At 55.9% G+C, this 109580-nt stretch carries 122 protein-coding genes and 3 tRNA genes (2 of these 125 only partly in view); 55 read left to right on the top strand and 70 right to left on the bottom strand.

The features are described 5' to 3' along the window. The 3 genes in view from WH7805_RS03445 to WH7805_RS03435 are tightly spaced (at most 33 nt apart) and all read left to right on the top strand, a layout consistent with a single transcriptional unit that may run on beyond the window. Nucleotides 1-110, top strand: partial view of an HdeD family acid-resistance protein gene (locus WH7805_RS03445; protein WP_006041580.1) — the final stretch only. The gene continues 391 nt to the left of window position 1, outside the view; 110 of the gene's 501 nt are visible here — the last part of the coding sequence; the start codon falls outside the window, past its left edge; its stop codon occupies nucleotides 108-110. 33 nt (nucleotides 111-143) lie between these two features. After that, complete coding sequence (locus tag WH7805_RS03440) at nucleotides 144-1151, top strand: amino acid ABC transporter permease (RefSeq protein WP_006041579.1); 1008 nt, start codon at nucleotides 144-146, stop codon at nucleotides 1149-1151. Further along, nucleotides 1148-1891 (top strand): amino acid ABC transporter ATP-binding protein, encoded by a 744-nt coding sequence (locus WH7805_RS03435; protein WP_006041578.1) that lies wholly within the window; start codon nucleotides 1148-1150, stop codon nucleotides 1889-1891. The genes WH7805_RS03440 and WH7805_RS03435 overlap by 4 nt, the downstream gene beginning before the upstream one ends. Here the strand turns inward: WH7805_RS03435 and WH7805_RS13765 are convergent. Continuing rightward, nucleotides 1876-2091, bottom strand: a complete 216-nt coding sequence (locus tag WH7805_RS13765) for a hypothetical protein (RefSeq protein ID WP_071933726.1) — start codon at nucleotides 2089-2091, stop codon at nucleotides 1876-1878. The two genes, WH7805_RS03435 and WH7805_RS13765, sit on opposite strands and share 16 nt — an antisense overlap. A gap of 45 nt (nucleotides 2092-2136) precedes the next feature. Here WH7805_RS13765 and WH7805_RS14285 point away from each other — a divergent pair, with 45 nt between their 5' ends. The 4 genes from WH7805_RS14285 (at nucleotide 2137) to WH7805_RS03420 (ending at nucleotide 5190) form a co-directional block, all read left to right on the top strand. Further along, a complete protein-coding gene (locus tag WH7805_RS14285; RefSeq protein WP_156783593.1) occupies nucleotides 2137-2292 on the top strand; it encodes a hypothetical protein in 156 nt (51 codons plus the stop codon). A gap of 75 nt (nucleotides 2293-2367) precedes the next feature. Continuing rightward, on the top strand, nucleotides 2368-2505 hold the full coding sequence (locus tag WH7805_RS14280) for a hypothetical protein (protein WP_006041577.1): 138 nt from the start codon (nucleotides 2368-2370) through the stop codon (nucleotides 2503-2505). A gap of 503 nt (nucleotides 2506-3008) precedes the next feature. Next, complete coding sequence (locus WH7805_RS03425; RefSeq protein ID WP_006041576.1) at nucleotides 3009-4223, top strand: hypothetical protein; 1215 nt, start codon at nucleotides 3009-3011, stop codon at nucleotides 4221-4223. Nucleotides 4224-4305: 82 nt separating this feature from the next. After that, complete coding sequence (locus tag WH7805_RS03420) at nucleotides 4306-5190, top strand: AEC family transporter (protein WP_038004975.1); 885 nt, start codon at nucleotides 4306-4308, stop codon at nucleotides 5188-5190. Here WH7805_RS03420 and WH7805_RS03415 read toward each other — a convergent pair. Beyond that, nucleotides 5147-5734, bottom strand: a complete 588-nt coding sequence (locus WH7805_RS03415) for an alpha-ketoglutarate-dependent dioxygenase AlkB (protein ID WP_369775997.1) — start codon at nucleotides 5732-5734, stop codon at nucleotides 5147-5149. The two genes, WH7805_RS03420 and WH7805_RS03415, sit on opposite strands and share 44 nt — an antisense overlap. Before the next feature lie 65 nt (nucleotides 5735-5799). Here WH7805_RS03415 and WH7805_RS03410 point away from each other — a divergent pair, with 65 nt between their 5' ends. Further along, nucleotides 5800-6090, top strand: coding sequence for a hypothetical protein (locus WH7805_RS03410; RefSeq protein WP_006041573.1), 291 nt, complete (start codon nucleotides 5800-5802; stop codon nucleotides 6088-6090). A gap of 44 nt (nucleotides 6091-6134) precedes the next feature. Here the strand turns inward: WH7805_RS03410 and WH7805_RS03405 are convergent, their stop codons facing one another. The 8 genes from WH7805_RS03405 to WH7805_RS03370 form a co-directional block, all read right to left on the bottom strand. Further along, a complete protein-coding gene (locus WH7805_RS03405) occupies nucleotides 6135-6377 on the bottom strand; it encodes a hypothetical protein (RefSeq protein ID WP_006041572.1) in 243 nt (80 codons plus the stop codon). Between the two features lie 19 nt (nucleotides 6378-6396). Next, nucleotides 6397-7290 (bottom strand): homoserine O-succinyltransferase, encoded by an 894-nt coding sequence (locus WH7805_RS03400; RefSeq protein WP_006041571.1) that lies wholly within the window; start codon nucleotides 7288-7290, stop codon nucleotides 6397-6399. Between the two features lie 17 nt (nucleotides 7291-7307). Next, nucleotides 7308-8636 (bottom strand): O-acetylhomoserine aminocarboxypropyltransferase/cysteine synthase family protein, encoded by a 1329-nt coding sequence (locus tag WH7805_RS03395; RefSeq protein ID WP_006041570.1) that lies wholly within the window; start codon nucleotides 8634-8636, stop codon nucleotides 7308-7310. A gap of 52 nt (nucleotides 8637-8688) precedes the next feature. Further along, on the bottom strand, nucleotides 8689-9375 hold the full coding sequence (locus WH7805_RS03390; RefSeq protein WP_006041569.1) for a hypothetical protein: 687 nt from the start codon (nucleotides 9373-9375) through the stop codon (nucleotides 8689-8691). Next, nucleotides 9344-9547, bottom strand: coding sequence for a hypothetical protein (locus WH7805_RS03385; protein ID WP_156783592.1), 204 nt, complete (start codon nucleotides 9545-9547; stop codon nucleotides 9344-9346). The genes WH7805_RS03390 and WH7805_RS03385 overlap by 32 nt, the downstream gene beginning before the upstream one ends. A gap of 528 nt (nucleotides 9548-10075) precedes the next feature. After that, on the bottom strand, nucleotides 10076-11089 hold the full coding sequence (locus WH7805_RS03380) for a lytic transglycosylase domain-containing protein (protein ID WP_006041567.1): 1014 nt from the start codon (nucleotides 11087-11089) through the stop codon (nucleotides 10076-10078). Continuing rightward, nucleotides 11086-11667 (bottom strand): DOMON-like domain-containing protein, encoded by a 582-nt coding sequence (locus WH7805_RS03375; protein WP_006041566.1) that lies wholly within the window; start codon nucleotides 11665-11667, stop codon nucleotides 11086-11088. Before WH7805_RS03375 ends, WH7805_RS03380 begins: the two co-directional genes overlap by 4 nt. A 1-nt stretch (nucleotide 11668) precedes the next feature. Next, nucleotides 11669-12916, bottom strand: coding sequence for a phosphotransferase enzyme family protein (locus WH7805_RS03370; protein ID WP_232198935.1), 1248 nt, complete (start codon nucleotides 12914-12916; stop codon nucleotides 11669-11671). 11 nt (nucleotides 12917-12927) lie between these two features. Here WH7805_RS03370 and WH7805_RS03365 point away from each other — a divergent pair, with 11 nt between their 5' ends. Both WH7805_RS03365 and WH7805_RS03360 read left to right on the top strand, forming a co-directional pair. After that, nucleotides 12928-14073: a DNA repair exonuclease gene (locus WH7805_RS03365; protein ID WP_006041564.1), complete on the top strand. Its 1146-nt coding sequence runs from the start codon at nucleotides 12928-12930 to the stop codon at nucleotides 14071-14073. After that, nucleotides 14064-16736, top strand: a complete 2673-nt coding sequence (locus WH7805_RS03360) for an AAA family ATPase (RefSeq protein WP_006041563.1) — start codon at nucleotides 14064-14066, stop codon at nucleotides 16734-16736. Before WH7805_RS03365 ends, WH7805_RS03360 begins: the two co-directional genes overlap by 10 nt. Nucleotides 16737-16744: 8 nt before the next feature. Here WH7805_RS03360 and WH7805_RS03355 read toward each other — a convergent pair whose 3' ends face one another. Then, nucleotides 16745-18274: a hypothetical protein gene (locus WH7805_RS03355; protein WP_006041562.1), complete on the bottom strand. Its 1530-nt coding sequence runs from the start codon at nucleotides 18272-18274 to the stop codon at nucleotides 16745-16747. A gap of 151 nt (nucleotides 18275-18425) precedes the next feature. Between WH7805_RS03355 and stpA the strand changes: the two genes are divergently transcribed. Then, entirely contained in the window at nucleotides 18426-19646 is a 1221-nt protein-coding gene (stpA, locus tag WH7805_RS03350; RefSeq protein WP_156783738.1) for a glucosylglycerol 3-phosphatase, read from the top strand. Here the strand turns inward: stpA and WH7805_RS03345 are convergent. After that, entirely contained in the window at nucleotides 19600-20511 is a 912-nt protein-coding gene (locus WH7805_RS03345) for a hypothetical protein (RefSeq protein ID WP_006041559.1), read from the bottom strand. The genes stpA and WH7805_RS03345 overlap by 47 nt on opposite strands. Before the next feature lie 38 nt (nucleotides 20512-20549). On the opposite strand from WH7805_RS03345, the gene WH7805_RS03340 reads away from it, so the two are divergent. Both WH7805_RS03340 and arsS read left to right on the top strand, forming a co-directional pair. Next, complete coding sequence (locus WH7805_RS03340) at nucleotides 20550-20900, top strand: hypothetical protein (protein WP_006041558.1); 351 nt, start codon at nucleotides 20550-20552, stop codon at nucleotides 20898-20900. 4 nt (nucleotides 20901-20904) lie between these two features. Next, complete coding sequence (gene arsS, locus WH7805_RS03335; RefSeq protein WP_006041557.1) at nucleotides 20905-21849, top strand: arsenosugar biosynthesis radical SAM (seleno)protein ArsS; 945 nt, start codon at nucleotides 20905-20907, stop codon at nucleotides 21847-21849. Here the strand turns inward: arsS and WH7805_RS03330 are convergent. Beyond that, complete coding sequence (locus WH7805_RS03330) at nucleotides 21842-22102, bottom strand: cell division protein SepF (RefSeq protein WP_038004961.1); 261 nt, start codon at nucleotides 22100-22102, stop codon at nucleotides 21842-21844. The genes arsS and WH7805_RS03330 overlap by 8 nt on opposite strands. Before the next feature lie 55 nt (nucleotides 22103-22157). Here WH7805_RS03330 and WH7805_RS03325 point away from each other — a divergent pair, with 55 nt between their 5' ends. After that, nucleotides 22158-22640, top strand: coding sequence for a hypothetical protein (locus tag WH7805_RS03325; RefSeq protein ID WP_006041554.1), 483 nt, complete (start codon nucleotides 22158-22160; stop codon nucleotides 22638-22640). A gap of 7 nt (nucleotides 22641-22647) precedes the next feature. Here the strand turns inward: WH7805_RS03325 and WH7805_RS03320 are convergent, their stop codons facing one another. Next, a complete protein-coding gene (locus WH7805_RS03320) occupies nucleotides 22648-23097 on the bottom strand; it encodes a Fur family transcriptional regulator (protein WP_006041553.1) in 450 nt (149 codons plus the stop codon). A 35-nt stretch (nucleotides 23098-23132) separates the two neighbouring features. Here WH7805_RS03320 and WH7805_RS14900 point away from each other — a divergent pair, with 35 nt between their 5' ends. From WH7805_RS14900 to WH7805_RS03305, 3 genes are all read left to right on the top strand, one after another. Next, the gene (locus WH7805_RS14900) at nucleotides 23133-23294 is read left to right on the top strand and encodes a hypothetical protein (protein WP_232198934.1); all 162 of its coding nucleotides are present in this window, start codon (nucleotides 23133-23135) and stop codon (nucleotides 23292-23294) included. Nucleotides 23295-23423: 129 nt separating this feature from the next. Continuing rightward, complete coding sequence (locus WH7805_RS03310; RefSeq protein WP_038004342.1) at nucleotides 23424-24221, top strand: metallophosphoesterase; 798 nt, start codon at nucleotides 23424-23426, stop codon at nucleotides 24219-24221. A gap of 34 nt (nucleotides 24222-24255) precedes the next feature. Beyond that, nucleotides 24256-24492, top strand: coding sequence for a hypothetical protein (locus WH7805_RS03305; protein ID WP_006041550.1), 237 nt, complete (start codon nucleotides 24256-24258; stop codon nucleotides 24490-24492). Between the two features lie 13 nt (nucleotides 24493-24505). Here the strand turns inward: WH7805_RS03305 and WH7805_RS03300 are convergent, their stop codons facing one another. Next, entirely contained in the window at nucleotides 24506-24853 is a 348-nt protein-coding gene (locus WH7805_RS03300) for a hypothetical protein (RefSeq protein ID WP_006041549.1), read from the bottom strand. 290 nt (nucleotides 24854-25143) lie between these two features. Next, a tRNA-Pro gene (locus WH7805_RS03295) sits at nucleotides 25144-25217 on the bottom strand. A 67-nt stretch (nucleotides 25218-25284) separates the two neighbouring features. On the opposite strand from WH7805_RS03295, the gene WH7805_RS03290 reads away from it, so the two are divergent. Together WH7805_RS03290 and WH7805_RS03285 are read left to right on the top strand one after the other, a co-directional pair. After that, nucleotides 25285-25695 carry a PAS domain S-box protein gene (locus WH7805_RS03290; protein ID WP_156783591.1) on the top strand — a complete coding sequence of 137 codons (411 nt, stop codon included), beginning with the start codon at nucleotides 25285-25287 and terminating at the stop codon, nucleotides 25693-25695. Next, complete coding sequence (locus WH7805_RS03285; RefSeq protein ID WP_006041547.1) at nucleotides 25685-26917, top strand: cell wall metabolism sensor histidine kinase WalK; 1233 nt, start codon at nucleotides 25685-25687, stop codon at nucleotides 26915-26917. The genes WH7805_RS03290 and WH7805_RS03285 overlap by 11 nt, the downstream gene beginning before the upstream one ends. On the opposite strand, the gene WH7805_RS13760 is transcribed toward WH7805_RS03285, so the two are convergent. Continuing rightward, nucleotides 26841-27227, bottom strand: a complete 387-nt coding sequence (locus WH7805_RS13760; RefSeq protein WP_071933671.1) for a response regulator transcription factor — start codon at nucleotides 27225-27227, stop codon at nucleotides 26841-26843. The genes WH7805_RS03285 and WH7805_RS13760 overlap by 77 nt on opposite strands. A gap of 50 nt (nucleotides 27228-27277) precedes the next feature. Further along, nucleotides 27278-27349: transfer RNA gene (locus tag WH7805_RS03280), tRNA-Lys, on the bottom strand. 146 nt (nucleotides 27350-27495) lie between these two features. On the opposite strand from WH7805_RS03280, the gene WH7805_RS03275 reads away from it, so the two are divergent. The 7 genes from WH7805_RS03275 (at nucleotide 27496) to WH7805_RS13755 (ending at nucleotide 33046) form a co-directional block, all read left to right on the top strand. Next, nucleotides 27496-28029 (top strand): gamma carbonic anhydrase family protein, encoded by a 534-nt coding sequence (locus WH7805_RS03275; RefSeq protein ID WP_006041545.1) that lies wholly within the window; start codon nucleotides 27496-27498, stop codon nucleotides 28027-28029. A gap of 61 nt (nucleotides 28030-28090) precedes the next feature. Then, nucleotides 28091-28213 (top strand): photosystem II protein Y, encoded by a 123-nt coding sequence (locus tag WH7805_RS03270; RefSeq protein ID WP_006041544.1) that lies wholly within the window; start codon nucleotides 28091-28093, stop codon nucleotides 28211-28213. A 53-nt stretch (nucleotides 28214-28266) separates the two neighbouring features. Beyond that, a complete protein-coding gene (gene trmFO / locus WH7805_RS03265; protein ID WP_006041543.1) occupies nucleotides 28267-29643 on the top strand; it encodes an FADH(2)-oxidizing methylenetetrahydrofolate--tRNA-(uracil(54)-C(5))-methyltransferase TrmFO in 1377 nt (458 codons plus the stop codon). Then, nucleotides 29624-30577: a cation transporter gene (locus WH7805_RS03260; RefSeq protein WP_006041542.1), complete on the top strand. Its 954-nt coding sequence runs from the start codon at nucleotides 29624-29626 to the stop codon at nucleotides 30575-30577. Before trmFO ends, WH7805_RS03260 begins: the two co-directional genes overlap by 20 nt. Nucleotides 30578-30604: 27 nt before the next feature. Further along, the gene (crtH, locus tag WH7805_RS03255) at nucleotides 30605-32155 is read left to right on the top strand and encodes a carotenoid isomerase (RefSeq protein ID WP_006041541.1); all 1551 of its coding nucleotides are present in this window, start codon (nucleotides 30605-30607) and stop codon (nucleotides 32153-32155) included. Between the two features lie 54 nt (nucleotides 32156-32209). Continuing rightward, nucleotides 32210-32494, top strand: a complete 285-nt coding sequence (locus WH7805_RS03250) for a hypothetical protein (protein WP_038004330.1) — start codon at nucleotides 32210-32212, stop codon at nucleotides 32492-32494. A 3-nt stretch (nucleotides 32495-32497) separates the two neighbouring features. Further along, the gene (locus WH7805_RS13755) at nucleotides 32498-33046 is read left to right on the top strand and encodes a hypothetical protein (RefSeq protein WP_006041539.1); all 549 of its coding nucleotides are present in this window, start codon (nucleotides 32498-32500) and stop codon (nucleotides 33044-33046) included. Here the strand turns inward: WH7805_RS13755 and WH7805_RS03245 are convergent. Next, nucleotides 33021-33785, bottom strand: coding sequence for a response regulator transcription factor (locus WH7805_RS03245; RefSeq protein WP_006041538.1), 765 nt, complete (start codon nucleotides 33783-33785; stop codon nucleotides 33021-33023). The genes WH7805_RS13755 and WH7805_RS03245 overlap by 26 nt on opposite strands. A gap of 77 nt (nucleotides 33786-33862) precedes the next feature. Here WH7805_RS03245 and WH7805_RS03240 point away from each other — a divergent pair, with 77 nt between their 5' ends. Continuing rightward, on the top strand, nucleotides 33863-34132 hold the full coding sequence (locus WH7805_RS03240; RefSeq protein WP_006041537.1) for a DUF6761 family protein: 270 nt from the start codon (nucleotides 33863-33865) through the stop codon (nucleotides 34130-34132). Between the two features lie 2 nt (nucleotides 34133-34134). Here WH7805_RS03240 and grxD read toward each other — a convergent pair whose 3' ends face one another. Genes grxD through WH7805_RS03220 form a run of 4 tightly spaced genes read right to left on the bottom strand, consistent with a single transcriptional unit; the run spans nucleotide 34135 to nucleotide 36043 of the window. Then, entirely contained in the window at nucleotides 34135-34458 is a 324-nt protein-coding gene (gene grxD, locus WH7805_RS03235) for a Grx4 family monothiol glutaredoxin (RefSeq protein ID WP_006041536.1), read from the bottom strand. A gap of 27 nt (nucleotides 34459-34485) precedes the next feature. Then, nucleotides 34486-34719 carry a BolA family protein gene (locus WH7805_RS03230; RefSeq protein WP_006041535.1) on the bottom strand — a complete coding sequence of 78 codons (234 nt, stop codon included), beginning with the start codon at nucleotides 34717-34719 and terminating at the stop codon, nucleotides 34486-34488. 57 nt (nucleotides 34720-34776) lie between these two features. Then, a complete protein-coding gene (locus tag WH7805_RS03225) occupies nucleotides 34777-35319 on the bottom strand; it encodes a hypothetical protein (RefSeq protein ID WP_006041534.1) in 543 nt (180 codons plus the stop codon). A gap of 25 nt (nucleotides 35320-35344) precedes the next feature. Beyond that, nucleotides 35345-36043: a 1-acyl-sn-glycerol-3-phosphate acyltransferase gene (locus WH7805_RS03220; RefSeq protein WP_232198933.1), complete on the bottom strand. Its 699-nt coding sequence runs from the start codon at nucleotides 36041-36043 to the stop codon at nucleotides 35345-35347. A 133-nt stretch (nucleotides 36044-36176) separates the two neighbouring features. On the opposite strand from WH7805_RS03220, the gene WH7805_RS03215 reads away from it, so the two are divergent. The 4 genes from WH7805_RS03215 to WH7805_RS03200 all read left to right on the top strand — a co-directional run bounded on the left by WH7805_RS03215 (nucleotide 36177) and on the right by WH7805_RS03200 (nucleotide 38453). Continuing rightward, complete coding sequence (locus WH7805_RS03215; RefSeq protein WP_006041532.1) at nucleotides 36177-36926, top strand: pyridoxine 5'-phosphate synthase; 750 nt, start codon at nucleotides 36177-36179, stop codon at nucleotides 36924-36926. Then, nucleotides 36923-37243, top strand: coding sequence for an MgPME-cyclase complex family protein (locus WH7805_RS03210; protein ID WP_006041531.1), 321 nt, complete (start codon nucleotides 36923-36925; stop codon nucleotides 37241-37243). The genes WH7805_RS03215 and WH7805_RS03210 overlap by 4 nt, the downstream gene beginning before the upstream one ends. Nucleotides 37244-37491: 248 nt before the next feature. Then, complete coding sequence (locus WH7805_RS03205; RefSeq protein ID WP_232198932.1) at nucleotides 37492-38253, top strand: hypothetical protein; 762 nt, start codon at nucleotides 37492-37494, stop codon at nucleotides 38251-38253. Continuing rightward, nucleotides 38250-38453, top strand: a complete 204-nt coding sequence (locus tag WH7805_RS03200; RefSeq protein WP_006041528.1) for a hypothetical protein — start codon at nucleotides 38250-38252, stop codon at nucleotides 38451-38453. Before WH7805_RS03205 ends, WH7805_RS03200 begins: the two co-directional genes overlap by 4 nt. A gap of 471 nt (nucleotides 38454-38924) precedes the next feature. On the opposite strand, the gene WH7805_RS13505 is transcribed toward WH7805_RS03200, so the two are convergent. Further along, nucleotides 38925-39209 (bottom strand): septal ring lytic transglycosylase RlpA family protein, encoded by a 285-nt coding sequence (locus WH7805_RS13505; RefSeq protein ID WP_232198931.1) that lies wholly within the window; start codon nucleotides 39207-39209, stop codon nucleotides 38925-38927. A gap of 10 nt (nucleotides 39210-39219) precedes the next feature. Here WH7805_RS13505 and WH7805_RS14895 point away from each other — a divergent pair, with 10 nt between their 5' ends. Beyond that, nucleotides 39220-39411: a hypothetical protein gene (locus WH7805_RS14895; protein WP_232198930.1), complete on the top strand. Its 192-nt coding sequence runs from the start codon at nucleotides 39220-39222 to the stop codon at nucleotides 39409-39411. A gap of 251 nt (nucleotides 39412-39662) precedes the next feature. Here WH7805_RS14895 and WH7805_RS03190 read toward each other — a convergent pair whose 3' ends face one another. Continuing rightward, on the bottom strand, nucleotides 39663-40388 hold the full coding sequence (locus WH7805_RS03190; protein WP_006041526.1) for a hypothetical protein: 726 nt from the start codon (nucleotides 40386-40388) through the stop codon (nucleotides 39663-39665). A gap of 37 nt (nucleotides 40389-40425) precedes the next feature. On the opposite strand from WH7805_RS03190, the gene WH7805_RS03185 reads away from it, so the two are divergent. The 5 genes from WH7805_RS03185 (at nucleotide 40426) to WH7805_RS03165 (ending at nucleotide 43291) form a co-directional block, all read left to right on the top strand. Next, complete coding sequence (locus WH7805_RS03185) at nucleotides 40426-41145, top strand: membrane protein (RefSeq protein ID WP_006041525.1); 720 nt, start codon at nucleotides 40426-40428, stop codon at nucleotides 41143-41145. Between the two features lie 2 nt (nucleotides 41146-41147). Beyond that, a complete protein-coding gene (locus WH7805_RS03180) occupies nucleotides 41148-41489 on the top strand; it encodes a DUF6464 family protein (protein ID WP_006041524.1) in 342 nt (113 codons plus the stop codon). 41 nt (nucleotides 41490-41530) lie between these two features. Beyond that, nucleotides 41531-41755: a hypothetical protein gene (locus tag WH7805_RS03175; protein ID WP_006041523.1), complete on the top strand. Its 225-nt coding sequence runs from the start codon at nucleotides 41531-41533 to the stop codon at nucleotides 41753-41755. Between the two features lie 10 nt (nucleotides 41756-41765). After that, complete coding sequence (locus tag WH7805_RS03170; RefSeq protein ID WP_006041522.1) at nucleotides 41766-41975, top strand: hypothetical protein; 210 nt, start codon at nucleotides 41766-41768, stop codon at nucleotides 41973-41975. 83 nt (nucleotides 41976-42058) lie between these two features. Continuing rightward, a complete protein-coding gene (locus tag WH7805_RS03165; RefSeq protein ID WP_232198929.1) occupies nucleotides 42059-43291 on the top strand; it encodes a DEAD/DEAH box helicase in 1233 nt (410 codons plus the stop codon). Here WH7805_RS03165 and fmt read toward each other — a convergent pair. The 11 genes from fmt to WH7805_RS13750 all read right to left on the bottom strand — a co-directional run bounded on the left by fmt (nucleotide 43288) and on the right by WH7805_RS13750 (nucleotide 53453). Further along, on the bottom strand, nucleotides 43288-44316 hold the full coding sequence (gene fmt / locus WH7805_RS03160) for a methionyl-tRNA formyltransferase (RefSeq protein WP_006041520.1): 1029 nt from the start codon (nucleotides 44314-44316) through the stop codon (nucleotides 43288-43290). The two genes, WH7805_RS03165 and fmt, sit on opposite strands and share 4 nt — an antisense overlap. A gap of 21 nt (nucleotides 44317-44337) precedes the next feature. Beyond that, nucleotides 44338-45705, bottom strand: a complete 1368-nt coding sequence (locus tag WH7805_RS03155) for a TldD/PmbA family protein (RefSeq protein WP_006041519.1) — start codon at nucleotides 45703-45705, stop codon at nucleotides 44338-44340. A gap of 2 nt (nucleotides 45706-45707) precedes the next feature. Then, nucleotides 45708-47153: a TldD/PmbA family protein gene (locus WH7805_RS03150; protein WP_006041518.1), complete on the bottom strand. Its 1446-nt coding sequence runs from the start codon at nucleotides 47151-47153 to the stop codon at nucleotides 45708-45710. After that, the gene (acsF, locus tag WH7805_RS03145) at nucleotides 47153-48235 is read right to left on the bottom strand and encodes a magnesium-protoporphyrin IX monomethyl ester (oxidative) cyclase (protein WP_006041517.1); all 1083 of its coding nucleotides are present in this window, start codon (nucleotides 48233-48235) and stop codon (nucleotides 47153-47155) included. The genes WH7805_RS03150 and acsF overlap by 1 nt, the downstream gene beginning before the upstream one ends. 71 nt (nucleotides 48236-48306) lie before the next feature. After that, nucleotides 48307-48744 carry a DUF2996 domain-containing protein gene (locus WH7805_RS03140; protein WP_006041516.1) on the bottom strand — a complete coding sequence of 146 codons (438 nt, stop codon included), beginning with the start codon at nucleotides 48742-48744 and terminating at the stop codon, nucleotides 48307-48309. A 59-nt stretch (nucleotides 48745-48803) separates the two neighbouring features. Further along, entirely contained in the window at nucleotides 48804-49301 is a 498-nt protein-coding gene (locus WH7805_RS03135; RefSeq protein ID WP_006041515.1) for a hypothetical protein, read from the bottom strand. Then, entirely contained in the window at nucleotides 49298-49909 is a 612-nt protein-coding gene (locus WH7805_RS03130; protein WP_006041514.1) for a flavin prenyltransferase UbiX, read from the bottom strand. Before WH7805_RS03130 ends, WH7805_RS03135 begins: the two co-directional genes overlap by 4 nt. After that, on the bottom strand, nucleotides 49906-52281 hold the full coding sequence (locus tag WH7805_RS03125) for an RNB domain-containing ribonuclease (protein ID WP_006041513.1): 2376 nt from the start codon (nucleotides 52279-52281) through the stop codon (nucleotides 49906-49908). The genes WH7805_RS03130 and WH7805_RS03125 overlap by 4 nt, the downstream gene beginning before the upstream one ends. A gap of 127 nt (nucleotides 52282-52408) precedes the next feature. After that, entirely contained in the window at nucleotides 52409-52714 is a 306-nt protein-coding gene (locus WH7805_RS03120; RefSeq protein ID WP_006041512.1) for a TMEM165/GDT1 family protein, read from the bottom strand. Nucleotides 52715-52755: 41 nt separating this feature from the next. Then, nucleotides 52756-53085, bottom strand: coding sequence for a TMEM165/GDT1 family protein (locus WH7805_RS03115; protein ID WP_006041511.1), 330 nt, complete (start codon nucleotides 53083-53085; stop codon nucleotides 52756-52758). After that, nucleotides 53082-53453, bottom strand: coding sequence for a YkgJ family cysteine cluster protein (locus WH7805_RS13750; protein WP_006041510.1), 372 nt, complete (start codon nucleotides 53451-53453; stop codon nucleotides 53082-53084). The genes WH7805_RS03115 and WH7805_RS13750 overlap by 4 nt, the downstream gene beginning before the upstream one ends. A gap of 134 nt (nucleotides 53454-53587) precedes the next feature. Between WH7805_RS13750 and psb30 the strand changes: the two genes are divergently transcribed. Further along, nucleotides 53588-53695, top strand: coding sequence for a photosystem II reaction center protein Ycf12/Psb30 (gene psb30, locus WH7805_RS03105; protein WP_006041509.1), 108 nt, complete (start codon nucleotides 53588-53590; stop codon nucleotides 53693-53695). On the opposite strand, the gene WH7805_RS03100 is transcribed toward psb30, so the two are convergent. Then, the gene (locus tag WH7805_RS03100; RefSeq protein ID WP_006041508.1) at nucleotides 53674-55044 is read right to left on the bottom strand and encodes a chloride channel protein; all 1371 of its coding nucleotides are present in this window, start codon (nucleotides 55042-55044) and stop codon (nucleotides 53674-53676) included. The two genes, psb30 and WH7805_RS03100, sit on opposite strands and share 22 nt — an antisense overlap. Continuing rightward, entirely contained in the window at nucleotides 55041-56936 is a 1896-nt protein-coding gene (gene recJ / locus WH7805_RS03095; RefSeq protein ID WP_006041507.1) for a single-stranded-DNA-specific exonuclease RecJ, read from the bottom strand. The genes WH7805_RS03100 and recJ overlap by 4 nt, the downstream gene beginning before the upstream one ends. 82 nt (nucleotides 56937-57018) lie before the next feature. On the opposite strand from recJ, the gene WH7805_RS03090 reads away from it, so the two are divergent. From WH7805_RS03090 to WH7805_RS03080, 3 genes are read left to right on the top strand one after another with little or no spacing between them, the layout of a single operon-like run. Beyond that, a complete protein-coding gene (locus WH7805_RS03090; RefSeq protein WP_006041506.1) occupies nucleotides 57019-57774 on the top strand; it encodes an HAD-IA family hydrolase in 756 nt (251 codons plus the stop codon). Then, entirely contained in the window at nucleotides 57771-58109 is a 339-nt protein-coding gene (locus WH7805_RS03085; RefSeq protein ID WP_006041505.1) for a DUF565 domain-containing protein, read from the top strand. Before WH7805_RS03090 ends, WH7805_RS03085 begins: the two co-directional genes overlap by 4 nt. Further along, nucleotides 58099-59031: a hypothetical protein gene (locus WH7805_RS03080; RefSeq protein ID WP_006041504.1), complete on the top strand. Its 933-nt coding sequence runs from the start codon at nucleotides 58099-58101 to the stop codon at nucleotides 59029-59031. The genes WH7805_RS03085 and WH7805_RS03080 overlap by 11 nt, the downstream gene beginning before the upstream one ends. Before the next feature lies 1 nt (nucleotide 59032). On the opposite strand, the gene rpmF is transcribed toward WH7805_RS03080, so the two are convergent. Continuing rightward, nucleotides 59033-59209, bottom strand: coding sequence for a 50S ribosomal protein L32 (gene rpmF, locus WH7805_RS03075; protein ID WP_038004947.1), 177 nt, complete (start codon nucleotides 59207-59209; stop codon nucleotides 59033-59035). 87 nt (nucleotides 59210-59296) lie between these two features. On the opposite strand from rpmF, the gene ftsH reads away from it, so the two are divergent. Together ftsH and WH7805_RS03065 are read left to right on the top strand one after the other, a co-directional pair. Further along, nucleotides 59297-61159, top strand: a complete 1863-nt coding sequence (gene ftsH / locus WH7805_RS03070; RefSeq protein ID WP_006041502.1) for an ATP-dependent zinc metalloprotease FtsH — start codon at nucleotides 59297-59299, stop codon at nucleotides 61157-61159. Beyond that, complete coding sequence (locus WH7805_RS03065; protein ID WP_006041501.1) at nucleotides 61156-63957, top strand: UPF0182 family protein; 2802 nt, start codon at nucleotides 61156-61158, stop codon at nucleotides 63955-63957. Before ftsH ends, WH7805_RS03065 begins: the two co-directional genes overlap by 4 nt. Nucleotides 63958-64216: 259 nt before the next feature. Here the strand turns inward: WH7805_RS03065 and WH7805_RS03060 are convergent, their stop codons facing one another. Continuing rightward, the gene (locus WH7805_RS03060; RefSeq protein WP_006041500.1) at nucleotides 64217-64816 is read right to left on the bottom strand and encodes a peroxiredoxin; all 600 of its coding nucleotides are present in this window, start codon (nucleotides 64814-64816) and stop codon (nucleotides 64217-64219) included. Between the two features lie 153 nt (nucleotides 64817-64969). Here WH7805_RS03060 and WH7805_RS03055 point away from each other — a divergent pair, with 153 nt between their 5' ends. Together WH7805_RS03055 and WH7805_RS03050 are read left to right on the top strand one after the other, a co-directional pair. Then, nucleotides 64970-65260 (top strand): hypothetical protein, encoded by a 291-nt coding sequence (locus tag WH7805_RS03055; RefSeq protein ID WP_006041499.1) that lies wholly within the window; start codon nucleotides 64970-64972, stop codon nucleotides 65258-65260. 48 nt (nucleotides 65261-65308) lie between these two features. Beyond that, nucleotides 65309-65382 (top strand) — tRNA-Met (locus WH7805_RS03050). A 77-nt stretch (nucleotides 65383-65459) separates the two neighbouring features. Here the strand turns inward: WH7805_RS03050 and WH7805_RS03045 are convergent. From WH7805_RS03045 to WH7805_RS03020, 6 genes are all read right to left on the bottom strand, one after another. Next, a complete protein-coding gene (locus WH7805_RS03045; protein WP_006041498.1) occupies nucleotides 65460-66548 on the bottom strand; it encodes a M23 family metallopeptidase in 1089 nt (362 codons plus the stop codon). A gap of 106 nt (nucleotides 66549-66654) precedes the next feature. Beyond that, a complete protein-coding gene (locus tag WH7805_RS03040) occupies nucleotides 66655-67152 on the bottom strand; it encodes a tRNA (cytidine(34)-2'-O)-methyltransferase (protein ID WP_006041497.1) in 498 nt (165 codons plus the stop codon). After that, nucleotides 67149-67703 carry a bifunctional adenosylcobinamide kinase/adenosylcobinamide-phosphate guanylyltransferase gene (cobU, locus tag WH7805_RS03035; protein WP_006041496.1) on the bottom strand — a complete coding sequence of 185 codons (555 nt, stop codon included), beginning with the start codon at nucleotides 67701-67703 and terminating at the stop codon, nucleotides 67149-67151. The genes WH7805_RS03040 and cobU overlap by 4 nt, the downstream gene beginning before the upstream one ends. Continuing rightward, on the bottom strand, nucleotides 67690-68838 hold the full coding sequence (pxcA, locus tag WH7805_RS03030) for a proton extrusion protein PcxA (RefSeq protein ID WP_006041495.1): 1149 nt from the start codon (nucleotides 68836-68838) through the stop codon (nucleotides 67690-67692). The genes cobU and pxcA overlap by 14 nt, the downstream gene beginning before the upstream one ends. Before the next feature lie 7 nt (nucleotides 68839-68845). Then, a complete protein-coding gene (gene psb32 / locus WH7805_RS03025) occupies nucleotides 68846-69523 on the bottom strand; it encodes a photosystem II repair protein Psb32 (protein ID WP_038004943.1) in 678 nt (225 codons plus the stop codon). Nucleotides 69524-69553: 30 nt separating this feature from the next. Continuing rightward, a complete protein-coding gene (locus WH7805_RS03020; RefSeq protein ID WP_038004941.1) occupies nucleotides 69554-69961 on the bottom strand; it encodes a TerB family tellurite resistance protein in 408 nt (135 codons plus the stop codon). 67 nt (nucleotides 69962-70028) lie between these two features. On the opposite strand from WH7805_RS03020, the gene WH7805_RS03015 reads away from it, so the two are divergent. After that, a complete protein-coding gene (locus tag WH7805_RS03015; RefSeq protein ID WP_006041492.1) occupies nucleotides 70029-70694 on the top strand; it encodes a cofactor assembly of complex C subunit B in 666 nt (221 codons plus the stop codon). On the opposite strand, the gene lptC is transcribed toward WH7805_RS03015, so the two are convergent. Both lptC and metG read right to left on the bottom strand, forming a co-directional pair. After that, on the bottom strand, nucleotides 70624-71811 hold the full coding sequence (lptC, locus tag WH7805_RS03010; protein WP_006041491.1) for an LPS export ABC transporter periplasmic protein LptC: 1188 nt from the start codon (nucleotides 71809-71811) through the stop codon (nucleotides 70624-70626). The genes WH7805_RS03015 and lptC overlap by 71 nt on opposite strands. Beyond that, the gene (metG, locus tag WH7805_RS03005; protein WP_038004324.1) at nucleotides 71811-73355 is read right to left on the bottom strand and encodes a methionine--tRNA ligase; all 1545 of its coding nucleotides are present in this window, start codon (nucleotides 73353-73355) and stop codon (nucleotides 71811-71813) included. The genes lptC and metG overlap by 1 nt, the downstream gene beginning before the upstream one ends. Nucleotides 73356-73441: 86 nt before the next feature. On the opposite strand from metG, the gene WH7805_RS03000 reads away from it, so the two are divergent. Further along, nucleotides 73442-74080 carry a Mo-dependent nitrogenase C-terminal domain-containing protein gene (locus tag WH7805_RS03000; RefSeq protein ID WP_006041489.1) on the top strand — a complete coding sequence of 213 codons (639 nt, stop codon included), beginning with the start codon at nucleotides 73442-73444 and terminating at the stop codon, nucleotides 74078-74080. After that, nucleotides 74080-75864: an FAD-dependent oxidoreductase gene (locus WH7805_RS02995; protein WP_006041488.1), complete on the top strand. Its 1785-nt coding sequence runs from the start codon at nucleotides 74080-74082 to the stop codon at nucleotides 75862-75864. The genes WH7805_RS03000 and WH7805_RS02995 overlap by 1 nt, the downstream gene beginning before the upstream one ends. A 74-nt stretch (nucleotides 75865-75938) precedes the next feature. On the opposite strand, the gene WH7805_RS14020 is transcribed toward WH7805_RS02995, so the two are convergent. The 5 genes from WH7805_RS14020 to WH7805_RS02970 all read right to left on the bottom strand — a co-directional run bounded on the left by WH7805_RS14020 (nucleotide 75939) and on the right by WH7805_RS02970 (nucleotide 90844). After that, the gene (locus WH7805_RS14020; protein ID WP_083773557.1) at nucleotides 75939-87314 is read right to left on the bottom strand and encodes a Calx-beta domain-containing protein; all 11376 of its coding nucleotides are present in this window, start codon (nucleotides 87312-87314) and stop codon (nucleotides 75939-75941) included. A 71-nt stretch (nucleotides 87315-87385) separates the two neighbouring features. Continuing rightward, complete coding sequence (locus WH7805_RS02985) at nucleotides 87386-87841, bottom strand: hypothetical protein (protein ID WP_232198928.1); 456 nt, start codon at nucleotides 87839-87841, stop codon at nucleotides 87386-87388. Nucleotides 87842-88182: 341 nt separating this feature from the next. Further along, nucleotides 88183-89853, bottom strand: a complete 1671-nt coding sequence (gene ilvD, locus WH7805_RS02980; RefSeq protein ID WP_006041478.1) for a dihydroxy-acid dehydratase — start codon at nucleotides 89851-89853, stop codon at nucleotides 88183-88185. A gap of 52 nt (nucleotides 89854-89905) precedes the next feature. Beyond that, nucleotides 89906-90202, bottom strand: coding sequence for a hypothetical protein (locus WH7805_RS02975; RefSeq protein WP_006041477.1), 297 nt, complete (start codon nucleotides 90200-90202; stop codon nucleotides 89906-89908). A gap of 24 nt (nucleotides 90203-90226) precedes the next feature. Then, nucleotides 90227-90844 carry a uracil phosphoribosyltransferase gene (locus WH7805_RS02970; RefSeq protein WP_006041476.1) on the bottom strand — a complete coding sequence of 206 codons (618 nt, stop codon included), beginning with the start codon at nucleotides 90842-90844 and terminating at the stop codon, nucleotides 90227-90229. A gap of 84 nt (nucleotides 90845-90928) precedes the next feature. Here WH7805_RS02970 and WH7805_RS02965 point away from each other — a divergent pair, with 84 nt between their 5' ends. Further along, nucleotides 90929-91459, top strand: a complete 531-nt coding sequence (locus WH7805_RS02965; protein ID WP_006041475.1) for a pentapeptide repeat-containing protein — start codon at nucleotides 90929-90931, stop codon at nucleotides 91457-91459. Beyond that, complete coding sequence (gene cobW / locus WH7805_RS02960) at nucleotides 91459-92559, top strand: cobalamin biosynthesis protein CobW (RefSeq protein ID WP_006041474.1); 1101 nt, start codon at nucleotides 91459-91461, stop codon at nucleotides 92557-92559. Before WH7805_RS02965 ends, cobW begins: the two co-directional genes overlap by 1 nt. Nucleotides 92560-92585: 26 nt before the next feature. Here the strand turns inward: cobW and WH7805_RS02955 are convergent, their stop codons facing one another. Together WH7805_RS02955 and WH7805_RS02950 are read right to left on the bottom strand one after the other, a co-directional pair. After that, entirely contained in the window at nucleotides 92586-93194 is a 609-nt protein-coding gene (locus tag WH7805_RS02955) for a hypothetical protein (protein ID WP_006041473.1), read from the bottom strand. 69 nt (nucleotides 93195-93263) lie between these two features. After that, nucleotides 93264-93812, bottom strand: coding sequence for an isoprenylcysteine carboxylmethyltransferase family protein (locus WH7805_RS02950; protein ID WP_006041472.1), 549 nt, complete (start codon nucleotides 93810-93812; stop codon nucleotides 93264-93266). Between the two features lie 29 nt (nucleotides 93813-93841). On the opposite strand from WH7805_RS02950, the gene WH7805_RS02945 reads away from it, so the two are divergent. Beyond that, nucleotides 93842-94546: an SDR family NAD(P)-dependent oxidoreductase gene (locus WH7805_RS02945; protein ID WP_006041471.1), complete on the top strand. Its 705-nt coding sequence runs from the start codon at nucleotides 93842-93844 to the stop codon at nucleotides 94544-94546. A 2-nt stretch (nucleotides 94547-94548) separates the two neighbouring features. Here WH7805_RS02945 and WH7805_RS02940 read toward each other — a convergent pair whose 3' ends face one another. Further along, entirely contained in the window at nucleotides 94549-94896 is a 348-nt protein-coding gene (locus WH7805_RS02940) for a hypothetical protein (RefSeq protein WP_006041470.1), read from the bottom strand. Between the two features lie 97 nt (nucleotides 94897-94993). On the opposite strand from WH7805_RS02940, the gene purS reads away from it, so the two are divergent. From purS to WH7805_RS02920, 4 genes are all read left to right on the top strand, one after another. After that, nucleotides 94994-95248: a phosphoribosylformylglycinamidine synthase subunit PurS gene (purS, locus tag WH7805_RS02935; RefSeq protein ID WP_038004940.1), complete on the top strand. Its 255-nt coding sequence runs from the start codon at nucleotides 94994-94996 to the stop codon at nucleotides 95246-95248. After that, complete coding sequence (gene purQ, locus WH7805_RS02930) at nucleotides 95245-95898, top strand: phosphoribosylformylglycinamidine synthase subunit PurQ (RefSeq protein WP_006041468.1); 654 nt, start codon at nucleotides 95245-95247, stop codon at nucleotides 95896-95898. The genes purS and purQ overlap by 4 nt, the downstream gene beginning before the upstream one ends. 3 nt (nucleotides 95899-95901) lie before the next feature. After that, the gene (locus tag WH7805_RS02925) at nucleotides 95902-96879 is read left to right on the top strand and encodes an LD-carboxypeptidase (RefSeq protein ID WP_156783590.1); all 978 of its coding nucleotides are present in this window, start codon (nucleotides 95902-95904) and stop codon (nucleotides 96877-96879) included. 65 nt (nucleotides 96880-96944) lie between these two features. Then, on the top strand, nucleotides 96945-98069 hold the full coding sequence (locus WH7805_RS02920; RefSeq protein ID WP_006041466.1) for a CARDB domain-containing protein: 1125 nt from the start codon (nucleotides 96945-96947) through the stop codon (nucleotides 98067-98069). Nucleotides 98070-98125: 56 nt separating this feature from the next. Here the strand turns inward: WH7805_RS02920 and fba are convergent, their stop codons facing one another. The 14 genes from fba to WH7805_RS02850 form a co-directional block, all read right to left on the bottom strand. Continuing rightward, nucleotides 98126-99199: a class II fructose-bisphosphate aldolase gene (gene fba, locus WH7805_RS02915; RefSeq protein WP_006041465.1), complete on the bottom strand. Its 1074-nt coding sequence runs from the start codon at nucleotides 99197-99199 to the stop codon at nucleotides 98126-98128. 86 nt (nucleotides 99200-99285) lie between these two features. Beyond that, the gene (locus tag WH7805_RS02910; RefSeq protein ID WP_006041464.1) at nucleotides 99286-100371 is read right to left on the bottom strand and encodes a Gfo/Idh/MocA family protein; all 1086 of its coding nucleotides are present in this window, start codon (nucleotides 100369-100371) and stop codon (nucleotides 99286-99288) included. Nucleotides 100372-100404: 33 nt separating this feature from the next. Continuing rightward, a complete protein-coding gene (locus WH7805_RS02905; RefSeq protein WP_006041463.1) occupies nucleotides 100405-100800 on the bottom strand; it encodes a hypothetical protein in 396 nt (131 codons plus the stop codon). Then, a complete protein-coding gene (accD, locus tag WH7805_RS02900; protein WP_006041462.1) occupies nucleotides 100800-101678 on the bottom strand; it encodes an acetyl-CoA carboxylase, carboxyltransferase subunit beta in 879 nt (292 codons plus the stop codon). The genes WH7805_RS02905 and accD overlap by 1 nt, the downstream gene beginning before the upstream one ends. A gap of 36 nt (nucleotides 101679-101714) precedes the next feature. Beyond that, complete coding sequence (locus WH7805_RS02895; RefSeq protein WP_006041461.1) at nucleotides 101715-102536, bottom strand: A24 family peptidase; 822 nt, start codon at nucleotides 102534-102536, stop codon at nucleotides 101715-101717. Further along, nucleotides 102536-102826 (bottom strand): hypothetical protein, encoded by a 291-nt coding sequence (locus tag WH7805_RS02890; RefSeq protein ID WP_198005724.1) that lies wholly within the window; start codon nucleotides 102824-102826, stop codon nucleotides 102536-102538. The genes WH7805_RS02895 and WH7805_RS02890 overlap by 1 nt, the downstream gene beginning before the upstream one ends. A 91-nt stretch (nucleotides 102827-102917) precedes the next feature. Continuing rightward, a complete protein-coding gene (locus WH7805_RS02885; protein ID WP_006041459.1) occupies nucleotides 102918-103820 on the bottom strand; it encodes a phosphoribulokinase in 903 nt (300 codons plus the stop codon). A 75-nt stretch (nucleotides 103821-103895) separates the two neighbouring features. Beyond that, nucleotides 103896-104969 (bottom strand): 3-isopropylmalate dehydrogenase, encoded by a 1074-nt coding sequence (leuB, locus tag WH7805_RS02880; RefSeq protein WP_006041458.1) that lies wholly within the window; start codon nucleotides 104967-104969, stop codon nucleotides 103896-103898. A 29-nt stretch (nucleotides 104970-104998) separates the two neighbouring features. Further along, on the bottom strand, nucleotides 104999-106075 hold the full coding sequence (gene lpxD / locus WH7805_RS02875; RefSeq protein ID WP_006041457.1) for a UDP-3-O-(3-hydroxymyristoyl)glucosamine N-acyltransferase: 1077 nt from the start codon (nucleotides 106073-106075) through the stop codon (nucleotides 104999-105001). A gap of 4 nt (nucleotides 106076-106079) precedes the next feature. Beyond that, complete coding sequence (gene proB, locus WH7805_RS02870) at nucleotides 106080-107195, bottom strand: glutamate 5-kinase (RefSeq protein ID WP_006041456.1); 1116 nt, start codon at nucleotides 107193-107195, stop codon at nucleotides 106080-106082. Next, nucleotides 107192-107701: a YqeG family HAD IIIA-type phosphatase gene (locus WH7805_RS02865; protein WP_006041455.1), complete on the bottom strand. Its 510-nt coding sequence runs from the start codon at nucleotides 107699-107701 to the stop codon at nucleotides 107192-107194. Before WH7805_RS02865 ends, proB begins: the two co-directional genes overlap by 4 nt. Next, nucleotides 107701-108243, bottom strand: coding sequence for a DUF3727 domain-containing protein (locus tag WH7805_RS02860; protein WP_006041454.1), 543 nt, complete (start codon nucleotides 108241-108243; stop codon nucleotides 107701-107703). The genes WH7805_RS02865 and WH7805_RS02860 overlap by 1 nt, the downstream gene beginning before the upstream one ends. 20 nt (nucleotides 108244-108263) lie before the next feature. After that, nucleotides 108264-108719, bottom strand: a complete 456-nt coding sequence (gene ruvX / locus WH7805_RS02855; RefSeq protein WP_006041453.1) for a Holliday junction resolvase RuvX — start codon at nucleotides 108717-108719, stop codon at nucleotides 108264-108266. A gap of 23 nt (nucleotides 108720-108742) precedes the next feature. Next, nucleotides 108743-109580, bottom strand: the 3' portion of a protein-coding gene (locus tag WH7805_RS02850) for a hypothetical protein (protein ID WP_006041452.1). Its footprint extends 227 nt past the window's final position; 838 of the gene's 1065 nt are visible here — the last part of the coding sequence; its start codon lies beyond the right edge, outside the window; its stop codon occupies nucleotides 108743-108745.

Here is a 109580-nt window from a genome sequence, read left to right as displayed (position 1 = left end):
TTGAGTGGCCAACGGACAGTCTCTGGGCTTTGGGCACTCTCTTCGGTGTCGCCCTGTTTCTCTCAGCCCTGAGTCTGTTTCAGACTGCCTCTGACCAGCCTGGCGTCTGAGCATTGACAAGGTCTTCGTCCCTTCGCGTTGGGTTGCGTCATTTCTGCCGTCATCCTGTTGAAGCTTGTTTCAGTGTTGTTCTGCTGGGTTGCATTGCCTGGGCGATCTGGTCAACAGGCTTCTGGCTTGTTCAACAAGCCGAATGGTCGGTGGTCTCAGGAAATCTGCCGCTCTTCGCAGTCGGTGGCTACCCGGAAGCGTCCCGATGGAGGCCAATCCTTTGGCTCGCGCTGCTGGTCCTGCTGACGGGATTCACATTGGCTCAGCCCTTTCTCCTGCAGCGGTTACGCCTCAACAGCACAATGCTGTCCTGGAGCTGGCTGTTGATGATGCCCCTCGGGCTGTGGCTGCTGGCCGGTGGTGGTGTGCTTGCTCCCGTCCCGTCCCGTCTCTGGGGAGGTCTTGTTCTGACCCTCTTGCTGACATTGTTCAGTGGATTGATTGCTCTTCCACTCGGCATTCTTCTCGCTCTGGGGCGCTGCAGCGAGCTCACTACGGCACGCCTTCTCTCCAAGATCTACATCGATGGGATGCGAGCTGTTCCGCTGATTGCTGTTCTCTTCTTTGGCCAGCTACTGCTTCCGCTGTTCCTGCCTGTTCAGATCGAAATCAATCGTGTCTTTCGTGCGGTTGTGGCGTTTGCCTTGTTTGCAGCTGCCTATGTGGCTGAGGATTTAAGAGGTGGACTGCAGGCGGTGTCTCCGACGCAGATCGAAGCTGCTGCTGCACTTGGACTCGGACCATGGCAGATCCAGCGCCTGGTGATTCTTCCGCAGGCTCTGCGCATTGCCGTTCCTGCGCTCACGAACCAGGCTGTTGGTTTACTTCAGAACACAAGTCTGATGGCCATTCTTGGTTTGGTGGAATTGCTTGGGATCAGCCAAAGTTTGCTGGCCAATCCGGCCTATATCGGACGCCACCTGGAGGTCTATGTCTGGCTCGCGGCGTTGTACTGGTTGTTCTGCACTGCGATGGCACTGATGGCGCGGCAGTTTGAACGCCAAGACCCCTCCAATCTCATTGCAGCCCGCCGTTCATGACCGTTGTTGTTCGTGCTGAGTCAGTCAACAAGAGCTTCAAAGCCGGGAATCGCGCGCTTGACGATGTGAGCTTCACTGTTCGCCATGGTGAGGTCCTTGTGGTCATGGGACCTTCCGGTTCGGGGAAGAGCACGCTCATTCGCACCTTCAACGGCTTGGAGTCAATCGATTCCGGATCCCTGGAAGTGGTTGGTATTCCTTTGAATTCCGACCACGACGAACGTCAGATCCGCAGAATCCGTCGTCGTGTGGGCATGGTGTTTCAACAGTTCAACCTGTTTCCCCACCTCACGATTCTTCAGAACATCACCCTGGCGCCGATTCAGGTGAAGTCGATCCCAAAGCTCCAGGCTGAACGCCGGGCGCATGCTCTGCTCGATCAAATGGGAATTGCTGATCAGGCACTCAAGTACCCCGCTCAGCTGAGTGGTGGACAGCAGCAACGGGTCGCCATCGCCAGAGCGTTGGCCTTGGATCCAGAGTTGATGTTGTTCGATGAGCCCACCAGCGCCCTTGATCCTGAACGGGTGAAGGAGGTTCTCGATGCCATGCGGCAACTGGCTGCCGATGGAATGACGATGGTGGTGGTCACCCATGAACTTGGTTTCGCCCGTGAGGTGGCGGACAGGGTGTTGTTCATGGATGCGGGACGGATTGTTGAACTAACCGATGCTGAAGAGTTCTTCACCCATGCCAAGGAAGAACGTTCTCAACGTTTTCTCAATCAGATGGCCCATTGAGACGCGTGATGAAGTCGATCCAGAGCTTGTTCAGCGGCAACCAGTTCCCGCTCCGTCTGAAGCCAGCTTTCATTGCCGAGCGGAAGTTGGTCGACCTGTTCGGCCAGATGAAGTTGCAGCTGTTCACAGCGTTCCATCAGCGCAGTGCTGAGTTGCAGAAGATGTTGCTGGATCAGGCAGGACGGTGCAGCGAAGGCCATGCTGCCGGTCAGAAGAGGACGGTGAGGATTTTGGCACAAGGCCTGGTGTCTTTGTTTGCCCCAACCGCTGCGCGATGCCCCTCCCATCAAGACCTCGCGCTGATGCGTCAGCAGCTGGATCAAGCCAAACGCAGCATTGATTTGCCTCTGTTTCTAGTTCTCAGCCCAGGATTTGGCCGATGTGCTGGCGATCAGGCGTAAGCAGAGCGTGCAGATCAGGGTGCTGGTGGATCTTGTCTTTGCCCACAGGAGTTGTTTCGAATGGATTGATCTGCAGTGCCAGCCGGCAGCCATCCACTGCTGTCGGCTGGAGGCTGGCAACAACCCTTGGACAAACCCCTTAAGGAACGTGCTCACCCCCTGCTGAGTCTTGGCGACAAGCTGCATCACAATTTCGCTGTGATCGATGGCTAACCGTGATCACCGGCAGTTTCAACTGAAGCCCAGCCGCTGCACACACCAAAGATGAAACACTTTTGATCATCAAATCAACCCAACTTGCGACACACTTCATCCGCGACATGGATCCGATCTGGGGAGTCGGCTTGGGGAAGCTGATTTGGCTTGTGCTACAGCCTCAACTTAATCAACACGACTGCAGTCACAGCTATCAGCAAGCCCAAGGATGTCAATGGCAGATGTCCAAGGCTTGGCTTAAATTGGTAACGACATCGCTACGCGAATCTTTTTGTAATTAGTGGCAATGTTGAGTCATTTTAAGACATCATTATTGCTCTCAGCTGTAGGCCTGCTAACTGCCTGTGCAAGAGCCGACTCCGTTTATACCCCAACCTTTGGGCCGCTGACAGATGAAATTATTCCTAAAATAAAAACTTCAAATCCGATCATCGTTGTGCCAGGGATTGGCGGCACTCAACTTGTAGACGCAGAAAGCGGAAAAACAGCCTGGGGGTCCTATGGTTTTAACACGTATTGGCCATCAACAGAAAAAGACAATCAATTGTTGTCACTTCACTTTAGAGCCTGAAAATGCATCTTCCGCTCAGGAATTCAACAAGGCCATACCCAAGTCAGTCCTGGAAACATGGCGACTCAGCTTTTTTCCTTTTTCGTCCATTGAGTTTGCCGTCTACGCGACAATAAAAAAATCCATGATCGCCGCGGGATACATTTCTGAAAAGGAGGTGTTGTCCAGGGTTGGATTTACAAAGAACGAAGGAACTCCGTTGTTCGAGTTTGCATATGATTGGCGCAAGTCAAATGCGGAAAATGCCGTCATTTTAGACAAGTTTGTCAGGGAAAAGTCCGAAAATCCAATGATTAAAAAGCATTTTGGCGACAATCAAAAATTTGATTTAATTTGCCATTCGATGGGATGTCTTGTCTCTAGATATTATCTTCGCTACGGTAATCAAGGTCTTGGCACGTCCGACAACCCTCCTGAACTTGATTGGCGCGGTAGTGATAAAATTGAAAATATTATTATGGTCGCACCGCCAAATAAAGGCTCGGTAGAGGCATTGAGCGATCTCACGAATGGCTTTTATTTGCATCAAATTAAACTTTTGAAATATCCCCCTGCAGTTCTGGGTACATGGCCTTCGATGTACGAGCTCTTGCCAAGACAAGATATTTCCCAGGCGACCAACCACGAGGGTAAAGAGGTTGATCTTCTTGATCCGCAATTATGGCAAGATATGAGCTGGGGACTGCTTGACCCAAATCAAGAAAAAGTTTTGACCCAAATCTCCTCCAAAGGAGCAGAACGGCCATCGTCAAAATATCTCCAGGCAAAACGCCTTCAGGCAAAATTACTTGGCAATGCAAGGTTATTCCATTCACGCTTGGACAAAAAAGTTGAATCTCCCAAAGGTCTCTACTTTTGGCTTTTTGCTGGTGTTGGCAAACCCACGGAATCGAAAGTGACTGTCAATACAGAGAACAAAACATGGTCAGCGAAGCGAGAAAAAGCTGGCGATGGAGCGGTCTTAAGGGCGAGCGCTTATACCTTGGAGAACACGAAGAAAAGGGATATTGATTCTCCTTATAACAACTCAATTATCCCGTGGTACGATGCGATATTTTTCTTTACAGATCATATGGGGCTAGTGCAAAATAACGACTTCTTCTTGAACCTGTACGACATAATTATATGGCGAAGCAACTTCTAGAAAAAGGTGAGCGTTTTTTGCAAGGTCTGATGTCTTTGTTCGCCTTCTCTTTTGGTGAAATGTGCTGAGTCTGCTCTGGGAGATGGTTCCCAGTCTTTTGACAGGGGCACTGATCGGTCGTTGTCGTCCGCAATGGATCACTCCGCTGGCCACACCCTTGGTGCGTTTTGGCGTTCCCCTGAGCTTGATGGGGTTGCTGCTTCACGGTGGGCTCAACCGCTCTCTTCTGTTGATGGCGTTGCTCTCCGTGACAGCGATCGGGCTCATGCTTGCTCTGTTGCGTGGGTCGGGGCTCATCACTGACGCTCTGGCCATGCCTGACCGACAGCTGGCCAGTTGTATCGGCAATACGGCCTACTTCGGCATTCCCGCTGCGTTGGCACTGCTTCCATCCGAGGCGCTTCCAGTGAGCATCGGCTACGACTTCGGGGCCACGCTTCTAGCTTGGGGACTGGGCCCTCTTTGGCTGCACCAGGCCAACCATCAAGGCCATGGTTACGACTGGGGCTCGTTGGCAAGCCATCTCATGGCCAGCCCTGCGACGCGCGGTCTGATCGGGGCCCTGATCGTTCTGGCCACCCCATGGCATGACGCCATCAGTGCGGGGTTGTGGTTGCCTTCTCGGGTGGTGATTGTTCTGGCACTTGCTGTGGTGGGGATGCGTTTGGGAACCATTTCCTCGCGCGTGCCTTCGGCTGTGCCCGAGCGTCTGCTGTCTCCCCTGGTCTGCAAGCTGCTGCTGTTTCCGATGCTGATGCTGCTGATCAGTCTTCCCCTGCCATTGCCTCTCCTCGCCAAGAAAGCTCTGGTGCTTCAGGCCGCTGCTCCGACAGCAATTTCGGTGTTGTTGATAGCGGAATCTGGGCAATGTGATGCATCGGCTTCCGCACAGTTGATTCTGCGAAGCACGCTCATCGCGTTAATCAGTGTGCCTCTGTGGAGCGTTGTACTGAATCGTCTGTTCTGAACACACGGAAGGTGAGATTCAGTCGCGGCGTTGTGATCCTGCGGCGGGTCGGAAGACCGTGCATCCACAGACTCTGGCACTCAGGATCCATCAGCAACAAGTCGCCATCTGAGAGCGTGAGATCAAGTCGCTGCCCAGTCTGTCGGTGACGAAACTGCAGGTCTCGCGTTGCCCCGAACGAGAGTGAGGCGATCGGGAATGAAGCGTCGATCTCTGGTTCGTCGTCGGCATGCCAACCCATCCGGTCTTCGCCGTTTCGATAGAGGTTGAACAGACACCCGTTGAAGGGTGCGTTGCCCTGTTTCGATACTTTCTCGAGCAGCGGGAGGAACCACGGCGGCCAACCTGAGCCCCGGTGAAGAGCGCCGCTGTAGCGATAGGACACCGATCGATCGGCAAGGAATGCTGTGAGCCTCGGCACCTTGTGCCACCGCCCATAGACCCTGACCTTGGTCTGCTCCCAGTTGATTTGCTCGTTGCACCGCTCCATCCACTGTCGACAGCACTCCTGGGGAAGCCAGTGGGACTGAAGGGTCCAGTTCATCGCGTCGACGTGAAGACGGATAACAGCAGAGGAGTTCCGAATCCATTCGTCCATAGATTGCCCGAATGGCAGCACGAATTACCCTCGAGATCTTCCTGGAGCGGGCAAAGCAGCGCTTCGGTGACCGTTTCGATTACTCGGAGATCCAATGGAGAAGCTACAAGAGTCCGGTGAAAATCCGATGCCGTAAGCATCCGGTTCACCCCATCACCATCACTCCGGAAAAGCATCTGCAAACAACTGGAGGGTGCCGCCATTGCCTGCGCGAGAGGCGGGTTGAATCGCTGGAACGGGAGTTGAACCGTGCTGCAGCCAGGCCTCCAGAAGCTCAACTTCCTGTCAAGGTTTCTAAGTAGATCGTCAGGTCTCGATTGAGTTCTGCCATTGAACGGTTCGCGTTTTAGAACCCTCGGCCGTCCTGCTCTCTGATCTGCAGACGCAACCTTTGGTACTGCAGAACCGCCCGGTCTTTTTCAAGGTGCGGGAACAGTCGACAGGCTTCATCGACATCGATGGGCTCCAACAACCAGTCCTCTGATCCGTGGGGCGCAACGTCATCGGGAGTCCGGTCAAACGCCTGTCGAATCGGCAGCCAGCGAAGGACACGTCGCCGCCATTGGTCGTACAGATCAAGTGGATGCATCGAGGTGGTTGGTCGGCGGTTATCCCAGTAATGAAACCCGCTGGTAACAGAACCAGAGCCATTGCTGGAACAGCAGATTCCGATGGGAACGCCAGAGGGTCCTGGGATGGTCCGCGTTGAAATTCTCCGGTGGTGGTACGTCACCTCGGGCTTTGTCTCGCTCCATCTCAGCGACAATGCGGCCAACGTTGTATTCAGGGTGCCCGAGATGCATCAGCTGCCTCTGATCGGGGGTCTCGAAAATGGTGTAGCCAACCGATTCACCATGGGCGAGCAGGCGCAGCCGTCCCTGCCGTTGCGCTGATTCCATGGCTGCGTCTGGCAAGCCGGCATGGCGGCTTTGCGGACAGAGAAATTGATCATCCTGGGTGCCCATCAACGAGTGGCCTGGAACCAGGCTGCGCATTGGATAAACCCCAAACAGCTTGCGGTTGAAGGTCTCCTTGTTCACGCCGGCCAGATAGGCCAAAGCAAATCCAGCCCAACAGAGTCCAAGCGTGCTGGCGCATGTGTAGCGAGCCTCCTCCACAAGAGCCACCAGCTCTCGCCAGTAGGTGACCTCTTCAAAGGGCAGATGTTCAACGGGGGCACCGGTGATGATCAGGCCATCGAGCGGGCCCTTAGCAAGGGCTTCATCCCAACTCACATACAGGTCCTTGAGATGGGATTGATCCCAGCTTTTGTAGGCATGGCTTTGCAGCCTTATCCAGATCGGCTCGATCTGGAGCACAGAGAGGCCGAGAGGGTGGAGGAGGTTGAACTCATACTGCTTTCCCAGCGGCATGATGTTCAGAATGCCGATTCGTAGAGGACGGATGTCCTGTCGTTCAGCCTCCTTCGGTTCGATCCAGGAGATGCGGTTGCGTTCAACCGCTGTGATCTTGTGATAGTTGGGCGGAAGGATCAGCGCCATTCAGCTACTCCTCCCCATCAACCACCTGATGCAAGGGCCTGATCGAAGTCAGCCTTGATGTCATCAATATGTTCCAGGCCCACGGAGACACGCACCATGGTGGGGGTGACACCGGCTGAGGCTTGTTCACTTTCGCTCAGCTGCTGGTGGGTTGTTGAAGCTGGATGAATCACCAGCGTCTTGGCATCGCCAACGTTGGCCAGATGACTCGCCAACTTGAGGCTGTTGATGAAGCGAACAGCATCGTCATAGCCACCTTTGAGCGAGAACATGAGCATGCAGCCCATGCCGCGGCCGGTGAGGTATTTCTTTGCCGCTGGATGGTACGGGTCACCGGGTAAACCGGGATAGCTGACATCTGACACCTGGGGATGGGCTTGCAGCCAGGTGGCTAGCGCCATTGCATTCTGTGCATGGCGTTCTACTCGCAAGCTCAGCGTTTCGAGTCCCTGGAGAAGCAGGAAACTGTTGAAGGGGCTGACGGCTGGCCCCCAATCCCGAAGTCCTTCCACGCGTGCTCTGAGCGCAAAGGCGATATTGCGGTCATCAGGAAGACCCAGCATCTTGCAGATGTCACTGCCGAAACCAAAGGCATCCCAGTGAATGAGTCCGTGATAGGCGGCACTCGGCTGGCTCATGAGAGGGAATTTGCCGTTGCCCCAGTTGAAGGTGCCGGCATCCACGATCACTCCACCAAGGCTGGTGCCATGGCCACCGATCCATTTGGTGGCGCTCTCCACCACGACATTCGCGCCATGTTCGATTGGCCGGAGCAAAGCACCGCAAGCTCCGAGGGTGTTGTCCACGATCAGTGGGATGTTGTTTCGCTGTGCAAGGGCAGAAAGACCTTCGAAATCGGGGATGTTGAATCGAGGATTGCCCATGGCCTCCACGTAGATCGCCTTCGTGCCCTCGTCGATCTGTGCCGCAAAGCTGTCAACGTCATCACCTTCGGCGAACTTCACATTGATTCCCAGCCGAGGAAACTGAACTTTGAACTGGTTGTAGGTGCCCCCGTAAAGGAATGATGTGGAGACGAAATTGTCACCAGCCTGCATGCAGTTTGTGATCGCCAGGAACTGTGCGGACTGGCCGGAGGCGGTGGCCAGAGCGGCTACACCTCCTTCAAGAGCCGCCACCCGCTTCTCGAACACGTCGGTGGTGGGGTTCATCAGACGGGTGTAGATGTTCCCGAATTCCTTCAGTCCGAACAGATTGGCGCCGTGCTCGGCGTCGTTGAACACGTAGGAACTGGTCTGATAAATCGGAACAGCCCTGGCGTTCGTGGTGGGATCAGGAACCTGGCCTGCGTGGAGCTGGAGGGTTTCGAAACGCTGATCCGTCACGGCGTCGTTGATGTCTATCCCCTTTTCTAGCCACTGGTCGTTCGGCCGCGACTCAACCGGCTGTTGGTTCTGTGGGTTCGGGCTTGTCGCTGTCCTTGAGCGATGGGAGGGTCTCACGGAGTAGGGGGGTGAACTGGCTGCGTACGTCGGTACGGAAGGTGTCAACAACTCCCGGCAAGAGGACTGGATAGGGCTGCTCGCCGCTCTGTTCGCGCAGATGGCGCCATTTGCTGTTTTCTTTCTCTTTGAGAACGAGTAACGCGTTCTGGAAGTCGTAACTGCTCATCTGCATGCTTCCTTCTGGCAGAGCCGCTGCCTGTTCGCCCATGAGCTCACGGAATGCATCGAACGCCTTGGCTTTCAGGGTGTCAGGCAATCCGAGAACGGGCTGGTAATGATCCAGAAGTCGAAGTTCCTCCTCGAGAAGGATCGGCCATGCCCCGCGGGCTCCATCGGGAATGGTCATCTGGGCTTCGAATGCCGTCATGGCATCCAGATGAAAGGTGAGCCAGCGGTAGTACGACTTGTCTTTGGTGTTTTTTTTCGCTGCTGACTTTCCTGTGACGAGTACAGGGAGTGCAGCCTCGGCTTTGCGCAGAAACAGGCGGTCTTCCCGCTCAAGGTTCATCGCACCCCAGCGTTGCCGGTAGTCCCACAGCTCGGCGTAGCGGTTCACGTCTTCCGCTGACCAGCCAAGAGAGGCCAGTTCATCGGCGCGATGGGTGAGTTCCTTGGACACGCAGCTTGTTCAGTCCTGTTCCTGGAAGCGTAAATGCCAGGGGCTGGAAGACCAGGCCCAGAACGCTGGGATCGGCCTGCATCAGCAGGTAGAGAATCAGCCCATTGGGCCAGCCCTTCAGATCCTTGAGCCAGGTAGACAGCAGTGAGGCGGTACCTCCGACCACGGCCACCACGAGGCTGTGAGAGAAGGAGAAACAGGCGCATCGCGATCCCCCCAGGAAAAAGCGGGTGGAGCAGGGGGGTGATCCCTGAATAGAAAACGATTGGAAGCAGCACCATGGCTTGCCTGATTGCAAAGCAAATGGGGTCTCCCTTTGCGAGGAACCACGCGTTTGCTGGGGGGATGTCTTCGCACTTCAGGGGATCGAGCCGGAGTCTTCCGCCCCCAACTGAAAGACCCTGAATCATCCGCAGGAGCAGCAACAGATTCGTCGTCCGAACATGTCGTCAATGGGGCCGAGCACCAGTCCCCCGATTGGACGCATCAGGTATTCGGCGGCAAAGACCCCAAAGGCGCTCAGAAATTGCAGGGTTGGTGAATCCTCTGGGGAAAAGCTGCACCGATTGATTCAGCGAAGTCGCCATACACAGCGAAATCGAATCACTCCAACGTGTTGCCGATCGCGCCAGCGAGTTGACTCAGGGATGAGGTTTAAAGGTGAGGGGCTGACCATCTTCTGGTCGCCATCGTGCAGGGTTCAGTTGGGTTTTGCAGGTTGAGGAGGCGCACTGTGGGGATAGCGCTTCAGATGCTCGGCCACAGGGACGGGTGACGCTGCTGCATATCCCTCATGCAGCCAGAGATCACCCGCTGAGGCGGCGTAATGGATTTGCCAGTTGTAAAGGCCTCGATAGGTGAGTGGTTCCCGTTGGAGCAAAGCGGCGTAATGCAAAACGGCCTTGCCGTAATGGTCACTGTTGTTGTACCCCCAGAGACCACGGCGGATGTCGTTGAGGCCGCCACGACGCACCAGGTATCGCGCGGCTGCGTGGATGGCATCCCATGGATCGCGAATGTCTCCATCTCTGCCGATTCCAGGCTCGGCCCAGGTGGTGGGCAGGAATTGCATGGGTCCCTGCGCATTGGCGACGGACACACCATCGATCCGGCCCATTCCGGTTTCGACAAGATTCACAGCGGCCAGGACTTCCCATGGAATTCCGGTGGCATCCGCTGCGCTGCGGTAGGCCTTGAGAAGATCCTCCTGTGGTGCAGGAGCCTGGATCCGCCACGCGGGCAGGGTTGTGGAGGCTGGTCCGCGGTGCATGGCCAGGAACGAGCGTCTTGCGGAGATGTGTTGATCGAACACCCATTGCCACCGCGAGGGCAGACGATTCCGCACCGCTTCAGATAAGACCGGGTTATGGGACAACACCCGGTAGATGACCTGTTGTTGATGGGCCAGTAGAGGAATCTCCGCTGGATCGTGATCCGAGTCCACCAAAGCGGTTTCGATGCTGACCAGAAGAGAGGCTGTGTTATCTGCTTTGGCCGGGACCAGGGGGTAGTGGTTTCCGTTCGGGGCCACGGGAAGGTCTGATCGGGTTGGCAGTTCAATTCCAACGCCAGCCAGCGTTGGCTTGACGGCTTCAGGGGGCTCCGATGCCGGCGCGTTCAGCTGCCTGCAGGCAACGGTGAGAGGCGTGAACAGAAGCGGCAGACCCAGTAGCAGAGTCGCCCAGTGGTGACGACGGATGAGGAACCGGGTCATGCGCTGAGAAAGGCTCGCCTGTCGTGAAAGTCTGGCTCGTTTCCGTGGTGAGACAAAGCCCAGTAGCTGAGGTCGTTGTGACTGTCTTTCAGGACCATCGAGATCGCTAACTCCGGCAGTTGCACCGGAGTCCACCAGGGATCAAGGCTCAACACGATGGTGCAGCGACAATCCCGCTTGGAGCTTTGCCAATGAATCATTGGCTTGGGAGTCTGTTCGCGCACTCGATCAGTCCGATAGCTCTCGAATCGGTAGAGATTCCAGTCGCCCGTTGGTGAAACATTCAGCTCCCAATAACGATCCTGGTTGGGTTGGGCAAAAAACGCTTCAAAACAGGTGTGTTCCCAGAGACCATCGAGGCGCTGCCCGCTGCCCTGGCTCGAGCCAGGTGCAGTGTCCATGAAATCCAGCATGGGAAGCTGCTGCCCCAATTGCGTTGGCCTCAGGCTGAAACTCAATTCGAGGGTGTTGTGTTCTTCCCATACGAATTCGGCACTGGCCAGCAGGGTCGGGGATGCGTCTGGAGAGAAGGGGACCAGCGGGCAGACCTGACGCACCATCACAGGATGGCGTGCCATTTCAGTTCACTCCGTGAAGGCTCTCGATCAGGGAAACCAGCTCATCCCACTGCCGCTCGATCGAGCGGGTGAGAGCAAACTGCACCCAGGCCCGATCCAGATTGTGACCGGCTCGCTCGGTTTTGAAATAAGTGTCGCCTGAAAGGTGATCAGAGAGAAAACGCAAACCCAGTTCCAAGGGGATCAAGCGGATGCACGCAGGCAGGTGGCGCACATCGTCATCGCTGAGAAAGGATCGCCCCACCTTGAGGTAACCCTCCAGGATCGAGCGGCAGAGCCCAAGATCAAAAACCACTTGCTCCGGCGTTGCGGTTTCCTCGCCGAGGCGGTTGCAGCAGGAGCGGAGACAGTCGCCGATGTCGTAATGGAGCAATCCGGGCTTGACCGTATCGAGATCGATCAACCCCACCGCATGCCCGGTGCGGTCATCAATCATCACGTTGTTGATCTTCGGGTCTCCGTGAATGGGTCGGCGCTTCAGTTCACCCCTGGCGCACGCTTGCTCAAGCACATCTAGGCCTTCACGACGCGCATCCACGAAGGCAAGTGCTTCATTCACTCTGGCGTCTGTGATGGGAGCTGTTCTCCTGATAACGGCATCGAGCTCAGCCAGATACGCCGGTGCAATGTGGAAATTTTCAAGGGTGTCCGCCAGCTCTTCCGTGGGCAGATCACTAATCAGGTGGTGAAACATCCCAAGGCCGTAACCCAGCTCCCAGGCATGGGCTTCATCCTTGATGACATCAGTTGTTGTTGCTGCTCCGATGTAAGAGATCGATCGCCAGAATTCACCCTCGTGTTCAACCCAGTGCCCGTCGGCATCGAGGGTGGGAAGAACCTTTGGAATCTCCCAGCGTCGCCCCGAAAGCTCAGGTGGTTCCTCAGCTAATCGTCGCTCGACGTGATCACCAAGGCGCAGGAGATTGCGCATCACCAGCTCCGGGCTCTCGAACACGTCCGTGTTGAGACGCTGCATCACGAAGGCTTGCCTCGGTGCGGTGGCCTCCAGGGTGACCAAGAAAGTGTCATTCACGTTTCCAGCCCCCAGCTGATCGATGGCCTTGATCTGTTCTGGTGGATGGAACAGTCCGGCGATGGTCTCCAGGGATGTGCTGGAGCCAGAGGGAGCCTTGGTCACGGTGTATCGCCTGGGTCTCACAGCGAAACCATGCCGTCTTCCAGCCGATTTGCCAGTAAGGAGTGTGCGGAAAAACAGCCGGGGAGGCGGCACCATGGGCTCCGACAGCATCAAGGGAGCGCGTGCCCCGCATTCTTCACTCGGCTGACTGGCAGATCGGCAAGCCCTACCGATGGATTACTGATCCTCAGAAACAGGCTCGTCTCCAGAGAGAACGTGTCGAGGTCGTCAGCCGCATCGGCGACGTTGCCCGCCATGAATCGGTGGATGCCCTGCTCGTGGCCGGCGACCTTTTTGATTCCTCAACCGTTCCGGCCGCGGAGGTCTTGGAGGTGATGGAGCTGATCGGTGCGATGCCGTGCCCTGTTCTTGTGATCCCCGGCAATCATGACCACGGTGGTGCGGGTGGTATCTGGCGGCGGGAGGATCTTCAGCGCCGGATGCGTGAACGGGCCCCGAATCTGGAGCTTCTGACCCAACCCGAGCCCATGAGCAGAGCGGGGTTGACCCTGTTGCCCTGTCCCCTGCTTCGTCGTCACGACAGTGTCGGTCCGATGCGCTGGCTTGATCAGCTCAACTGGCAGGATCTGGATCCAGAGGCTCCACGCGTTCTGCTGGCCCATGGATCGGTGCAGGGCTTCGGCTCAGGGACTGATGTCAATTCCTTGAACCTGGAGCAACTTCCCACCGGAGAGCTTGATTACATCGCTCTCGGTGACTGGCATGGATTGATGCAGGTTCAGAGCAATGCCTGGTACAGCGGTACACCTGAGCCTGATCGATTCCCAACGGGTCCAGATGATCAGCGGTCGCAGGTGATTTTGGCCGACCTCACAAGGGGGGACGATCCTCGGGTTCAGAGGATCACGACAGGGCGGGTTGCTTGGCATCGGATCACCATGCAGCTCCAGGGGATGCCCGATCTGGAGCGCCTGCACCATCAACTCGACGCTTGCATCGGCAGTCGCGTGGGCAGGGATCTACTGCGACTTGAACTGAACGGCCGGCTTGGCTTGGACGCCCATCGTCGTTTGCAAGCACTTCTTGAAGAGCTTTCAGAGCAGCTTCTGCATCTGCGCTTGCGAGGTGAGCTTCGGCGACATCCAACCGATGGAGAACTCGATCAGTGTTTAAACCGGAGCGATGGTCCTCTCCTCAGCAGCATTGCCGCAGGTTTGAAACAAGAGCTCGAGGGTGGTGCTGACCCACTGATCGAGCAGGCTTTGATTGAACTCCATCAGCTCTGCGTCGCCACTTCATGCGCTTAATCCGCTGCCGGCTGGAGAGTGTGCGCCGCCACCGAGAACTGGAGGTGGCGTTTGCTCCGGGGTTGACGTTGATCGGCGGTGGCAACGAAACGGGGAAGAGCTCACTGGTGGAGGCCATGCATCGCACGTTGTTCGTGCGTGCCACAGCTACCGGTGCCGCCGTTCGTGATCTGCGCTCCGCGGTGCATGCCGGTCATCCCCAAGTGGAACTCGACTTCGAAGCGGATGGGCATCACTGGTCTCTGCAGAAATCTTTCAGTGGTTCCGGTGGCACCTGCCGCCTCAGTCGGATCGGTGCGTCAGCGCATCTGGGCGGAGAAGCCGAGGATCGCCTGGCTTCACTGCTCGGTGTTGAGGAGATCATCGGCAGTCGGCAAGTGAACCGGGTCCTGCCCAGCCGCTGGGCCCATCTCTGGGTGATGCAAGGGCTTGCAGGCCGCAATCTTCTTGATCTCGATGGCAGCCATTACGACCTCAATGGCCTCATTGCTGCCTTGGAGAGCCAGGCTTCGGAATCACTGCAATCACCCCTGGATCAAGACATTCACGATCAGCTGGAGGCGTTGGTCGCTTCCAGCTTCACCAGTCGTGGCGTCAAGCAGCAGAGCGAACTCTGGAAGCGGCGTCAGGAGTTGCAGCAGGCTGAGCAGCGCCATCAGGACGCGTGCCAACAGCTGGAGATCTATGAATCGGCCTGCGAAGAGCTCGATCGCAATGAGCAGGCCCTGCGAGATCTTGAAACTGGCGCTGTTCCTGAACTACGACAGCAGCGCAGCCGGCTAACCACCCTGCTCGATCTGCAGCGGTCGCTCGCACCGCTGATTCAGGAGGAACAACAGCTCAAGCAGCAACTCAAGAGCCTGAAGTCTCTTGATGCCGAAACAGAGTCGACAAGCTGTTCAATCCAGGCCCACCGCCACGATCTGGAGAAAGCGGTGGTGCTGGCCACACAGCAGTCCGAGCAACTCAAAATGAGGCAGGCCTCTCTCAACGCTCTAGAAGAGCAGCGACATGCGCTTGAGGAGCGCGGTCATGCACTGCGTCGACAGCAGGAGCTCCGGACCCTCGAAACCCGGATTCGTGACCATCAACAACGGGATGATCTGCGGGCACAGCTTCAATCGCAACAGACATCACTCCGGAACAAGATTGATGCTGCATCGGGACAAACCAACGAGGCTTTGTCTGCCCTGCAGCGTTTGCAGGAGCGTCTTCGAGAACTGCAGATCCGACTGAACAGCATGGCGTCGTCCATTCATCTGGAAGCGGCTGATCAGGAGGTGGTGCTCGATGGTGATGCGTTGTTGGAAGGCCAGACCCTGCAGCGTTCCGGGGCGTTCCGACTCCAAGTTGGTGGGGGGGTGATGGTGCAGGTGATTCCCGGAGAAGGCACAGGCATGGCCTCACTGACCACTGAGCGCTCACAACTCCAGGCGGCGTTCGACGAAGGACTGCGTCAGTGGGGCGCGTCATCCCTGGATGAGGCCAGGGAGCAGCTGTCTCAGCAGCAAAAACTCACCCAGGAGCTCGCTCTTGTGAATGCGCGCCTCCAGCAGTTGGATCAGCAGCGTCCTGCCCAAGGTGACGGCAATGAATCCCTTGAAACCCTGCGGCAAAAACTGTCAGCCCTTCAGCAGGACCTCGAACCGGAGACAGCGTTCACGATGGATGCCACGGCTCTAGATCAGGCACTCCTCGACTGCCGGGCCTCCTATAAATCCGTCCAGGAGCAGACACGGACGCTTCGCGCGGGCCTTGAGGCCCTGGAACGCACCCTGATCGCTGTTCAGTCGGAACGGCAAGAGCGACGGGTGACTGTGGAACGCCTGGAAGCCCAGCAGCTTCAACGACGCCAACAACGCCAAGCCTTGGTGGAGACTCACGGTGAATCGGCACAGATCCAGCGTCAGCTGGACGTTCTGATGGAGACAAGCCGCGTGCAGCAGTCCAAGCTTTTCGCGCTGGCTGCCGAGGCTGGTCTTGATCGAACGGCCGACGCCAAGATGCAGCTCGCCTCTCTTGAACAGAAAGAACACACTCTTTCCCGTCGACGTGAGGATCTCAATCGTGAACAAGGTGGCCTGCTTGAGCGTTGCGATCGTCTCGGCCGTAGCGACTTGCACGCGCTGGTTGAGGAGACAGCAGCCGCAAGGGATCTGGCGATCCGGGCTGAACAGCAGGCAACTTTGGTGGCTGAGGCGCGCCAGCTGCTTCTGAGGCGTTTCCAGGAGGCGCGACGGGATCTGTCCAGGCGCTATTCCATGCCCCTCAGGCAAAGCATCAATCGCTTTATGGCTCCTCTACTCCTGGAGGCCTCGGACGAGTGTGAGCTGAATGTCGATCCCACTGAAGGCTTGAATGCCCTGCGGCTGCAACGATCCGGGCGGTCATTTGATTTTGCCCAGCTCAGTGGAGGCATGAAGGAGCAGTTCAATGCCGCTCTGCGCCTGGCGATGGCCGACACCCTGCGCAGCAGTCATGACGGTTGCCTGCCCCTGCTGTTCGACGATGCCTTCACCAATACCGACCCCAAGCGTTTGGTTTCAGTCCTGACGATGTTGCGCCAAGCTGTTGACTTTGGGCTTCAGGTGGTCGTGCTGAGCTGTGATCCAGACCCCTACCGCGAGATTGCTGATTCCTGCGTGATGCTTCCGCCTGTGTAGCCATCGGTTCAGAGCGCATTTTCAATCACATTCATGGCCTTGAGATAGGCGGGAGGCTCGGCGTTGGCCTCCGACTCCTCTAGTCCTGAGTCGTCTCGGATTAACCGGCGAGCGTTGTCAGCGATCACCGCATTCACCACCAGGTCCATCGCTTCTGGCTGATCAAGGTTTTGAAGCGCGTCCGCGTAGCGACGGCTGTGCGTGGGGCGAACAGATTCCTGACAGTAATTCGAAAGCTCCCGGCTTTCGGTCATCACCGAAAAGGCCACATCCTTGGTGCTGGATTGGCCATAGATCGCCATATACAGAAGGTTCACCATGGAGGCGTCATGGACAGGAATCGCATATTTTCGGGCGATCTGAGGCCAGTAGCGCAGTGCTTTGAGTCCCTCAAGTCCTCCCTTGCGCAAGCCAGCGTTTTCGCACCAGTTTTCCAGTTCCTCCATGGATTGAGGGCAGCGTTGCTCCGCGCGCATGTGTTCGGCGAGCACTTGTCCTGCCTGGAAATTCCGGGTTGGCTTTCCGGAAACAGGACGCATCATGCTGCCGCGGACATCGGCGACCATCGCCGTGAGTTGGGCAAAGGTGTGATCCCGCACCTTCTCCATATCCCCTCCTCGAACAAGAGCGGCTTCGATTCTCTGGACCCCGTAGCCGAGTTCAGTGAGGGGAAAGGGTTGCCGGTTGTAGAGGCTTTGCCTGTTCCGGCGAGCCATCGACACGGTGGCTGCCTGATCGAGGCATTGATCCAGCAGCAGGGTGAGCAAGGTGGGGAGAACCCCGGGATTGTCGTGGTGGTAGGTGTAGCCGAAACCAGCGAACACCGATGACATGTTCTTGGCGGCTTTGATGTATTGCCCCTCGATGTTGTGAACCCCAGGTGAGACCTGGATATTCGGGGAGAGGCGATCCAGCATCCGTGCTGCAAGCAGGGCTGTGAGGGCACTGGGGTGGCAGAAGTTGGCCGTGAAGCTGTCGTGGGGGTTGCGCAGTGCCCCGTGCCGATGGAATCCGGAGAAGAATCCGAGATTGGGGACTTTCTCACAGAGCACATACGACTCGTTGGCGATGTGGTCGTGGCTGAATGACCCGGCTAGGCAGGCCAGAACCACATGTTCACGGCCGAGTTCCTCACGCAATCGGCAGGCTTCCTGCAGGTCTTCCTCCACGTGATTGCTGTTTGCGCTGAGAACAACCAGCTCGCAGCGCTGCAACAGGTCCTTGAGGGTGTTGGGACAGCGCTGACCGTTTTGGAGATGACTTCCCATCCGCTCCACGCTGGCAACGTGATCCGGGTCCATCCCATCGAGAGCATCCTGGGAGAAGGCACCCATAAGTTCTCTCCCAGGGCGGGCAGCCAGCAGCAGTGACGCAGGTTCGTCCTGCTGCATAGCGCAGTTGTAGGCAAGTGAGGCGGGGTACAACCCCACGCTGTAGAAGCCCACTTTCCCTGACTCAAGATCGCGGATGCGTTGCCGAACCAGATCGCCATCCAAGCTGCGAGGGAAGAAGCCGTTGCTGTTCAGGGCCGTGTTCATGCGTTCGGCGCAACCTCCTTTGATCAAGCCTTGATGCCTAAGCCTAAGCAGTGGCCACGATCCATCTCATCCGTTCCGGCAAGCTGCCTCAAGTGAGTGATTGGCTGGATGGCCTGATCGTGGGATCGTGACGACCGGTTTAGCGATCGAGGTGTTTCGGATGGATCTTGCCCAACTCCATGAGGAGCTCCTCTCCAGTTCTGATCTGTTGATCGTTCAGGACCTGGACGGTGTTTGCATGCCGCTGGTGAAGGATCCGCTCACCCGCCGGATGCCAGCGGATTATGTGCGAGCGGCCGCGCTATTGAAGGGTCGCTTTCAAGTTCTGACCAACGGAGAGCATGAGGGCCGCCGTGGCGTGAACCGGCTTGTGGAGGCTGCCCTTGGTGATGCTGCAACGGCCGCACGGGAAGGCCTTTACCTCCCGGGACTGGCCGCTGGTGGCGTGCAGCTGCAGGACTGTTACGGAGAGCTCACCCATCCAGGCGTCAGTGATGCGGAGATGGCGTTTCTCGCCCAGGTGCCAACGCGTATGCAAGGTCTTCTTGCCCAGCGCCTTCCTTCCGTCATGCCCGAGCTCGGAGACGAAGCGATGGCCATGGAGATTCAGCGGGCGATCCTCGACACCCAGGTCTCGCCAACCATCAATCTCAACAGCCTCTTCAGCCTGATTCCGAATGACGTGGCTCGGCAACGGCAGCTGCAGGCGATGCTTCAGGAGCTCATGGATCAGTTGATGGCGATGGCAGCAGCCGAAGGTCTGGGCCATTCCTTCTTTTTGCATGTGGCTCCGAACCTTGGACGGGATCAGGAAGGTCTTGAGCGCCTCAAACCATCTGAAGCCGGCGATGTGGGAAGCACCGATATTCAGTTCATGCTGCGGGGGGCAATCAAGGAAGTTGGATTGTTGGTCTTGATCAATCGCCACATTGCCAATCGAACTGGTAAGGCACCCTTGGGTGAGAACTTCAACGTGCGTACAGCTCCACACGACCATGGGGCACTGCTCGCGCTCTGCCATGAGCGCATTGCCAAGGACCTGATGCCCCACCTTGTTGGCGTTGGCGACACCGTTACCTCAACGCCTTGTCCTTCAGGGGAGGGTTGGTTACGTGGTGGCAGTGACCGCGGATTTCTCACCCTTCTCCAGGAGCTTGGAGAGAGTTATGGGCACCACAACCGCGTAGTCCTCGTCGATAGCAGCGGCGGGGAAGTGGATCGTCCTTCCCTGCTTGATGGTTGCTTCGAAGGGATCAGTGATCCACACGACTCACTGCGGTTTGATGTCTGCATCCCTGAAGGCCCGGAGCGGTATGTGAATTGGTTTATCGCGCTTGCGGAAGCGCATCACGGGCGAGCACTCTCAGCATGAACGGCAACTGGGTGATGGAAGGTTTGCCTCCACTCACCCAGACGGCCTGTTCCTCACTCCACGGCCTGGTGCCCGGAACGATCAGCCGGGATTTCGAGGCATGGTCGGGCAGAAAGGCTGCCGTGAAGTTGCGTTGTTCCACCAGCAGCTTGAGGTCATTGAAATGGACACCGTCGGCTGTCTCAATCACTTCAAGAGCGCCATCGGATCGCAGTGCATAGATGATGCGAACGTCGGCCAGCCTCATCTCTCCGTAGACACCGCGATAGTCGGCTGGAGGAATCTGATCTTGATGACTGAAGGCATGCAATCCACCAACAAAGAGACGGAATTTCTCCTCTCGAGACGGTGTGAGATCCCCGTATCCGAAGACCAGTTCTCCTTCACTTGTAATGGCGATGTAGGCCCTTCCAGCCGCCGCCGCTCGATTTCCAGCCCGCCAGGTTCCATTGCTCAGCATCAGATCGCCATGGAGAGCCATATCCAGTTCCCCCCGGCCGAACTGCTTTTCGAAGGTTGGGCCGGTGAAAAAAAGCAGGGCCTCGGGATCCTCATTGGCTTCGAATTCCCGGTTCCAACCTCCGAAAAATTCCAGATCAATCCAGCGAGGATCCAAAATCACACTGCTGTATTCAACTGCGATGGGGTCTCCGTTCGCTCGGACGAGTTCGGCACGTTGATCAGGGACGAAGCGAGCAATCTCATCCCGTGATGGGGGTTGGGGCGGCGGCTGTTTGCGCAGGACCGTGATCAGTTCAGTTGACGGCTCAGGCCAGTTCAAGGCTCCGCCACTGAAGATGCGGGCACTGATTCCCCCGGCGATCCCGGCGAATACTCCGAGTGCGATCAGCGGCCAGATGCGCACAGCTGCAGCTCAAAATCGCATACCGATGATGGATCAATTTGCTGAATTCTGCAGACTGCGCTCTTCCTCGTCTTGGCAGTTCTCTGGTGATCCGCCAGGGTCAGCGTGGCGATGCCCCTCTGGGTGGTTTGCAGCTGGAGACCTGGTCGGAGGATGGATCGGTTCGTGGTCGACGCTTTCGACGTGTTGGACGTCGCTACAGCGAAATCCTCTATCAAAGACGTTGGCAAAAAGTGTCCGCCTGTGGCCTCACCGTGACGCGTGACCAGCAGGGAAGTGCAAGCCGTGTGCTGCTCACCGACAGACCCAAGGTGATGCTTGAACGGTGGCGTTACTCGACCGGATGGCTGCGGATCATTGATAGCGGCGTCCTTAAAATTGAACCCTGACGCCATGAATGTTCTGCCCTCGCCATTCCCGTCTTTACGACGACGACGCCTTGAAACACTTCAGGTGAATCTTGGCTACCGCTGTAATCAGAGCTGTCGTCACTGCCATGTGGATGCAGGTCCCTGGCGTACGGAAATGATGGAGTCTCACCAGGTGGAGCTCATTCCGCAGGTCCTGAGGCACTGCCAGTTGAAAACCCTTGATCTGACAGGGGGTGCCCCCGAGCTTCATCCGCAGTTCAGAGACCTTGTACGTGCCGCCCGCGCCCTGGGCGTTGCTGTGATTGATCGCTGCAACCTCACCATTCTGTCGGAACCTGGGCAGGAATCACTTGCTGAGTTCCTCGCCGAGTCAGGTGTGCGCATCGTGGCCTCGCTTCCTTGTTATGAACAGGAACGGGTCGATCTGCAGCGGGGCAGAGGTGTGTTCGAGCGCAGTCTTGATGCCTTGAAAGTTCTGAATCGCTTGGGATACGGAATGCCAGGGTCTCCTCTGGAACTGGATCTTGTTTACAACCCATCAGGTCCTTCCTTGCCTCCGCCCCAGCGGTCTTTGGAAGAGCAATACAGGGAGCAATTGATGGCATCCCACGGGATTTCTTTTCATCATCTGCTGACGCTTGCCAACATGCCGATCAAGCGTTTTGCTCGTGACCTGGAGGTCAGCGGAGAGTTGGAGGGTTATCAAAACCTCCTTCGAGAGGCGCATTGTTCCGACAATCTGGATGGGGTGATGTGTCGGACGCTGATCAGTGTCAGCTGGACCGGCGCACTTCATGACTGCGATTTCAACCAACAACTTGGTTGTTCAGTCGGCGCAGAGCCTGCCGTTCTCGCAGATTTGTTGAGCACGCAGGATGGATTGGTCGATCAGCCGATTGCCGTTGCGGATCATTGCTTCGGTTGCACAGCTGGACAGGGATCCAGCTGTGGCGGTTCGCTCAGCTGAGATTCACGTCGACGTTTGCTGGCGCAAAGAGCAGAACCTGATCTCCAACGCGATGCTCCTGGCCATCAAGTGCTCTGACTCCCCCGGAAACGAAATCGGCAGTTCTTTGCGCCAAAGATGGTTCCATGGCCGTGAGATTCAGGACCACGATGCGTTGTTCGCGAACGGCGAGGACCGCCTCCGCTCCCTGATCGAATCTCAGGGGGGTGATCACGAGAACCTCGTGGAATGCTTGGGGTTGACCAATCTTCATCACATCCAATTTGGCGAGGTGAAGGTGCGGTGGGAACAAACGTCATCATGGGAGCATGAACGCCTCAAAACCGTCTGATCAGGGGCCTGCCCATTGCGGCAGCAAACCCAAACCTCTTGCCATCGGTATCGCTCCGTTAGGCACGGTGTCCATTGGAATCGTGCCGATGGGCGTTGTGTGCATCGGAATCGTGCCGATGGGTGTGGTCTCCATTGGCGTTGTGGCCATGGGGGTGATCAATCTCTCGATCGTGGGAATGGGGCTGCTGGCAGTCGGTGTCAACACCATGGGGGTGTGGACCGCTGGACCAATGAGTATGGGTTTAGTGCGAATGGGAGCACAAGGTGGTGATCATGATCACCACGCGCACCATGGCGGTGGAGGCTCACAGTCCGCTACTGAAGACGATCCTCGTACTCTCGCCTATCCAACCCGAGAGCTCGCCGAAGACCAAGCCAAGAGCCTTGGCTGCAAGGGGGCCCATCGAATGGGAAATTTCTGGATGCCGTGCTCTGAGCATCCGAAAGGGCATCACTGATCCCGCTTCATTGGCACTGAGGGCAAATGCCACTCACCGTGAGACTGGAGCCGATGAGGTCAAATCCAAATCCTGTGCTGGCTTTCAGGCCTGCATTCAGAACAGCTTCACTTTCAAAGTCCTCTGTGCGTCCGCATCGCACGCAAACGAGGTGGTGATGGCGGATGTGTTCGGCGTCAGCGAGTTCGAACCGGCTGCCGTTGCTGGTTTCCAGTTCCTGGAGAAATCCCATCTCCACCAACAGTCGCAATGTGCGGTAAATCGTGGCAAGCGATACCCTTGATTGAAGGTCCAGCAGTTGGTGGTGCACGTCCTCCGCGCTGAGATGTCGTCCACTTCCCAGCGATTCGAACAGCTCCAGGATCCGACGTCGCTGGGGTGTGAGTCGACGTCCCTCTTGATGGAGCCCTTGCTTTAAGGACCCGCCAACCTCAGGTTGGGTGGAAGCAGAAGGCAACCGAATCCTGCAGCGATTCTCAATAGTAATGTTTATTGAGATTATGGGCCAACGGCAGCGATCAATCCAATCTTGTCCGTGCCCTCACGCTGATCGTGGCCGCTGCCCGCGGTGATCTGATGGCTTGTCTCTCCCGTTTGATTCGTTCCATTTCTCAACGCACGCAGGTCTGGGTGATCGCCCACTCCCCCAATTGATCGACGCTCTAGCGGATGGTGACGGCTGTCACCGGGTGTATTTGGAGCGTGAGCTGTGGGATCCACAAAAATTCCTGAACAGACCATGCTGGAACGCAGTGCCTGGCGCTGGCCTTCCTGACGCTGCTCATGCCACGACTGATCCAACTCAGTGATCCACACCTGGTGGCGCAAGCCGATGGGAGGGTTCGCGGACGATCAGCGTTGTCTTTGTTCCGAAAGGCTCTCGATCGGGCCTTGCATGAACAGCCTGACCTCGTTCTGGTCACTGGAGATTGCTGCCACGACGAAACCTGGTGCGGTTATGTGCGGCTGCGGGACTCGCTTGACGATGCGATCCCAAAAAACTCTGCAAGTGCAGTTCGCTTTGGCCTGTTGGCCGGCAATCATGATCATCCCCAACGGCTGCGGGCCGTTCTAGGGCGCCGCTGGGTCGTAGCTCCCGGGATGGTGGATAAGGGATGGTGGCGTGTGCTTGTTCTCTCAAGTCACCGAGCAGGGGGATGCGCCGGAATGATCGGTGGTGCTCAGATGTCTTGGCTCACCAGTCAGCTCAGGGAGGCAGAGACCCTCGGAAAGTTCGTGGTGGTTGCTCTTCATCACCCTCCTGTTCCGATTGGTGATCCTGCAATGGACAGCATCGGTCTCCTTGATGGAGCGCAGCTGATGGATGTTCTGAAAATGTTTTCGTCGGTCAGGGCTGTGCTGTTCGGACACATTCATCAGCATTGGCAGGACGAGCTAAGCCCCGACTTTCAGCTCACCTTGCTCGGTTGCCCTTCGACGCTTGCCTCATTTGATCCTGTGCAGCCCTGTCCGCTCGGAAGGGCCTGGGATCCCGGCGGACGTGTGCTCGATCTCATGGGGGATGGTTCTGTGCAGGAGCGACTCTTGCGCTGGTCTTCAGTCCAGGACGATCCAGAGTGAACCGGATAGTGTGGCGTCCTGTTTGAGGACGAGGGTGTCAGCTTCCTGGACGGTGTCGATGCGATTCGTCGCCAGCGGTCTTTTTCTCCTGGCCCATGGACTGCTGGTGCTCGAGCACATTGCCCTAGGCACAGCTCTTCATGGAATTGCCGAAGTGTTTCTTGCTCCTTGGGCCCTGCGCCACAAAGCCTGGGATCTGATTGTGATCGGAATCGTCTTCTGTGTATTCGATCTCTGGGGAACCCTTCGTCTTGTCAACGGGTTGGCTTAAGACCAGGCTGCCCTCAGGGTTCAGTCCACCACTGCGACACGATGCCAGCATTGTCTGGACGGCTGCCGTCAGCAACTGTGACAACGAACAGACGCTGACCATCGCGTTGATAGTCGTACCGACAAAAGCCTGGCCCTGTGCCTGAGCAAGACGCTAGAGCCTGTAGATCAGTTCCTGACAGGGTCTTCTCAAAGTCAAGAACTGGGCGTTCAGGTGCAGGACGCCATCCCGATGCAGTGAGAGAAGCATTGGCTTGCATGATGGACTGACCGCTTTGCAGGGTCACGCTGGAGGTGTCGGCCTTGGATGTCGATGCAAAACTTCCCAGAATGAGACTGGCCAGGACAAGCTTCCAGCGCATTGCATTAAAGGGCTCTGACTCCGGCTTAGCAACGGAATTCAGGCGAGTACCACCGATACAACCCCTATCAGACCCGAACCTTCACATTCGAGTGTTCAAGTGTGTTTGGGATTAGCTGTTGCGGCTGGCTTCTTCGGCTTCACGAGCTCCGACGACGAGGGCAGCCAAAAAGGGGAGGATGGCTAGGGCAGTAAGAACTTCCACCGTTCCATTGACAACTGACAAACATTGACCTTTGTCAACGATAAGAAACGTCTCAACAGCTACGAATGCTGAGATGACAAGACTAATCGGGGCGACAGGATTCGAACCTGCGACCTAGTGCTCCCAAAGCACCCGCGCTACCAAGCTGCGCCACGCCCCGTTTTCAAGATTGTAAGTGCTGGCCCGTGCGCTGCTTGGTTGTTTGCTTGTGTGTGCCATCAACTCTCATGCCTACCCTTAGAGAAGATGATGACTCCTTAATGGACTGGACCCCCGGAGCGGTTGCGTCCTTGCGGGAACGTTTCGACCTCCCCTTCGTGCGTGCAGATCGCGAAGGGCTTGTGGTTGAGTTCAATGATCGCTTCGGCACGATCTACGGATGGGATTCGTCTCTCCTTGGGGAGACGCTCGGGATGATCCTTCCGGAGGAGTTCCGTGAACTTCACCATGCTGGGTTCGCCCGTTTTCAGATCACCGAGTCGTCGCAGGTGGTGAATCATCCTCTTGAGTTGGCCACAATCTGTGCCGACGGCTCCGTGATTCGCAGTGAGCACTTCATCGTGGCTGAAAAAGATTCGAAAGAAGGCTGGAGTTTTGCGGCCACGTTGAGGCCCTTGGAGGGCCCCCATGCCTGCTGAAGGATCCGCGACACCGCAGAGCGAGACTTCTGCACTCGTCTCCCAGCTGAGACAGTCACTCGGTTTGCTGAGGGTGGCCTTCGATGCCACGGGTGAAGCCATGCTGATCGTTGATTCCGAGCGCCAGGTGCGCTGGGTGAATCAGACAGCCGCTGAACTTTGGGGGGGCGGTCTTCCTTTGCGCGTGATTGGTAAGCGCTTGGAAGCCCTGATTTGCTTACGCCATCTGGATCAACGGTTGCTTCCGTTGACTGATTCTCACCATCCTCTCAATCAATCTCGTCTGGGTGAAGGGCAGGCCTCCTTGTTGGTTCAGGCGATTTCGTCCCTTGAAAGCAGCCAATCGGATGTCCTTCAACGCATGGTGTCTTGGCGGCCAATCACCGAAATGGGCGGTGTCTTCACACTGCTGATCTTCAGAGATCTTGAGCCACTTGAAAAGTCGCTCCAACAGCAACGTGCCTTCATCAACTCCTTGGCTCATGAGTTGCGAACTCCTCTTGCCATTCTCTCTGGAAGTTTGCGTCGCCTCGATCGGAAGAGTCCATTGGCGGCCCCCCTGGACAGAGCTCTGAACAATGCCATCGATGAAACCAAGCGAATGGCCGCTCTCGTTGACAAACTACTGCTTCTTTCAGAACTGGATACTGATCGCTTTAATTGGAATCTCAAGCGTGCGCCACTGGATCAATTTCTTGATCAATGGTTGAACTCGCTTGTCGCAGATGATCGATCGAAAGTTCATATGCATTGGCCAAGTACTCCTTCAAATTGCTTGATGGAGTTTGATCAGCTTGCGGTGAATCGAATCTTTGACTCTCTTCTCGGCAATAGCTTGAGGTTTGGTGGATCTGACGTCACGTTCACGATCAACGTTGTCGTCAACTCATCTTTCGTCGATCTGAGTTTTTCCGATAATGGCCCCGGGATTCCTGATGATCAAGACGTCAGCGCGCTATTTGAGCGTTTCAGCAGGCTAGAGGCTCACCGAACCCTTGGAGAAGGTGATGGTTGCGGCCTTGGCTTGTCTGTTGTGAAGAGTCTTGTCGAAGGGATGCGGGGGGAGGTTCTGTTTGAAGGAGAGAGTCCTGCAGCTGGAGCTTCGAAGCCATTCAAGGTCAATCTTCGCTTTCCTATTGTTAAAACTATTTCTGGGGAACACGTGGTCCAGGTAGATGTTGATCCAAAAGTTCAGGAAGATGTTCAAACAGATCAGGTTTGAGGATGTAGTCGACTACGCCAAGATCGTTAGCTTGCAGGCGCTTGGTTTCATCGTTAAGTGCGGTTACTACAATGACGGGTACAGTGATCGATCGGTCTTTAAGTTCCTTAAGACATGCAAAGCCATCCATTTCAGGCATCATTAGATCGAGAAAAATCAAATCAACTGATTCGCGCTCCAGTAATTGAAGAAGCTTAAGACCTGTCTCACAAGGAAAAGCATTTACGCCTTCGTCGATCATCTCCTCCACAATTAATTTGCGAAGTCGTGGATCGTCATCAACGATTGCGACCTTAAACAGATCACCCATGGTTCACAGATGCGCGGGTGTCGCTTTAAACATGTAAAGAATGAAGCATATGGGTCGCCTGAGATTCGAACTCAGGACCAATCGGTTAAAAGCCGAGTGCTCTACCGCTGAGCTAGCGACCCTACTTGAACCGGTGCATCAACACAGGTACAGGCTGTGCCGTGAAGCACCCCTGAAAAGTATCACCCGGGGGAACCTTCGTCCAAGGGGCCGCCCTGCACGAGTTCAGATGAGCTGAAAGCATGGGTTTCATCCCGCAGCAGGTCCGATGACTGAACCGACCGGCCCCCTGAACGCAGTCTTTTCCTCCCCCCGGGTCGATCCAGGCGCATGGGTGGCTGATAGTGCTGTTGTGATGGGTGATGTCCAGATTTCCGCTGCTGCAAGCCTCTGGCCGATGGCTGTCGCGCGTGGAGATCTGGCACCGATCGCCATCGGATCGGGCAGCAATGTTCAGGATGGAGCCGTTCTGCACGGTGATCCGGGAGCACCCGTCATCATCGGCAGCGACGTCACTGTCGGGCACAGAGCCGTCGTCCACGGCGCCACCCTTGAAGATGGGTGTCTGATCGGCATCGGTGCCATCGTCCTCAATGGCGTCACCGTGGGCCGTGGTGCCCTTGTGGCTGCGGGTGCCGTGGTCACGCGAGATGTTCCGGCGGGGAGCCTTGTTGCTGGTGTGCCGGCGCAGGTCAAGCGTCAGCAGGATGAAGACGCACTTGATGCTCAGAGGGAGCATGCACGCCGGTATGCCGAACTGGCGCGCACTTGGCAGCAAATGCTGCAAATCCAAACGCATTGATGCAACGCAGCGTCGTTGGGCTCTGCAATCCTTAGGATCTCCCAATCTCCCGACTGGATTCATGGACCTCCGGCTCGTCCTCGTGGCATCTCCCATCCTTCTTGCTCTGGGTTGGGCCGGCTTCAACATCGGTCGTGCCGCTGTTGGGCAGCTTCAATTGATGATCAAGCGCAGTCGGGTCTGATTGAGATCGACCGCCTGGATCGATAGGGTTGAGTTCCACCGACCCTGATCCATTTGGCAACTCCATCCGTTGTGGTGATCGGTGCTGGACTCGCTGGCACGGAAGCAGCGTGGCAAGTGGCTGAAGCCGGCATCGATGTTCAATTGGTGGAGATGCGGCCCATTCGTCGCTCTCCCGCTCATCACAGCTCTGAATGTGCGGAGCTTGTGTGCAGCAACAGCTTTGGAGCCCTCAGTAGTGACAGGGCGGCGGGCCTTCTCCAGGAAGAATTGCGGCGTTTGGGGTCTGTCGTGATTCAGATGGCCGATCGTCATGCAGTTCCCGCGGGAGGGGCTCTTGCCGTTGACCGTGGCCGTTACAGCGCATCGCTGACCCAATTGCTCGATCAGCATCCCCGGGTCTCGTTTGAGCGCAAAGAGCAGATTGCGCTTCCGGCTTCTGACCAGGTCACCGTTCTCGCGACGGGCCCACTCACGAGTGATGCTCTCGCTGAGGATCTGCGCCGCTTCACCGGACGGGCTGACTGTCATTTCTTCGATGCCGCGAGCCCGATCGTTGAAGGTGACAGCGTCGATATGACCAAGGCTTTTCGAGCGAGTCGCTACGACAAAGGCGACGCGGATTACATCAACTGCCCAATGAATCGTGAGCAGTACCTGGCTTTCCGCGATGCCTTGTTGGAGGCAGAACAGGCAGAGCTCAAAGACTTCGATCAAGCGAATGCCACATTCTTCGAAGGATGTTTGCCCATCGAAGAACTGGCCAGGCGCGGTGAAGACACGATGCGTTATGGCCCCCTCAAGCCAATTGGCCTTTGGGATCCGCGTTGGGGTGATGTGAATGACCGGGATGTTCGCCGGGCCAAACGTGCCTATGCGGTGGTGCAGCTCCGTCAGGAAGACAAGGACGGCCGGTTGTGGAACCTTGTGGGCTTTCAGACCAATCTCAAATGGGGGGAGCAGAAACGTGTTTTGCAGATGATTCCTGGCCTTGAACAGGCGGAATTTGTTCGATTCGGCGTGATGCACCGCAACACGTTTCTGGAAGCTCCAGCGTTGCTTGATGCCACCCTGCAGTTCCGCTCAAGGCCCACCTTGTTGGCTGCTGGCCAGATCACCGGTACAGAGGGCTACGCCGCCGCCGTGGCTGGAGGCTGGCTCGCTGGCACCAATGCAGCCCGCCTAGTGCAGGGAGAACACCCCATTGATCTTCCTCGCACCACGATGGTTGGGGCGTTGACGCATTTCATCAGCGAAGCACCGTCCGGAAAATTTCAGCCGATGCCTCCCAATTTCGGGTTGCTGCCTGAACTTCCCGAGCGCATCCGCGACAAGCGCGCCCGCTACGGCGCTTATCGGGACAGGGCGCTAGCCGATCTTCTGCTAGCAACGGAGAAAAGGACCCCTCTGGATGTCGCCTGTCCGGCCTGAAGACCGACTAATTGAACGTCGGTCCCTGAAAATCGGGGTGATCGCCAGCGCTGTGATGGCCGCAGCCGGGATCGGTGTCCACGTGATTTCCGGATCTTATGCCGTGCTCCTTGATGGTCTGTATTCCGCGGTGATGGTGGGATCAGGACTGGTCGCAGCACGGATCAGCCGCAATGTGGTGCGTCCCCCCGATCGGGCCTATCCCTATGGATACGACGGTCAGGAAGCGTTGTATGTGCTGTTCCGTTCTCTTGTCTTGATCGGTGTGTTGTCATTTGCCGCTGTTTCGGCATTCAGCACAATTGTTGATTACGCCAACGGCACTCCCGTCATGGCCGTTCGCCTCGGTCCTGTGGCGTTCTATTCCCTGGCCATGGTGGTGATCTGCTGGGGCCTGGCCTGGCGTCACCAACATGACTGGGTGATGGCAGGTCGCCACTCCCGGATCCTTCTCACTGAGGCGAAGGCTGCGCGCGTGGATGGGTTGATCAGTGGGTTGACAGGGCTCGCCTTGCTGGGGACGCCTCTGCTTCAGGGCTCAGTGCTGGCCGTACTGATACCGATCGTGGATTCAGTCCTTGTGTTGGTCGTGAGTGTTGCGGTGCTGCGCGAACCACTGGAGGGATTTCTGACTGCGCTCGGCCAGGCCGCTGGAATGTCGGCTGAATCCGATCTGATCCGCAGCACACGACTGGCTTTGGAGGATCTTCTTGCTGGACTGTCGTGCTGGTTGCTCGATCTCACGGTGTACGAGATGGGGCGCACTGCCTTTGTTGTGGTGTACCTCAATCCAAACCAACCCATGGATGGTGCTGCCATCGATGTGATTCGCGACCGGATCCAGGAACGCTGTCGTGACTTGCTGGCCAGACCTGTTCGGACGGAGGTGATTCTTACCGCCATTTCTCCCTTCTCAGCAAGCAGCGCCTCCTAGGTTTGGACGCTGACGCGAACCGAGCACGTGGCCTCGAGCACCAAGCCGAACTGGGATGTGATCGTGATCGGCTCGGGGATTGGTGGTCTGGTGACTGCCTCTCAGCTGGCTGCCAAAGGGGCGAAGACGCTGGTGCTCGAGCGCTACGTGATTCCTGGTGGGTCGGGCGGGAGTTTCAGGAGGGATGGATACACCTTTGATGTGGGTGCCTCGATGATTTTCGGGTTCGGAGAGCACGGCCATACCAATCTGCTGACTCGGGCCTTGGCTGATGTAGGTCAGAGCTGTGACACGGTGCCGGACCCCGTGCAGCTTGAATACCACCTGCCTGACGGTCTCACCATGCAGGTGGACCGTGATTACGGCGGATTCATTGCTCGCATGGCGGCTCGCTTTCCTCACGAGGCCAAGGGCATCCGTGCGTTTTATGACACCTGCTGGCAGGTGTTTCGTTGTCTTGATGCCATGCCGCTGTTGTCCCTCGAGGATCCGGCTTATCTGGCCAAGGTGTTTTTCCGTGCTCCCCTGGCCTGTCTTGGTTTGGCTCGCTGGCTTCCTTTCAACGTCGGAGATGTGGCACGTCAGCACATCCGCGATGAGGAGCTTCTGCGTTTGATTGACATGGAATGCTTCTGCTGGTCGGTGATGCCAGCCGACCGCACACCAATGATCAATGCGGGCATGGTGTTTTCCGATCGTCACGCCGGTGGAATTAATTACCCGAAGGGAGGCGTCGGCACGATCGCCGAGAAACTGGTTGCTGGCCTCGAGAGCCATGGCGGTGAGATTCGCTATCGCTCCAGAGTCACTGACGTCATCATCGAAGACCGGCAAGCCGTGGGTGTTCGCCTCGCCGATGGACAGGAACTTTTTGCCCGCCGCGTGGTGAGCAACGCCACCCGCTGGGACACCTTTGCGGGGGATGGCTCTCCTTCTGCAACCCTCGTGGATTCAGGCAATACTCCCGTCGCGGAAGCAACCTGGCGTCGCCGCTACCAACCTTCGAGTTCATTTCTGTCGTTGCATCTCGGCGTCAGGGCCGGCGTCATTCCAGAGGGGATGCACTGCCATCACCTCCTCCTTGAAAACTGGAATGAGCTCGAGTCTGAACAGGGGGTGATCTTTGTTTCGATTCCCAGCTTGCTTGACCCGTCTCTGGCTCCTGAAGGTCGCCACATCGTGCATACCTTCACGATGAGTGAGATTTCCGCCTGGTCTGGACTGACTCCCGCGCAGTACAAGGCCAAGAAAGCGGCCGATTCCGCACGGATGATTCAACGTTTGGAATCGATTTTGCCGAACCTTGGTGCCTCTATCGAACTCAAGGAGGTGGGGACACCTCGCACCCATCGCCGTTTCCTCGGGCGAATGGGAGGTAGCTATGGCCCGATTCCATCCATGCGCCTGCCGGGATTGCTGCCGATGCCGTTCAACCGAACCGGTTTGAAAGGGTTGTACTGCGTGGGTGACTCCTGTTTTCCTGGACAGGGTCTCAATGCGGTGGCGTTCAGTGGCTATGCCTGCAGCCATCGCATCGGCGCCGATCTAGGCCTAAACGCCTGGGCGTTGCCGGCTTAGCGAGCCACAGGTCTTTGCGTTGCTTCTTAAGGTTTTCAGGTAGCTCTTTCGGTTATGGCCCCGCCATCTCAACCCAGCGCAGCGGATCTCGCTCGGTACATGGAGCAACGCGGGGAGCTTGGTAAGCCTTGGATGTTGCAGATGTTGCGGCTGGCGAAGCTCAAAGAAGCCAAGTCTTCGATGTCGCCCGAGGCTTATATGAAAAGTCTGCAGGACGCCCATGCCGATCTGATGCGCATGGGCGAATTCTGGAAAGGCCGTGAATCCGAGGTGTTTACCGGTGGTTATGTCCCTTCTCAGGTGATCGAACCCAGGCCAGGATCTCCAGAGGATCGGTGAACAGTGAACGATAGATATCGCCTTTCCAAATTGATCCGTGGAACCTTGATATGTGTTTATCTGGCCCTGGTGCTTCCACTGCCCTTGATGGCACCGCATCCCCTACAACTGTGGCTCTGGGTAGCCGCTCCACTCGGCCTTTTCTTCGTGGTGGCATTGTTGAGTGAAGAAGTTTCCGTGGATGACAATGGTCTTGTCGTTGGATATCCCTTTTGGTGCCGATGGTTGTTGCGTCGGGGATGGCAGCTGCGCTGGGATCAAATTTGTCGAGTTGTACCTGTTGGTACCAGTCAAGGCGGTACTGTTTATTACCTCAAAACCTTAGGTGAGGGACATCGTCTTCTCCCCCAACGATTAGAGCGTTTTGATCAGTTTTTGAAGATTGTTGAGGAACAAACGGGTATCGATACACGTGGGATTGGAAGGCTAACGCCTCCTTGGACTTACCAGTTACTTGCAATACTTGCCATTTTGATGCTTATCGCTGAATTATCGATTGCTTCTGCTATTCAATTCAACTGGCTGGCTATTCCAGCAGGTTATCAAGGCTGAAACGATAACCTTGCTGGCGAACAGTTGTAATTCCTCCGCCATCACCCAGGCCAGCTTGCTCAAGCTTTCGCCTCAGAGTTAAAACCTGGGTATCGACTGACCGTGGACCCCCGCTGAACGGTGGCCACGCCATTCTCAGCAATTCTTGCCGACTGCGCACCATGCCAGGAGGCATCAGCAGTGCACAGAGGAGAGCAAATTCGCGAGGACTCAGTTCAACAGGTTTTTCGCTCAAAGTCACCTGACGAAGCAGAAGATGCACCTCGAGGGGACCAACTTTGACCCGTTCCTGGAGGCCACTGCGTTCCCGTTTCAAGAGGGTCCGGCAACGTGCAGCGAGCTCCTCCAAGCCGAACGGCTTGCGGAGTACATCATCTGCACCGTCATCGAGCAGGCCCACAACGGGTTCCGCACCGTTGCGAGCCGTGAGAACGATCACAGGGCATCGCAGCTGCTGGCCGAGGCGTAATGCCGAGCTCTTTTCCAGGATCTCTGCGCTGATCAGCAGATCGGGTGATTGGTCCTGACACAGTTCAATGGCTTCAGCTGATGAGGCCACGGCCGCCGTGAGGTGCCCGTCCTGACGCAGGCGCTGCACGAGAACGGTTCGAAGGGTTGGATGGGGTTCAACCACAAGCACGCGCGCTGGTTCACGTGCCGGGGTGCTTGGAGCTGGGTTCTGCTGGACCGGCGCCAGTCCGGATCCGTTAGTGAGCAGATCTCGGGAAAGAGGAGTCACACGATGTGGTCAAGCGGCTATAGGCTAAGCCCAATTCAACGGCAATCTGGTAGCAGGGGCTGCCGACCTCACCAAAGATGACATCCCTTCAGCATCCGGAAGCTATTCGTCACTTCCAATCGCTGTGTGATGCCTGTCAGGAACTGACCAGTCGCTTCCATGGCCCTTCTGAACTGCGTCTCTACGCAGATGGTTATTTGCATGCTCTCAGACGAACGGGCAGTCTCGATACCAGAGAGCTTGCCAAGCTCGAGGCGCTGGTCGAACGCTGGATCATGGACCCATCAAGTTTCATTGGTCCTGATGGTGATCTACGTACGCTCTACCAGCATCCTCAGCAATATTGATCTCAGCTAGCGAGTGCGATCTCCAGTTTATCTTTCAGCTCACCGTTGTTATACATCTCGATCAGGATATCTGAACCGCCCATAAATTCACCTTTCACATAAACCTGAGGAATCGTCGGCCAATCGGAAAAGTCTTTGATTCCTTGGCGAATTTCCATGTCAGTGAGAACGTCAAACGTTTCAAAGCCGATTCCGAGTGCATTGAGGATTTGCACTACGTTGTTCGAGAATCCGCACTGGGGCATTAATTTCGTGCCCTTCATAAAGACGAACACTGGGCTGGAATTGATGAGAGTTTCGATACGGGTCTTGGTTTGAGCATCCATGGTTTTTCTTCTTAGTACTAGAGAGAGTCACTCTGGCGTAGAGGTGTTAAGAGCCAAAGCGTGGATCGCTTCGCTTTTCAGTTCCTCCTTCAGAGCTTTGTAGACCAGCTGGTGCTGACGAATGCGATTGAGACCTTCAAACGCTTCAGACACCACACTCACCTGAAGGTGGTCACCGCCACCGGTGAGATCTTCCACGCTGACCTTGGCATCAGGCAAGGCACTGCGTATGGCAGCGCCAACTGCATCTGGCTGAACCATGGAGTCGAGACAATACAGACACTGATGCTGGCAGATGAGCGCGACAGTTGGTCGGATTTAGCTGCCTGTTGCGCTCTGGCCGCCCCGAAAGGGAGTGTCAACGAAACCCAGCTCCAAAAGACTTTGGTAGGCCTTCTGACCTTCCGGTTTTGCCGGTGTCATCAGGCGAACCACTTCAACGAGCACAGGCACGGCCACTTCAGGTTGATTCTGGCGGCGGAACAGAGCAGCGAGTCTCAGGTTTGCCTGCGCCAGTAGAGACAGTGCTTTGCGCCCCTTTGCATCCATTTCTCGCGGAATTCTGGCGTCGAGACCTCGGAAAGCTCCACTCAAGTCTCGATAAAAAGCAAGGAGCTGTTTTGCTGCGGTGCGTGCATTGTCGTAATCCTTTTTGGCCCGATCCAAATTGCCGGATGACACAGCGGAATCTCCGCGTTGGATGAGCGATTCGACGGCTGCGACGTTGAACCCTGCACCGGTCGAGGCAAGAACCTTATTGACGGTCGCTGTAGTCGCGTCCGACGCGGTCTGACCCAGTGCTGGGCTGACGAATAATCCAGCCGTCAGTGCGAGCGCTGAGCAGATGAGGCGTGAGCGCATGATGAAAACCTCTAGTCAGCGGACTTTAAAGGCATTCCATAGGTCGTCCAACGGCCATCCTTGCCGCTTGTTCAGCCGCCTTCATGCCCTTCACAAGCAATTGGTTGAAATGCTCGGTCTCTTCTTTGCCCCGGCCTGAAATCTTCAGCACCTCCTCAAAACAGATGGCAGCCTGACTGAAGGGGGCCGGTCGGTTCGGGTTGTACGCCAAACCAACAGGAACCACAGGAACCTGCACCCCTTGTCTTAGGGCGAGCTGAGCTAGGCGTACTAACCCTTGTTCCACCACGATCGGCTCGTCATCACGATTGATGCGTCCTTCCGGAAAAACAACCAATTGTTGATCGTTCGCCAGCAGATCCAGCGCAAAACGGAGTGTTGTCAGGGATGGCTTGTCCTGGTCAACGGCGAAGCACCCCAGTCGTTGTAGGAACCATCCCTGGAGCCCTGCCATTTCCGTGCGCGTCACCATGAATCGACAGTCCCGTCCAGTGACGCGACGACCGGCTGCCATCGGAAGCATCAATGCGTCCCATCGGGCGCGATGGGTGGGGGCCAGAAGGACTGGGCCCTGCATCGGCAGATGGTGGCGTCCAAGCACGATTCTTTCTCGAAAAAATCCGCGCAGCGCGAAATCTTGCGTGACCACCATGGCCAAAGGCGCCCAAAAAGGGTTGATACCCGTTTCAAGGGCGGAAGCTCGTGTTGCCAGGCTGCTGGGCACCGCCTTGAGCCACAGTTCATCGTTGAGAAAGCTAGGCCTTGGCCTTCCACTTCCCAGCATCTTGCAGGGCAGTTGATCCTGCGGCCGGTGCGCTCACCTGCCTCCATAGGATTCAGGTTTGAAATCGTTCGCCGTGGCCAGCCTCGGGGTCAACATTGATCACATCGCCAACGTGCGCCAGGCACGGAGAACGGTGGAACCCGATCCTGTGCCGATGGCTCTTCTGGCAGAGCTCGGCGGCGCTGATGGCATCACCGTTCACCTTCGTGAGGACCGTCGCCACATTCAGGACAGGGATGTGGATCTGTTGCGTCAGACGGTGCGGACCCGCCTGAATCTTGAGATGGCAGCAACCGATGAAATGATCTCCATCGCGCTTCGGGTGCAACCCGATATGGTCACTCTTGTGCCGGAACGACGTGAAGAGGTTTCGACCGAGGGCGGACTCGACGTGAGCAGCCAACGCGCTGACCTCAGCATCAAGATCAGCTCTCTGCAGGACGCTGGGATTCCAGTCAGCCTTTTTGTGGACCCAGAAAAGGGTCAACTGCAGGCTTGCCGTGATTGCAAGGCCCGTTGGGTTGAGTTGCATACCGGCACCTATGCCGAATCAAAATGGACCGATCAACCAGCAGAACTGGCTCGGCTGATTGAAGCGACAGCCTTGGCTCGCTCGTTTGGCCTGAGAGTGAATGCGGGGCATGGCCTCACGTATCAAAACGTTGAACCGGTTGCTTGCATCGACGGGATGGAAGAGCTGAATATCGGTCATTCGATCGTGGCCAGGTCTCTTGCTGTGGGGCTGCAGCAGGCCGTCCGGGAGATGAGGTCCTTGGTTCAGAATCCTCGTCGGGAACCTCTGTTCGGAAGCTATCCAGGATGACCACTTATCACTTCGTCGCTGCCAGCGAGCGTTTCCTCACTGAGGAGGAGCCTCTTGAAGAGGTGCTGAAGGAGCGCAGACGTCATTACGCCGAGGAAGGACGAGAGATCGATTTCTGGCTGGTGCGCAGACCAGCTTTTCTGAGCAGTCCGGAACTCTCAGTGGTCAAGAAGGAGGTCCCTGAGCCCTCTGCGGCTGTGGTGTCCACCGACGCAACGTTCATCACATTTATGAAGTTGCGTCTTGAATTTGTGCTTGAAGGTCGTTTTGAGGCTCCCACCAACACCATCCCAGATCCCCTGGCCTCCCTGAGCTGATCTCGACTCAGAATGGGTTGGTTTGGTGGTTGCTTGCACCTCAGCCTTACTCCAGAGCAATGATGTGTTGCCTATTTGGATCACATCGTGACCGATGAGGATCTCCAGGGAGGGCGTGGTCAGGATCCGTGTCCTGAGGATGCAACCAACAAAGACTATCCCTGGTTGTGATTTTTTTTGAGACTGCTGTTCAATCAGTGGATCGTTCTTATAAATGGAGTGTTGCGCCGTGGTGATCTGTGAAGATGATGCCCTCTTCAGCACTGGCACAAGCGTTTTATATCAGCCCACAATTCTCTCGCCTGCAGGTTGAAACCAAGGACTACCGGCTTCATCCCGTCCTCGGAGGGATCAGCAGCACCCGTTGGGATGCTTATGAGCGTTTCGCAAAACGCAATTCACTGTTGGTGGATCGGCTGTCAGACCTCGAGGAGCTTCCGCTTGCAGTCAAATTGAATCGAAGACCTCAAGAGTCTCCTCTTGATCGCTTGCCGGAGTCTCTGGGAATTCGTGTGAAAGCAGAAACAAATGCAAAGCTCAGACAACGCGGTTTGATATCGGGTGATCGTCGAAACAATCAGTTAATAGGAAGTCGCCGCGATGACATACTCTTCGGTCGCTCGGGTGATGACATCCTGATCGGCGGTTCGGGTGATGACCTTCTGTCTGGAGGTGCAGGTGCTGATCTCTTCCTCTTTCGCGACTCGGAGCGTGTTGACTCTATTTTTTCTGACACAATCACGGATTTTCGTCCGGATCAGGGAGATCGGATTCTTATTGAAGGAGCCAGCCATTTCGTTGGTTCAAAGGGGTTTACAGGACGTCCGGGTGAGGTTCAAGCCATTACTTGGATGGTGGATCTGATACCAGGCCAAGAAGGCAATCTGCAGCCTTGGATGATTCAGGGTGTCAGTCTGGCTATTGATGATGATGGCGATCAGCGAGCTGACGGATTTGTCGAAATTCCTGGGTTGACATCCGTTGAGGCTGACTGGTTAGGAATCAGTTGAATCCATTCAGTGATGCCATCCTTGCTCCTCTGCAGCAGGTGATCAGCAAGGAAACCCAGCGGGAGCTTGGGCTCTGTCTGAAATTTCAGATGTCGGTACGCAAAAATCACTCCAATGTGGGATCCGTGATGGGGCTAGGTCTTGCAACGGTGATCCATCAGCGCCAAGACCCATCTCATCAGCACCATCCAAGCCGATAGCCTGCAAGCCGCTTGGGCTCAAGCAAAGTCCCTCTTCCCCTACGCAGACCTTGGCTTGGTGGTTGATGAGGAAGATTGATTCATAGCCCATTCGAAGTTGACGACAAAAACCCTTGGTTTTGGATGTGGATCCAGTGGCTCACCAAGGCAATGGCTTCGATTGAGTCTCCATGATTGCAATGAACTTGCCACATGAGCTTTGAATCACGTGCTCGTGACTTCCATCACTTGTCGGACCTGATGCTTTGGGAATTCGAGTAAGCAATGAAAAATAGGTTGTTAGATCGTTAGTATCACAATCTAGGCAGCAATCGTTTCGCAATACACTCTCACTTTCGGTGTGAAGTTGTTTTCTGCCATGGACTTGTTGCTGCGATGACCCCCCCCGGTGAAATACTTACCCCGACGGCAACGTTCAACCTTTAAGGCTTAGAGGAGGCGGATCTCCTCTTGAGCAGAACCTGATCGTCCTCAGTTGATCACCTCAACGATGACGCTGGCTGTGCCGTCTTCATCGATGTCGAGGGCATCGGCTGCACCGTGGGCCAGGTCAATCACCGTCCCCTTTTTGTATGGCTTGCGGTCGTTGATCACCACCGTCACGCTTTCATTGGTGTCGACTCTGGTGACTTTTACCTCAGTGCCCAGCGGCAAGCTGCTGTGAGCCGCCGTCATTGTTCCCTTTTTGAGTACGTCACCGCTTGCGGTTTTGCGGCCGTAATACCCCGGGCCATACCAAGTGGCTCTCCCTTTCATCGTCTTCACGGTGTCTTCGCTTGCCAAGTGCGGCTTTTGTTTCGACTCTGTTTCATCGGCCTTTGTCGGCGCTTCTGGTACTGAAGAGGAGTTGGCTGAGGATTGGTTCGTGGTGCATCCACAAACTCCGAGCATGATCAAAATCGCTGCCAGGAAGTTGAAACGCAGGAGATTGCCCATTATCAAAAAGGGGGTCTTCTAATTACTTAGCAATCGGGATTGGATCCGTCGATAACCTCCTGACAACCGAGGTCTCCGACCATCCACTCGGCAGTGTCGCTCTTGAAGGGTCAGGCACAGCTCTTGAGAACTCACCTCGCTGCTGCTGGCTTCAGTTGGTCATTGGCGACTGGCATCAGTCTGTTGTTGGTGCAATTCCACCCTTGCAATGGGGATGTGTGCGGCTAATCGCAATGGGGAAAGGATTCTTCGACGGTGTCACTGGTTTCATGGCTATTTCAGCAACTGCTCCTCCAGCAGCATGTTGAATCCGAGTAGTTGTTCATCACTCAGTTGCTGCCTTGATCCCACCTGGAAGTTGCTTTGGAGAAACTCTCGAGCCTGCTGTTGCTCCCAATTGAGGCGCTTCAGAATCTCATCGCACTGATTGACAAGATCAGAACGCCGTAAAGGGATTCCAGCAGTTGTTGCATCGCTAGAAGCTGGTAGTTCACGCAGGCGCTTGAGATAAGCCACGAGATCACTGAAGCGTGTGAGGCGATGTCTGCTGCTGTGACCAAACGCCCGCTCAAGATAAATGGATTCATTGGCACGATCCCAGCCGATGCGTTGCAATTCCAGATCGATTGCCGTGAGCTCTTCGCTCCAATCGTCGGGATCAGTGGGTGCCTCATTGACCGCGGTGGGTGCCGCGTGATCGCCCGAGGGCTGGATTGGTTCGACCGTTGTTGCTATCGGCGGCTCAGAGACAGGTGTTGGCTTCTGTGCAACCCGATCCCCTTCCTGGCTGCTGCGGCGCACGAGTTCTTTGCTGCCGGCTGCGGGTGCCCTGAACGTGTCCAGTCGTTGCTTCAGTCGGGCAATGGCCTGATCCTCTGCTTCGGTTGCCGTGGGCGCTTCGCCCAGGGCACTGCCCAGCGACGTGTCGCCGTCAAAGCCTTCCACTCGAACAATGCAGCGCTGGTCGTTGTGATGGCAAAGCTGGGCTTGGGTTTTCATGCCACTGGTCGGCGCGTCCCATTTCTAGGCTGGGTTGATGGACACAGCTGCACTGCCCTCATTAACCGCCTGGCTGGACGGCGTTGATCACCTTGGTGAGCTACTCCCGTTGTTACCGGTTTTAGTGAGTCTGGAACTGCTGTTATCGGCTGACAATGCCATTGCGCTGGCCGCGATTGCCCGAAAGCAGAGTGATCCTGCTCTCGAGCGCCAGGCTCTCAATCTGGGTGTGTTGATGGCGTTCGTGCTCCGTGTGGCGCTCATCCTCATGGCGCAATGGGTCCTCGCCTTCCCACCGATCCAGCTGCTGGCAGGTGGATATCTCCTATGGCTTTGTTATCAACATTGGCGACCCACAGACCTTGATGACGACGCAAAGACCTCATTGGACTCTTCGTCGACGGTGAGCTTTCGCCGAACAGTCGTCACTCTGGCAGTCACTGATTTGGCGTTCTCGATCGACAGTGTCGCTGCCGCTGTTGCAATCAGTGATCAGTTGTTCCTTGTGATCACTGGCGCTCTGATCGGTGTGGTCGCTCTGCGCTTCACGTCCGGCTTGTTCATCCAATGGCTGAAGATCTATTCAAGACTCGAATCGGCTGGATACCTCGCAGTGGCATTCGTTGGATTCAAGTTGCTGATTCAGCTGGTCTTCCCGATGATCGATGTTCCTGAGCTGTTGACCCTATCGGTGGTGGCCCTTTTGATGGTCTGGGGATTTTCGATTCGTCTGCCTCTCATTGCTGAAGAGACATAACCGTGCTCATCGAGATTCGTCAGTTCGGAAGTGAGCAGCCGATTGATCGGTTGGAAATGGAGGATCCTCCCCACCCAGGCCGTTGGTTTTCGATCGACTCCAGAAGTTTCCTGGTGATGCAGAGGCGGCATCGGTACCGCCTTCGCTCTGGACGCTATGAACTTCGGTCTGTTGTCTTGCTGGTGAAGACACAGAAGCAACCGGACGATGCTCGCTGGTTCCTTCATGGCTGGGTGATCGGCGATCCCAGTTGTCGGTTCAATGCACGAAGCCCACTCTTGCGTTGTGCCGTGCTCCCGGAGGGTCCCTGCGAACGCTGTGTGCACCGTGAGGTTGCGCCTTAGCTTCTGCTTTCAGAATGGAGCGGTGAAAACACCGAGGATCGATGAAACGCGAGCGATGCTGGGTGTGGTTTCGAGGTGGCATCAATGAGTTGCCCCAGTGGGTTGGTGGTTTTTATGCCTCCACGGATGATCAGGAAGGGATCCTGATTCAGCACTCGACGTATCGCGATTGCAGGGTTCCTGCTTGGAGGGTCACGCAGCAGGAACCCAGTGATCCCCATGCCGCTCCAGAGATCCCTGACAATGCTGCTTGGCAATTGTTCTGAGGGCTCTTCGATGCAGCATTCCTCCTTGCGGGTCAGAGCTGTGCTTTTGGAATTTCTCAAATTTCGCGTTCTCGCAGCTCAGCAGACCTTTTTCCGTGATGAGACCCCCGAGCACCGTCGTGCCTGGCTTGCGCGCGTTCACCCCCAGGCACTCGTTCTCAGTGATCAGCAGCTCGATGAGGTCTGGAACCAGGCGCAGTTGCTCTACGCCGATCACTAAGAGGTGAATGGATGGCCCCGTAGGGTGTGGCTTGCGGCGGCATCACAATCAGCGCAGTTTCTGTCTCCATTGATCCTCAGGCTTTGTTTTCGGATCTGGGATTAGGTGAACCCCTGCTGGAGGCACTCCAGGACAAGGGTTATACCCATCCATCACCGATTCAGGCGCAGGCGATTCCTGCAGTGATTGATGGCAGGGATGTGATGGCAGCTGCGCAAACCGGTACAGGGAAAACAGCTGGTTTCACGTTGCCGGTGCTGGAGAGACTTCGGCACGGCAAACCGGCTGGACGAGGCCAGATTCGCGCTCTTGTCCTCACGCCCACCAGGGAACTCGCCGCCCAGGTCCTTGAGAATGTGAGGGCTTACAGCAGTCACTTGCCTCTCCGCAGCGATGTTGTGTTCGGCGGCGTGAAGGCCAACCCACAGATCAATCGCCTTCGTGGGGGAGTGGATCTGCTGGTGGCCACGCCCGGACGGTTGCTTGATCTTCATCAGCAGGGGGCCCTGCACTTTGATCAGCTGGAGTGTCTGGTTCTTGATGAAGCTGATCGCATGCTCGATATGGGTTTCATTCATGACATCCGTCGCTTGATCAGGTTGATGCCTGTGAAGCGTCAAACACTTCTGTTTTCCGCCACGTTCAGTGCACCAATTCGCAAGTTGGCGTCGGGCCTTCTCCACGATCCAGTGCATCTTCAAGTCACGCCAGAAAATCAGACGGCGCGATCGGTGGAGCAAGTGGTGCATCCTTGTGACATGGCGCGCAAAAGTGATTTGCTCAGCCATCTCATTCGTGCGGGTGACTGGCGTCAGGTGCTCGTGTTCTCGCGCACCAAGCACGGAGCCAATCGGGTTGCTGACCGTCTCAGCAAGGAAGGCCTTTCCGCGGCGGCCATCCATGGCAACAAGAGTCAGGGGGCCAGAACCCGTGCCCTTCAGGGTTTCAAGCAAGGAAACATCCGGGTGCTCGTCGCTACGGATATCGCCGCCAGAGGCATCGATATTCAGCAGCTTCCCCATGTGGTGAATCTGGATCTGCCGAATGTGGCGGAAGATTACGTGCACCGCATCGGTCGTACGGGTCGTGCGGGGGAAACGGGGCATGCAGTGTCCCTGGTTGCCGCTGAAGAAGCGCTTCTCCTCAAAGCGATCGAGCGGCTGACGGGTGAAGAGCTGACGCGTCAGACCGTGGACGGGTTTGAGCCCACTGTGCTCAAGGCTCCCCCCCTGGATCTCAGCGGTGGTCGCAAGCGCCCACCTGGCAAACCCAGAGCGCGCAGCGCACCCTCACCCGTACGCGGCCGTCATCGCTAAGGGTTCGCCGCGAGCCCCATCGTGTCTCCAGGGACTGCCTGGAGCTGTTGGATCAGAGTCTGCCCGCTGCTTCTGGCCTTCCCCTCCAGTTGGGCTTCACGAATCAGGATTGGACAGCCACTGGTACTCACCACCAGCCCTGAACCAGAGCAGTGAAGAACCTGGCCGGGGGAATGCGCACCGGTGCTCCAACGCCCCACCAAGGCGCGGGCGTCTTCAGACAGTGCATCCTTGAGACGCTCGATCAGCGGTTCCGTTGCCAGTACCTTCAGGCGGCGATCCTTCCAGACCGTGACGGCTCCCGGATACAAACCCATCACCTTTCGATGGGTTGTTAGAGCTGGATCACTCCAGGTCAATTGAACGTCGTCTTTGGTAAGCATGCGGGCGTAGGTGCCCTGGTCTGGTTGTTGGCGCACGTTGAGTCGCGACCAACGATCTGCTTCCGGCCCTGGTCCAGCCGCCTCGATGGCTGGCATCGCCTCCAGCATCAGATCGGCGGTGAGCCGGCTGAGTCGTTCTCCCAGTTGATGGGCATTCTCAAGGAGGCCGATCGGCAGGCGTTGCTCCAGGAACACCGGACCCGTATCCAGGCCCTCTTCCATGGCCATGATCCCTACGCCTGTTTCTGGGTCCCCCTCAAGAATTGACCATTGAATCGGTCCCGCACCTCTCCAACGGGGAAGCAAAGAGCCATGCCCGTTCCAGCAGCCCAAAGGCGGGTGTTGAAGGATCTCCTTGGGCAGGATCTGGCCGAAGGCAACCACCACAGACACATCGGCACCCAGAGCATTCAGCTCTTGCTGGCACTCCGGGTCCCGTCGGATCTTTTCCGGTGTGAACACGGGACAGCCCAGCTCTTGAGCCCTTGCTTTGACAGGCGACGCGACCAATTGTTTGCCCCGACCTCGTCGCCGATCCGGTTGGGTCACCACACCGACGATCTGATGCCCTGCCTTATGGAGTGTGTCGAGGGTTGGTACGGCGTAGGCCGGTGTGCCCCAGAACAGGATATTTAAAGCCAAAGCAGTCGCGCTGTGAGTGAATCAGGCTTCGCCGGTGATGGCGAGACCATCCACCCACACATGGGGGCACACCCCTTCGTGGGTGACGATGGGATCGGCTTCGATCTGAACAATGGATCGAAGGAGCTCTCGTATATCGCCAGCAACCGTTGCTGCCTCAACGGAAATGCGCTCACCTCCATTCACCAACCAGCCGTCGAAGGGAAGCGAGAACGATCCTTGGCTGGCCTTGACTCCGGCATGGAGAGCATTGAGGCTCTCGATCATCACGAACGAATCCTGGGTTTTTCTGTGATCCAGATGATCGGCTGGAGGTCTGCACCCTTCACTGCGATGAACCTCAAACCAGTCCGGTCCAACAGAAACCTTGGCTCCTAAACCGGCATGTCCGGTGGGTTGCACCCCAAACTTTCTGGCGGTGGCTTCTGAGTGCAGGAAGCTCTCCAGATGCCCATCCCCAATCAGTCGCAGGGCACGGGTTGGTGTTCCTTCGCCATCGAAGGGCATCGCTCCGACGTGGGCAGGGTGAAGCCCGTTATCGATGAGATTGAAGAAGGGAACGGCCAGTTGTTGGCCGATCGTGTCGGGCTTGCTCAGGCTCACACCGTCGAGCACGGCGCGGGCATTGAACATGCTGCTGAAAGCACTGATGAGATCGAGAAAAGCTTCCGGTGTGAAGCACACCAGATAGCGACCCGTATCAATCGGTCTGTAGTTGAGATGGCTGATGGTGCGTTCGGCTGCTTCATCGATGCATCCCTTGAGATCCAGGTCGGTGCTGCCGAGAGCCAGTCGTACCGCACCTCCACTTCTGGGTTTCCGTCCCTGTTCTTCAGCGCGGGCGAACAGATAAAGACTGGCTTGGGTGCGTTGTGCCTGACGGAGAGCGCCATCACTGTTGAGGTAGATGCGCTCGCTGCTCCCCTCATTGAGGCCGTTGTAAGGGACCGTTTCGATTGCAGGGTGCCTGCTGAGGAGCTCCTTCTCTGCCTCAAGAAGATGCTTGAGCAGGGATTGAATGCCTTCGGAGTCCTTGAGAGGTCGATCCAGAGGTTCTGTTGGAGCGTTTGCCAGGGGTGAGAAGTGGGGAACCTCATCGCTGTTCCCGAAGGCGCTGGCCTGATGGGCGCCCATCAACGCCTTTTCCAGGCCTGATTCCGAAAGATCGGAGGTGCTGGTGATTCCCACCAGGCCTTGCTGATTCCACACACGCACGGTGATGGAACTGCGTTGGGACGCTTTCAGCTGTTTGGCTTCACCGCGATCAACCTGAACAGATGCACTGTTGCTCCGACTGGCTCCGAGATCCCATTGCGAGATCCCTTCACGAGATGCGAGATGGTGGAGCCGATCACGCAGAGCCGAGACGTTCAGAGGTGTATTTCCCACGATCAGCGGCCTCCCACGGTGATGGAATCAACTTTGACGTGGGGTTGTCCCACGGTCACGAAGACGCTTCCGCTCACTGAACCGCAATAGCCGGCGGCAAGATCAAGATCATCGGCACACATAGAAATCCGTGGCATGACCTCTTTGGCTTCACCGATCAGGGTGGCTCCTTTCACAGGCTTGCTGAGGGTTCCGTTTTCAATCAAATAGCCCTCTTCAACGGAAAAGTTGAACTGTCCGGTGGGGCCAACACTTCCGCCTCCCATGGATTTGCAGTAAAGCCCGCGATCCACGGATCCGATCAGATCATCAATGCTGTGAGGACCAGCAGCGATGTAGGTGTTGCGCATCCGACTTGCGGCTGCGAATCCGTGGCTCTGGCGGCGACCACTGCCGGTACGGGCGTGACCGGTGCGCAGCTCTCCTGCACGGTCGCTGATAAACCGCTTCAGGACTCCTTTTTCGATCAGAACTGTTCGCTGCGGCTCCATTCCCTCGTCGTCCATGGACATGGAGCCAAAGGCCCCGTCACTCAACCCTTCATCGATGGCAGTGACCGCTGGATGGGCTATGGATTCGCCGATGCTCTCGGCGAATGGTGTGGTGCCGCGTTCGATCTGGGTTGTTTCCAGCAAGTGCCCGCAGGCTTCATGGAAGATCACGCCACCAAATCGGTTGGCGAGCACCACAGGCATCTGGCCACCGTCCACATAGTCAGCACGCAGCATGGTGGACGCACTGGCGCACACCTCTTGAGCGGAGGCTTCAATGTTCCAGTCGCACAGATCATTGGGTTTGTCGGTAGTTCCGTACCGACGAGCGATGCTGGCGCGGTGGTCACCGTCTGCAGCCAGCACACTGAGGCCGCTGGATTGATGCAGCCTGATGTCGCGAGCGAAGGTGCCGTCACTGGCAGCCACGAGCACTTCCTGCCAGTCCCGGGAGAAATTGCCGCGCCTTACTTCAAGATGCTGACCAAGGCGCTGCAGGCATTGCGTTCCTTCAAGCAGACGCTGGGTGATGACATCAAGATTGGGTGTGCGCTCCAACCAATCGTTTTTCGTCGCAGCGAAATTTCTGAGAGCGCTGAGACCTTGAAATGAATTGGAACCGGAGAGGGTGGATCGTTCCAGTTGAAGCATGGCCAACGCTTGCTCCAGTGCCTCGGTCAAACCGGCGTCACTGAGATCGTTGGTGCTCACGAATCCATCCCTCGCACCCCGGAACACCCGGATGCCAGCTCCCATTCCGAAGGCCGGCGAAACGCTGGTGATCTTGTCTTGTTCAGCGAGCACTCCCAAGTGGTCGGTGCGCTCGAGGAAGACTTCAACGAGATCGGCTCCTGCTGCCAGACCGACACTCAACAGTGTGTTGAGGCGTTGCTCCCATGGCGAGCAACCGGGGTCCAGGTTGAAGATCCCGGTTGTAGAAATTGTCGTGGTTTGCATCAGCGCACGCTGGGTTGAAACTGCTCGCTGCGCACTGGAGCCATCAAAAAGAGCGACGCCATCTGCCCGCCGTTGGCAATCCAGTGGGGAAGTTTGCGCAACCACTTGATCGGTGCTGGTGAAGCACTGGCATCCACGGCATCCAGGGCTGCGTTGTTGGTTACTAAGTTTTCGAGCCCTGCAAAAAACTTAGGATTTTTGACATCCAAGACAACGGGGAAAACTCTGGCGGTTGTCTCGTTGGTCTTGTCAATCACCAGTCGGTCGTAGTCACGCGCATCAAGTCCCAGGGCCTCGTAAAACTCCTTGCGGGCGACGTCGCGCACGTACATCGTCGCGAAAACGGCCAGTAGGAAGAAGCGGCACCAGAGGCGTGCTCGGATGCCACGCACAGTGTTGGGTTGTGCCTTCATCAAGGCATCAAAGAAATCACCGTGGCGATTTTCGTCTTGACACCAGTTTTCAAAGAAATTGAAAATCGGGAAGATCTTGCTGTCGGGGTTCTGCTCCAGATGACGGAAAATCGTGATGTAGCGCCAATAACCAATCTTTTCAGAGAGATAGGTGGCGTAGAAAATGAATTTGGGTTTGAAAAATGTGTACTTCTTATTAGCGGTCAGGAAGCCCAGATCGAGCTGCAAACCGAAATCACTCATCGATTTGTTCAGAAACCCGGCATGGCGGGCTTCATCACGGGCCATATGAGCAAAACATTCAGCCAAAAGCGGATTTCTTGTCTTAATGCGACGGCTGAGTTCTTTGTAGAGCAAAAAGCCTGAAAACTCTGATGTGCAGCTCTGCTCAAGGAATTCAACGAAAACACGGCGTGTTTCGGGGTCGAGTTTGTCGGCGGCTCCGTCGAATTCTGCGTTGCGAACAAAGTGATGACGGTTGTAATCCTTGCGGAACTCCTCGCAGATGGCCTCCAGTTCTGCTTCGTTTGGCCGCAGATCCATTGCGGCCATGGCTTCGAAGTCCGTTGTGTAGAAGCGCGGCGTGAGGATCGTGTCCTTGGCCGGATCCTTAACGGCAACGGCTGATCCTGCGGCAGGTGCGTCGTTGACGGCGGTAGGAGGCACCATCTGTTTTTGCTCAGTACTAGTCATCGTAAGTGGCACCGTGAGGTTGCCGAGGTCTCTGTGAAGCGAGTGGTTCAGTTGCCACCAAGCCATTTCTGACCGTTGAGCCGCTGGAGCAGTCGCGATTGCAGAAGCGCGAGGGTCATTCGCTTCTCGTCGATCAGAAACGATTCCAGCAGGCTTGGTTCGGCTGCGGACTCGGCAAGGGCAATGGTTTTGCCGGAGGTGATGGCATCGGATTCGAAGCAGAGCCAAAACCTGCGCTCGCTACTGAGCTCTCCTTTCACCATCCAACACAAACCACCCACCACGGGGCGCTCTCCCTCCGAGAGAGAAAGGCTCACTGGAGCATGTCCTCGATCGGCCAAGGCCTTCGAGAGCGAGGGGAGGAAGTCTTCTTGGATGAAGGAGGCGAAAGCTTTGTCCTCGGGCTTTGGTTTGGCAGCAGGTTTTGCTTTGCCTTCACCAGCGGGTTTGGTCGTGCCTTTCGGCTTGGCAGGGGTTTCGCTCACCGGTTGTCGGTCACTGGCGGGACTGTAGACAGCATTGGTGTTACCTCACCAATCGCCGCCTACCAGTCCTCGCTGAGGGGCTTATTCCAGTCATCAGGCTCTGCAGCCTTGGATGCTCCAGCTGCCGTGGTCTTCGCCTGATCATCCATCGGCACGGTCTCAGCTTGTGCGTCGCCGCGTCGAATCACCCGAAAGGGTACGGAAACCGTTGGCGCTGGATCACGCACATCCCGTTCAGGCCACGTCACGGACGCGGCATCGGGGGGAGAATTCGGCGGTTCAGGTGGTTCCGAACGCTCAGGCGGCCATTCAAAGGGCCGCCGCACTTCGCGCTGGAGCGTGGGTTGCTGGGGAGATGCCGCCAAGGCACCTCCTGAACCCAGTGCCGCGCCGGTTGCAGCTGCAATGGCCATCCAGGCACCGATGGGCAGGGTGGGAAGCTGCCAGGTGAGGATCCGAAGGCTTCCTCCCTTCCCGAGATTCAGACCTGCCACCAGCAACGTGAGCAGCAAGGGTGACAGGCATGGAATCAGAAGCAGCCGTTGCAGCGGAGTCATGGTCGTCGTCCCTGCCAGCGGCTCTGTTCAGTCAGCGATTCGCCCAAACCGTCAAACAGGCGCATGACAAGAAAGTCGAGCATGTCGTCGAGGGATTCCGGTTGGGTGTACCAGGCTGGAATGGGCGGAGCAATCCTGGCTCCAGCTTCGGCAAGCGTTGTGAGATTGCGCAGATGAATCAGGTTCCATGGCATTTCCCTCGGGGCAATGACGAGGGGTCTGCCTTCCTTGAGGTGCACATCCGCGCTGCGCTCCAGCAGGTCTCCTGCCAGTCCAGCCGCCAGGCGCCCCACGGTTCCCATCGAGCAGGGGACAACCACCATTCCCCGCGTCACCACACTGCCACTGGCCACCACAGCGGCTTGATCATCCCAGCGATGGCAGATCAACTCGCCGGTTTGCACGTCGAGATGGTCACGCCAGAACCGTTGCTGCTGGTCGGGATCCACAGGGACAGCGATGCCCCGTTCAGCTCTCCAAACTTCGTGAGCTCCCCTGCTGACAATCACATGAACGCTGTGACCACCGCGAAGAAGCCATTGAATGCTTCGTTCCGCTAATTGTTGGGCGGACGCGCCGCTCACGCCGATCACGAAAGGAGAGATCATGCGTCTGACACGGCAACAGGCAAGGGGTCCTGTTCAGTGGACTGATCAGTGGGTACTACTTCCAGGTCGATCTGATTGCGCAATACGTCGACTTTCAGCACTTTGACCTTCACGAGGTCTCCAAGTTGATACACCCGTCGACTCCGCCGTCCCACCAGTCGATTCTGCCGAGAACGGTATTCATACCAGTCGTCATTCAACGAGCTGACGTGCACTAACCCTTCCACCATCGATGGCGGAATCTCGACGAAGAATCCATAACTTTGCACTCCACTAATCACACCGTTTTGCTCCTGATTCACCAAGGGCTCGGCGCTTCTGGCATGAGCCATCGCGATCATGTCCTTGCGTAGATCTGAAACCTGGCGTCGGCGCGTGTTGAGACGCTGAAGCATCCGTTCCCGGAACAGTTCTGCCAGTTTTTGATCCTGGGATGCGGTAAACAGCGGCCAGGTGATCTGATCACCAGCTCCCTGACGTCCGATCTCCACCTTGGTTTTATGACGCACGTTGGGACGGTCCTTTCCCTCATTCAGCAGTTGACACAGGACCTGTTGATTCAGGACATCGGCGTAATGGAGTGTCGGGCAACACCAGGGTGCTAGGGATTGAGACCAGAATGAACCATCAGTCTTGGGATTTTGGCTGTCTTGATCATCGGCCTGCATCTCTGACGCAACCTCAGTTTCAGACTCCGTGATCGCGTCATCAACTTGAACACCTGTTGCGGTCTCAGCAACATCAGCAAGTCGGTACATGGTGTCGGGCAGTGCCTGGCGAAGCTGCAGATTCAGAACGCGGCTGTACTGGCAACCGGCGACGGCCTTGGCGAGTTCGCCCGCAGAAGGCGTGCCGTCTTCGTCAAGCTCCAGCTGCACATCAAGCGCAACTGCAGCTTTAGCAACATCCGTCAGTGCTGAATCATCGGCAGGGGGAGCTTCAAGCAGCACAGCTGGAAGATTCAGGTTCTTGCAGTGATAACTCCACACACGGTGTGCCGTGCGCAGCAGCACTGCCATCAGGCATTCCGGAGCGGCAGGATTGAACGGTTCCGTCCAGTTGGTGCCATCACCATCAGGGGAAACTTGATTTAAATCCCCGAGACTGTCGAGTTGCGGTTTGGGCAGGTCAAGTTCGATCAGGCCTGCAGACTTTTCGCACTCATGGGCATTCCTGGCACAAAAAATCAGAGTCTCTAGTTGGTTAATCTGCTCTTTGATCGGTTTAAGGGACGCTGGGATCGCCCGCGATTTCGGTTTGCGATTGTCGAGAGCTGCCAGTTGTTCGTGTGTGAGTTCTGCAACTGGACGGATCTTGGTCAGGGAGAACTCCCAGTCTTTCCATTCACAGTCAGGGCCAATGTCCAGCCGCAGCGTGACTGCATCTTGAACCTCGCCGACGCGGAATGCGCTCGCCTTGGTCAGTGCCGGGCTCAGAAGCGGTATCCACTGCCGGCCAAGACAGATGCTTTCTGATTGGTTCAAGAGCCATTGGTCAAGACTGTTTCCTGGCGTTAGGCGTTCGGCCAACGCTGGCGCATGGACCCACAGGCGTGTCCCTCCTTCATGGGGAATGACATGGATGGCCGGTAAACAGACAGCCTCATCGTCAGACCAGGGCTTGAGAAGAAGAGCAGGTTGATCAGTGAGATCGTTCCTCTTCTTTGCTGCGGGTGACTTAAGCGAAGCTCGAGGTGGAGTGGGACGTTGATGGAGATTGGCTTTTGTCAACATCAGATCTCTGTCATCCTCCGCTCCTCCATTGAGAGGAAGAGAGCGAGCGACATGGCCCTGGGCCGAAAATTGCGCCACGGGGTAACGGTCTAGGACCACCTCCGCGACTGCCTCATCCGCTGAAGTCGTTGCGTAGCTCTCATCCTCAGCCGGTAGGTCGATGGCCGCAAGAAGACGATCATCGAGGGGAATGGCGATGAGTTTCTCTTCTTGTTGTTCAACAGTGGCCAGAAGACTTGTTGTGGCCCGTTCGAGAATGCATTGCACACCTCCCTCAGGTGAACGGCGGCGGCCGCCTTCCCGGGTGATGCGCACGAGCACGCGATCACCGTTCCAAGCGTGATTCAACTGATGATCGCGGATGTAAATGTCATCACCACCGTCATCTCGGATGGCGAAACAAAAACCCTTGGTGCTGCATCGAAGCCGGGCTTGCACCAAATCATCGGTGATGCATTTGTGAATGCCACCGCTTTCATCCGTGTTCAGGATTCCAAGGCGCGTGAGGGCTTCTAAAGCCAATCCAAGAGTGTGTTTCTCTGTTCGATTGCTCAAACGGAGGATCTTCTCGAGCTTTGTCGTTTCCAGGGTTCCATCGGAAGGAACCTGGTCGAGTAGATCAGCAACCGTGAATTTCATCAGAACGGATTCGGAAACCGGCCTTCAGGTCCGGGAGGAGGACAAAACGGGTGCGCAAGCAGCAGAGGGACCGCGCAACCACTTAATCCACCCGATCTTACGAGCCGATGCCTTGACGGGATGTGATTCAGTCCTGTTCTGGAAGGACACCGGACTCAGTATTGAGCTTCGGCCAAAGAAGGCGGAGTCCGATGACCAGAAACCCGATGGATGCCGACAGCTGGATCCAGTCAGCAGGAATGATCGCCGAGAGAGATCCCCCAGCAACAGCCCCGATCAGGCTGGCGATCACAAGGGCGCTCGATGATCCCAGGAAGACGGCAAGCGGTCGGTCCGAGGTCCCGCTGATTGCCACGGTCGCCAGCTGCGTCTTGTCTCCGAGCTCAGCCAGAAACACAGTGACGAAGGTTGAGAGCAGCAGCGTGAGATTCATCGTTGAGTTGGTTGGATTGGGCTGAGAGTCGACCGGGTCGCTCAGAGGAGATGGTCCCCTAGGACTGATCGCAGCGCCTGGGATCCGAGCCATAGTCCGAGCCCCACCATCAGCAGCCCTGCCATTTGTTCCAGGCGTTCGGGTTGCAGAACTGAGGAAAGCCAGCGTCCCACCAGCACGCCGACCAGGCTTGAGCAGATCAGAGCCAGAGCGGCACCACCAAAAACCAGCCACGGTTGTCCGGATTCTGCAGAGAGCAGCAACGTCGCCAACTGCGTCTTGTCCCCAAGTTCCGCCAGGAACACGGTGGAGAAGGTACTGACCAGAACGGTTGTGAATCCTGGACGCTGAGAGCTTCCGGCGTCGGTCATCGCAATGGAGGCGTGGATCGAATCAGTCGTTCGAACTTACGCAGTTCCAGACTGCGTCCACCATGAACCGACCGAATCTGCTGGCGGCAGCAGGAGATGGCGAAGGCATCAGCATGGTCTTTGGGAACGTCGAAGAGGCTGCAGAGGCTGGCGACACGACAGAAATCTGGGCGTTCTTCGTAGATGCGACATCGCCTGGCACCACTGTCGAAGTGAATGCACCACCCATCGGCCCCCACCATGGCGAGGTATTGGCTCTGCTGTTCAGGTGTCAGTGCCTCGATCGCTTCCTGACGTTCCTCTGGGGCCAGCCTGCAGCAGGCTCCGCAGTGCTGGAGGCAGGCCCAGTGCAGGGAATGGCGACTCATGATGACAATCCGTGGTTGGTTGTGTTCTGTCCGGGCTGTGACAAGCCATCACAGAGGCCAGCCCGGTTTGAATTGTTTCTGGCGGAAGGCTCGTAACCTAGTTTCGGCAAACTGTTGCTTACCTGTTTCAACCCATGGGAATCGATTTCCACCTGATCGCCAATTTCGGCGCACTGGCCTTGATCACCCTGGCTGGACCAGCAGTGATCTTCATCCTCTTCTATCGCCGCGGCGCACTCTGACGATTGAGCTTGCTCAATCCGTGATACACCGGATCCCTGCACACCAGGCGGCCGGTGTATGAAGCAAGAACAGCCGCCAGCACCACGCCTGCGAACAACTGCTGATCACCGGCAAGCCGCCAGGCGAAAATGATGGAGACCAGGGGGAGTTGAGTCGCGCCTGATAGGCCTGCAGCGAGACCCAGTCCGATCCCCAATTGACCGCTGTATCCCGCGCTGCTGCAGATGGTGTAACCCAGCACTGCTCCGAAGGACAGTGAGGGATCAATCAGGCCTCCAGGCACTCCAGGGCTGAGAGCCAGCATCGGACCGATCATGCGCACGGCGGTGATCCAGAGACTGGTGAGGCCTGCGGTCAAGTGATTACCATCGCGAACCGGATCAGGCATGCCCTGCTCGATCAGCTGTCGCACCAGGGATTCTCCGTCTGATGTCGATGTTCCCCAACTCATCAAAGCCAGCAGGCTGAGACCTCCCCCCAGGTAGAGACCTGTTTGTAGTGGCCAGCGTTTCACTGATTCCGAAAGTGTCCTGGTCAGCCAGACCAGTCCCCTGTTGAACAGCCCTCCAAAAAGTCCTGCAACGAGTCCAACCGGGATCGCCATCATCAGTTGCTCCATCTCGGGAGTTACAACGTTGAGAACGCCGAGGCCGAACATCGGTTGCCCGCCGATGTTCGATAGTCCTGCTGCTGCAACGCTGATCACAAGAGCCGGCCAGATCGTCACGATGGCGTAATCGGCCGTGAGCTCTTCCAGCATGAAAACGGCTCCGAGCAGAGGTGTGTTGAACCCGCCGGCCAGGCCGGCTCCTCCCCCAATGGCCACCATCTGACGTTCGCTCAGCGACGGCAGCCATCCCTTGAAACGCTGATGGAAGGCCCTGGCCACCGCGGCACCGAACTGCACAACAGGCCCTTCCCTTCCCAGAGGAAACATGGCCACGGTGGCGATTGACCAGAGGATGCCGCGTTGCACCGTGCCTGGAGCGGCCATGGCCCTTGGCAGCAGGGACGGATCCTTCAATCCATTCATCGTGGATGGAATTCCAGACCCTGCTCCCTCATGCCATGGACCTCGCTGCAGCAGAAGCAAGACCGGCATCACGACCAGTGGCGCCAGCGCCACAAGAATGCCGGGCAGAGTCCACGGGCTCGATGCGTCCGTTGGCATGAGTGCGTAGAACTGCTCCTGAACGCGATCCACCAGATTGAGCGGCAGGCAAGCGATGCCGATCAGAACGCCAACGATCACCAGGCCAATGAAATGACGGGCTAAGCCTTCGATCCGGCTTTGTGAAGGCAGCATCCCTGGAATCAGGGCAACGTCTTGGCGACTGTCCGGACTCATGGGCAAAGGCCAAGACCTATGCAGGCCTCTTGTAGTAATTCCGCAACGTAGGGGTGTCGGGCTCGGCTGTCGTCGCTTTCCAGCACACCGTTGTCGTTGATCCTGCAGATCATGGACTCGCCGGCCGAATTCAGCAGTTTCAGGCTGTTCTCCCCAAGACGCTGCATCCTGTAAATCCCAGAACCTCGCTGGACTTCCATTTCGGGATGGTGAGCTCGCAGGGCCTGGATATCAAGTTGAAACCGGGTTTCCCCTCTCCAGTGGTTTTGGGTGACCCGGTAGGCCAGATCAATCGTCTGGGCAAGTGTTGCGGTGGCTGGCCAGCGCCAGAAGATGGCCTGTCGCTCCGTTCCGTTCTGCTCAAGCGTCAGGCGTCGATGCCCACCGCGCAGGAAGTGTTGATCTGTCACCCGACATCCCCTCGACCAGAACAGCGGTTTGGGATGGCCTGCTCCGAAGGGTTCCAGCTTCTGCAGACCTGCCCAGAGGTCATGGTTGATTTCTTCCAGCGTCAGAAGAGCTTCAGGCTCCACGAGCAAACCCTGCCCTCTCTGATCGATCCAGGCTGTGGCCAGTTGGTTGAGCTCTTCGTGTAACTCCGTCACGGCCGATGCCTGAACCGTGAAGCCTCCCGCGGCGGGATGTCCGCCAAAGCGTTCGAGCAGATGGCCGCAGTTCCGCAGAGCTTCATCCACCGCGAAACCCTCAGGGGCACGGACGGATGCCCGCATCAATCCTTCTCCATCCGCTGCCAAAAGGGCCGCCGGCCTTTGGTAACGCTCCACCAAACGGGCGGCCACGATCCCAATCACCCCATGATGCCAATGGCTCTGGGCCAACAGAACGAAGGACGGTAGGGGCGATGGGTCGCTCTCCAACAACGCAATGGCTTCCGCTTCGATCGCATCGCAGAGGTCTCTGCGTTGACGGTTGAGGACGTCGCAGCGGCGTCCCAGTTCATAGGCCTGGTTCTGATCCTCCGCGGTGAGGAGGTCGACCACCAGAACCGGATCACCAATGCGGCCGACGGCATTGATCCTGGGTGCCAGCTGGAAACCGATGTCATCGGCGATAAGGGGGCGATCACCCAGTCCAGCCAGCTGCTGCAGGGCCTGCACACCCGGACAGCTGCTGCGGTGAAGGTGCTTCAAACCTTCTTTCAGCAGACTGCGGTTGGCCCCTGTCAGGGGTGCCATATCGGCCACGGTGCCGATGCAGAACAGATCCCGGGAGTTGGCAATCGCTTCGGGCCTGTTCATCTCTAACGCCAGAGTGCGGGCCACGATGTAAGCGAGACCAACGCCCGCAAGACTTCGATACGGCGATTTTTCAGGAGTTGTGGCCGGATGGATCAGGGCCATGGCTTTCGGCTGCTGATCCGGAAGGGTGTGGTGGTCCGTGAGGATCACATCCACCTCGAGATCTTCGGCGCGCTCCAGTGCTTCTTTCGCGGCCACTCCGTTGTCGACCGTGATCAAAAGTCTGATCCCCTCTGCATGGAGCTGTTCCACCATCCCTGGGTTCAACCCATACCCGTCATCCATTCGGCTTGGAATCGCCGCCTTGGGTCGGGCACCAAGACAGCGGAAGGCTCGCAGGAGCAGGGCGGTGCTGGTCATGCCGTCGGCGTCGTAATCACCGCAAACGGCCAGAGCCTCCCCCGACTCGCACGCCGTCCTAAGGCGTGCAAGCGCCGGGGCGAGCTGGGGGAAGTGGTCGTGGGGAGCCGGCGGGTCCTGATCGCTCAGGAGAGCCTCCACGTCCTCTGTTGTTAAAAGGCCGCGCCGATAAAGGACAGCTCTGAGCGGTTGGGGTAAAGCAGCGCGATCAAGGGGGATGCCATCGATGGGCCGCGGCAGGCGCCACTGCTGCTTTCGGCCGACCTCAACCATCCCTCATCTCCGATGGACGCATTGTGGGGGGTTCCGCCACCGATGGTGTTCCATCAGGCTGAACCCATGCTGAATCGCTGCAATGTCTCAACTGCAAGCCGTCTTTTGGGATGTGGACGGAACGCTTGCTGATACGGAGATGTCCGGCCATCGGGTGGCTTACAACCGTGCCTTCGCCGAGCTGGGTGTCGACTGGAACTGGGACCCTGCCCTGTATGCCGAGCTCTTGACCATTCCCGGGGGAACCAAGCGCATGCAGCGGTTTGCGGAGATGAGCTCTGTATCTCTGACACCGGACCTGCTCCAACGGTTACGCGAGGCCAAGCAGCGTCACTACCTCGCCTTGATTCGCTCCGGTGCCGTGCAGTGGCGACCAGGAGTGCTGCGGCTTCTCAAGGACCTTCAGCAGGCCGGTGTCCAGCAGTGGATCGTCACCAGCAGCGGACTTGCGTCCGTTCAGGCTCTTCTCGAGGTTCTGAACGGTTTCAGCGCAGGCCCTTTCTGCGGTTGGGTGACAGCGGACGATGTCCGTTGTTCAAAACCTGATCCAGAGCCCTATCTTCTTGCTCTTCGACGCAGTGGTGTCGATCCAGATTGCGCGATTGCCTTGGAAGACTCAGCACCCGGCTTGCGTTCGGCTCGTGCAGCGGGACTGCCTTGCTTGCTGACTCCATCCCCTTGGGACTCTGCACTGCCGATGGAGAATCACCATGCCACGGCAGTTTTGGATCACTTTGGAGCTGAAACCTCGTGCCGGATCTTCAGTGGGCCCCCTTGTGAAGGCGGCCGGGTCACGCTGAAGTATTTGGAGATGCTTCTTGATCTGGGTCAGGGATGACGCTGCAAGACACGCGATACGACCGGTTTCAGCGTCGGGTGGGAACCCATCTGTCCCAGGCGCTGGTTGGTTCTTGGCGTCGCAGGAGTGTGGGACTTCTGTCTTTGCTGTTCGGTTTCATCGTGGGCAGCAACGTCACCATGTACTGGTTTCAGAAATCGGGTCAGCAACGGCCCTTTGCCGTTCTGATGGTGGTTCTGGTTCTGGAAATGCAAGTGAGGCTGAGGAGCCGGGTCCGAATCGACCAATGGCCTCTGAGTTGGCTGGCTCTCGACAATCTGAGGATTGGAACCGTTTACGCCGTTGTGTTTGAGGCTTTCAAGCTTGGATCTTGACCGTCGGCCGCCAGCACCACTCGGGGGGGATGCCCTGCTTGAGCTGTTGGGTTGGCCCAATCCCGAGGGTTGGTGGCACCACTGGCAGGCCCGTGGTGGTGTGAACTTGGTGCGGGATCGTTGGTCCGTTCCTGTCGATGACGCCTGGATCGCGTCCCTGGCTCTTCCCCTGCTCACCAGAGTCGAACAAGCCCATGTCGAGGATGGTCTGAAGCTGATCGGTGTCAGTGCCCTGCCGGGTTGTGGCAAGACCACCCTTTGCAGCTGGATCAAACATGCTTCCGACCATCTCGGCTGGTCGGTGGAGCATTTATCGATCGATGATTTCTACTGGCCTGCAGACGAACTGGAACGCAGCATGGCCGGTAACCCTTGGGGGGTGCCCCGGGCTCTGCCTGGCAGTCATGACCTCATCGGTATGGAACGTTCTCTGCAGACTTGGTTGCAAGGGGGCTGTCTGCAAGCTCCGCGGTTTGATAAATCCCTTCGGGGAGGACGTGGTGACCGTTGCGGTTCATCCATTTCCAAGCCACGGGTGGTGTTGCTGGAGGGATGGTTCCTCGGTGCGGTTGTTGGTGAGGAAGGAAATGACGCAATGGAGCACTCCCTGACGCCAGCCGAACGACAGTGGCGTCCCCAAGCACTCAGGCAACTCAGGGAGTACGCGTCAATCTGGTCCATGCTCGATGAGCTCTGGCATCTGCGCATCGAAAACATTGATGCTTCCGCGCGTTGGAAGCGTCAGCAGTTGAACACCCTCTTTGAAAGCACCGGAGTGAGCTTTGCTGAGAACGACCTCTCCGGGTTCAATCGAATGGTTGAGGCGGCTCTGCCAAAAAGTTGTCTTAACTGGATTCCTGGAGCCACGATCATTGTGGACCTCACGAGCGAAAGAGCCGTTCGTGAAGTCCGTTTCAGCTGACTCAGCTTTCGGAGTCGTCGGTTTCCGCCACGGGATAGACGAAACCTTGAGCACGACCGCTCAGAACGGATTTGCCGATGGAAAGAGCCCTTTGCGCTGCAGTTGCAGCCTTGGCTTTCCAGACGGCATGCCGTTGGTTGCGCTTGCTCTTCGAGGTTTTCTTCTTCGGGACGGCCATCTCGGGCTGATCACTGCCAAACAGACATGATCCACTTTCGAGAGCCCCCACGTCAAATCGCTAGTCTTGACTTAACGCAATAGCGGTGTGAGCCCAGAGCAGAAGAGTCAGTCGCAGCCGGGTCCTGATGCCCAGAGGTCGATCGGAACGGATCAACCGAGCAATCCATTTTCTCGCTTCCGTTCAGAACCACCTCCGAGTTACAGCGCATTGCTGAAGCAGATCTCCTCCGGGAAGGTCAAAGAGCTGCAGTTGGTACCGGCCCGTCGTGAGGTGATCGTCACCTACCCCGACGGACGCAGCGCGACGGTGGCAATCCTGGCCAATGATCAACAAATTCTGCGAACCGCAGAGGCTGCTGGGACTCCCCTCCTCGTCAAGGATGTCCGGCAGGAACAGGCCCTGGCCGGGCTGGTCGGCAATCTGGCCCTGATCGTGCTGATCGTTGTTGGACTGTCGTTCCTGCTGAGACGATCGGCCCAGGTGGCCAACAAGGCGATGGGCTTTGGTCGCACCCAGGCGCGTACCAATCCACAGAGCGATGTGACTGTGCGCTTTGAAGATGTGGCCGGGATCGCAGAAGCCAAAGACGAGCTTCAGGAGGTTGTGACCTTCCTCAAGCAACCGGAGACGTTTATTCAGTTGGGAGCGCGTATTCCCCGCGGAGTCCTGCTGGTCGGCCCTCCTGGCACCGGCAAGACCCTGCTGGCGAAAGCCATTGCCGGGGAAGCTGGTGTTCCATTTTTCTCACTTGCCGCCTCCGAATTCGTTGAGTTGTTCGTGGGTGTGGGTGCCAGCCGCGTTCGCGATCTGTTCCGCAAAGCCAAGGAGAAGTCTCCTTGCATCGTGTTCATCGACGAGATCGATGCTGTCGGCCGTCAGAGAGGTGCAGGGATTGGTGGAGGGAACGATGAGCGGGAGCAGACGCTGAATCAGCTGCTTACTGAAATGGATGGGTTCGCTGATAACTCCGGCGTCATTCTTCTGGCGGCCACCAACCGTGCCGACGTCCTTGATACAGCCTTGATGCGTCCCGGGCGATTCGACCGCAGGATTGCCGTTGGACTGCCGGATCGCAAAGGGCGCGAGGCGATTCTTGCTGTTCATGCTCGTACCAGGCCTTTGGCTGAAGAGGTGTCCTTGGCGGACTGGGCCCGACGCACGCCTGGTTTCTCCGGTGCTGACCTGGCCAATCTGCTGAATGAAGCGGCCATCCTCACGGCCCGCCATCAGTCGACAACCCTCGGCAACAAGGAGCTGGAAATGGCTCTTGAGCGGATCACCATGGGGCTAACAGCTGCCCCACTCCAGGATGGTGCCAAGAAGCGATTGATTGCTTACCACGAAATCGGTCATGCGCTGGTTGCAGCATTGACGCCCCATGCCGATCCCGTCGACAAAGTCACGCTTCTGCCTCGTAGTGGTGGTGTGGGCGGATTTACGCGCTTTTTCCCTGATGAGGAAGTGCTTGATTCCGGGTTGGTCAGCCGTGCCTACCTCCAGGCCCGTTTGGTGATGGCTCTTGGAGGCCGTGCAGCAGAGATTGTTGTGTTTGGAGCGTCCGAGGTCACCCAAGGTGCCAGCGGTGATCTTCAGATGGTGTCGCAACTTGCACGGGAGATGGTGACCCGGTTCGGATTTTCAGATCTGGGTCCTGTCGCCCTCGAGGGACAGGGCCAGGAGGTGTTCTTGGGCCGAGATCTGATTCATACCCGGCCGTCTTACGGCGAACGAACCGGTCGCGAGATTGACCTCCGCGTTCGCTCCCTGGCAACCGAAGCTCTGCATCAAGCCATCCATCTGCTCGAGTCCAGGCGAGAAGAGATGGATGTCCTGGTTGACGCTCTGATTGAGGAGGAAACGCTTCAATCGGATCGCTTTCATGCCCTGTTAGGGATTGATCCACCAGATCGGAGTAATAGCCTGGGGCAACTGCCGGCCTGGACTTGAATCTGTCCAAGCAAGCCCTTTTCTTTCGCCGTCCCGCATCTGCACGCTGGCTGCTGCTGCTGGTTCCACTGTTTGTGCTGTTGGCCCGTCTTCAGGTCGAAGTGGCCTGGTTTCAACAGTTCAACCTCGAGGAGGTTTACCTCAAACGGATTGGCCTTCAAGGTGCTGGAGGGGCTGCTGCCCTTGGTCTTGCAGTCCTCACGACTGTTTGGCGGCAGAAGTGGATGGCGGCCTATGAGCCCACGCCCAGGGGTGAACTTCCTGCCCTGAGGGGGAGAACCTATGCCCTTTGTTTGGCCAGCACGCTTCTGGTGCTGCTGAGTGTGCTGGTGGTGTACACCCGCCTTGCGTGGCTGGCCTTATCCCAGCCCTTCCTCCTTGCGCACTGGTGGAGTGTTCCCTTCCAGAGCACCTGGCCGCTGTTCACGCTCTCCATTCTGCTGATCCTGACGATCACGTTCGGATTGACGAGAAGCCATCGATTGGGTTTGGCCCATCTCTATGGAAGTGCCTGCTTCTGTCTGATTACGGCTCGAGCCTGGGGACTTTGGGCCTTGGCGCTGACGATTCCTGACGCCAACCGCTTTGAACCACTACTTGGAGCTGACGTCAGCTTTGGGCTTGGTCGTTTTTCGGCCATGGCTCTGGCCTTGGAATTGCTTCTGCTTCATCTGCTCCTGGTCCTTAGCACCGCGATCTGGAGCCGACTGACTCGGAGTCCCTGTATCAGTGACTGGGGCTTTCCTGGTTGGACACCGCAGGAGCGTCGCTTGCTCCGTCCTCTGCTCGCAGCGTTGTTCCTGGTGCTTGCCGCACTGTTGTGGTTGTCACGGCATCAGTTGCTCTGGACCCAGAACGATGTTGTGGCAGGCGCAGGTTGGCTGGATGTGCATCTGGTGTTGCCACTTAGGGATGGGGGCACTGTTCTCCTTCTGTTTCTGTCGGCGACCACATGTCCCTGGCCGGGAGTGTCCTCGCGGCGGCGACGTGGTGTCAGGGGGGTGGTTGTTGCCTTGGCAATGGTGCTCTTGCTTGCCGAACTTCTTTTGGCACCCCTATTGCAGTGGATGGTGGTCCGCCCAAGAGAATTTCAGCTCGAGAAGCCGTTCCTCGGTCATGCCATTACAGCTACCCGCGATGCTTTTCAACTCGACGGCATGACGACGCGACCGTACAACCCGTCGAAGCAACTCGAGGCGGACGATCTGGTTCGAGGAGAAAGCACGTTAAAGAACATTCGTCTCTGGGACAGTCAACCGTTGCTGGCGTCGAATCGGCAACTTCAACAGCTCAGGGTGTATTACCGCTTCGCCAGAGCTGCAGTGGATCGCTATCCGTTGCGTCCTGATCGCAAGGAACGGCAGCAGGTGATGATGGCGGCACGGGAACTGGATCAAACAGCCCTTCCCAGGCGATCCAGAACTTGGCAGAACAGACATTTCGTGTTCACCCACGGCTTCGGTTTCACGCTTAATCCAGTGAATACGAGCGCGCCAGATGGTCTTCCTGATTATTTCATCAGTGATCTGGGAAGTTCAACCAGGATTGAAGGAAATCTTTCTCTTGGCATCACTCAAACCGACGTTAAGCGTGAAGTGCCGATTGGCCAAGCTGCACTGTATTTCGGCTTATTGCCCTCCCCGTACGCAGTGGCACCCACGCGAATCGAGGAATTTGATTATCCGGAGGGTGATCAGAATACTTACAACCATTACTCCGGATCAGCGGGGATCCCACTGTCCACGCTATGGCAGCGCATCACTGCGGCCACTTATCTCACTGATCCCAGACTGCTGAACACCGGTGCGTTGACGGCGCAATCCAAATTGCTTTTGAGGCGCGATGTAAAACAGAGGGTCAAGGCTTTGGCTCCATTCCTCACCTTCATGGGTGATCCGTATCTTGTATCCGTTCCGCTGGAAGATCCTCCTGAGGGTTATTCGAAGGATCAGCATCAGTATTGGATTGTTGATGGTTACACCACATCAAGGACCTATCCCTACGCAGCCACCCTTCCCGATGGACAACCCCTCCGCTATCTACGCAATTCGGTGAAGGTTATTGTGGATGCCTTCAACGGTAAAGTTCATTTTTATGTGAGTGAGAAAGAGGACCCAATCATCCGCGGTTGGAGCAAAATATTCCCTACGTTGTTTGAATCTTGGGATGCGATGCCCTCGACTCTTCGGGCCCATTTGATGGTTCCCAAGGATCAATTTGAGCTTCAGGTTCAGCAACTCTTGCGTTATCACGTCACTGATCCAAGGATTTTCTACAGCGGAGATGATGTCTGGCAGGTTCCACTTGAGCTCTACGGGCGCAAACAGATACCGGTTGCTCCCTATCACATCACCGCTCAGATCAAATCGAATGAACGATCTGAATTTCTGCTTCTTCAACCACTCACACCATTGGCTCGTCCCAATCTTTCGGCGTGGCTGGCTGCACGCAGTGATGGAGAGAATTATGGTGAATTGATTCTGTTGCGTTTCCCGAGCGATATTGCCACCTTTGGCCCTGAGCAAGTTCAGGCTTTAATCAATCAAAACCCTGAGATTAGTCAGCAATTCGGTCTGTGGGATAGAGCAGGTTCTCAGGTTGTTCAGGGAAACCTCCTGGTGGTTCCTGTCGGCGATTCGCTGCTATACGTGGAACCGATCTATCTCAAGGCGCGTCAGGGAGGTCTGCCGACGTTGACAAGGGTTGTTGTCAGTGATGGGCGACGCGTTGCGATGGCGAATGATCTCTGGCAAGGATTGCAGGCCCTTCTGAAGAATTCAGCGGAATCCGAGGGATAAAAACCGCGCTGATTGTTCAGGTCTCTTTAATCAGTAAGATGTTTAGCCTTTGGATTACGTTATAACGTCCTTATTTCTATCGGCCTTTTGCTCTGTGGGTCTGCGTTGGAGGCTTGCCTTCTCAGATGCAGATGGTGATCCATCATGGGAGAACGATCGCGCTGGTCGACACTCTTCCTGGCTCCATCGAGCGTCTAAGACAAAAAACCCTGTCGCCAACGGCGACAGGGAACGGAAAGATTCAGTTGGTTTGGCCTGATCAGCCGATGGCGGAGAAATACTCTTTGGAACCTTTGGGATCCTCAAGCATGGTGGCGGAGCCAGGAGTCCAGTTGGCAGGGCAAACCTCGTCAGGGTTGGACTGAACGTACTGGAATGCTTGCAGAAGACGGAGGGTCTCATCAACGTTTCTGCCCACGGGCAGATTGTTGATGGTGGCGTGAACAATCACACCGTCGGGATCAATCAGATACAGGCCACGCAGTGCTTTGCCTTCGTCGTCAAGAATATTGAAGGCATTGCCGATCTCTTTGTTGAGGTCAGCGACAAGCGGATAATTGATGTCACCGATACCACCCTGATTGCGGGGAGTCTGAATCCAGGCCAAATGGCTGAATTTACTGTCGACGGAGACGCCGAGGATTTCGCAGTTCTTGCTGGAGAAATCGGCGTAGCGATCGCTGAATGCCGTGATCTCCGTGGGGCACACGAAGGTGAAGTCGAGGGGGTAGAAGAACAGCACCACGTACTTGCCGCGGTACTGTGACAGGCTGATCTCCTTAAATTCCTGGTCAACCACTGCTGTGGCGGTGAAGTCGGGGGCCTGATGGCCCACGCGCAGACAACCGTTGGCGGTCATGATGAACGGGCGAAGGAAGGCAAGGAAGCGTGAGGACCTAGCTCGAAGTCGTTACGACTTCCAATTGCGGGCAACAATTTATCACGCTGTCGCGCGACACAATGGTCACCCTCCGTACCCATTGGTGCTCTCTCTGGCTCTTAAGCTGAACAGATGATTCATGCATCCATGGCCTGGGATCAGGCGCTTCTCAGAAAATTCAGCAGCACCGGTCACTTCCGCTTGCTCAATCAGGTCCGAAGTGAGCTGAGCAGTCAGCCCTTAGTGCGCGATCCTTCCAGCCGGGCTCTGTTGCTCAAGGCCAGACCGCATCGCGGACAGCCGGTCCGTCAACAGCGAAGGCCGAATGCCATGCCTGAAGACATGTCCTCCCTCTCTGATGCTGTTGTCACATCGTCGCCGAAATCATTCCGAGAGAGACTCAACGCCATTGATATGCGCTGAAGTTGTCCCCCCAAGATGTATGATGGCAACTGGCCTGAAGGGCCTTTCGTCAGAGTAGCTCAGCTGGTTAGAGCACAGGATTCATAACCCTGAGGTCGAGAGTTCAAGTCTCTCCTCTGACATTTTCAAATAGATCTGTGGTTCAGAGTGAACTCACTTTGTCTGTAGTTTTCTTGTTAGATGCAATGAAACTCTTCACCTAACCTCTACGGGAAGGGAGCATGGCCAATGGATCCATCGCGGCTCCACCAGGCTTGCGAATTTCAAAATGGAGATGAGGACCGGTACTTCGCCCAGTGCTACCCATCAGCGCAATGCGAGCACCTTGAGGAACCAATTGTCCTTTCTTCACTAAGAGTCGACTGCTATGGGCATAACGCGTTGAAGAACCATCTCCATGGGACATTTCAACCAGATAGCCATAGCCACTGCTCCAGCCGGAATAAGCAATCACACCATCCTTGGCAGCCAGAATTGGAGTGCCGACATTGTTGGCAATATCAATGCCTTTGTGCATCCTTCCCCAGCGCCATCCGTATCCAGAGGTGAACACACCTTTCGTCGGCCAGATATACGTCTGGGACGCATCGAACTGACCAAGTCCGGGAAGTGCAGGAAGGTCTGGCCAGCTCGCTCCACCGGAACGCAAGGGCCGCACAGCCAACACATTGCTGGCTTTGGCAACACGCACCTTGCTTCCCACGACGAGTTTGGAGAGTTTGACCCCAGGGTTAAAAGCCTTCAGCTGCGCCAGAGTGATGCCGTGCTCCCGCACCACGGACATCAACGATTGATTGGACTGGATTTCAACGACCTCCATTGGTGCAGGTGGAGTCTTCACAGCGATCTCCATTGGTGCAGGTGGAGTCTTCACAGGGATCTCCATTGGTGCAGGTGGAGTCTTCACAGCGATCTCCATTGGTACAGGAGGAGTCTGCAAAGGTGGTGATTCTCTGATTTCAGTTCCGTCAAGAGCCTTGGATGCACTGATGCTTTCTGTACTATCTGAAGGGAGGACCACCCAGGTTCCAGCTTCAAGTGGAGTATTGGCATCCATCTCATTCAGCGTTTTGAGCTGATTTAGGGATTGATCAAGGTCACGCGACAGTGTTTCAAGATTGCTGCGCTTGATGAGGCGAACCCAGATCTGCGATGGCTCCGTTGAAAGAGCCGAAAGCAGTTGTTTCGAGCTGATGTGATCGGAATCTGCGTAACCGGAGGCGTGTGACATCGCGAATAAAGCACCGCTGGAAGCAACAGCGGTCACGGCGAGGAGCAAAGGCTTCATTCATCGAAAAAGTGAAGAACAGATCCGACGACGCCACAGCATCAGATCTGGCTGAAGGTAGCGAGCTGAACACCTCCCCGCAAGGGTGCTCGTGGCAGATCATCGACTACCACAGCTGCAGTTTCAGGCCTGCCTGAAAGCAGGCGATCGCGCAAGCGACAGACAGATTCAGGCTGCGCACGCCTCCTTGTCCATCAACCCCAGCGCTGCATGGCATCGGAATCGTCAAAATGTCGTCGCATTGGTCTCGTACTGGCTCAGGCAGCCCTGTGTCCTCTCGTCCGAACAGCAGAACGTCTCCTTGTTCAAAGGAGAAATCCTGCAGTGCAACGCCGTCCCTGCGGCTGCAGCCGATCACACGGGAAGGCTTGGCAAGACTGGTTTTGAACGCTTTGAAATCGGTGTGAACAGAGAGATTGACATGGGGCCAGTAGTCCAGTCCGGCTCGCTTGAGCTGTCTGTCGTCGATCGAGAAGCCCAGGGGCTCGATCAAAGACAGTGGCAGATCAAATGCGGCACAGGTGCGCGCGATATTCCCCGTGTTCGGAGGAATGCGTGGTTCGAATAAAGCAACGCTGAGCGGGGAGGGCTTGAGATGGGTCACAGCGGGATTGTTTGGCCTAAGGCGTGAAGATCGAGAGCTCTGCCCTGAACGACGAGCCAGCTTCGGTTGGCCTGCCTGGCCAATCGCTGGGCCAATTGTCCCTGGCGGTCGCGGAAGAGTCCGCCAATCGCTGTAGGGGGCACCACTCCCCAGCCTGTTTCTTCAATCACGATCACGACAGGCTGACGGCGCTGTTTCAGGGTGATCAGCAGATCGTTTTGCACGGCGTTCCATTGCTCCGCATCGTTCTGGAGATAAGCGGCCGTGAAACTACCGAGAGCATCAATCAGCAACGCATGGTTTTCGGGGGCTTCCTCGAGTGCACTGGTGAGCTGCCCGTCGCACTCCAGAAGAGTCCAGGTGGGAGGTCGACGCTCACGATGGAGGCGCAGTCGTTCCTGCCAGGATTCATCCTCAGGGAAGGAAGGGGATGTGGCGACGTAGGTCACCTCAGAACAAAAAGACACCAAATGTTCGGCCCATTGGCTCTTGCCTCCACGGCTCGGGCCAGTAACAAGAACCAGACCTTCAGGATGATTAGCCGCCACCATTCATACCGCGAAGCGTCGCCACCGAGGAAGGGCTGACGCGGTTGAGATAGCGGAAGATCCAATATTTAAAGATCGTCGCCAGGATCACCGGGAAGGTGGCGATGAAAAGAAGGATGAAATTCTCTCTGGCGGGGAATCCGAAATGATTGGCGATTCCATCGAGAAGAACCGTCCAGCCTTCGGGACTATGGAAGCCAACAAAAATATCAGTGAAGAGAATGATGGCAAACGCCTTGGCTGAATCACTGAGTCCGTACACAGCTTCGTCGAAAAATCCCCTGAGAACGCGTAATTCTTCTCGGCTGAACACACAGACCACAACGAACGCAACTGTGGCGGCTAGATCAGCGAGTACATTCTTCACGGCATGGGTACTTTCTGAATCTGCTTCCTCCTTTAACTCTTCCGCTTTTGCAGATAATTTCTTCTGCAGCTCTTCCTGTGTAGGGATTGAGTCGCCGCGCAGAAGTGCATCAAATTCGATCTCGGCCTTATAAACACGCAGCTTCTCCACAGCTTGTTCTTCAAGTTGCGGTTTGGGGTAACTCAAAAAAGGCAGGTCTGGCGCATAACGATCCACGGCAGGGCTGATGATGTACGTGCGGCTGACTTGTTGCACCAAAAGGGGAACAAGAATCAGCAGCAGCAGCACCTTGAGTGAAATCAAGGTTGAATCGCGACGCCGCCGGAATCCAGCCACCAGAGTCGCTTCTGAGGTGGGATTCAGTTGACGTCGCAGGGTGTCGAAGATTCCGAGCAGAGAGCGTGGAAGCGGATCAGGCGTTCGGCTGATGGTCGGGGCTGAGGCTTCACGTCGCGGGCTGTAGCGGTTGACAACGCCCTCGATCAGTTGCAACTGGCGCAACTCCTGGGGATCAAGTTGGCCCCGTTGGTATTCCAACTTGTCGAGGGAAGCCCGGCAGACGTTGATGGCAGCACGGAATTTACGCAGAACGGTGGCCTGCACGGATCTGGGAACGGAGAGCTCAAGATCGGGGCGGATCGGCCGGTCTCCGTAATATTCAAGTTCCAGGCTTTGAATCAAGAGAGCGGCTTCATAGCCGCGATCAAGATCGGCATTCACATCGAAGGACTTGGCCCTTCCGAAGGTGTCGAGCCAGTTGCGTCCTGCCATCGTGCTGTTACCGGGAGAAAATCCACCAGGTGGCCATCGGAACTATCGTGCCGACCACGAGCAGAACGACAACCCAAGTGAAGGCATTGCTCTCTTCGGTTTCTTCAGCAGTTGGAACATTGGTTGGAAGCGAAACCCTCTCCACCTGAACCGGGGGGCCTGGATCTTCGCCACCGTCGAGCACAATCTCGATTCGCGCGATACCGTCGAGGGTGGCCTGGCGGAAGCGATCGCCATCCCGCAAGGGTTGGCTCATTGTGGTTCGCCCTGTGCTGCGCAACAGGCTCTCCGGCAGTTGCTCCAACAGAGCCGGTGAGGCGACCACTGTGGCCTGTTTGCTTTGGCTTTCCTCTAGGAACACCAGAAGGGGCCTGTCTGATTCGCCGGTGGCCGCAGTCCAGCGATTGAGCAGTTCCTCCCCGAAGGCTGGAAGGCTCAGGCCGTAATCAAGACGCCGCAGGGTGACCAGCCGTGCATCAACGTGAAACCGATCCAGCTCCTGAAGGCTGCTGCTGATTTCGTTGCGTCCAGAACGACTCAACACTTCTGCTGAATCGAGAACCAGCTCGTCAGGTGGTTGGGGAGGGAAGTCTTGGGGAGAGACGGCAAACGCGATCGGCGCGCAGAACAGCAAACAGAGGGTCGCGGCCAGAATTCCGCTTGTGAGCTGGGTGAAGCGATTCATGGTCATGCTCAGCGTCGAGTCAGTCTGCCTTTAAGCGGCGAGGCTGTCCCGGTTCAGGGCCATGATCGCCTCCAGCACCATCACAGCGCGTCCCTCAGGAAGATTGAGACGTCCCGTCAGATTGTTCAGAAAGTGTTTTTCTTCGGGGGTGACGTCCCGGTCGGCATGGGTGAGCTGAACGGCCACGGCCAGTGCTGTCTCCTGCTGAACAGGAGTCAGCACTGGCAGGGCATCGTCTACAAGACGTTCAACTCCGCCTGTTCGCAGCTGAGCCAAGAGGCGATCGAACAGGGCGGCCATCTCCTTTTCACTTCTGTCCTTGTAAGGCGTGCGGTATTCGAGTGAGCGGCGCAGAGCGTGGGCCTCATCGCGCCCAAGCGTTCCATCACAGGCCACCGCGGCGAGTGCGATGGCGGCAAAGGCTTCAGCGTCAGTCATGTCGGCTGGTCCGTTCTCTCTCATTTGAGCAAGAGTGTGTTGTTCTGACCGCAGCACGTTGCAGACCATGCCTGGCTCCGCCCGTCTCTCTCTGATCGCCGGAGTGTTGGTGCTGACCCTGTCACTTGTTAATGCTCTGACGGCTGGAGAGTTTCCTCCTTCCCTGCAGCGTGCAGAGGTTCTTGCTGGATTGTCAGCCGTTGGTTTGATGTTGATTGCTGTCCTTTGGACACGTGCCATTCCCCGTCCCGCTGAAGCAGCGCAACTCAGCGGTGAGCAGGGTCTTCGTTTCATCGAGGGGCTGGACGAAGCCTTGACGTTGGAACTGGCCTGGGGCAGCCATCAGTTTCTGACTGCTACATCAGCAGCCTCCATGCTTGTGATGTGGGATGGGCACGTTCTTCTCCGTCGGGGGCTGATCACGGCGGATTCATTTGTGCCTGGTCCCATCTGTCAACGAGCGACCCAGCGTCAGGAACTGATCTCTCTTGTAAAAACGGCGCTGTATCCCGGACGCGAAGAATTTGATCCTGTGCTGCCGGGCTTGCCATCAGTGATGGTGCAGCCCCTAGGGCAAAGGGGCTGGGTCGTCCTGGGGGGGTGGTCCGAGCGCTGCTTTACCCGATCAGACGAACGCTGGTTGGCGGGATGGAGCGAGCGCCTCAGAAGGACACTGGATTCGGTTGGGGCCGGGCTTCCGGTGTCCCCTCCGGTCCCTCAGTCGGGATCCTGACTTCCGATTGCACCTTGGATCCAGGCGCGGTGAAGGAAATGCGCCCCTCCTTCCCCACGGTTCCCTCCAGCCGAGTGGCTCGAGTCACCTGATCATTCTCATCTCGACGCAACTCAACCTTGCCTTCGGCCAAAACGGCTTCGTTGCTCCAGTTCCAACGGCAGCGTTCAGCTTTCAATGCTTCTCCTGGCTGACGGATTTCGCAGGCTCCGTTCACATCCACGGAGCTTTGACCGAGATCGGCGCGGAAGCTTTCACCTCGAATTGTGGTGCGATCAAGATCAGCCTTAAACGGCTTTGCACTGCGAATGATCTGATCTCGGAACACCCAGGTTGTGGCTTTGGCCCTCAACACGCCCTTCTCGCGGGGGATTCTGAGAATCACTGGTGCTTGCACCGTGATCTCTCCTTTGAGAGTGTTTCCCTCCAGGGATTGGCCCTCGAGTTGTTCGAGAACAGTCCCTTCCTTATCTCTGCGCTGGCCGAGGATCGGTCCCTTGGCGTTGAGTAGCCCTGTATCAAGATTCCATTGGGCCTTACCACTGCGCAGGGAGCTGTCAGGTCGGGCGTTGCGATCGGAGGTTGACCAGCGATCCAGTTGAACGGTGCCCGTCAGCGTGAGTTCATTGGTGGTTTGTTGAAGTTCGGCTTGGCTGGCAGAAATTCGCGACTCCTGATCCGAAGCGCGGGGTCGCTGCTCCATGGTCAGAACGCCCTGATCGGGACGCCAGCGCAGCCGGTCGCCTTGGATCAGTAATTTCGAGCCAGTGAGTTGCTGAAGCTTGACGTTCCCTTCCAACAGAATTTTTTCGCCATCGTTGATCACTTGGGCCAGATCAGACTGAATCCGAAAGGACGGCTTCCCGTTGCGAAACAGAAGTCCAACCGGCTGTCGGGCGCGAACCAAACGTCTGTTCAGCTCATAACGGGCTTCTGGGCTCGACAGGCTCCATTCCTTCTGCCCGGTACTCGACTTCTGTTCAAGCTCAAGTGAACGAAAGACGAAAGGGGGTGCCTCGACTGCGACTGGAGCATCCCCATCGGCGCAACCGGCCAGCCAGGGAAGGCTTGCGAGCAGACAACTTGAAAACCATGCATGGCGCGACGGCATGGTCATCAGAGGGGGGACTCAAGCTCAAGTCGCTGCATCACCGGTTCAGGTTTTGAAAGGCTGGCGCCAGGCTCTAATTGTCCCCAGCTCAGCGCATGGGTCCAACCCTTCTCGCTGGGACTCTGATCCAATTGGGCCAGGATCCTGGAACTGAGGCCCGGCACCAAGGGTTGAAGTAAGAGGCCGATCACTCTGCAGCATTCCAGAACTGCATAGAGATCATCCCCCACTTTCTGTTCATGGCCTGGTTGTTTCATCAGGCTCCATGGCGCCTGTTCATTGAGGTAGCCGTTGGCCTCGATCGCGAGTTGCAACACAGCTTCGGCAGCGTCCTTAAAAGCAAAGGCTGGGATTGACTGCCGTACGCGATCGATCGTCCGTTCCGTGGTGTCTTTCAGAGGATGGTCAGAGCGAACCGCTGCCGACACCGGAGGAAGGGATGCATCGAACCATTTACGCGACATTGAGGCGGTTCGGTTCAGGAGATTGCCGATCGTGTTGGCGAGATCGTTGTTGACCAGATCCATAAATCTCTGCTGCTGAAAATCTCCGTCTTCACCGAATTGGATGTCTCTCAGCAGATACCAACGCACGGCATCGGTCCCACAACGCTCAAGCAGGGTTTCCGGATCCAGCACATTCCCGAGAGCTTTGCCCATTTTCTGGCCCTCCCTGGTGAGAAAACCATGGCCGAAAACGCGTTTCGGAACAGGCAATCCCGCGGACATCAACATGGCGGGCCAATACACCGCATGAAAGCGCAGGATGTCCTTTCCGATCACATGAACATCCACGGGCCAGCCGACGTCAGTGAGGCGATCCAGGTCCACCGGACCACCGTCATCCAGCAGCGCTGTGAGGTATCCGAGTAAGGCGTCAAACCATACATAAAACGTGTGCCCCTGATGCCCGGGGACGGGCAGTCCCCATGACACATTCACCCGGGAAATGGAGAAATCACGCAACCCCCCCGCGACGAAATTTTCAATCTCCCGACGGCGACTGGAGGGTGCGATGAACTGAGGATCCGCAATCAGCGATTCAATGCGCTCCTGAAACTGAGAGAGACAGAAAAACAGATTTTCCTCATCGCGCCATTCCAGAGGCTTGCGATGGATGGCGCAGTCAGGATTTTTGGCGTCGGCAAGATCATCTTTGAATTCCTCACAATCCACGCAATACCACCCTTCCTGATGGCCGGTGCGGATGTGTCCTGCAGCCTCACAGCGCTGAAAAAAGGCCTGGACCAGGGGACGATGGCGAGGGCTTGTGGTGCGGACGAAGCGATCATTGGTGATGTCCCAACGTGCCCAGAGGTCCGCGTACAAGGCGGAAATCCGATCGCAATGATCCGCAGGGCTGATGCTCTGAGCTTCAGCCGTGCGTTGGATTTTCTGGCCATGTTCATCGACACCGGTGATGAACACGACCTCCTCGCCTTCCAGTCGCTGAAAGCGTGCGAGCGCATCGCAGGCAATCGTGGTGTAGACGCTGCCGAGGTGTGGTTTGGCGTTGACGTAATAGAGAGGTGTTGTGAGGCTGTAGGTCATCGCTTCGGCGTTGGCTCCCAGCCTCGATCGCACGGCCAGGATCTTAACGACTGTCCGACGTCCGCTTCTCACCCCGTGGTCCTGTGATGTCCTCGATCGTCATTTCGGATTCGTCCCTGCAGCTGTGGTTGGCAGCTCTGCATGCGCTGGCTCTGGCCGACGGAGATTTCGATGCTGAGGAACGGCGCGTGCTGACGGCCCATTTGTCAGACATCCTTCCGGATGCCGACGTCGATTGGGATGCTCTACCGCCCGTTGATGCGACTGCTCTGGCCGAAGGCTTCGCCGAGACTCCTGGACTGGCCGAGCAGTTTCTGCGGACGGCTGTGGTGGTGGCTCTCGCCGACGGCCATCTCAGTGAGAAAGAGCTGGATCTGCTGCGTCATTGGGCAGTGGTGCTCGACTGCGGTGAAGTACCCCTGGCCGATCTCAAGCCCTGTCTGGCGCAGCCCCGCTCGGATGGTCAAACGCCTCTGACCTCTATCAAGCACTGGCTGGATGACCTTGATCCCAGTGATCCGAGAATTGCAGCCTTCATCGTCAGCCTGATTCCAGCTCAGTGTCCTTTCGAGCGCGACATCATGCTCTTCGGCCACAAGGTTGTGCACATTCCGCCGATGTGCAAACTCAATCCTCTGTATGACCAGCTGGTGGGTCTCCGTTTCCGCTGTCTTGGTCATCTTCCAGAGGATCAGCAGCTGCGTTTCTCTCAGCAGGCGGTCTGATGGTGTTTCCCGCCATGGTTGATGCAGTGGATGTGTTGGTCTGGGGCGGGGGCACCGGAGGTGTCACCGCAGCGATTCAGGCGGCTCGCGGAGGGGCCAGAACCCTGTTGCTCACGCCAGGGCGTTGGTTGGGGGGCATGGTGAGTGCAGCCGGAGTGTGCTGTCCTGATGGAAATGAGCTCACCCCCTGGCAGACGGGCCTGTGGGGAGCGTTTCTACGGGAGCTGGATCGCCGCGAGCCGGAAGGACTCGATCACAACTGGGTGAGTTGCTTCGGCTTCCGGCCTACCACGGCTGAAGCGATCTTGCAGGACTGGGTGAAGTCTGAAGCAATGTTGCTTTGGTGGCCTGGGTGCCAATTGCTCGAGGTGGAGCGGGTGAATTCAAGGATTGCTGCCGTGCGCATCGCGATTGATGGCGAGCAGAGGAGGGTGCGCTGCAAGGTGGTGATTGATGGCAGCGACCGCGGTGATCTGCTTCCGTTGGCGCAGGCTCCGTTTCGTTTCGGTTGGGAGGCGCAGGAGCAATGGTCTGAACCAAGTGCTCCCTCTCGGGCGCGGCTTGAAACGGAGCCCTTCTTCAAACTGCAACCGGTGCAATCACCCACCTGGGTGGTGATGGGGCAACTGCAGAGCGACCGGCTGAGGTCGGATCCTGAGCGCGGACTTGATCCAGATGGACACCCGCTTCTCCCCAGGCCGTTTGAGAGGGCCTGTGAGGCCTTTGGGCTCGAGCGAACGCTCACCTACGGACGCCTGCCCGGCGGGTTGGTGATGCTGAACTGGCCCTTGCATGGCAATGACTGGCACTGGGGTCTGAACCGTGCGTTCAGTGCTGATCCTCTGCTGGAGCTGGAGTTGTACAGGGAGATGCAGGCCCACAGTCTGCGTTTTGCCGAAGCGTTGCAGGAGGCCAGTGATGGCTGGGTTCAACTGGGCAAGGCATTCCCCGCTGATTCGGGCAGCCCGGAGCCCTGGTTGGCGGCGATGCCTTACTGGCGGGAAGGTCGGCGGCTGATCGGGCGATCAACGGTGATCGAACAAGACCTGCTGCCTACGGGGCAGGCCCCAGGCTGTGCACCCCTGCCGCGCAATCAGGCCGGTGCACTGCAGTCGATCGCCGTCGGCAATTACGCCAACGACCACCACTATCCCGGATCCGACTGGCCGTTGGCTGCAAAGAGTTGCCGTTGGGGCGGACGCTGGACGGGGACTCCGTTCTGCATTCCCTACGGCGCCCTGGTGAGTGTGGAGATCGACAATCTGCTGGCTGCGGATAAAGCCATCAGCACCAGTCACATGGCCAATGGAGCCACGCGATTGCAACCTCTGGTGATGAACGTGGGTCAGGCCGCGGGCGCCGCTGCGGCGTTGGCTGTGGAGACGATGAATGCTCCTGGCGATCTGGTCGTGCATGAACTTCAGCAGCGACTCCTGACCGATCCGATTGCACCGTCTGCGGTAGTCCCTCGCTGGGACAGCCCCTGGCATGACTCTCAGTGGCTCGACCTGCAGACACAAGGATCACCCAGTGATCAGCTTCGGAGGACCTCAGCCCAGGGCAGTGGTCAACACGCCCGCCGTTTTGAGGGAGTGTTGACGGTGGCTGCAGATGGTGCTGCATCTCTGCAGTTGGCTGATGGCGTGAGCTGGCCGTTGATCACCCTGGAACCTGAAATCGCGGCCTGGTGGGATGGAGTGGATGGTGCGATCGAAGCCTGCGTGATGGCGCGGATGAATCCGTGGGGGCCTTGGTTGGTTGTTGAGCAACGCTGTTGTTGCTGAACAAGCCAGTCCCAGGGACTGGCTTGTGGTGGTTCACTCGCAATGAACGACTAAGGTTTAGACCTGAAGATCATTCATAAATAATCGATATTTAAAACGATATCGTTGAAATCGCGATCCGATTTTGAGCCAATAATATCTTCAAAGCCAAAGAGGTCTGATCCCAAACGCGCTACATGGCTGAGACCATCGGGATTGGCCCCAGAGAATGAAAACAGTGCATTAGGGCCGTTGTTTAAACGATTCTGAGGATTTTGATCGAGTACGTCTTCAATCGTGGCATTCGGAATCAGAACCATACCGTAGATAGTCCCGCCCATCAGAACAATATTGTCTTCTGAGCGGCTGAAATTATCGGGTGTTGTTAATGTTACTCCTGTCAATGAATCCGCAGCTCTTATCAAGGCTTCCCTGGCATAGCCGAGGTCTTCAGGTCGTAAATCGATGGTTTGGTCATTGTTGGTGTCAAGCCCTCCCGTTAAATCATCCACTTTATAAAGAGCAACCAGATTTTCAAAACCAGCAGCTCGACTGATGGAGGTTTGTACCGAGACATCCTGATTCAGGAGTCCCGGTGCGACAACAGCATTGGTGCCAATCTCCGCTGTGATGCCTTGGAACGTTAAATTGTGATAGCCCCTGCTGTCGGATTCAATCGTCGGGCTTTCATTGATTGAGAATTTAGTAGTGGTTCCGATTTTGCTGTACAGCATATAGTGACGATCGGCATTCAACTGTGTTGATGATAATTCACCAAAAAATTGGCGCTCAGTCTGCACTAAGGAACCTGGCGATTGAAGACTAGTGTTTGCAATTGAAGCTGAGAGAGCATCAGATGATGCATTCTCTTGATTTTTGAAGATAATTTCTTTTCTTGCTAAAGCTGCAGCTTCATAACCGGGATCTGTTGACAGCAAGCCATCAATTCGACCTCGAACATCATCGACTTCGATCCAGCCTAATTCGTAGTCTTGATCAGGTGAATCGATAAGCCGCAGTTGAATCTTCCCATCTGAAGCTGTTGGAACCAGGAAAAGATCATTATTGTTTTTGATTAATCCTGGAATCGTTCGACCCACAAAGCCTTGATTTTTAGTTAAACCATTCACGACTCCATCTGCATCGCCCTGCTCACCATCCTCCAGCAGCAGTTGCACTCCTTCTGGAGTGCTGGATTCCGTGGAATCTGAAACAATAAATCGGGCACCACCATTGTCTTGGCCAATTAATGACTGATAACTTTGCGTGGAGGGATCAAAGCTTAGATAGTCGTTGTAATCACTGACACCCTTGATTGAGAGATCAATTCGAGCGCTGTCTTTGGTGGTGGTGGTCGAAAATTCAACGAAGGATCCCATGACGTTGCCGGAGAAATCACCTCTGACGTAATTCCACCCTCGAATCACTTCTCCATTGGCATCAGCCGTGAAGGCTGGTGCAGGTTGCCCAGTCATTGCCTCTGGATCATTGCTGACCAGCCCAACCACGAGACTGAATTGGCGTGTTCCTGTGAAGATCTGATCATTGGGGATGGGCACCGTGACGGTTTTGCTTGATTCGCCAGGAGCAAAAGTCAATTGACCGGCAACGGGTAAATAACGAGATCCGGCCTTGCCGTCTCTGTCATCTGATCGATAAATGGCTTGGATTGTTTGATTCAGATCGCCTGTGCGTGTGATCACAAAGCTGACGCTTTGTTCACTTTCATTCACCACTGGATTGGTGATCAACAGATCTGTGACCTGCTCTGCTGAACCAGCCTCTGTAGAGGTTGTAGCACTACGTTGTGGTGCAGCCTCTCCAAGACTGAGGGCCGTAGCTGTTTGCAGTGAGCTGTCAGAAGCAATGGGTCTTGGGTTAAGAGTGTCAGGAACAGTGAATGTTGGTGTGACATCTAACTGATCAATCAAGACACGCGCAGCAGAGACGCTCGATGTGTATTCCGCATAGTTTTTGTTGATGAGGGTGACTGTACCTGCCAAACTAAAGTCTTGACTAAGTTCGACACGATCATTCTGATCAATGGCCAAGATGAGCGTATTAGTGCTTGATAAGTTAGTTACTGCCAACGAATTGAGCTTTAATGTGTTTTCTCCATAGCCTTGTGAAATAATCGCTTCTATGTTTTTCAGCCGGTTGCCGGGAGCAAGTGTTGTGAAATCCCATTCCTGACCGTTATACCCCTCGAGGGTCAAGATATCTTCTCCAGTACCACCATCAATCCGTCTAAAGTTTGGATCATTAATTGTGATGTAATCATTGCCTGGTCCTGCATAAACCACATCAAGCCCACCACCACTGTAGATCTCGTCATTGCCAATATTGGCGATGAAGCTTTCTCCTGTGGGGGATCCAACCATGACATCGTTGCCAATGGTTCCGGTCTGATTGATCTGAGCTGTAAAATCACTTCCAAACAGGGTGTAGCTGAGGCTATCGGTGGTGTCTTTGGCAAGACCTGGTGCGCCAATCATGAAGTCGTCGAGACCATCACCATTCACATCACCACCACCACTGAGGGATATTCCTGCTTGGGATCCTGTTGTCAGACCCAGCACGATAAATCCTTGATCGTTGGTCGAGCCAGGTTGACCGGAGGTTTTGGTTTGGTTGTTGTTCAGACTTCCCAGATCAAAGGGTGTGCTTGCAGGGTTTTGCCAATTATCCCCACCAAAGACGACATAGGAAAGTCCATCTCTGTTGGGAGCACTGTTGTTATCACTGTTGGGATCTGTGTCAGTTGTAGCGTTTATGTTGGTTTCAAATGATGAAATAATGACATCATCAAATCCGTCTCCATTGATATCTCCAATACCGTCGAACCTGCTGAGTCTGATTGAACCTTCACGTACTGATGCGGCATTATCAGGATTACTTGTATCGGAATTTGTACCGGCTGTGAGTGATGTGTAGTTGGGGTTTTCTCCTTCCTGATCAACCCACGTTCCAATCACAGGTGCCGCAAGAACGACATCGGGAGTTGATGTGGTTGTTGGAGTGATTCCACCATAATAAATCAGAAGAGCACCTCGATTGTTTTCATTGATGGATGAGGATGAATTGCTGTTTGTTCCTGGGAAATTAACTCCAAGATTACTGATAAAACCAGTCGCAAGTATCGCCAAATCCTCGATTCCATCACCATTGAAATCACCAATACGATTAAACTGCCGGCCAAATTCCTGAGTATCATTGGCATCAAACAGTGGATTGCTATTGCTAATGTTAATATAATTATTTACGCCAGCAGCATTAAAGCCAAGATACAGATTCTCATTAAAGAATACTGGCGTCGTCGTTTCCTCGGTGATTTGATTGGGAACTTGACTATCATTGGGTGTCCACGTCACGCCACCATCCGTGGACGTAACATAGTTAATAGTATTTTTTTTGTTTATATCACCGGGACCATTGAAGAAAAGATAAGCTGTGTTATCAATACTGATAACAGAGGGAGGAGCTTGAGTTGATTGACCAGCAATTTGTTGAAAATTTTGCCAGTTGATAGAGGCGGGTTCTTCTGGATTCGCACCAATAATGGTATTGAATTTATTTTTTGCTGGGCCTTTGTTTGCAAAGTATGCGAGCAAGATATTGCCATCACTGTTGATTGTTGCTGAAACGCCTGTTTGTTTGCCATTTATCCCAGCCGATTGGGTAGAAATATTGGGGCCTTCTACAAAAGACGGATCCGACCAGCTCGATGCATTGTTTGGTGTGTCTGAATAGATATATTCGATCTGATTCTTCGTAGTTGATATGTAAAAGGTGAAGAGATTGTCATCTGTAGCCAGGAGAGTCGGGGCACCTTTTATATCTTCTGATAATAATGTAACTGTTTTGTCTGTGGGAAAACTTACACCGAGAGGTTCATCGACTGCATCTTCACCAACAGCAAGAATAACCTCCTCATCAACACTCAAATAGGCAAGATAAAGAGTCTCGTTAAAAACTGCAAGACTTGGCGTTGTGGCAATCCTAACTGTAGAACCTAGTTCTTGAAAGTTCCAATTAACGCCATCACGACTTCTTCCTATAATTAAAGGGTTATTGTTTTCTGGAGTTGGTCCATCATTGCGGAAAGCTACGTAGAGAAAACCCTTGTATTCTGCAAAGGAAACTGTGCTCCCATCACCAATCCTCTGATCTTCGATTGTTGGATTATCTTCACCAAGAATTGTTTGCCATGGGTTGCTTTCGCTAAGTTCACCACTTAGAGGCGCTGAGGGTGGGTTGATTGAATCATTTGGTTTGAATGTATTTGATTCCCCTCCTAATGGATTATTTCCTAGATAATAATCAGTTGATCCATTGCCTTTGATTTTTCCTTCTGGTCGATCAACCAGGAAGTTGCCGCCGCCAAGATCTGCAAAGCCATCACCATTGATATCACCAATTCCCCCAAATACTAAATTTCCATTCGAATCAAAATCAACAGAGCTTGCCTCGAGTTGATTTTTAGTATTTCCCAAAATTAATTGTTTTGTTCCACTTTTGGTGATCAGAAGATCATCGAAACCATCACTATTGAGATCACCCACAGCAGATGCTGCATTCACTGCGGCTAGATTTGGAATACTATCGTTGGCGGTTGATAATGATACTGTGCCATTCACTGAGAGGTCATTCTCTCCATTCAATACATAGAATGTATTGGTTGAATCTATGAATGCTGAATCTGCTAGGCCATCGCCATTGAAGTCGCCAATAGCGAATGATGATTTTAAGAGACCATTTTCTACACTGACAATCAGTTGGTCGGATCCTGTTGCATCATCAATTATAGCTTGCGTTGTCTTGCCAAAGGTGATAATAGAGCCTCTCGGACTTCCTGCCGATAACACATCTGCAAATCCATCTCCATTCACGTCTCCTAAGATACTCACCTCCAGGCCAGTTCCTATCAGAGGCTCATTATTTGAGTTCTGAAATAGCAAACCGTCAGTGACGAATCCATTGTCTGCACTAATATCTGCTAATTTAATACTGCCATCGTCTCTTAAAAAGGGTTGACCAAAAACAGCATACAGCTGAGTCTGATTTGGGGCTGTTATCAATAAGTCATCAATTCCGTCTTTATTGATATCGCCAATTCCTGAGGCTGCAGTACCTGTTACTTGGCTGGGTTGACTACCATTCAGCAGCAGTACTTTCTTATTATCTGCTGATGTAGCACTTAGAGATAGTTCTGGATCATCAAAAAGATTTGCCTCTCCGAAAACAACATAACCTTGACCTGTTCCACTGGCTCCGCTGTTGCTGGTGACCAGCAAGTCATTATATGTATCACCGTTCAAATCTCCAGCATTCGCAAGGTCCTGTCCTGCTTGCCCATAGGCAAGTCCTCCGACTAATCGCTTTGATACCCTATATGTAGTTGGTGTTGAGTCTTCATTTGGTTTTTGTCCACCTTGCGATAGATATATAATCCCTGCATTATCACTTCCTTTTGGTGCAGCAATCCCGAGATCATTTTGACCATCACCATCCCAGTCTCCACTTACTAAAGCAGATCCTGTGAGAAGATCACTTGCTGTATTGTTTTGGATCGCATCAATTTGTAGCCCTTTAAGCACACCGTTGAGTGTTGGCTTGTTTTCGTTTGCATCATACGTAAAGACATATACTTCTCCCAAAGCAACATTACTTTGATCTGGATAATTTTGTGTGATAAAATCGTTATTGCTGTTTGTATTCGACAGAGCATCTATACCATTCCATTGATTGTCTACTGATCCTTTAACGCCTGGTGCGCCAATAATTAAGTCATCATTTGTGGTACTGCCTGAAAATGATGAGCTACCATCACCTGCTTTCGATGTTGTTAAGGACAAGCCAGCTAAGTCATCCGCTTCTCCTTCATGAATGGGGTTATTTTTTAGTGGTAACGATGAATTGCTGGGGTAAATATAGACCGCCCCGGCGTTTTTACCTTTCTTAGCGTTGATGTAATTGGGATCACTAATCGCTATGTCGGCACCTTGTTGACCATCAAAGTTTCCCACCGCAATTGCATAACCAAACAATCCCTCTGGCCCATTTGGGTTGGAAATCTTATAGCCGTCAACATCCTCTGTCTCCTCGGTTAGGTTTGTTACATCAACTGTTTTGCCTCCCTCGCTGCTTCCATAAACAACATAAACAGCACCTCCATTGGGTTCATTGGGCGCTCCAATGATTAAATCATCGGCTCCATCATTATTGATGTCACCACTGGCCAGGCTCAGTGAAAAATCACCATTAAACTCACCCTTGTCTGTTATGCCAGTGATCAGAAAACCTCCGGGATTTCCCTCTGGATCTCCCTGTGCATCTGCAGAAGAGCCGAGTGCTGTTGTCTCTTGATTCATGAGAACATCACCACCGTTCAGCAAGATTTGTACAGTGCCACCGGTTCCACCGCTTGTCGTATTGGTTTCACTTTGTATGAAGCCACGATTGCCTACGGCTACATCACTTAAACCGTCACCATTGAAATCGCCGGTTGCAAGTCGATAGCCAATGCCGACATTCTGTGTATTAATAATAAAACCACTGTCAATTAATGATAGCTGCGAATCATTAGCTTCAGTAACTGTTGCTACTCCTTCAATGGTCGGATTTTGAAAATTTGAGGCTAAACTAGTTTCATCCCCACCAATTCCTTGGAGAGCATTGATCGTTTGAGATGATCCATCATCAAACAATATAGTTACTCCTGCCTTGGAATCTTTAATTAATTCATCTGTTCCGTTGTCAACTAAAAGTGCTATATTTAACTCTGAACCCAAAATCGTATAGGTTAGATCTTCTTCATTGCTATCTGGATTGAGTGTATTGATGAGTTGATTGCCAATAATAAGTCCTAGCTGGTTGCTAGTACTTGTTGTTTGGCTCCCTGTTGCATAGTTCGTATTGTCAACATTCAGTTCTATTCCAGTGATTGTTTTGCCTTGTTGACCTTCCAATATGACACGGAAGAGTGTATCTCTTAGGCCATTGGGGTTGACATACGTATTATTTGTGTTGGCAGCTGTCGATGAAACAACATCCCATCTTGGTTTCCGTTCATCATTCAGCGCGGTGGCTTGTGGCCGATACAAAGGAACAATTTGATTCTCTGTTGTTTCCCATGACTGTTTATTGGTATCGTATACAACATAGAATGTGTTCGGCTCGGGCGGCAGTGGATCAACGAACTGACTGTTGTATTTATTGCCAATTGCGTTGGAATTGCTAATGATTTCAAGTAATTCAGCGCCGGTTAGGCTGGGGCTTTGAAGATCACTCGTTAAAACATCGCTAAAACTCAGCGCGCTAGCGTAATACGCAACTTCGTCGAGGTAAACACCAGTTTGATTGTTTTCGTCGGCGAGTTGAATCGTGCTGACTGGTCTTGAATCAGGCTGGAAGAGATCTAGATTTTCAAGGATTCCAACATTTTCACCATTAATAAAGAGACCAGCCGTCTGTGCTGTTGCATCATAAACAGCCGTTACGTAGTACCACTGATCTTTTATAAATGACGGGTTATTTGTGCTTGTGCTTGAATTGATACTTGTATTGCTGTTTGCATTACCTAAGGACAACTCTAACTCATTCCCCGTAAAACTGATCTGTGCTACATCGCTGAGATTGACCAAGCTGATAGGGTTTGCCGCATTCGGTGTTTCATCAAATTTGAACCAGAAATCAATCGTAAAGGAATCTCGGTAGATCTGAATCGCATTATTAATACTCGCCGATGTTCCTGCTTCAAACTTAGCCGCTCGATTAGGATCACCGCTTTTGGTGGTTGGATCCTCTAATGCTCCGATTTGGTTTAGTTGGACTCCCGCACTATACATTCCGTTTCCTGCATCACCCCAGGATCCGATGTTGTTCAGAATTGGTCCACTTGATTCGCTGAGGCGATAATATAGAACTGGATTCTCTCCTAAGGTTAATTCGGCGTATGATGTTGGTTGTGTTTCTGTCCAGAAGATGGCAGGTTGACCATTCAGTAATTCAATTGTGAGTTGGCTTGTTTCATCCGGTTGTGCACTTGAAATCACTATCTCTGGCTTACTCCAATTTGGCGTTCCGTTGCTGAATGTCAGTTCAGACCAGTAAATCGTTGGTTTATCACTTTCATAATTGATCCATGCAGCGATTAAGTTGTTCTCTGGTCCGGGACCTATCGCCACTCGCCCGTCTGCACCCGGTTGTGTGCTTAAAGCCTCTGCAAGACTCCAAGATCGCTGTGTGGGATCATAAATCGAATAAAAAATGTTGGATTGATCGATTGTATTAAGAATCTCTTGTGATTCTGTTTCACTGTAAAATTCACCCGGGATCTGTTTGTTTTTCAGATTGCTTGTTTTTGTATTGACCCAAACAAGTACATTGTTCCCATTTTGATCCAGTGCTGCGGCAGGTGTGAAATTGAATCCTGATGAGCCAGGAATCGTTTCTAAGCTGGCTGACGTGTTCGCGTTCTCTCCTTTCGGTGGTGTTCCAATCCAAGTTTGGATCACTGTTGTTGGAATTTCTGTGGCTGTATCGATCCGCTGATTCTGGAATGACTTGATTGGTTGTGGCGAACTTCCTATTACACTGCCTGATAAACTAGTTCCTGTATAACTGACCGTTGCGATATCGCCTTGTCCGATTAAATTTTCTCCATCAGGGGGAGTAATGACCAATTGAACTGTATTTCCTAATATTCTTACTGATTCGGTTATATATTCTATTCCCTGGCTTCTTATGACAAATTCAAAGTTGGTTGAGCTGGCAAATAATGGTTGATTAAATGCCAATGTAATTAAATTACTACCCCTTTGAATGAAATTACCAGTGCCGATCAGCTCCGCTGCGTCTAAACTCCCAGTGCTAATGCTAACAGTTGGATTGTTAATTAATAAGTTTTCGAATTCCTCAACGTATATGTTTGTGTTTAATTGTTGATCCCTTATGACTAAATTGTTTGCGTTGTCAGAGCTTAGTTGGTAATTAGCTATTAGCTGAGTGCCTGAAGCTACGTTGTTTGTTAGATTTAATTGAACTGTATTTCCATTTACACGTATTCCGTTGATTTCATATTGATTTCCTTGCGTATCTGCAATGCTGAACTGATCGAGACTTGGTGTGTTTGTGATTTGATTGATGAAATTCAGCTGAATCTGAGAGATAGTTCCTGCTGCATTGAGAATTCCAATTCCAGCAATGGGGGCAATGTTTGCTGACTCAGTCACCCATGCAACTAAGACCTCGTTATTATCTGTGAGGCTTAGCGCTGGGCTACTGTCTTCTGAGAGATCTGCTGCTACATTGTCTCCTAGAAGTGCTGGGTTGATTTCTGTTGAATAGTTCTCGTTGTTACCGCTTATAGGGCTATAGATACTGCTCAGTTCTTGTGGAGTATTGTTACTTACTGGCAAGTCGACTATATTCCCCAATGTTGCTCCACTGCTTGATTTAATATTGCCGTTGTTCGTGAAGCTGACTGTGATTTGATTCTGTGTAGGAGATGGATTTTTATCATTCTCTCTGAAATCAAAATTAATTGATGGTGCAATTGATTCTTTGAGTTGGAGTATCACTCCACTTCCTGACTCCGTCGGAATCACTCCAAAGGGATTGATCTTTTTGCTTGTTCCATCAGCACGTGTGATTGTGACCGTGAAATCATCTGCTTGAGGGAGCTCATTCAACTCTGACCCTAAATCCAAGGTGAGCAACGAGCCATCCACTGATGCTTGCGATAGATTTAAAGAATTTTGTTGATTAACTCCACCCAGTGATGTTGTTTGACCTGTGCCATTCACGCTCGAACCGCCGCTTGTGATATTCCACTGCCAGCTTGGATCGAATGAAAAACCTAATGAGATTGGCCCGAATTTAACTCCTGCTCCTAATGGAATACCAGCAGTTACAAAATCTGGTTCACTTCCGAAATTTACAGAAAAATCCAACCCACCATTGAAAGTCAAGTCTAAGAAATTTTTTATGCCAATTTTTCCTTTGATGGTCCCCGAAAGTACTGGAAATCCAATCGTTAATGTCTCCTCAAATCCTTGTAGAGTATCTTGGGTAATTGAATCCGCTAAACTTATAATTGATGATTCTGCAATTGCAGCAGCGATTGCATTTTTTAATGAATCTCCCGATTCAGTTTGCCCGGTTGCATAAGCAATACTTGCCGCGATTCCAGCTTCTTGGCCAAGTTCAAGACCCAAGGATCCCAGCTCTATGGCAAATGATTGCGGAGCATATGACGAATTTTTTTTAGGTATCAATGTTACTGACAGTTCACTCCCAGCACTAAAATCAGCATTCACAGTTATCCCTGGAACGCCATCTTCGTAAGGTGCTAATAATGGTATTTTAAGATCAAGAGATACTGTAAAGTCTTGGTCTATTTCAGAAAGTGAACTTGATCCTGTTTGTCCATTGTTGAATGTATATGTTGAATCTAATTTGCCTGAAATTGAGACCACATTATTTATTGAGGATGGATCTTTTACTTCATCTTTTCTGAAGACAGGTCCTTTAGATTCACCTTCAAATAATGAGTATGTTAGTGTCCCGTCTTGTTCAAGAAACGAATCACCATTAAAGTCTTTTCCTCCTTTCAGCGCACCGCTATAGTCAATTTTGTCGAGTAAACTTTTTACAAGCTTTTTTAGTATTTCTGGTCTTACGCTTGCATCAGTATTCCATGCTTTAAAGATATCACTGATGCTAAAGTCTATTGCCGCATCAATGCTCGCTCCAAAACCCTGAAAGCCGCTGTTCGATGAGCTTGTGTTAGAGGAATTATCACTGTTTAGAAGCCCTGTATTGATTAGTCCATTGTTAATGGTTTGTGGTATGTAGTTTGCTGGGTTCCTTCTTTTGTTGGCTGGCTCTATGATTGCAGGAAAATTATTCGGTAATGTTGGTAAATTAGATGGAATATCCGGGGTTATTTTGTTTAGTTCAGGTAGGTTTATTGAGTAAAGATCAGTGTCTTCTTTGATGCCAAGGTCGGCTGCTCGTTCAATATCAACCTTGGTTCCTATAACACCGACTCGAACATTTGCTGAGTTGCCGTCTGGGTATACAATGGATTGTGGTTCTAAATCACCAACCTGATCATTCGTCAGTTGTTCACCCTTGTCCTGCCACTTTGTCTGTCCATTTGCATCGTAATCTGCTGTAATATAGAAGAATTCGCTGTTGTTCAGCTCTCCTTGCTGCCATACAACGGCTAAGCCAGGCGCTGTCGTCGCTCCATTGTCTAAATTAATTAATGACGGGTCTGTGACTAAATTCAGGCCGAGGACAGATTGTTGGCCAATACTTGTGATTGTTCTTGCATCTTTCCATTCTTCAGCATTGTCATCATAGATTGCCTGCCATAAAAAGCCATTGTCGACCCAAACAACGTATGTGATGCCAAACGCGTCGGTTGCTATTGCTGCTTGTCGATCGGTGAGATTGATGGTCATGATGATTGAATTGAAAAGTTTTTGCTGGTTTGTTCTTTGATGTCTTCAGTTTGATGAGCTGGTTATCGCTTTTAAGTGCTATTTAACTTTTCTGTTAGTACGCAGGTAATGATTTGATTATGCTTGTTTTGTTGTGTTAATATGTTGTTGTATTGTCTGCCTTGTTTGATTTTTTTACCTGGTTTTATTTTTTGCCACTGATGTTCAATCTTGATTTGCATTGGTGCCTGCCTGGTTTCGATTCTTGCTCTTTGCTCGCGCCTATTGCTGAATTGATGGTGCCTCCTTGCAAACTTCCTTTTAGTTCTTGAATGTTGTGCATGTGCTACTTCAAATTCTTCTTCGTCTAGTGGGTCTCGTTTCTTCCTTGTTTTAATTATTTCTGTTGTTTTCGTTTTTCTTTTTAGTTCTGCAAGGAGTTCTTCATCTCTATCGTTCTCGTTATCTACTCTTCGTAGACCCTTCGGCCCCTGTGCCTGTGTTTTCTGTTGCACTCCTCTTTTTTCTTGCGAGAGTATATTTTGCATTGTCATGAATGCATCTGAGGTGAGACCTAACTTTCAACCTAGCCATCATGATTTGCAGTGTCAGATTAAGTTTTGTTTTTCTCGTTTTTGTTATTTTAATTTCTTTGTTCGTACTAAATTTGTTTGTTTCATGAATGGTTGTGTGTTGTGAGCCCTCATTTGCCACTTCTCTCTTGCTCTTGCGTTGAGCTCTCGCGTTTAAATATTTGCCGTTCGGTTTTATTTATTTTTTGAAACTCAAAGGTCTATCTTTTGATTTTTCTTTTCCTGGTGTTTGCTTTATGCATCATTCCGAGGAGTGATGCATAAAGCTTGTTCTTCTTCCTTTTCGCCCTGTTGAGTCAGGGCTGATCGGTGACCGCGCCCTGGCTGCTGGAACTCACAAGCCGGGCATATTTGCCGAGGATTCCGGTGCGGTATTTCGGAACCGGGGCGGACCATGCATTCCGACGTCGCTCCAGCTCGGCATCGTCCACATTCAGCTGCAGCAGCAGTTGATTGGCATCCACGGTGATGCTGTCTCCTTCCTCGATCAAACCAATGGTGCCCCCGACTGCCGCTTCAGGCGCCACATGGCCGATGACCAACCCGTAGGAGCCACCGGAGAAACGGCCATCGGTGATCAGCGCCACCTTGTCGAGCAGCCCCTGACCCACGATGGCGGAGGTGGGGCTGAGCATTTCGCGCATGCCAGGACCGCCGACGGGGCCTTCGTTGCGCACCACCACCACATCACCGGCCTGGATCTGGTTGTCGAGAATCGCTTCCAGGCAAGTTTCTTCGCTTTCAAAAACCCTGGCTGGGCCTGTGATCACTGGATTCTTCACACCACTGATCTTGGCGACGGCCCCTTCGCTGGCCAGGTTGCCCTTGAGGATGGCCAGGTGGCCCTTGGCATACAGGGGATTGGAGAGCGGCCGAATCACATCCTGATCCGCGGGTGGTGTGGAGGGCACATCCGCAAGCAGTTCCTTGAGGGTTTTGCCTTCGATCGTGCGGCAATCACCGTGGAGGAGGCCGGCATCCAGCAGCAGTTTCATCACCTGGGGAATCCCACCGGCGCGGTGGAGATCCACCGTGACGTAACGGCCACTGGGTTTGAGATCACAGATCACCGGAACGCGCTGGCGGATCTGTTCAAAGTCGTCGATGGCCAGTGCAACGCCGGCCGTGCGGGCTATGGCCAGCAGATGCAGCACGGAATTGGTGGAGCCACCCACCGCCATGATCACGCTGATGGCATTTTCAAAGGCCTCCCGGGTCATCAGATCGAGGGGACGGATGCCGGCCTGGATCGCCTGCACCAACACCTCGGCCGATCGGGCTGCACTGTCAGCCTTTTCCTCATCTTCAGCGGCCATGGTGGAGCTGTGGGGAAGGCTCAGCCCCATCGTTTCGATAGCAGCGCTCATGGTGTTGGCGGTGAACATGCCGCCGCAGCTGCCAGCACCAGGGCAGGCATTTTTCTCAATGGCCGTGAGCTGCTCTTCGTCGATCTTGCCGCTGGTGATCTGACCCACTGCTTCAAAAGCACTCACCACGGTGAGGTCGCAGCCGCCCAGTTTTCCCGGCTTGATGGTGCCGCCATACACGAAGATCGCCGGGATGTTCATCCTCGCCATCGCGAGCATGGCCCCAGGCATGTTCTTGTCGCAGCCGCCCACGGCCAACACGCCATCCATGCTCTGGCCATTGCAGGCCGTTTCGATGGCGTCAGCGATCACTTCCCGGCTCACCAGGGAATATTTCATTCCCTCGGTGCCCATCGAGATGCCGTCGCTGACGGTGATGGTTCCGAAGGTCTGTGGCATTCCACCGGCCAGCCGGGCCGCCTCTTCGGCACGCCGGGCTAAGTCATCGAGCCCGACGTTGCAGGGCGTGATCGTGCTGTAGCCGTTGGCGATGCCGATGATCGGCTTGCCAAAGTCCTGATCGCCGAAACCCACGGCCCGCAGCATCGCCCGGTTGGGAGAGCGCTGGATCCCCTTGGTGACGGCATCGGAGCGGAGCATGATCAGGCCGTCATCCGGCGTGAAACTGGAATCAACCTACCGGCCGCGCTGGTCACCCCCTAGAGCCGAGATCCTCAAGTTGCTTGCGCACATCCGCGATGGCGGCATTCAGTTGCTCAACCCGCGCTTCCAGCTGGCTGTCTGTCTCAAGTGGCAGCCGCTCGCCCGGACTCAGTGCCTCGCTTCCATCCTGCATTCTCGGCGCATACAGCATTGAGCGCTTGTAGCGCAGCCGCCGGCGACGGTCCGCTTCTGAGATCAGCCACCAGCTAAGGCCGGCTGCTCCCAGAACGACACCGCTGACAAGCGTTGCCAGCGTTGTTGAAGCAGAGTCTTGCTGTCGCACCATGGGCAACCAGTCAATTTTTAAACATTAGGTGGCTTGCCCTGATCTGATCCCGAGCCTTTGCAAGGGGTCACCGATTCCAGGGACAATTCGGTTCTGTTCATCGAGATCGGCATCGATGCAGGCGGTGTGGATGGTGATATCAGGGAAGGCCTCACCGATCCGTTTCAATCCGGGGCTCGCGCAGAGCGCGGTGATCACGCGCAGGCGACGCCCGTCGACGCCTTCCTGTTGCAGGTTCTCCAAAATCGAAACAACACCCTCACCATCACGGATCTGATCGAAAAACAGCAGGAGCCCGGCCTGGGCATCGATTCCAGAGGGGATTCCGTCCAGGCATAGATCTGCATTCGGAAGCACCTGGCGTGCCCCCTCCCAAAGGTGCAGGCCTCCAGGAAGAATCGGAACCGCCAGCAAAGGAACGCCTGCCTCGACCATCGTTCCTTCGGTGCTTGCGAGTGGTGTCTTGACCACCTCCCGGCGGTGCGGCAACCAATCGCGGAGCGCTTCGTAACTCAGCCATCGGCCCAGTTCCTCCATGGCTGTTCGGAACAGAGCTGCTGGCGTTCGTTCATGGCGCAGCACTGTCAGCCAGTGGGCAATGAGTGGGTGGGGTGGAACCACCACCCGAAGAGTCTTGGCCATGACACGTGGCTGGGCAGATCTCTGCCATAACGTGACTGTTCAAATTACGGCAGCTGCTTCCGGCACCCGCCGAGCTTCTTCCTCATGCCCGTATCTGCGCTTCTCTGCAACTTGCGTCGCCACCTGACCACTGCCTTGCTCGCCGCTTTGGTTGTATTCACAGGTGTTCTGATCGATGGACCCTCCGTTGAGGCGATCACGGCTCCGGAGCTGCGCGGGCAGCGCGCGGTGCAGGACATCACGTCCGATATGCATGGACGGGATTTAAAGGAAAAGGAATTTCTCAAGGCTGATCTGCGCGAGGTAGATCTCGGGGAAGCCGATCTCCGCGGGGCTGTGATCAACACCTCACAGCTTCAGGGTGCAGATCTTCGGGGCGCTGATCTTGAGGATGTGGTTGCTTTCTCCAGCCGGTTCGATGGGGCCGATCTGCGCAATGCGAACTTCACCAACGCAATGCTGATGCAGAGCCGCTTCAACGACGCTGAGATTGAAGGAACTGATTTCACCAATGCCGTGATCGACCTTTCCCAGCTCAAGGCTCTTTGCGGACGCGCCAGCGGAGTGAACAGCCTCAGTGGTGTGAGCACCAAGGAATCTCTGGGTTGCCGTTGATGGCCAAGCGACTTCCCGTCACAGTGATCACCGGCTTTCTTGGCGCCGGTAAAACCACAGTTCTTCGTCACCTTCTCACCCAGAGCGGTCAGCGTCTTGCCGTGATGGTGAATGAGTTCGGCACCGTCGGGCTCGATGGCGATCTGATCCGCAGCTGCGGTTTCTGCCCGGAGGATGAGGTGGAAAGCCGCCTTGTGGAACTCAACAACGGTTGCCTCTGCTGCACCGTTCAGGACGATTTCCTGCCCACGATGGAAACGCTCCTAGAGCGATCGGATCAGCTTGATGGGATTGTTGTTGAAACGAGTGGTCTGGCCCTTCCCCGTCCCCTGCTCCAGGCTCTGGAGTGGCCTGCCATCCGTCGGCGGGTGCATGTGAACGGGGTTGTCACCGTTGTGGATGGTGAAGCGATGAGTGGTGGCAGTCCCGTCGGTGATCCTGAGGCGCTGGAACGTCAGCGACAGGAGGATCAGAGCCTTGACCACCTCACCGCTATTGAGGATCTGTTCGAGGACCAGCTTCAGGCTGCGGATCTGGTGTTGATCAGCCGTTCCGATTGTTTACAGCCTCCGCAATTGGAGACCGTTTTGGAGGCAATCGAGCCGCGGCTGCGTCCCGGTGCGAGCACATTGGCGATCAGCCGAGGGCAGGTTGATCCAGCTCTGGTGCTCGGGCTTGAGTCCCTTGAATCGCGCCAACGCGCTGATCACGCTGACGAAACTGGGCATCACGATCACGATCACGATCATCACGATCACGATCACGATCACGATCACGATCATCACGATCACAGCCATGTGGAGGCCATCAGCGGTCAGATCCGGCTGGATGGATCCTTTGATCGCACCACGCTTGAGCGGCTCCTGCCGGAGTTCGTCCGCACGCATCACGTGATCCGACTCAAAGGTCGTGTCTGGCTTCCAGGGAAGAGCCTCCCTTTACAGATTCAGATGGTCGGCCCCAGGTTGGACAGCTGGTTTGAGGCAGCTCCGGACCATGCCTGGATGCCTGCTGAAGGCATCGGTCTCGAGCTCGTCGTGATCGGCCTCCAAAAGGGTGCAGCGGAGAGTCTCGAGAGCAGGCTTCTGACCAGTCGCTAGCGCTGCAAAAGGCGTGGTTGCACCTTTCAGTTCATCACCACAAGTCGCTGGGTTCCTGACCGTTCGATCAGAGCGGAGAGATCGAGCATGTCCTTGCGGTTCACCAGGCCGATGCAACCAAGAGTGCCGCTCTGGGTATTTAGGCGACCGGCGCTCGGGTCCTGGTGGATTCCCAGAACTCTGCGCCCTGTTGTGAACGTGGGCTCGATGCTGATCCAGACAGGGCCGAGCTCGGGATAGGCCCCGTCGGCGAGGGGTTCCACCGGGCCAACGCTGTAGGTGCCTGCAGGCAGGGGGGCCCGGCTTCCCATGCGGTCGCGGTCAGCGTTCTGACGATTGGCCCGTCCGCTGACGGCGTCAAAACGACGCGTGGGTTTCCCTGGAATCTCGAGCCTCAGATCCCAGATCGGATCGCCCGTTGAGGTGATGCGGCGGTCGGTCCTTTCCAGGACAAGGGTGGGGACAGGCTCAGTCTGCGGTTCAACGGGCTCGAGCAGGGCCATCAGGGACGGACGCTCGCCATCCCGAAGGTCAGCGCGCGCTGCGGAGGGAACAGCCAGTCCGATCAAGGCTGTGGCCACAACCGCTTGTACAAAGAAGCGGCAGAGGGTTTGGCGGTCTCGGACGATTTGCATCCCGCTGACAGAAAAACGAACCTGTCTTACGGGCAATCCTTATCAGTTCAAAAATAAATAAACGGTTTCTTATCCGGCCCCTGTTGCGCGCCAGTCCAGGCCAGGGATATGAGCCACGATTGATGCTGTGGTTTTCATGTAGTCCGCGTAATTGGGGCAGCATTTGAGCAGTTCACGCTCTTCCCGGTGCGCCTTTCCTGTGAGGACAACCACCAGACCGAGAAGCAAAGCCATGTGCAGCAGACTTCCCAAGGCGAGGGTCACTCCGAAGGAACACACCAAAACCGCTCTGTAAAGAGGATGGCGGCAGTGGGTATACACCCCTGTCGTAACCAGTGCAGCCCCCTTTTTGGGTTCCGGCAAGGGCGAGAGACTTGGTCCCAGGGCACGGAATCCCTGAACCGCCATCCACAGTCCTGCGGCCAAGACCCCAAGGCCAATCATTGTTGTTGCCAGCGGCCAGTGGACGCCAAGCGCGTTCAGGCTCGGCCATGGACGAGCCAGATGCCCCACGATCAGCAGCAGCTGGGCCACCAGCCACCATTCCCCCTGTTGATTGCTGAGCAGGCTTTTCCAGCTCAGGTTCCAGCCTTGGAATGCCTGGGTCCAGTCCGCCATGGGTTTGCCTTCCTCTACGTCATCCCACTATGCGAACGGTTCTGATCACAGGTGCGAGCCGGGGTATCGGCCGGTCGATTGCCACCTTGCTGCTGTCTCAGGGACATCGCCTTTGTCTGGCTGTTCGCGATCCTGAACGCCTCCGCAACACAGGGCTTGATCCGCATCTCCATGGCGATGCCCTCTCGCTCTGTCGCTACGACGCCAGGGATCCAGAGGATGCGGAGCGGGCTGTGCAGGCGGTGCAGCAGGCGTTCGGAGCACTCGACACCCTGATCCACTGCGCAGGAATCCTCAGGAACACACCGTTGCTGTTCAGTGATGCGCAGTCCGATGAGCCCGACGAGCTCTGGAGTGTGAATGTGAAGGGCCCCTGGTGGCTGACGCGTGCAGCCTGGCCGGCGCTGGTGGCCTCACAAAAGGGTCGGATTCAGGTATTGGTCTCCATGAGCGGAAAACGCTGCAAGGGCAAGCTGGCGGGTTATTCGGCCAGCAAGTTCGCCTTGATGGGCCTCTGCCAGGCGATGCGCAACGAAGGCTGGGATCAGGGAATCCGCGTGACCGCCATCTGTCCAGGCTGGGTGAACACCGATATGGCACGCGCAACGAGTCCTCTGGCACCCGAATTGATGACGCAGCCGGGCGACCTCGCGACTCTCTGCGCCAACCTGCTCAATCTGCCGACATCTGCCGTGCCCTTTGAGCTGTCGGTGAATGCCACGTTTGAAAGCTGACCTCAGTCCAGCGGAATGTCGCCGCGGGCGCAGACCGTGTTCCAGCAGAGCGTTCCATCCGCACTCCAGCGCGTCTGCACCTCGGCCCAGGGGGTCTGGTCTCCGATCTGCATCTGCATCGTGCCGCTGCCATCGTGCTGAAAACGCACCACTTGGTTGCTGAACGCCAGCTCCCAGCGAGCTCCCGGTTGTTCGCTCACGTAGCGGCAGGGAGACCAGGCCTGATTCGCATTGCGACACTCCATTGCGTCGGCTGAAGCGGATTCAGTCTTGGCCGGAGTCGAGAAGACAGACACTGCGACCATCAGCAGAGCGGCGGATTGACGAACAGCGTTGCTGGAGGCAGTCACGCGTCAGCGGGTTGACTCAACTGTCTTCAACGTGCAATCGGCAGAGTCTTTGCGGGTCCCTGGCCTGTCAAGATTTAACAATCCCCGTTCAGAGCTCGTGCCGCGTTTTCAAGCCCGCGTTCTGGTGCAACTGCGCCCATCGGTCCTCGATCCCGCGGGAGAAGCCACCCGTGCCGCTGCCCAGCGACTTGGAGTGGATGGGATTACCCATCTCCGCATCGGCAAAGCAGTGGAATTGGAATTGGATGCGCCTGATGAGGCAGAGGCGCGGCGCAGGGTTGAACTGCTCAGTGATCGCCTTCTGGCCAATCCTGTGATCGAGAACTGGACTCTGGAGCTCTCGCAGTCATGACCATTGGGGTTGTCGTTTTCCCAGGATCAAATTGTGACCGCGATGTCCGCTGGGCCACAGAAGGGTGTCTCGGTCACCCGACCCGGTACCTCTGGCACGAGGATCGCGATCTCAGTGGTTTAGAGGCCGTCGTGCTGCCGGGTGGATTTAGTTACGGCGACTATTTGCGCTGTGGCGCCATTGCCCGTTTCGCGCCTGTGCTCGAATCCCTTCGAGATTTTGCCTCTCAGGGAGGGCGTGTTCTCGGAATCTGCAACGGATTTCAAGTGCTGACGGAACTCGGTCTGCTGCCTGGTGCCCTGACTAGGAATCGTCATCTCCACTTCATCTGTGAGTCCACTCCCCTTGCGGTGGTGAGTGATCGCACTCCCTGGCTGGCGACCTGCGCACGCGATGACCAGTTCTCCTTGCCGATCGCCCACGGGGAGGGCCGCTTTCAGTGCAGTGACGACACGCTGAAGAAGCTGCAGGACGACGACGCCATCGCTCTGCGTTATTGCCGTAATCCCAATGGTTCTGTCGCCGACATTGCCGGTATCACCAATGTGCAGGGCAATGTGCTGGGTCTGATGCCGCACCCGGAGCGCGCCTGCGATCCGGTGACCGGAAGTACAGCCGGTCGCGCGATCCTGGAGGCTCTGCTCTCCTGAATCATGCGCCGTCGATCGCTGCTGAAGCTGGCGTCGTTAGCGGTCGGTTCTGGGGCGATGGCTTCACTCTGGCCTGGTGGCGTGAGGGCACGCCAAACGCCCCGAGCGCTTCCACCTCTACGACCGCTGGTGAGAGGCTCGCGGCTGCGCGCTCTCAACCCTGGGACCTGGATTGATCCAGACACGGATTTCAATCCTCTGGTGCAACGCTGTGAGGCCCAGGGGTGGGTCCTGGAGGTCCCAGCCCAAGTGCGTGGGCAGTGGCAGTGGTTTTCGGGAACCGACGCTCAGCGACGCCAGGTCTTGGAGGACGCCTGGAACGATCCCACGTTGGATGGGGTGATGTATGTGGGTGGGGGCTGGGGTGCTGCCCGGATCCTTGAAGCGGGCGTTCGGTTTCCGAAACGGTCCTTCTGGTCGCTTGGTTTTTCAGACAGCAGCGCCCTGCTTTTAGCGCAGTGGAAAGCCGGACTTCTTGGCGCCATTCATGGCTCCACCGGTGGACCGGAGGACCAATGGCAACGCACAGTCTCGCTTCTAAAAGGTGAGCCGACAGCACCGTTGCAGGGTCGCCCGCTGCGTGCCGGTTCAGCCCAGGGCTCCCTGGTGGTGACCAATCTCACGGTGGCTACTCATCTGATCGGCACCCCGTGGTTTCCGTCCCTTCAGGGATCTGTTTTGGTGCTTGAAGATGTGGGTGAGGCTCCTTACCGCGTGGATCGCATGCTGACGCAGTGGCGCAGTGCGGGGCTCTTGAACAACGTGGCGGGTGTGGCTTGCGGTCGTTTCAGCTGGAAGGAGGACGACATTCTTCCCGGTGATTTTTCGATGGCTGAGATTCTCGAGGAACGGCTCTCGGATCTCGGAGTCCCTCTTGTTTTGGATCTGCCTCTGGGCCATGGTCTGCCCAATCTGTCCCTGCCATTGGGAGCGCAGGCACGGCTGAATGGGAACAATGGCACCCTTCATCTTTTTGGATGAATCAACAACAGACGCTGGTTGGCTGGGCTGAAGTCCGCTACCGCTGAGCAAGATCGCACCGTTTCATGTCCGACCTCACCATTGCGAACACTGTCTGTGATCTGATCCTTGGGGATGTGCGTGAACATCTTCCGCTTGAGAAGATCCCCTTGGAAGGTGATGTCTTGGGGCTCGGCACAACCACCAGTGTCGATAACGGTGAACTGACTTTCCTGCGCAATGGCGACCAGGAGTCCGCGATCTGGCGATGTGTCGCCCACGACGGAAGCATCGTCAGACTCACCCCTGGCGATGGCAGCGGTCATTTCCCCTATGTGTGTTTCACCGGGGATGCCAGGGCTCTGCGTCGACCAGTCGATCTCGAGATCCTCGGAGACCCGGAGGGACGGTCACTGCAAGGCCTTGTGGAGGACGCCATCGCCCAGGGGCAGCGTCTTGGCACCCTGGAGGCGGCACCGATCTACGGCGTGCGTTTGATCGCGCACTGGCATGAACTGGTGATCACCGTGGCCTCCAAGCTCTGCATGGGACAACAGCGCAGAAACCTCGGGATTGCTTCCAGTGAGGCAGGCACCACAGTCGCCGGCCTCAGCCTCTACGACATGCTTCAGCACTACCGGCTCGCACCGCAACCTGGGGTCGATGCAAACGATCCGATCCGGTACCTCGGCCGCTCCATGCAATGGGATTGCTGTGGGTTCTTCGATACGGAGCCGGAACTGGGACGGGTGACCGTTCCACAAGAAGGCGCCCATCTGCATCTGCATGGCTGCAGCACCGACCTGGCCTATGGCGGCCATCTCCACCATGAACATCCTTCAACCCGCCTGGCACGGCTTGAGAGCCTATGGATTTATCCGCTGCGCAGCATCAAGGCACTGGCCAGTGACCTGGCGATCGAGAGCCTTGTCTATCGAGCAGGTGCACTTCACTTCCGTGTCAGCAATATCGGCAGCATGGACGTCAGTGATGTGGGCGTCGCTGTCGTGATCGATGACCGCTACAGCAACCACCGCTATGTACGCATTCCATGGCTCAAAGCCGGTGAAAGTGAAGACTTCACCATGCCCTTGTCTCTGCCAAAGGGCGACCACAGAATCTCCGTCATCGCCGATCCAGAACAGCTGGTGATCGAAGTGGAAGGTCGCAGGGCCAACAATCGGATGGATCTGGATGTGGTGTCTGCCTAAGCACAAAAAAGGGGGCCTTGGCAGGCCCCCGCTTCTGATGGGTTCGATGGCAACAATCAGGCTGCGACAGCAGCCTTGGGATCGAGAGCACCTTTGGCGTAAAGGCCGGCGTAGTGGGTGATGCTGGCCTGCTTGATTTTGCTGGCGTTGCCGGCGGCCCAGAACTGCTGATAGCGGTCGAGACACACCTGCTTCATGTACTTGCGTGCCGGCTTGTTGAAGTGGCGGGGGTCGAAGTTGGCGGGATCAGCCATGGCCGCTTCGCGCACAGCAGCGGTGAAGGCGAGGCGGTTGTCGGTGTCGATGTTCACCTTGCGCACACCGTTGCGGATGCCTTCCTGGATCTCTTCGACGGGAACGCCGTAGGTCTCGGGGATGGAACCACCGTGCTTGTTGATCATCTCCAACCATTCCTGGGGAACGGAGGAAGAGCCGTGCATCACCAGGTGGGTGTTGGGGATGGCCTTGTGGATTTCAGCGATGCGGCTGATGGCCAGTACTTCACCGGTGGGTTTGCGGGTGAACTTGTAAGCGCCGTGGCTGGTGCCGATGGCGATGGCCAGGGCGTCACACTTGGTCTTGGCAACGAAGTCAGCTGCTTCAGCAGGATCGGTGAGCAGCATGTCCTTGGACAGCTCACCCTCGAAACCGTGGCCGTCCTCAGCCTCACCCTTGCCGGTTTCCAGGGAACCAAGGCAGCCCAGCTCACCTTCAACGCTCACACCCACGGAGTGGGCGAAATCCACCACTTGCTTGGTGACGGCCACGTTGTAGTCGTAGCTGGCGGGAGTCTTGGCGTCGGCCTCCAGGGAGCCATCCATCATCACGGAGGTGAAACCGTTGATGGCAGCGGAGTAGCAGGTATCGGGAGCGTTGCCGTGGTCCTGGTGCATCACCACGGGGATGTGGGGATAGGTCTCGGTGGCGGCCAGGATCAGGTGACGAAGGAAGATTTCACCGGCGTAGCTGCGGGCGCCGCGGGAGGCCTGCAGGATCACGGGGCTGTCGGTCTCATCAGCCGCTTCCATGATCGCCTGCACCTGTTCCAGGTTGTTCACGTTGAACGCAGGAATGCCGTAGCCGTTTTCGGCGGCGTGGTCGAGCAGAAGCCGAAGCGGAACGAGCGCCATGGGAAAGAACCTCGAGGTGGAACGTCTTAGAGACGAATGGGGGCGAATCTACCGGATCTAACCCCTGGATTCTTGTCTCCCCTCGATCACTGTCCCAAGGCCATCTCAAGGCAGCGGTCGCATGCCTTCTGACTGGCAAGCCCTTCCAACAGACCTGGCACCATCGGCCGGCCGCTGCGCATGCTCTCCGCCCACCAACCTTGCAGCCGAGCGACAGGGGCAACGCGCCCGTCACTCCAGGTTTTCGCAAAGCGGAACTCCTCATCCGCCTGAATGCTGCGAGGGGGTTCGCCGTCCCGTTGAAGGGTGAGAGAGAACCCGTGCACGTAGTCCTTTTGGTTCTCACTGCCCAGCTTCAAACTTCCCTCCGATCCGTAGATCTCCAGCCAGCAACCCCTGCCATTGCGCGCCACCGATGCCAGAGCCACCTGTGCGGCCAGTGGTGCTCCCTGATGGGTCGTGAGCGTTGTGTTGATCAGGGCGATGTCCTCCGCTGTGACGGCCTGACTGTCACCACTTGCATCCGGCCTGTGCGCGATGGCGGTTTGCGTGATTGATTGCAGGGTCTGCACCGGACCGATCAGCCAGGCCAGCATGTCGAAGGCATGGGTGCCGAGGGCACCCAGCACACCGCCGCCTTCGTCGGCTTTGGCATACCAGTTCCAAGGGCGTTTTGGATTGGCCCGGCTGCTCATCAGCCAGTCGAGCCTTGCAAGCCAGGGTGTGCCGATTGCGCCGTTGCTCAGAAGCTTTTCTGTCTGCTGAAAGAGCGGCACTGCCCGATATTCAAAATCCACAGCCACGCTGAGACCTGCGCTCGAGGCTGTCCGCTGCAGGTCAGCCACCTGATCAGCATTCAGGGCAACTGGCTTTTCAAGCAGAAGATGCTTCCCGGCGGCCAGAGCGCGTAGAGCGAGGTCATAACGCGGTCCCGGTGGTGTGGCGATGATGACTGCCTCCACACTGGGATCCTCGAGCAAGGCGTCGAACGCCTCATAACCCTTCAAGCTGGTGTCTCGGCCCACTTGATCCAGGCGCTCGCTGCGTGGGTGCCACAGCGCTACGGCCTTGAGATCAGGGTTCGCTTCCAGTGCAGGAAGGTGAACGGATGCCCCGAAACCAAGACCGGCAACGGCGACACCAATTGGATCTCGGTTGGAGCTCAAAGCCATGGGGCATCAGGGGGGAAAGAGAGCAAAGAGGGATCAGGCCAATCCGGAGCTGCAGACAGCATCGATCACTTCGGAGATCAGATCGTCGTCAGCCGGAGCTTCCCAGGAGGCCCTGAGGCGGGGAAGACCATTTTTCTGCGTGTCTCGATACAGGCGTTGGTCGCAATCGATGTCCATCACGACCAAGGTTCCTAAGGCCGGTGATTCATCCTCCGTTCTCAGGCTGTAGCGGCTCAGCACTGAAACGGTGCCGTCCTTGCTACGTCGAACACTGCCAGCGTCCCACCACTGTTGGCCTTCGGAACTGGATGGAACCTCTCGCCAATCAACAGGACCTGCCAGGACGGGACCCGCAAGCAGGAGAAGCAGGAGTGAAACCACCACCATGCCGATCCACTGTGCGGTTTTGAAAAGGGGGCCAACGCTCATCAGACTGCGGCACTCCCCTGCAGGCAGCCATGCAGCTTCATCAGCATGGCCAGAGTGGATTTCAGCTGGGTGCGGGGAACGATCGTGTCCACGAATCCGTGGTCTTGGAGGTATTCCGCCGTCTGGAAGTTGTCGGGCAACTTTTCCCTCAGGGTCTGTTCGATCACTCGGCGTCCGGCGAAGCCAATCAGGGCTTTCGGTTCTGCCAAAATCAGGTCACCCAGCATGGCGAAGCTGGCGGTCACCCCTCCCGTGGTTGGGTGGGTGAGCAGGGGCATGTAAAGAACACCTGCTTCGCGATGCCGTTCCAGGGCGCCTGAGATCTTGGCCATCTGCATCAGGCTGAGCATGCCTTCCTGCATGCGAGCTCCCCCTGACGCGCAGACAATCAGCAGCGGCAGCCGCTTGTCTGTGGCTGTTTCGATCAGGCGGGTCAACTTCTCTCCCACAACCGATCCCATGGATCCGCCCATGAAGCGGAAATCCATCACTGCCAGGGCCATGGGGATGTCGTCCACCCGGCACAATCCTGTCATCACCCCATCGCGGAGCCCTGTACCGGCTTGGGTCTCACGCAGTCGGTCGGCGTAGGCACGACGGTCTTTAAAAACGAGAGGATCGGTTGGGGCCAGCGCTTCGTCAATCGCTTCAAAACTGCCTTCATCGGCAATCAAAGCGATGCGCTCAGCGCTGTAGATCCGATGGTGATGTCCGCAGTTGCTGCAGACGCTGGCATTGGCCAGCAGATCTTTGCGATACACCACCTGGCCGCATTCAGGGCATTTGCTCCAGAGACCGTCGCCTTCTTCGGGCTCTTGAACAACTTTCACGACGGACTGTTCCTTACGGCGATCCGCGAACCAGTCGAACAGCGACACGCAATCCCTTCTACTGGAACCATTTAAGACGAGAGTTCAGGCCCCCCCCATCAGGGCCAGCCAGCGTTGCCACCACCACGAGGCTCCCATCAGCCATGTCATCCAGATCCCGAAGGCGATGAAGGGACCGAAGGGGAACGGTTGCCTGGGCCCAAGGCGGCCGGTCCATCGACCCACTGTTCCAACTGCAGCACCGGAGAACACCGCAAGAGCCATGGAGATCCCGAGGCCGCCTAGCCCGAGCCAGGCTCCAGCCACAGCGGCCAGTTTGGCGTCTCCGAGGCCGAGGGCAGGTTGGCCCAGGATTCGTTCAGCGAGGGCGCTCAGGCTTTCCATCACCAGCAGTCCGGTCGCGCTGGCGATCAGATGGTTCAGCAGAACCGCTTTTGGGTTGTCACTGCCTCCTCCCCAGGCCAGAAGGGCTGTGGCAAGGACGCCGCAGATCACCCCTGCTCGGCAGATCGGTTCCGGCAACCACAGGTGGTCGAGATCGATCAGAACCAGCGGCAGCAGGAGGCTCACCAGCACAAGCCCCATTAGCAGCGTGATCAGCACCATGCTGTTGTCGCTGCTGCGTTGGGCCGCTATCAGGGCGCTGACCCACAGGCAACCACTGAAGGTTTCCACAATTGGGTAACGGGCTGAGATCGCTGCCGAGCAGTCGCGACATCGGCCCCTCAGTCGCAACCACCCGAGCACCGGGACATTGTCATGCCATCGCACGGCATGACCGCAGCTCGGGCAGTGACTACCTGGCCAAATCGGAGATTCCTGTCTTGGCAGTCGCCACACCACGACGTTGGTGAAGCTGCCGATGCAGGCACCGAAGAGGGCCAGGGAGATCAGCACAAGAGTCACTAAAGCGAGCCTCCTTTCTGCCGTTCTCTCGGGCTTTTGGCGCGCTTGAGCCTTACTCCGATCAGCTCTGCGCTGATGAACTGCTCTTCGGGCAGCAGGGTCGGCGTTTCAAACACAACGCGACCGTCATCATTGTCACTATTCACGACCACTCCAAATGGATCCAAGTGGTAACCATTGGTGGTGAGGTGCTTGAAATAAACCCTGCGCGCGAGGGCGATCAAACGCCTGCTGTCCACTTGATCCCAGCGTGGTGTCAGTCCGGCATGACCACCAGCACCTGAAATCACAAAGGATGGTGAATACGAAGAAATGGGTTCACCTGATCGTTCAGATGAACCCACGATAGGACGATTCGTCGTGACTGGAACAGAGCTGAAATCAGCCTAGCTTCTTCTTTTCTTCGATCATTCTGTGAATGATCGGCGTCAGGATCAGCTCCATCGCAAAACCCATTTTGCCGCCATTCACCACGATGCTCGTTGGGCTCGACATGAATGAATCGTGGATCATGCTGAGAAGGTAATTGAAGTCGATCCCCCACTTCTCTCTGGCTCCCTTGCGGAAGTGAATGATCACGAAGCTTTCATCCGGAGTGGGAATGTTTCTGCAGATGAAGGGGTTGGAGGTATCCACGGTGGGCACCCGCTGGAAATTGATGTCCGTGCGGCTGAACTGTGGGCAGATGTGGTTGATGTAATCCGGCATGCTGCGCAGGATGGTGTCAACAATGGCTTCGGCGGAATAGCCCCGCTCGGCATTGTCTCGGTGGATTTTCTGAATCCACTCCAGGTTGGTGATGGGCACCACGCCCACAAGCAGATCGGCTTGAGCAGCCACGTCGTAGCTGTCACCCACCACACCACCGTGCAGACCTTCATAGAAAAGAAGGTCGGTTCCACCGGGAATGTCTTCCCAGGGGGTGAACTGTCCTGGGTTGAGATCAACGCCTAGACGGGCGTTGTGTTCAGCCGCTTCCTCGCCACTGTGAAGGTAATAACGCTTTTGTCCACCGCCGGTCTCGCCGTAAACCTTGAACAGCTCCTCGAGCTTGTCGAAAAGGTTGGCTTCAGGGCCGAAATGGGAGAAGTTCTCCCCTTTGGAGAGGGCCTCGGCCATGGCCTTTTTCATCTCCATCCGCTCGAAGCGGTGATAGCTGTCACCCTCAACGACTGCCGGAGTGATGCTTTCACGGGCGAAGATGTGCTCGAAAGCACGCTTCACAGTGCTGGTTCCTGCACCGGAGGAACCCGTGACAGCCACGACGGGGTGACGCTTCGACATCGACGGAGGCAGATCTGGCCCGACGAGTTTGGCAGGTCGCGAGGCCGAATCTGAATTTTCGTTCTTACGACTTGTTTAAAGCACCTTCCGAAGCTCCTCTCCCATGGCTTCACATCCCAGCTGTGTACATCCTTCGGCCATCAGATCACCGGTGCGGAAACCAGCGGCAAGGACGCGGTCGACGGCCTGTTCAAGGGCGTCAGCGGCGGCTTTCTGCTTGAGGCCAATTCTGAGCATCATCGCCGCAGACAGCACCATGGCCATTGGATTGGCCTTGTCTTCTCCGGCGATATCCGGAGCGGATCCATGGACCGGCTCAAACAGTCCTGGGCCATCGCTGCCCAGGGATGCGGAGGGGAGCATGCCGATGGAGCCAGTGAGCATGGCGGCCTCATCACTGAGGATGTCGCCAAACAGGTTGCCGGTGAGCAACACATCAAACTGCCGAGGTGCACGCACCAGTTGCATGGCTGCGTTGTCGACATAGAGATGACTCACCTCCACATCCCCGTAGGAGGGGGCCATGGCGTCAACACGATCGCGCCACAGCTGGCTCACATCCAACACATTGGCCTTGTCCACAGAGCAGAGCCGCCCCCCTCGCTCCCTGGCGAGTTCGAAGGCCACCTTGGCAATGCGATCCACCTCTGACGCCGAATAGGTCATGGTGTTGAAGCCGCGTTCTTCACCATCGGCCTCGACTCTTCCCTTGGGTTGGCCGAAGTAAATACCTCCGGTGAGCTCCCGCACGACCATCAGATCCACACCATCGATCACGTCAGGCTTCAGGCTGCTGGCTTCGATCAGTGCCGGCACGATCTTCACCGGGCGGAGATTGGCAAACAGCTTCAGTCCCGACCGCAACGCCAGAAGGCCGCTTTCAGGTCGTTTTTCCCGGGGCAGGCTGTCAAACCGTGGACTGCCGATCGCAGCCATCAGCACCGCATCCGCTGACCGGCAGGCTTCCAGGGTTGTACTGGGGAGAGGCTCTCCGGTGGCATCGATCGCAGCCCCTCCGATCAACTGTTCATCAAAGTCCAGCTGGAAGCCGTGGCGCTCGGACACCACATCGAGCAACTGGCGCGTCACTGCTGTGATTTCAGGGCCGATGCCATCTCCCGGAAGCAGGACGACGCGATGGTGAGTCATTGAGCCGACCGACAACGATGGTGCTGAGGTTACTGATTGACTTCGCTTGATCCCCTGGTCTCTTCGGAAGAGATTTGCTTCTTCAGTTCTCGCAACTGTTTCGCCATCTCAGGCAGTTTGGACAATGCCGCCGAGCAGCGCAGCCAGAGCCGATTCGGAATGGCTGGGTAGCCGCTCACCACCTCGCCTGCGGCAACCTCCCCATGGATTCCGCTCTTGGAGCTTGCGATCGCTCGATCGCCAATCACGGCTCTGTTGGCAACGCCCACCTGGCCCGCAAGGATGACCCCGTTGCCCAGTTGGGCGCCACCGGCGATGCCCACCTGAGAGGCCAGGGCGCAGCCGCGGCCTGTCACCACACCGTGACCGATCTGCACCAGGTTGTCGATTTTTGTGCCGCTGCCGATCCGGGTTTCGCCAACGGAGGGGCGATCGATGGTGCTGCCGCAGCCCACTTCAACGCCGTCCTCGAGCACCACAAGACCGGTCTGCGGCATCTTGCGCCATCCCTTGGCGGTGGGCACAAAGCCGAAGCCCTCAGATCCCACCACGGCATTGGAATGCACCACACAGCGATCACCGATCCGGCTGCCGGGATGGAGAACGGCGTTGGCATGCAGCTCGCAGCCCTCACCGATGTCCACATTCCCGTAGATCACCACACCCGGATGAATCACGGTCCGTGGGCCGATTCTGGTGTCATCGCCGATGCACACCCGGGGGCCGATGCTGACACCGGCTCCAATTTGAACGCGATCAGCGATGACGGCACTGGCGTGGATCCCTGCCTGAGGAGATGGCTTGGGGTGCAGTTGTTCGAGGGCTTCGGCAAAAGCCAGCCGGGGATCACTGCACACGGCCCAGGCCAGCTGATGCTGCTCGGCTAGATCTCTGAGCTCCTGTTGATCAGGAATCAGAACCGCGCCAGCATCGCTGCGTTCAAGGCTGCCAACGAGCGCGTTTCCTTTCTCGAGAAAACTGAGTTGATCCGCCACTGCACGCTCCAGTGAGGCGGCACCGCGCAACTCCGGATCCCGGCCTTCAGAGGTGCAGAGAATGCCTGCTTCACCGTTCTTCAGCACGGCGATCAATTGACTGAATCGCATGGGTTCAGGAGGCTGGCTGGCGGATCGTAGGTGTGATCAGCACCATGGCGTCGCGGTGAATCACAACGGGGGAGCCTCCGATGGTTCTTGGTCTGGATGATTGATTCATGCTTGACGAGAGTTGTTCACTGTCAATCGATGTCAGGCCGCGGGCAATCTCCAGCCCATCAGGGTCCAGCACGCGCACGGCCTGATTGGCGCTGAACTGACCCTCAATACCGGTGATTCCCACCAGAAGGAGGGATGCACCTCGTTGCTTCACGGCCCTGCAGGCACCGCTGTCGATGGACAGACTCCCAGTGGGTTGGAGAGCGTGGACCAGCCAGCTTTTGCGGTTGCCCAGGGGTTCGGGGTGGGGATGGAAGACCGTTCCGCCCCGCCCTCCCTGAAGGATCTGGCGCAGTCCTTTGGGGTCGCGTCCGTCTCCCAGATGGACTGTGATGCCGCTGGCTGTTGCGATGCGTGCGGCTGCCAGTTTGGTGGTCATCCCACCGGTCCCCCAGCGGCCACCGTCACCGGCGCCCTCTTCCAGTTGGGCGATTTCAGAGGGATGATGCACATCAGTGATTGGTGTTGCTTCCCTGTCAGAGCGTGGATCAGCGGTGTAGAGACGGTCCACGTCAGTGAGCAGGATCAGTTCATCGGCGCCCACGGCTGATGCCACCAGTGCCGAGAGGGTGTCGTTGTCGCCGAAGCGCAATTCGGCAGACGACACCGTGTCGTTTTCATTGACAACTGGAAGAACACCCCACTGCAGCAATTGGTGCAGGGTCGCTGACGCGTTGTGGTAGCTCCGGCGGTCAGCCAGATCCGAGCGCGTCAGAAGCACCTGCGCCACAGGAATGGATCGGTGCGACAAGGCTTCCTCATAAAGGCTCATCAGATGCCCCTGACCGATGGCTGCAGCGGCTTGCAGGCCGCTGACGCTTGTCGGCCGATTTGACATCCCGAGGCGTTGACACCCCAGTCCGACAGCTCCTGAGGTCACGAGAACAACCTTGTCACCGTGTTGCATGCTGTCCGCCAAACTGCTGGCCAAGAGCGCAATGGCATCAGCTGTTGTTGCACCAGGTCGTTCCCTCAGAAGGCTGGTCCCAACCTTCACAACCCTGAGCTTCATCGACATGGACTCCCGAGCAGGAGTGCCAGGCGGCGTTCCAGGCGCTGCACGCGATCGTTCTGACAGGGGAATCCTTCCGCATTCGGGGGCCTGACCAGAACCGTGAACAGTCCCAGGCGGTTGCCAGCCAGGACGTCGGTGAAGACCCGATCGCCAACCATGGCGATCTGCGTGGGCGGTGTGGGCAACTGGTCGATGATCCGGCTGATGGCTCTCCTGCGGGGTTTGGACGCACCGCAAGTGAAGTCAACCCCGATTTGATCGGCAACGGCTTTGATCCGCTGTCTTGAGGGGTTGTTGCTGACTAAGTGCAGATGCAGTTGTCGTGAGGCGTCAACCAGCCAGCGGCGCATCGCCGGTGGAAGCACGACATCCTTCCCAGGCAGAAGCGTGCGATCCACATCAAGGAGCAGCACCTTGATTCCTCGGCCCAGCAGGGGTTCAAGTGGCAGATGAGCCAACGTGAGACCAGGGTCCCAGTCGGGCCGTAACCAGTGACGCTGCATCACTCGGGTAGATCACGCTCGTCGAGCTCAGCTTCGATTCTGGGCTGGATCCTGTCAAAGTCCTCCCCTTCAACGAGAACGGCGCAACCGTCGTCCATGCGCGCCACGACAAAAAATGGATCGAGAGGGATGTAGAGCCCGTATTCCTGATCCTCAACGAGGAAACTCACCAGGAGTTCGTACGTTTCGGAATCATCGTCTCCTTCTTCGTCTTCGTTGTCCTCTGGATCGGGTTCATCGAGTTCACCATTCACAGTGAGGGTGACGGCCGAGCGCACCAAGGTGAGGTCGTGTTCCTGCAGCACAACATCAGCAACCGAGAGGATCGGCTCACTACTGGCAATGCTGTCGATCAGCTGGGGATCTTCGCCATCGCGGAGCTTGAATAGGCACACGGGTGTGTCCACTGGTGTGAGCAGGGCAAAGTCCTGGCCATCCAGTGGGATGAGCTGCTCTAGAAAACAGAGCAGATCGCGTCCCTCGCTGTCCTTAACGAGAACGGTGGGGACTTCACCGCTGGAAGACGGGCCGCTTGAACTCATGGGGTCGTGGATGGATGTGATCAGGATCCTTCATCAGCCTCATTCCCGCCACGTTCATCGGGCGCTGCTATGACCGGTTTCACATCCGGGCCCTCCGCTAGCCACTGTTCCAGCAGCAATGCAGCGGCAGCACTGTCGAGCCGACCGCTGCGATCTCCCTGCAATCCATGGCGTTCAGCTGCTGCCCAGCTGCTGCTGTGTTCATTCACAAAGGCGAGAGGAAGACCGAGATCTCGGGCGATCCTTCGTCCATAGCGTCGGCAGTGGTGGGCCTGGTCTGTGGGCTGTCCCTGATCATTCAGGGGGAGCCCCACCACCAGTCCTTTCACATTCCGGTGTTGGCAAAGGGTTCGTAGGTGATGGAGATTCTGCGCATGGGAGCCACGGTGCAGAGCCGGAAGGGGTGACACCGTCAGGCCCAGGGCATCGCAACCGGCGAGTCCAATGCGGCGCCGGCCGACGTCGAGACTGAGCATCGAGCGGGGAACAGGCCGGGGATTCAACGCCTCGGTGCCAGGGTTGGGGTAGGCAGCGGCGGATGCTGCGGCTGCAGATGGCCGAGCATGGTCTCCAAAGAGCGGAGGCCTCCCGGTTCTCTCTGACTGACCCTTCTCCACAGGCTTCGCCCCAAGAGAAGCTCCGATTTCTCAGATGTCCAGCCAAGGCTTTCCAGCTGCTTCTGCATCCTGTGATCGTCTTCATGCACGAGAAGCTCTGGGGTTCGGCCCCGTACCACCCATCGGAGGACGATGTCACTGAAAGCCGAGCTGATTCGTGCATCCCATGCGGGACCGCGTACGAATTCGAAACGGCACGCGTCTAACCCCCAAGGTCGGTTGAGGAGCCCGGCGATGGCCACCGGTTCCTTGTCAACTCCCGCCATCAGCACCAACGATCCTTGCCGGCGGTCCAGCAGGTCACTCCAGTGCCTGTCAATGATATGGCGGTGCTGGGGACTGATGCTGCTCTGCTCAAGCGACAACAATGGCTTCACATTGCTCCGCGAAATCGGACTCCACCGAACACCGTCAGGTAAGCCCAGGGTTTGTTCCTCCGGAGCCGATCGGTGCTTTTGCGGGGCTGTCCAGATGCGGCGTTGAAGCAGTGGCTGAAAACCTGACTCCCGCAAGACATCCAGCGTCATGCGATCCAGTGGGTCACACCGCACCAGCCAGCTGGGCGATTGAGCCACAGGATCCTTCATGGATTCCTGAATGAGGAGTCGCAATGCCTGCGGGCGGCTGAAACGTTCAGGGCTTTGGAACTGAAGAAGATCCAGATGCCAACAGGTAGAACGGCGATTTCCAGGCCGAAGCAGGGCAAGCGCCAGCAGTCGG

The organism is Synechococcus sp. WH 7805, from assembly GCF_000153285.1.
GTDB lineage: Bacteria > Cyanobacteriota > Cyanobacteriia > PCC-6307 > Cyanobiaceae > Synechococcus_C.
This window is presented reverse-complemented; position numbering and strand designations above follow the sequence as displayed.

What these genes read in the sequence shown, in the direction of transcription:
- WH7805_RS03435 (WP_006041578.1), top strand. Translation starts at nt 1,148, where the DNA reads ATGACCGTTGTTGTTCGTGCTGAGTCAGTCAACAAGAGCTTCAAAGCC.
- WH7805_RS13765 (WP_071933726.1), bottom strand. Translation starts at nt 2,091, where the DNA reads ATGGCCTTCGCTGCACCGTCCTGCCTGATCCAGCAACATCTTCTGCAA.
- WH7805_RS03425 (WP_006041576.1), top strand. Translation starts at nt 3,009, where the DNA reads ATGGTTTTAACACGTATTGGCCATCAACAGAAAAAGACAATCAATTGT.
- WH7805_RS03420 (WP_038004975.1), top strand. Translation starts at nt 4,306, where the DNA reads ATGGTTCCCAGTCTTTTGACAGGGGCACTGATCGGTCGTTGTCGTCCG.
- WH7805_RS03415 (WP_369775997.1), bottom strand. Translation starts at nt 5,734, where the DNA reads ATGAACTGGACCCTTCAGTCCCACTGGCTTCCCCAGGAGTGCTGTCGA.
- WH7805_RS03410 (WP_006041573.1), top strand. Translation starts at nt 5,800, where the DNA reads ATGGCAGCACGAATTACCCTCGAGATCTTCCTGGAGCGGGCAAAGCAG.
- WH7805_RS03405 (WP_006041572.1), bottom strand. Translation starts at nt 6,377, where the DNA reads ATGCATCCACTTGATCTGTACGACCAATGGCGGCGACGTGTCCTTCGC.
- WH7805_RS03400 (WP_006041571.1), bottom strand. Translation starts at nt 7,290, where the DNA reads ATGGCGCTGATCCTTCCGCCCAACTATCACAAGATCACAGCGGTTGAA.
- WH7805_RS03380 (WP_006041567.1), bottom strand. Translation starts at nt 11,089, where the DNA reads ATGACCCGGTTCCTCATCCGTCGTCACCACTGGGCGACTCTGCTACTG.
- WH7805_RS03375 (WP_006041566.1), bottom strand. Translation starts at nt 11,667, where the DNA reads ATGGCACGCCATCCTGTGATGGTGCGTCAGGTCTGCCCGCTGGTCCCC.
- WH7805_RS03370 (WP_232198935.1), bottom strand. Translation starts at nt 12,916, where the DNA reads ATGCTGTCGGAGCCCATGGTGCCGCCTCCCCGGCTGTTTTTCCGCACA.
- WH7805_RS03360 (WP_006041563.1), top strand. Translation starts at nt 14,064, where the DNA reads ATGCGCTTAATCCGCTGCCGGCTGGAGAGTGTGCGCCGCCACCGAGAA.
- WH7805_RS03355 (WP_006041562.1), bottom strand. Translation starts at nt 18,274, where the DNA reads ATGAACACGGCCCTGAACAGCAACGGCTTCTTCCCTCGCAGCTTGGAT.
- arsS (WP_006041557.1), top strand. Translation starts at nt 20,905, where the DNA reads ATGAATGTTCTGCCCTCGCCATTCCCGTCTTTACGACGACGACGCCTT.
- WH7805_RS03330 (WP_038004961.1), bottom strand. Translation starts at nt 22,102, where the DNA reads ATGAAGATTGGTCAACCCCAAGCATTCCACGAGGTTCTCGTGATCACC.
- WH7805_RS03325 (WP_006041554.1), top strand. Translation starts at nt 22,158, where the DNA reads ATGAACGCCTCAAAACCGTCTGATCAGGGGCCTGCCCATTGCGGCAGC.
- WH7805_RS03310 (WP_038004342.1), top strand. Translation starts at nt 23,424, where the DNA reads ATGCCACGACTGATCCAACTCAGTGATCCACACCTGGTGGCGCAAGCC.
- WH7805_RS03300 (WP_006041549.1), bottom strand. Translation starts at nt 24,853, where the DNA reads ATGCGCTGGAAGCTTGTCCTGGCCAGTCTCATTCTGGGAAGTTTTGCA.
- WH7805_RS03290 (WP_156783591.1), top strand. Translation starts at nt 25,285, where the DNA reads ATGCCTACCCTTAGAGAAGATGATGACTCCTTAATGGACTGGACCCCC.
- WH7805_RS03285 (WP_006041547.1), top strand. Translation starts at nt 25,685, where the DNA reads ATGCCTGCTGAAGGATCCGCGACACCGCAGAGCGAGACTTCTGCACTC.
- WH7805_RS13760 (WP_071933671.1), bottom strand. Translation starts at nt 27,227, where the DNA reads ATGGGTGATCTGTTTAAGGTCGCAATCGTTGATGACGATCCACGACTT.
- WH7805_RS03275 (WP_006041545.1), top strand. Translation starts at nt 27,496, where the DNA reads ATGACTGAACCGACCGGCCCCCTGAACGCAGTCTTTTCCTCCCCCCGG.
- WH7805_RS03270 (WP_006041544.1), top strand. Translation starts at nt 28,091, where the DNA reads ATGGACCTCCGGCTCGTCCTCGTGGCATCTCCCATCCTTCTTGCTCTG.
- WH7805_RS03260 (WP_006041542.1), top strand. Translation starts at nt 29,624, where the DNA reads ATGTCGCCTGTCCGGCCTGAAGACCGACTAATTGAACGTCGGTCCCTG.
- WH7805_RS03250 (WP_038004330.1), top strand. Translation starts at nt 32,210, where the DNA reads ATGGCCCCGCCATCTCAACCCAGCGCAGCGGATCTCGCTCGGTACATG.
- WH7805_RS03240 (WP_006041537.1), top strand. Translation starts at nt 33,863, where the DNA reads ATGACATCCCTTCAGCATCCGGAAGCTATTCGTCACTTCCAATCGCTG.
- grxD (WP_006041536.1), bottom strand. Translation starts at nt 34,458, where the DNA reads ATGGATGCTCAAACCAAGACCCGTATCGAAACTCTCATCAATTCCAGC.
- WH7805_RS03230 (WP_006041535.1), bottom strand. Translation starts at nt 34,719, where the DNA reads ATGGTTCAGCCAGATGCAGTTGGCGCTGCCATACGCAGTGCCTTGCCT.
- WH7805_RS03225 (WP_006041534.1), bottom strand. Translation starts at nt 35,319, where the DNA reads ATGCGCTCACGCCTCATCTGCTCAGCGCTCGCACTGACGGCTGGATTA.
- WH7805_RS03210 (WP_006041531.1), top strand. Translation starts at nt 36,923, where the DNA reads ATGACCACTTATCACTTCGTCGCTGCCAGCGAGCGTTTCCTCACTGAG.
- WH7805_RS03205 (WP_232198932.1), top strand. Translation starts at nt 37,492, where the DNA reads ATGCCCTCTTCAGCACTGGCACAAGCGTTTTATATCAGCCCACAATTC.
- WH7805_RS13505 (WP_232198931.1), bottom strand. Translation starts at nt 39,209, where the DNA reads ATGAAAGGGAGAGCCACTTGGTATGGCCCGGGGTATTACGGCCGCAAA.
- WH7805_RS03190 (WP_006041526.1), bottom strand. Translation starts at nt 40,388, where the DNA reads ATGAAAACCCAAGCCCAGCTTTGCCATCACAACGACCAGCGCTGCATT.
- WH7805_RS03185 (WP_006041525.1), top strand. Translation starts at nt 40,426, where the DNA reads ATGGACACAGCTGCACTGCCCTCATTAACCGCCTGGCTGGACGGCGTT.
- WH7805_RS03175 (WP_006041523.1), top strand. Translation starts at nt 41,531, where the DNA reads ATGAAACGCGAGCGATGCTGGGTGTGGTTTCGAGGTGGCATCAATGAG.
- WH7805_RS03170 (WP_006041522.1), top strand. Translation starts at nt 41,766, where the DNA reads ATGCAGCATTCCTCCTTGCGGGTCAGAGCTGTGCTTTTGGAATTTCTC.
- WH7805_RS03150 (WP_006041518.1), bottom strand. Translation starts at nt 47,153, where the DNA reads ATGCAAACCACGACAATTTCTACAACCGGGATCTTCAACCTGGACCCC.
- acsF (WP_006041517.1), bottom strand. Translation starts at nt 48,235, where the DNA reads ATGGTGCCTCCTACCGCCGTCAACGACGCACCTGCCGCAGGATCAGCC.
- WH7805_RS03135 (WP_006041515.1), bottom strand. Translation starts at nt 49,301, where the DNA reads ATGACTCCGCTGCAACGGCTGCTTCTGATTCCATGCCTGTCACCCTTG.
- WH7805_RS03130 (WP_006041514.1), bottom strand. Translation starts at nt 49,909, where the DNA reads ATGATCTCTCCTTTCGTGATCGGCGTGAGCGGCGCGTCCGCCCAACAA.
- WH7805_RS03125 (WP_006041513.1), bottom strand. Translation starts at nt 52,281, where the DNA reads ATGAAATTCACGGTTGCTGATCTACTCGACCAGGTTCCTTCCGATGGA.
- WH7805_RS03120 (WP_006041512.1), bottom strand. Translation starts at nt 52,714, where the DNA reads ATGAATCTCACGCTGCTGCTCTCAACCTTCGTCACTGTGTTTCTGGCT.
- WH7805_RS03115 (WP_006041511.1), bottom strand. Translation starts at nt 53,085, where the DNA reads ATGACCGACGCCGGAAGCTCTCAGCGTCCAGGATTCACAACCGTTCTG.
- WH7805_RS13750 (WP_006041510.1), bottom strand. Translation starts at nt 53,453, where the DNA reads ATGAGTCGCCATTCCCTGCACTGGGCCTGCCTCCAGCACTGCGGAGCC.
- psb30 (WP_006041509.1), top strand. Translation starts at nt 53,588, where the DNA reads ATGGGAATCGATTTCCACCTGATCGCCAATTTCGGCGCACTGGCCTTG.
- WH7805_RS03100 (WP_006041508.1), bottom strand. Translation starts at nt 55,044, where the DNA reads ATGAGTCCGGACAGTCGCCAAGACGTTGCCCTGATTCCAGGGATGCTG.
- recJ (WP_006041507.1), bottom strand. Translation starts at nt 56,936, where the DNA reads ATGGTTGAGGTCGGCCGAAAGCAGCAGTGGCGCCTGCCGCGGCCCATC.
- WH7805_RS03090 (WP_006041506.1), top strand. Translation starts at nt 57,019, where the DNA reads ATGTCTCAACTGCAAGCCGTCTTTTGGGATGTGGACGGAACGCTTGCT.
- WH7805_RS03085 (WP_006041505.1), top strand. Translation starts at nt 57,771, where the DNA reads ATGACGCTGCAAGACACGCGATACGACCGGTTTCAGCGTCGGGTGGGA.
- rpmF (WP_038004947.1), bottom strand. Translation starts at nt 59,209, where the DNA reads ATGGCCGTCCCGAAGAAGAAAACCTCGAAGAGCAAGCGCAACCAACGG.
- WH7805_RS03060 (WP_006041500.1), bottom strand. Translation starts at nt 64,816, where the DNA reads ATGACCGCCAACGGTTGTCTGCGCGTGGGCCATCAGGCCCCCGACTTC.
- WH7805_RS03055 (WP_006041499.1), top strand. Translation starts at nt 64,970, where the DNA reads ATGATTCATGCATCCATGGCCTGGGATCAGGCGCTTCTCAGAAAATTC.
- WH7805_RS03045 (WP_006041498.1), bottom strand. Translation starts at nt 66,548, where the DNA reads ATGAAGCCTTTGCTCCTCGCCGTGACCGCTGTTGCTTCCAGCGGTGCT.
- cobU (WP_006041496.1), bottom strand. Translation starts at nt 67,703, where the DNA reads ATGGTGGCGGCTAATCATCCTGAAGGTCTGGTTCTTGTTACTGGCCCG.
- pxcA (WP_006041495.1), bottom strand. Translation starts at nt 68,838, where the DNA reads ATGGCAGGACGCAACTGGCTCGACACCTTCGGAAGGGCCAAGTCCTTC.
- psb32 (WP_038004943.1), bottom strand. Translation starts at nt 69,523, where the DNA reads ATGAATCGCTTCACCCAGCTCACAAGCGGAATTCTGGCCGCGACCCTC.
- WH7805_RS03020 (WP_038004941.1), bottom strand. Translation starts at nt 69,961, where the DNA reads ATGACTGACGCTGAAGCCTTTGCCGCCATCGCACTCGCCGCGGTGGCC.
- WH7805_RS03015 (WP_006041492.1), top strand. Translation starts at nt 70,029, where the DNA reads ATGCCTGGCTCCGCCCGTCTCTCTCTGATCGCCGGAGTGTTGGTGCTG.
- lptC (WP_006041491.1), bottom strand. Translation starts at nt 71,811, where the DNA reads ATGACCATGCCGTCGCGCCATGCATGGTTTTCAAGTTGTCTGCTCGCA.
- metG (WP_038004324.1), bottom strand. Translation starts at nt 73,355, where the DNA reads ATGACCTACAGCCTCACAACACCTCTCTATTACGTCAACGCCAAACCA.
- WH7805_RS03000 (WP_006041489.1), top strand. Translation starts at nt 73,442, where the DNA reads ATGTCCTCGATCGTCATTTCGGATTCGTCCCTGCAGCTGTGGTTGGCA.
- WH7805_RS02995 (WP_006041488.1), top strand. Translation starts at nt 74,080, where the DNA reads ATGGTGTTTCCCGCCATGGTTGATGCAGTGGATGTGTTGGTCTGGGGC.
- WH7805_RS14020 (WP_083773557.1), bottom strand. Translation starts at nt 87,314, where the DNA reads ATGACCATCAATCTCACCGATCGACAAGCAGCAATAGCAACCGACGCG.
- WH7805_RS02985 (WP_232198928.1), bottom strand. Translation starts at nt 87,841, where the DNA reads ATGCAAAATATACTCTCGCAAGAAAAAAGAGGAGTGCAACAGAAAACA.
- ilvD (WP_006041478.1), bottom strand. Translation starts at nt 89,853, where the DNA reads ATGCTCCGCTCCGATGCCGTCACCAAGGGGATCCAGCGCTCTCCCAAC.
- WH7805_RS02975 (WP_006041477.1), bottom strand. Translation starts at nt 90,202, where the DNA reads ATGGTGCGACAGCAAGACTCTGCTTCAACAACGCTGGCAACGCTTGTC.
- WH7805_RS02970 (WP_006041476.1), bottom strand. Translation starts at nt 90,844, where the DNA reads ATGGCCAAGACTCTTCGGGTGGTGGTTCCACCCCACCCACTCATTGCC.
- WH7805_RS02965 (WP_006041475.1), top strand. Translation starts at nt 90,929, where the DNA reads ATGCCCGTATCTGCGCTTCTCTGCAACTTGCGTCGCCACCTGACCACT.
- cobW (WP_006041474.1), top strand. Translation starts at nt 91,459, where the DNA reads ATGGCCAAGCGACTTCCCGTCACAGTGATCACCGGCTTTCTTGGCGCC.
- WH7805_RS02955 (WP_006041473.1), bottom strand. Translation starts at nt 93,194, where the DNA reads ATGCAAATCGTCCGAGACCGCCAAACCCTCTGCCGCTTCTTTGTACAA.
- WH7805_RS02950 (WP_006041472.1), bottom strand. Translation starts at nt 93,812, where the DNA reads ATGGCGGACTGGACCCAGGCATTCCAAGGCTGGAACCTGAGCTGGAAA.
- WH7805_RS02945 (WP_006041471.1), top strand. Translation starts at nt 93,842, where the DNA reads ATGCGAACGGTTCTGATCACAGGTGCGAGCCGGGGTATCGGCCGGTCG.
- purQ (WP_006041468.1), top strand. Translation starts at nt 95,245, where the DNA reads ATGACCATTGGGGTTGTCGTTTTCCCAGGATCAAATTGTGACCGCGAT.
- WH7805_RS02925 (WP_156783590.1), top strand. Translation starts at nt 95,902, where the DNA reads ATGCGCCGTCGATCGCTGCTGAAGCTGGCGTCGTTAGCGGTCGGTTCT.
- WH7805_RS02920 (WP_006041466.1), top strand. Translation starts at nt 96,945, where the DNA reads ATGTCCGACCTCACCATTGCGAACACTGTCTGTGATCTGATCCTTGGG.
- fba (WP_006041465.1), bottom strand. Translation starts at nt 99,199, where the DNA reads ATGGCGCTCGTTCCGCTTCGGCTTCTGCTCGACCACGCCGCCGAAAAC.
- WH7805_RS02910 (WP_006041464.1), bottom strand. Translation starts at nt 100,371, where the DNA reads ATGGCTTTGAGCTCCAACCGAGATCCAATTGGTGTCGCCGTTGCCGGT.
- WH7805_RS02905 (WP_006041463.1), bottom strand. Translation starts at nt 100,800, where the DNA reads ATGAGCGTTGGCCCCCTTTTCAAAACCGCACAGTGGATCGGCATGGTG.
- WH7805_RS02885 (WP_006041459.1), bottom strand. Translation starts at nt 103,820, where the DNA reads ATGTCGAAGCGTCACCCCGTCGTGGCTGTCACGGGTTCCTCCGGTGCA.
- leuB (WP_006041458.1), bottom strand. Translation starts at nt 104,969, where the DNA reads ATGACTCACCATCGCGTCGTCCTGCTTCCGGGAGATGGCATCGGCCCT.
- lpxD (WP_006041457.1), bottom strand. Translation starts at nt 106,075, where the DNA reads ATGCGATTCAGTCAATTGATCGCCGTGCTGAAGAACGGTGAAGCAGGC.
- proB (WP_006041456.1), bottom strand. Translation starts at nt 107,195, where the DNA reads ATGAAGCTCAGGGTTGTGAAGGTTGGGACCAGCCTTCTGAGGGAACGA.
- WH7805_RS02865 (WP_006041455.1), bottom strand. Translation starts at nt 107,701, where the DNA reads ATGCAGCGTCACTGGTTACGGCCCGACTGGGACCCTGGTCTCACGTTG.
- WH7805_RS02860 (WP_006041454.1), bottom strand. Translation starts at nt 108,243, where the DNA reads ATGAGTTCAAGCGGCCCGTCTTCCAGCGGTGAAGTCCCCACCGTTCTC.
- ruvX (WP_006041453.1), bottom strand. Translation starts at nt 108,719, where the DNA reads ATGCTCAGTCTCGACGTCGGCCGGCGCCGCATTGGACTCGCCGGTTGC.